Consider the following 109,172-nt stretch of genomic DNA (forward strand, 5'->3'; position numbering starts at 1 on the left):
AGGTGACGTGAACAATCACCAGCCTGCCATGACCGCCCTCTCTCAGCGAATTTGCAGAACTCTCAGTACACTACCTCGAAGTCAGCGCCGAAGGAGTATTTTGCTAGGCGATCAGCGCCTTCGCCTCTCCTCTTATGGCCCGCTGCGATGCGACCCCGCCTGTAGAGAGCCTTGATGTGTTCCCTGAACGAGAGCATTTCTAGGGACAACACTCCATACGGGGGCGCAATAGTGCGTTTGGTAAAGAATCATCGCTTGGCGAGTCGAGCGGTATTGGCAGTTTGCTCGGTCCTAGATCGGGCAGGCGCCTTATCTGAAGCCATCAAAAATGACTACGGCGAGGACCTACTGGTCCAAACACATCTGAGAGATGAGGCCGACAATTTCCATGTATTGATACAGGTTAAAGGCACTGCGAAAATTACCGGAAAGGGTGATTTAAAGACCTTCCGTTTTGACGTCAGCCATCTACAGCGATGGGTTGGCTTCATACAACCGGTGTTAATATGCTTATATGAAGAAAGCACAGGACTCATATATGCACTAAGGCCCGGAGATCACTTCTCGCTTTGGGAGCTTAGTACGACAAAAAATAAGACACTCTTAGCCAAATTCACCGACACCAGTATATTTGACGAGAATAGCGCAACATCATTTATATGGCGCAGCAGGATAGAATATTATTCGAAATTTCTCAGCTATTTTGAAAACAATATCCGATACAATTTCAATAATTTTCCCCCCGGCAAAATAAATGGCATTCAAGCTGAAATGAACATCGTTGTCATTAGCTTTCTAAAAACACTTGGCTTGTTAAAGAAAGATATTTTTGACGACGACTTCAGAGCAAAGATAAGGAACGCGTCGACAAACCTGTCCGCGTCGAATAGCGACCCAGCAACAGAAAAGGTCAGCCTAAGGCATGTTTTCATGTTGTGTTTACTTGGCCGAACGCACGATGTTTGCGGGCAGGGATTGCCAACCAACCTCATGGAATATGGGACAGAAATGTGCGGTCTCTTTTTTCGACAATTTCATAAGGATGAATGGAATGAAGCAAAGAAGAAATTTCCGGGTGAACGGTGGGCTCCTTATAACGTAAACCAGCGCACGTCCCGCAAGCATGCGGAAAGTAGGTGAGTTTGGCGCACCTCGTCCCGCATTACTCATCCTCTACTGCAACACCTTTTCCAAGGGCAGAACGTGCGCCCACCCCTCACCCCACCGCTACACACTCGATTTCGATATCGAACTCCATCGGCCAAGACGCCACCGGCACGAAGGTGCGCGATGGTGGGTTTTCGGAGAAATGCCGGGCATAGACGCGGTTGATGGCGTTGTAGAAGCCGGCATTGGCGGCGTAGATGCGCACCATCACCACGTTCTCCAGCGAGGTACCCGCCGCTTCCAGGCAATGGCGCAATGCCTTCAGCGACGCCTCGGTCGGCACCTCGATGTCGCCCTTGACCAATTTGCCGGTTGAGAGATCGAGCGGCGGTGTGTCGGAGACGAAGACCAGCCCCGCGCCCTTGGTCACCAGCGACAGCGGCACGCCCAGCGCCCGCACCGCCGCCGACAGCACCGGCACTTCGATGGTTTGCTTTTTCATGGTGGTGCTCCCTTTTCTGCGAGCAAGCTTATCGCGGCGGGGCCGGAACGCGAGCGGCGCCTTTACCTTCTCCCCCTGTGGGAGAAGGGGAAGACGGCGCCTCGCTCACCCCTGCCCGGATACGGCGTGCCATCCTTGTGCAGGAACCTTCCATCCGAACTCGGGCTCATCATGTCGATGTCGGAGCAGAATTCTGGATCGTCGAAACGCCTCACCGTCACGGAATGGTGGTCTGTGCGCGTCGCTTCGCTCCTTGCTCCGCGATAGAATGACGACGAACGAGACCTCGGCATGTACCGAAACGAGCGAATTGCGTTCCGCGCAATCAGGACTACCCCTGATGCGCGACCGCCAGTTCCTTCGCATGCATCTCGTGCATCTTCAGCACCTCCAGCGTCTTCTTGGCGAACTCCTTCAGAGCCGGGTCGTCGCCGGATCGGGCATAGGTGGAAAACATCGCCACGGCCTGCTTGTGCGCCTCGGTCTGCAAGGTGATGTACTTGGCCTGGAAGGCCTCGCCATCCAGCGCCTTGAGCTGGTCGAGCAGTGCCTGGTCTTTCGGCAGCATCGGCGGGCCTTCGGGCTTGATGGATGCCGTGGTCTGGCTTCTTTCCAGCGCCGCCTTGAAATCCTGGCCGGCCTTTGTGTGGTCCTTCACCATCAGCGCGGCGAAATCGGCCACATCAGGCGCGACGCCCTTTTTCTCGGCCAGCTTGCTGCTTTCGATCTCAAAGCGGTTGGCGCTTACCAGTGTTTTGGCGAAGGTGTCGGTGTCCACCTTGTTGTCCGACACCGCCGGCAAGGTGCTGATCGCCTGCTGGGAAAAGGCTGAAGGCGTTCCGGCCAGAAGGGCCAGCATGGCAATGGCGAGATGCGGTTTCATCGAAACCCTCCGTGAAGGTGTCCTCGCAGACCCAACGCGGCAGATGCGGTGAGGTTGCCAGCCGCGTCCCTTCTCCTCGCGCGGGGAGAGGGAGAAGCAGCCTTACGACTGCAGCGTGATCGCTCCCTACGGGCGACGAGGCCCCAGCAGAAAGGCTGTCATCGTTGCGCTCACGCACGCCACCGCCAACAACGCAACGGCGCCCAAAGAGCTGGGTTTTCGGCGAATTGAAACAAGGTTTTTTGAAGCGGGAGCATTTTGAACCAAACCGTCCAGGTCGGACCTGCTCCCATGTCGAACGGAATAGGCCCGGGTCAACTCTGCACCGAGCAGAAAGATTTCTGATGAATAATAGACCCAGAGCAGTATGACGAGCAGCCCTCCGGCCGCACCATATGATGATGCGATCGCACTTGTGCCGATATACCAACCGATAAGCGACTTCCCCAACGTGAACAGAGCGGCGGTCACGACAGCACCGATCCCGACGTCCCGCCATTGCAAGGTGCGGTCTGGCAGGACTTTGTAGATCGCGGCAAACATCACCGAGATCAGCGAAAAGGAAATCAGGGTGTTGATCGCGCTCAGAACAAATTCGCCGAACGGCAAATGAGCGCTGATCACGTTGCCCAGAGCAGAGATCGCCGCGCTCGCCACCAAAGATACCAGCAACACGAAGCCGAGAGCGGCGACCAGGCCGAGACTTGCCGCACGCGCGCGCAAGAGACGCGACAGTGAACTCCCTTTCGCTTCAACCTTCCATATTGCATTCAGGGCCTGCTGCATCTCGCCAAACACCGCGGAGGCGGTGACGAGCAAAGTGGCCACGCCGATGATGGCCGCCAGGGTCCCCGATGATTTGTTGGATGCCCCTTCGAGCGCTGTCTGAAGGAGCGCCGCACTTTCTGCACCCATCAGCCCCGATATCTGAGCAGACAACGCCAACTGTGCTGCGTCATGACCAAATGCGATGCCAACTATCGCGACGACAATTATCAGAACCGGGGCCAACGACGTGGCGGCGTAAAAGGCCATCGCCGCGCCATGACTAAGGGCATTGTCGTTGACAAAGCCAACCACGCTTTCTCGCACCAAGTCCCATACGTTTTTAAGTGTGGGTCGCACTTCGAATCCGTGAATGGGGTCGCAAACCGTCTACTATCAATGCAGCGGATCTTCCGATGTTCCGGCCGACTTGAGCGAAAGCTTCACCAGCGACGTGAAGCGCAGATCAAGGTCACTGAAGTCGTGCGAAAGACCAGCAACAGCGCGCCTGCCTCAGTGGCAGCACGCCTCGCCATATTGCAACTGCTCGTTCCAGTTCGGCCGGCCTTCCGGGGTAAAGTCCATCAGGTTCCACAGGATCTCGCAGGTCCCGATGGCGCGGGGGTCCTGGCCGGGATCCGTTGGCGCGAAGCCGAGTTCGGACGACCAGAAATGCCTGATGCCGTCACCGTTGCGCTGGAACACCGAAAGCAGTGGTATCTGCGCGCCCTCGGCCGTTTCGGAATTGTAGTCGCGCTTGAAAGCGTTGCCGGCCGACGAGACGAGCCGCATGTTCCGCCAGCCGCGGTCGCGGCCGAGCGCTACCAGATTGTCGAGCGCGGTCTTCGCCACCACCGCGAAGTTGAAGCCCGCCGCTTCGAGATGGCCGATCGCGCCGTCGAACTGGTCGAGCAGCGCCGTGCAGGACGGGCATGGCTGGTCCTGCCGGGCAAGTTTCGCGGTCTCGCCGCCTTTCGCCACCTCGCGTGTCTCCTGCGGATGACGCGGGAACATCATCTGGTAGAGGATGAGCGAATCCTTGCCCGGCGCAAACAGGTCCGGCAGCCGCACCTTCGCCGGCTTGCCGTCCGGGCCAAGCCCGTCGAAGACATAATCCTGCGGCACCAGCCCGCCCGGCGGCAAAGCGCGGCGGGCAACCGCCACCGCCTCCATGGCGCGGCGCAACTCGATTTCCTTCTGCAGGAGTTTTTCACGCGCGGTGCGATATTTAGCGGATTCGTTGGGGAAGGTGATCATGATCGTCTCCATCTGCCGGGTGGCGCGCGGCGGACACGGCAGCGCGCTTGCCCTTCAAGGACGCGCGACGGAAGGCGGTTCCGACATTTTTGCACGCACCCGGCGACCAGGCTCCGCTTTCACAACGAGCCAAACGCTATTGCCGTGGCACCGGGCAACTGGCATCGCCCTCCTGGCAGTTGAGATAGCCTTGGAAATCCTTCAGCCGGTCGTTGGTGAGACTTTCCTGGCAGCCGGCCACAATCATTGAATAGCTGGTGCCGGCCATGTCGGGCGGGCCACCCCGGAAATTGCATTCGGCATCGCGGAAGGCAATCCAGGCGCGCTGTGCATCGACCAGAAGCTTCTTTGACGCAGCATCGTCCTTCAGCCGGTTGGATATCTGCCTGTAGGCGTCGTTGAGTCTTTTGTCGGCCTCAGCGAACGATTTGCCGGCGCATTCGTTCATGGTTGTCTGATCCTGCGCGTTTGCGCAATCATCCGCTCTTGCCGCGGCGGCCAGGAGCGGGATGGCAAGAACGACGGTGGCAAGGCCGATTCCAAGAAGGCCGGTACTGAAAAGCCGCATCATGTTTCCTCCAGTTTCGAACCCCGCTCCGCAATCGAAGCTTAGAGCCGAGACGGTGGCAGACAAGATGCAAGCTGCCGCCTTGGTGGACGGTTTCTTTCGAGGGCGAGGCAACCCGCCTGGCTTTTCCGCATTCCCCCGACAGGCTAGAGCTCATCGGCCCTGGGGGACAACAAATGCACGAGGAGATCGACCTGCGCTGCCCACAAGTGGTGGCCGACAACGCAGCCAAGGGCCTGCGGCTTCGCGGAGAATTCGGCCGCGGCGGCACCGAGATCGGCGTTGCGCGCGCCACCGAACTCAAGAACCGCGAAAAGCTGGCACCCTCCACCATCCGCCGCATGGTCAGCTATTTCGCCCGCCACGAGGTCGACAAGCGCGGCAAGAATTACGGCAATGAGGACAATCCGTCGGCCGGCACTATCGCCTGGCTGCTGTGGGGCGGCGACGAGGGCCGCACCTGGGCGCTCGATCTCAAAAAGAAGATCGGCAACGCGCCCGATATTTGAGGGCTACTGTAAAACGACTGGCGGGCCCCAAACCCCCGCCTGGGACCCGCCAAGGAGTGGCTGAACACATGCCGGTGCAGCCGCTCCACATCAGCCAGTCGTCGATCCGCCATCGGTCGAAAGGCATGGATGGTGAGGTAGCATCCGGTTGCGGCGGGCTATGTGAAGCAGTTCACAATCCGAAGGATTTCAACAGCGCAAACCGCCCGAAAGCTCACACCTAGCCTTCCCAGGCAACGGGCACCATGCCCAGCCGCTCGTAGAGCCTGAGGGCGGCGGCGTTCTCGACCGTGTTGGTCTTGAGGTCGACATGGGGCGCGCCTCGATCGCGAAAGGCGTTGAACGCCTGCCACATCAGCGCTTCGCCAATGCCTTTGCCGCGCGCCTCGGGGTGAACGGCGAGGTCCTTGACGAAGGCCCTCGTCCAGCACAGCGCAGCCGCCGCCAGCCGTCCCTTGGCGTCGATGACCAGGAAACACAGCGCCGGGTCGAATTCGGCATCGCCTGAGATACGCGGCCACCATTCGTCGAAGGGTCCGTCGGTGCCGTCGTCGAACACCTCGGTCAAAAGCGCATGCAGGGGTTGCGCGTCGCCATGTTCGAAGCAGCGCATGGTAAAGCCATCCGGCCAGTGCGGTGCAACGAGTGTCTCGTCGAGGATCTTGCGCAGCCGGATGTCGTTTGGAGCCGGCGGCCGCGGTTCAGGCATGGCACTCAGGCGTCGGGCTGCAGCCGGCGGCGCTTGCGGTCGACACCGAGGCCGGTGGCCTCGAGCAGGCCTTTGCGCTTGGCGTCGAAATAATAGCCGGTCTGGTAGAGCCAGTCGGCCTTCTTGGCGTTGCCGTCGGCACACAGCCAGGCGCCGCGCAGATATTTGACCGCGTATTTCAGATTGGTCTCGGCGTCGAACAGGCCCTTGGCCGGCCCGTCATAGCCCATGCCGCGCGCCGTCGCGTGCTTGATCTGCATCAGGCCCCAATGGCCGTTGTTGTAGGCCTTGGGATTGTAGGTGCTTTCGCGGCTGACGACATGGCGCACCAGATCCACCGGCACCTCGTAGAAAGCGGCATATTTCTGGATCAGCTGGTCGATGTCGCCGCGCATGCCGGTGGCATACTCATCTGCCGGCGCGGGGTTGAGCGGCGCGGCAGGGAACTGAACCAGCGCAGCCGGATTCTGCGGCCCGACATAGGCCACCTGCTGCACGCCGGGCAAGGTTTTCTGGCCACCTGCGGCAGTCGCCGGCATGACAAGCCCGGCGGTCGTATACGTCTCAGCGGCAACTGGCTGCCCGGCTTTGGCAGGCGCAGGCGCCTGCCAGGCGCTGGCGGCCATCACCGCAGGCATGGCCGGCGCCGCGGGCGTCGCGCCGGCAAAGGCCGCGGTCGCGGCAGCCGGCTGTGCGGCGGCATCGAGTGCCGGCGTGGCGGGTGTCGCTTCGGCCGCCTGGACGGGTGTAACCCCTGAGGATTGCGGCAGCACCGAAACCGCGTCGGGCAGCGGCACGGTGAAGCCGGCATCGCTGCCGGCGGCGGTCGCGGTTTCGGTCAGCGCAGGCGTAGCCTTCATCTGCGAGGTCGATTGGCAGCCGCTAAGTGCGGCGGCGCCGACGATCACGCAGATCGCAATAAGGTTGAATTTTGCTGGCAAGCCGCGCGGGTCCGGTTTGTCGGGTTGTTAAGAAGTCCTTACACCAGCGATTCCTGGTGAGCAATCGGGGCTATCCGGTGGTTTTCGGGTGGCGAGAGCTAGGCCCAGATGCCATATTGTTCTGCATATGTACCGGTCGATATGCCGGTTTTCGCCACTTTGCGGAAAGGAGCGCATCATGGAAACGACATCTTCGATCACAGCCGGCCACGCAGTGTTAGAAACAGTGATCGGCTTCATGGGCATCGCCTGGAGCGAAAAGGGCCTGATACGGCTTTGCCTGCCCGAAAAGAGCCGTGAATCGGTGGAGCGCCGGCTGATGCGCCATTCCGGTGTTGCCGCCAATACCGAGCAGCCGCAATGGGTCGTCGAGCTGATCGCCTCGATCAAGGCCTATGCCTCAGGCGAGGACGTCGATTTCTCCGGCGTGCCGGTCGATCTCGAAGGCGTCGACGACTTCCGCCTCGCCATCTACGACGCGGCGCGAAAGCTCCACTATGGCGAGACCACCACCTATGGCGAACTGGCCAAGCGCGCCGGCCAGCCCGGCCTGCCGCGTGAAACCGGGGCAGCGCTCGGCGCCAACCCGGTGCCGCTGGTCATCCCCTGCCACCGCATCCTGGCCGCGGGCGGCAAGATCGGCGGCTTCTCCGCGCCCGGCGGCTCAGCCACCAAGGAAAAGATGCTGGCCATGGAAGGCGTGCGCGTCGGCCCGCCACCCCCGGCGCAGGTGTCGTTCGGGTTCTGAAAATCAGAACCTGACGCGACTAATGGCGGCGCAGGAAGCGCCGGTGGAAATGATCGTTCTCGATCCGCTTGCACAGATAGACCGGGCAGGAATCCGCGTCGGCGCTCGGCACATAGGCGCGTTTCCTGACCTCGCCGATGTTGCAGAATTGCTGGCTCTGCACATAGCGGTCGAAGAGCGGCAGCCCCGGCACACGCTTCGACTGGTAGCGCAGGATCACCGCGCCCTGGCGGGCGATCGTGCCCTGCACCCTGTCGCAGCTCATACGGGTGGGATCGTAGCGCGAAATCGCCTGCGCTTCGGCGGCCGCCAGCGTCAGGCAGACAGCCAGCAGAATGGTTTTCAGAACGGTTTTCATGGTTGTCTCCAAAACCGGACTAACGCCGCGGGGCGCTCCGATCTTCCCGATTGCCCAACGCTTTCATGCGATTGGGGCGGCCTTTGGGCGGTGCCACGGCGGCGCCTTTTTTCGAGCCATCTTGTTTTTGGTGCAAAACCTGCCTATATCAGGTTCATTGATATTTCGGCCGATCGATCCGGGCCTCGCGATCTTCGCGTTTGCTGACGTCTATCTCCAAAATCTCGATACACACCGGCTGAACTTCGGTTCGGTCAAACCAAAGCAAATGCGAGGACTATTCATATGGCAACTGGTACGGTCAAGTGGTTCAATGCCACCAAGGGCTTCGGCTTCATTCAGCCTGATTCGGGCGGCGCGGACGTTTTCGTCCACATCTCCGCTGTCGAGCGCGCTGGACTGTCGACCCTGGTCGAAGGCCAGAAAATCAACTTCGAGATCGAGCAGGACCGCCGCACTGGCAAGTCGTCCGCTGGTTCTCTGAGCAAGGCAGCCTGATTTTGCGATAGCGCGCGCCGGACGAGAGTTCGGGGCGCGCGGCAAGTCACGGATGTACTGACAGTCGCGTGAGAAGCGCGCTGGAGTGGAAAGACCCGACCAGCTGGATCAGCAGATAGCTGCCAGCCCGGACTTAAAGCTCCCAATCAGGCTACCGAAAATGGGAAGGCGGGATTTATCCCGCCTTTTTGTTTGTCTGGGGTTCAGCTACCGGCCGAAGGCCGCAAGCCCGACCGGGCGTCGCGCCTTTTGGCGCGCCTCGTCCGGAGCGAGCCGCGAAGCGGCGGCAAGCGTGAGGACAAAATTAACGCCGCAGATGCAACGGCACAACCTTGTTGTCAGCACCCAGCAGCGCCTCGATCGACAGCGGCTGCTCGTTGAAGATCGTGCCGGCAAGCGCCGGGCGGCCAAGGTGAAACCCCTGCAGCAGGTCGACGCCGCCATCCAGCGCGACGCGCAGGTGCGTTGCCTGCTCGATGCCCTCGACCAACACCCTGGCGCCGCGATCGTGCAGCGACGAGACGAGCGGCCGGAAGAAGCGCTCGGCGGCAGCGTGGCGGCAGAATTCGGCGAACCAGCCGCCGTCGATCTTGACGATGTCTGGTTGAAGCAGGCTCATCCGCTCGGCGGTCGAATGGCCGGTGCCGAAATCATCGATGGCGACGCGAACGCCGTGGCGCCGTATCTCGCGCACCAGCGGGGCCAGCACATGATCGTCGGCGGCTTGCTCGGTGATTTCGCAGACCAGCATGCCGGCATGCAGGTCGAGATCGCCGAGATGCCGGGTCATCAGCCGGATCTCGGCCAGCGCCCGCCCGAGATGATCGTTGATCATCGGGTTGTAGTTGAAGAACAGGTCGAGCCCATCGACGCCGATGTTGCGGAAGTTTCTCAGATGCAGCATCCGGCACATCGTCTCGACAAACAGGCGGTCGCCCGCCGAGATGCTTTCGAAAAACACGGCCGGCGCAACCGGCATGGCCGCTCGGTGCGGTTCAACCAGGGCCTCTACCGCGACCGCGGCCAGCGCGCCGCCGCGTGGCGCAAAGATCGGCTGGTAGGCGCTCTTCAGCCGAAACGCGCCATAGACGCCGTATTCGATGCCGACCTCGTCGGCGAAGATCGCTTCGCCGACATAGCGCCGCCGCTCGCGTTGCACGGTCATGGCCCGGTCCTGCGCCCGAACACCCTGCCCGGCCGCGCTGAAGCGGTTCGGCCGGCAGGCGCCTTGACTGGCTCGACCGCCGCGACAGGTGGCTGCGCATCCTTGCCGAAAACGCGAAAACTGGTCGGCGCCAGTTCCGGCTTCGCCAGCACGAAACCCTGCACCATCGAGGCGCCCGATTTCTCGGCGAGTTCAAGTTGCCAGCCCTCCTCGATGCCCTCGAACACGGTGCGGATGCCTTGCTGTTCGAAGTTCGTCACCATGGTGGTCAACAGGGCGAAGCCGGCGCCTGACTCCATCAGCTGCGTAATCCAGTGCGCATCGAATTTGACGATATCCGGCTTGAGTTCCTTGATGCGGTTGATGTCGGATTCATCGGCGCCGTAGTCGTCGACGGCGATGCGGAAGCCATTGGCCCGCAGCGCCTCGACGAAGCTGTAAAGCGTTTCCTGCGACGCCGACCTCTGCTCGGTCACCTCGCACACGATGCGGCGCGGATCTATCCCCGCCTCGTGCAGCACCAGGCGCATGTCGCGCAGCGCGTTGTCGACGATGGAGCGCTCGGTGAACACCGACGGGTCGAAATTGACGAAGATCGAGGCCTCTTGCGGCAGGCAGGCGCCGGCGTTGAGCAAATGCAGCGTTCGCGTCAACGCCTCGATATGCAGGCGGTCGCCGGCCGGACATGTCGAGAAGAAACTCATCGGCGATTGCGGCTCGCCGTCGCGAAACGGCCGGATCAGTCCCTCGAACGCCGCCACCGACAATTTGCCCTCCTTGAAGGCGAAGATCGGCTGGAAGGCGCTTTGCAGCGTATAGATACCCCAGACACCCGACGAGGTGCCGTCATCGTTACGGATGATGTGGGCAAGCCCGATGCTGCGCGACAAGGGTCCCTCGCTCCGCGAGACAGGCGAAATGGCTGGCGATCCTACCGCCAAAGGTTTTAACGGCCGTTGATGAATTTATTCTTGCCAGGGATACGTTCCATGGATTGCTTCACACAAACCGGGTGTAAAACCCGGCGCAGGCGCTGTCCCAAAGCCGATCTTCACACCTCCTTGACCCCTGGCTCATCCGACAATGCTTGCACTTGGCGGGTTGATGCGACATGAGAAGCGCCGCAGCTGTTCCCGCTGCGCCGACCCTCTGGAGATATCTGGTCATGGCCTTTCTTGCCGACGCCCTTTCCCGCGTGAAGCCTTCCGCCACCATCGCGGTGACGCAGAAAGCCCGCGAGCTGAAAAATGCCGGCCGTGACATTATCGGCCTCGGCGCCGGCGAGCCGGATTTCGATACGCCCGACAACATCAAGAATGCGGCGATCGAGGCGATCCGTCGTGGCGAGACCAAGTACCCGCCGGTTTCGGGCATCGTGCCTCTGCGCGAGGCGATCGCGAAAAAGTTCAAGCGCGAGAACAATCTCGACTACAAGCCCGAGCAGACAATTGTCGGCACCGGCGGCAAGCAAATCCTGTTCAACGCCTTCATGGCGACACTGAACCCAGGCGACGAGGTCATCATTCCCCGCCCCTACTGGGTCAGCTATCCCGAAATGGTGGCGATCTGCGGCGGCACCTCGGTGTTTGCCGACACGTCGATCGACAATGGTTTCAAGCTGACGCCAGCCGTGCTGGAAAAGGCGATCACGCCGAAGACCAAATGGCTCTTGATGAACTCACCGTCGAACCCGTCCGGCGCCGCCTATACGGAAGCCGAACTGCGCGCGCTGGCCGATGTGCTGCTGAAGCATCCGCATGTCTGGACGCTGACCGACGACATGTACGAGCACCTGACCTATGGCGATTTCGTCTTCAAGACCATCGCCGAGATCGAGCCGGAGCTCTATGAGCGCACGCTGACCATGAACGGCGTCTCGAAAGCCTATGCCATGACCGGCTGGCGCATCGGCTATGCCGCGGGTCCGGTGCAGCTGATCAAGGCAATGGACATGATCCAGGGCCAGCAGACCTCCGGCGCTTGCACCATCGCACAGTGGGCCTCGGTCGAGGCGCTCAACGGTCCGCAAGACTTCGTCGCCAGGAACAAGGCGATTTTTCAAGGGAGGCGCGACCTCGTCGTCTCGATGCTCAACCAGGCGCGCGGCATAAGCTGCCCGTCGCCCGAAGGCGCCTTCTACGTCTATCCGTCCTGCGCCCAGCTGATCGGCAAGAAGACCAAGGCCGGCAAGGTGATCGACACCGACGAGGCCTTCTGCTCCGAACTGCTCGAAGCCGAGGGTGTCGCGGTGGTGTTCGGCTCGGCCTTCGGCCTCGGCCCCAACTTCCGCATCTCCTACGCCACGTCGGAGACGCTGCTGGAGGAAGCCTGCACGCGCATCCAGCGCTTTACGGCATCGCTGACCTGATCAGGCCAGCCTGAAACAGAAAACCCGGCGTCACCGCACCCGGCGTCACCGCCGGGTTTTTGTTGGCGCCTCATGCCTCTTGCTCCAGCACAGGCGGTGGCGAAGCGTTCGTGCATGCCGTTTCGCCCACCATGCGCTCAGCCGCCATATTGTTCAGGGGTTACCGCTTCCATCCAATCGGCATGGACGCCGTCCAGCGCCTCCTGCATGGCGACATGGGTCATCGTCGTCTTCGGACCCGCTCCGTGCCAGTGTTTTTCGCCGGGCTCGAACGAGATGACGTCACCGGCCTTGATCTCCTGGATCGGCCCGTCCCATGTCTGGGCGAAGCCCGCGCCTGACGTGACATACAGCGTCTGGCCGAGCGGATGCGTGTGCCAGTGGGTGCGCGCGCCGGGTTCGAAGCTGACCAGCGTGGCGCGCAGCCGCGACGGCGCTTGCCTCTCGATGATCGGCGTTTGCAGCACGCGCCCGGTGAAATACTTCTCCGGCGCGATGATGGTCGGCACGCCGCCGCAGGCAATGATCTTCATGGCTGACAATCCTCAATCCGGTAAATCGTATCCTGCGCAGTTGCCGGCTACCACCCCAGCCGTGGCCAGAACAGCCCGGCCCGTCCGCGATAGGCCGCGTATGCGCCGGCGAGCGGCGTGCGTGCAAATTTCTTCTCTTCGTCGAGCGCGGCAAACACATAGATGGCGATGATCCCGGCGACCGGCACCATGGCCCAGATCGACCACGTCGCAATCCCCCAGCCGATCCAGAAGATAAGGTAGGACGTGTAGAAGGGATGGCGGACATAGCCGTAGGGGCCGTCGGTCAGCAGGCCGTGCGGATTGTCGGGCGAGAAGGCGAAGCGCAGCCGCGCCTTGCGGGATGTGGCAATCGCCCACCAGAACAGGGCCAGGCTCGCCAGTTCGACGGCGAACCCGGCGAGCTTTGCCGGAACCGGCTGCGTTTCGATCCACAATATGGCGAAAAAGAACAACGCTGTGGCGATCACCACCGCCGAAATCACCATCGCGCCCGGGGACATCGCCTGCAATACGAAATGCGCCCGCATCGACCAGACATACTGGCCGAGCGTGACAACGCTGCAGATCGAGACAAGCAGGTCGAGGACTGATTCCATCGTCAAGATTCCGCAGTTGTTATGGTGCCGGTGATCGCACCGGGCGCCGATTCAAGAAATCATTTCTTAACCACTTGTCTAAAGAACATATAGAGCCAGCGATGCGATGTTGGCCCTCAGTGACAACTGAAGGTCTAATCCAGCATGAGCGTTTCCGACCGCACGTTTCGCACGCCTCTGGCCGATTTGCACGTCAGCCAATCGTCGGGTTCCGGCATGCCCATCGTCATGATCCACGGCTCAGGCTCCTCCCGCGCCGTGTTCGCGCGCCAGTTCGACAGTTCATTGGCGGACTCTCACCGGCTGATCGCCTTCGATCTGCCCGGCCATGGCGAATCCTCCGATGCCCGCGATCCGACAACCGCCTATACGATACCCGGTCTTGCCCAGACCACTGCCCGGCTGCTCGATGCGCTGGGCATCGGCCGCGCCATCATCTTCGGCTGGTCGCTCGGCGGCCATGTCGCGATCGAGCTTGCCAGCTTCCACCATGCGGTGAACGGCCTGGTGCTGACCGGAGCCCCGCCGGTATCTCGGGGACCGCTCGGCATGCTGCGCGGCTTCCACGCCAATTGGGACATGCTGCTCACCTCCAAGAAGGTTTACTCCGAACGCGACATCGAACGTTTTGAGACCTTGTGCTTCGGCGACACCGCAAGCCCGTCCTTCCGCGAAGCCATCAGGCGCACCGACGGCCGGCTGCGGGCCGGCGTGGCGCGCAGCATGTTTGCCGGCAAGGGCGCCGACCAGAAACAGGTGGTCGAGCAAGCGCCCTTCCCGGTCGCGGTGATTAATGGCGAGCATGACCCGCTGGTGCGGCTGAGCTATTTCGAGACGCTGGCTTACGGTTCGCTGTGGGAGCAGTGTCATGTCATCCCGGACGCCGGCCACGCGCCGTTCTGGGAACGCCCGGACCTGTTTAACCCGCTGCTGGCGCGATACGCCGAGGCGGTGGCGGAGCACAGCGTCGCCAACCCCGCGCGGCGAAACCAGCCCGGCTGAAATCCTCCGACCGTTTTTGATGCCCTCGCTCGCCCTGCCCGTTGCCGCAGCGCGCGCCCGGATTTCTATTTTCCTTGCCCTGCCGGCTAACCCGTGGGACGATGGGTTTGGGCAGGTGGCAAAATGAAAACAACCCCGCCCGCGACGGTCGAACAGGCCGGCCGCCGCACACGTCAGGGTGCGATCGGCGCAAAACCGTTTCCACTTTTGCTGATCGCACTCCAAGGGCAACGCCTGAGTGGAGGTCAGCCATGGGTACTCGCGCCGGAGGACGACGCACGGGACCGAAATGCATTGCCATAGTCGGTCCCTTTGCAAGCGGTAAGACGACACTTCTCGAAGCCATCCTCGCCCGTACGGGCGCCATCCCCCGCCAAAATCCCGTTTCTTCGGGAAGCACCGTTTCCGATCATTCGCCCGAGGCGCGGGCACACGCCATGAGCGTCGAGGCGACCTTTGCCACCACCGAATTCATGGGCGAGCAGCTCACCTTCGTCGACTGTCCCGGATCGATCGAATTCTCCTTCGAGGCCGAGCCGGTGCTGGCCGCCTGCGACATCGCCGTGGTCGTCGCCGAGGCCGATGAGAAGAAGATTCCCGCCTTGCAGCTCATCATGCGCAAGCTCGACGATCTCGGCGTGCCGCGCATCCTGTTCCTCAACAAGGTCGACAAGGCGATCGCCGGCGTGCGCGACACGCTGAAGATGCTGCAGCCGACGAGCGCGGCGCCACTGCTGCTGCGCCAGATTCCGCTGCGCAAGGACAATGTGGTGATCGGTTCGATCGACCTAGCGCTGGAGCGCGCCTACATCTACCGCGAATATGCCGAAAGCCAGGTCGCCGAGATTCCGGGCGACGAAAAGGCGCGCGAGCTGGAAGCCCGCTTCTCCATGCTGGAGACGCTCGCCGATCACGACGACCAGTTGATGGAGCAGTTGCTGGAGGAGATCGAGCCGCCCAAGGACGCAGTCTTCGACGATCTGTCCGCCGACCTGCGCGCCGGCGCCATAACGCCGGTGCTGATCGGCACCGCCGAAAAGGGCAATGGCGTGCTGCGTCTGTTGAAGGCGATCCGCCATGACGCGCCGGATGTCGAGGCGACCCGCAAGCGCCTCGGGGTGCCGGACGGCAATCAGACGGTGGTCCAGGTGATGAAGACCATCCACACCGCGCATGGCGGCAAGCTGTCTGTGTCACGCATTCTGTCGGGCCAGCTCGCCGACGCCACAGAGCTTTTCCTGTCGAACGGCGAGACGGCGAAGGTCTCCGGCATCTACAAGATGCTCGGCAAGGACCAGTCCAAGCTCGCTGCCGCCAAGGCTGGCGACACGGTGGCGCTGGGCAAGCTGGACGAGGTCAAGACTGGCCAGACGCTGAGCTCCACCAAGGGCGGCATCAAGCCGCTGATTACGCTCGCGCCCCCACAGCCGGTCTTCGCCTTCGCCCTGCGGCCGAAGGAGCGCAAGGACGAGGTCAAGATGTCGGCGGCCATCCATCGCCTGGCCGAGGAAGATCCCTCGCTCACCCTGCGCCACAATCAGGATTCGGCCGAAACCGTGCTGTCCGGCCATGGCGAGATGCATCTGCGGGTCGTGCGCGAGCGGCTGGAAGGCAAGAACCAGATCCCGGTCGAAGGCCATGCGCCGGCCGTTCCTTATCGCGAGACGATCCGCAAGACGGTGCAGCAGCGCGGCCGTCACAAGAAGCAGTCCGGCGGCCATGGCCAGTTCGGCGATGTGGTGATCGAGATCAAGCCGCTGCCGCGTGGTTCCGGCTTCCAGTTCTCGGACACCATCACCGGCGGCGTTGTGCCCAAGACCTACATCCAGTCGGTCGAAACCGGCGTGCGCGATTATCTGAAATCCGGCCCGTTGGGCTTCCCTGTGGTCGATGTTGCCGTCAACCTCTCCGACGGCTCCTACCATGCCGTCGATTCATCCGACATGGCCTTCCAGATGGCAGCCAAACTCGCGATGAAGGAAGGCATGGCGGCGTGCTCGCCGGTGCTGCTCGAGCCGGTAATGAAGGTCGAGATCGTCACTCCGTCCGAAGCCACGTCGAAGATCATCGCGCTGATCCCGCAGCGGCGCGGCCAGATCCTCGGCTACGACGCACGGCCCGACTGGCCGGGATGGGATGTCGTTGAGGCGACCATGCCGCAGGCCGAGATCGGCGACCTGATCATCGAACTGCGCTCGGCGACCGCCGGCGTCGCCAGCTATCGCTGTGCCTTCGATCATATGGCCGAGCTTACGGGGCGGTTGGCCGACGAGGCGATGAATGCCAACGGCAAGGCTGCCTGACAGGCGGTGGCTGATTCGCACAAAAAACGGCGCCCGGATGATCCGGACGCCGCTCCTATTGCGGACCGTCTTCTTGGGAGAAAAACGGCAGGTCCGCCGCATGTATCCGCCGCGCCCGACGGCACTGGCAGACGAATAGGTTCGGACGCGGTAGCCGCCTGAGCCCGGATCTTCCGAGTGATGCCCCCATCTCCCGGACGAACCACACCGCGTCCTATGATCTGCTTAAACGATGAATCGCGCCTGCGACATGTTACCTGAGGTTACATGTCACTGTTACGCGGCAATTCTGGTCGGTTTTTCGCCGGTTGCGCCAGGCCTGAAAACAAAAAAGCCGGATCAACGAAGATCCGGCTGAGTTTGATTGGAAGTGCCTGTTAAGGCTAACCTCCAGAGGGGAACACTCGAGGGCGCTAATGGGAGGAGAACGCGCCCTGGAGATGATCTATATATGTGCTCATCATGCCCAAGAAACAAGCATCTATTTTGCAACACACGCATGCAAAAAGTCGCAGGCTGTGGTCTAACCCATTTTAGGGCACGATAGGACCAGAAAAAGACTTCAAACGGCCTGCGCGACCGGCCCAATGCTGTCAGAGAACCGTAATCGGACCGATTTTTGCGCCGAAGCGCGAAAACACCAAATGATACGGAATCAGGCAGAGCGCGTTTATTTTTGCGGCATCGGCCAGAATCGGAAGGCCGGGACCGTCGGCAAGGGAGACCTGAAATGCGGACACCTCAGGCGATCGCCGGCAGCGCAGTCTTCTTCATCGCAGCACCTTGCGTCGTCGCCGGTGTGGTGCCCTGGCTGCTGACGGACCACTACCGTCTGCCGCTATCGACCGTGCCGGGTTTCGTCCCGGTTGGCGGCATCCTGATCGTCGCGGCCATCGCCCTGCTCATTCATTCCTTCGCCCGCTTCGCGCTCGAAGGGCTTGGCACGCCAGCGCCTGTGGCGCCCACCGAGAGACTGGTGATCGGCGGCGTCTACCGCCATGTCCGCAACCCGATGTATGTCGCAGTGCTGTCGATCATCCTCGGCCAGGCGCTGCTGTTTTCAAGCTGGACCGTCGTCGCCTATGCCGTCATCGGCGCGATCGTCATGGGCTCCTTCGTCAAGCTCTACGAAGAGCCGACGCTGGCCCGCCGCTATGGCGCCGATACGAGACCTACCGCCGCAACGTCCCCGGCTGGCTGCCGCGCCTGACACCGTGGCAGGGATAAGCCGAAGCTGCGCCGCAGGCCTGTTTTAGAAAGACCAGCTGCGTGCTTTCGCGATGATGAAATCGCGGAACACATGCAGCTTGGCCTGGTTCTTCATCGCGTCGGGATAGGCGAAATAGGTGTCGAAGGACGGCACCTCGGTCTCCGGCAGCAGCTGCACCAGATCGGAGTCCTTGGAGATCACATAGTCGGGCAGCATGGCGATGCCGGCGCCGCCCTGCACGGCGCGCTTGATCGACAGGATATCGTTGATCTGCAGCGTCGGCACCCTTTGCCCGCCTTCGAAATCGCCGATCGTTTCCAGCCAGTTCAGCTCCGACAGATGCGACGGCACCGGCACGCCGAAGGTGACAATGCGATGGTTCTTCAGATCCGCAACCGAGGTCGGCTTGCCGTGTTTGCCGACATAGGCCGGCGAGGCATAGAGGTGGAAATGCACGGTGAACAGGCGGCGCTGGATCAGATCGGGCTGCTGCGGCTGGCGCAACCGGATCGCGCAATCGGCCTGGCGCATGGTGAGGTCGAGTTCTTCATTGGCGAGGATCAGCTGCAGGCTGATTTCGGGATAGAGCTCAATGAACTCCTGCACCCGCTCGGTCAGCCAGCCGGCGCCCAAGCCCACCGTGGTCGTGACCCTGAGCACGCCGGACGGCCGGTCCTTGGCCTCGGTCAGCCGCGACTTGATGGTCTCCAGCTTCATCAGCACGTCATGCGCCGTGCGGAACAGCATCTCGCCCTGCTCGGTCAGCACCAGGCCGCGGGCGTGACGATTGAACAGCGGCACGCCGACATCATGTTCGAGCGCGCTGACCTGGCGCGAAATCGCCGATTGCGACAAATGCAGCGTCTCAGCGGCATGGGTAAAAGACCCAGCCTCCGCCGCAGCGTGAAACACGCGAAGCTTGTCCCAGTCCAGCGCCATAAAATTCCCCTCGTTTTCGTTTTGGCGTCTGAATGAAAAATCAGGCTTTTGAACGGCTTGTTCCGCCGTCTTGATAGATTCTATTCGGCCGCTTCGCGGTGCACCTCGATGCCGGCCAGATACTTTTCCGCCTCAAGCGCAGCCATGCAGCCGAGCCCGGCCGCCGTCACCGCCTGACGGTAGATGTCGTCGGTCACGTCGCCGGCGGCGAACACGCCGGGCACGTCGGTGCGGGTCGAATTGGGCGCCGTCCACAGATAGCCGTTCGGCTTCTGCTTCAGCTTGCCGACGAACAGCTCCACCGCCGGCGCATGGCCGATCGCCACGAACACGCCGTCGACCTTGAGATGGCTGATCTCGCCGGTCACCGCATTCTTGAGCTTCAGCCCTTCGACCGAAGGTGGCAGCGGCGTCTTGCCGGGCCGGCCGGTGATCTCGTCGACGATCGTGTCCCAGATGACGCGGACATTGTCCTTCTTCAGCAGCCGCTCACGCAGGATGCGCTCGGCACGGAAATCGTTGCGGCGGTGAATGACGGTCACGCTCTTCGCCAGATTAGAGAGGTAGAGCGCCTCCTCCACCGCCGAATTGCCGCCGCCTATGACAGCGACATCCTTGCCGCGATAGAAGAAGCCGTCGCAGGTGGCGCAGGCCGAAACGCCAAAGCCCATGAAGGTCTGTTCGGTCGGAATTCCGAGCCACTTTGCCTGTGCGCCAGTGGCGATGATCAGCGTGTCCGCCGTGTAGGTGGTGCCGGAATCGCCCTTGGCGCGGAACGGCCGCACGTTGAGATCGACCTCGGTGATGATGTCGTTGATGATGTCGGTGCCGACATGTTCGGCCTGCTTCAGCATCTGTTCCATCAGCCACGGACCCTGGATCGGATCGGCAAAGCCGGGATAGTTTTCGACATCGGTGGTGATCATCAGCTGGCCGCCCTGCTGCAGGCCGGCGACGAGCATCGGCTTCAGCATGGCGCGGGCGGCATAGACCGCGGCGGTATAGCCGGCCGGGCCGGAACCGATGATAAGGACAGGCGCATGTTTGGTGGTCATCTAAAGCCTCTGCGGGGCAGACATCAGGGTGTGCCTTGGAAAAAGACGTGAAATGTCGCCGGTAATGTAAGGGTTGCCAACCACGCCAGCAAGACGAACAGGCCGTCGTCCCCGGAAAGCTTCGGCTCAGAGGCTTATTCGCGCAATCGCCGCTTTCGTTACCGCCTTAAAATCGCCTGACCAAGGGCTGGCATCGACACAAAAGTCGTTTAATGACGAGATCGCGAAAGATTCTTGCGCTTAAGCTGAGACAGCCATGCCCCTGAAAGCCGACCTCGACGCCATCGACTGGAAGATTTTGCGCGAGCTTCAGGCGGACGGGCGCATGACCAATGTCGAACTGTCGAGCCGTGTCGGCATTTCCGCCCCGCCCTGCCTGCGCCGTGTCCGGCGGCTGGAGGAAACCGGCATCATCAGGGGCTATCGCGCCTTGCTCAACGCGCCGGCGCTCGGCATGGACGTCGTCGCCTTCTGCCTGATCGGCCTGCATCACCAGGCCGATGCGGAGCTCAAAACCTTCGCCGAGCGCACCCGCGGCTGGCCGATCGTGCGCGATGCCTGGATGGTTTCGGGCGAATCCGACTTTCTGCTGCATTGCGTCGCGAGCGATCTCGGCACGTTCCAGACCTTCGTCATCGAACAGCTGGCCTCAGCGCCCAATGTCGACACGGTGCGCACCGCGCTCACCATCCGCCGCGTCAAGGACGAAGGGCTGGTGGCGTTCAGCGCCTGACCACAAATTCCTGCACCAATTGCGGCCAGAGCCGACCTGCTCATTCGAAACTACCTGCGTTCCACGGTGAGAACGACAGGCAGCCCCCAGGGAACATCCAGCGGCGTCTGGAGAAGCGACACTTCGCCATCCGCAACCTGGGCTTCCCACCTGGCATAGTGTTTCAGCCGGTAGGTCCCGGAACGGACGCTTAGGCAGGCCACCGGCCCGCCATCGAGATTCAGCGCCGTTTTGAGGTCGAGGTCGGTCGCGAAAAGGAAATCTACCAGCCGGTCCAGCGAGAAGAAGGCGTCCTTGGTCGAACCGACGATGATCCGGCCCTGACGATCTTCTGCGACAAATGTCCGGTTCGCCAGCCAGTTGCTTTTGGTGCGGACATTGTTGCGGCCATCCTCGCCGACGAGCAATGGATAGGAAACCATGGCGTCCTCGGCGTTCGCCGTGACTGCGCGCCAATCGCGCAACGTCAGATCGACCACATGCGTGCCCGAGGCATTGACGACCCATGCCCCGGCCTTGGCATCGTATTCATGCGGGCCGAGTTGGGTGCCCATGCTGATGAAGGGCGTATCGGCCTCACCCTTCAGTCCGAAATAGCTGCCATTGACGATCAGAACCGTACCGCCCGCGCCCTCCGGTGTGAGGGCGGCCTCCCATTGGTCGATGTCCTTGGCCCCGCTGGGCTCGTTGCGGGCAACGAAACGGAACTTGGCCGGGTCGAAACGGTTGAGGTAGAGCCGGTCGATTTCGCGATCACCCGCCATGACCGAAATTTCCCTGACCTGAAATCCTGGCTCCACTTCATTCCAAGCGCTCGCGCCGGCGCTCACGGCGGGAATCTCCGGCTGCAAGGCAAGCTGCATGGCTGGCGAGAGACGCGCATCATCGGGCTTCACGGAAACCCAGTAGGTTCCACCCCGGCGAAGAACGACATTCAACCCATAAATGCCGTTTCGTTGCCAAATGTACCCTGCAGCTGAAAGCACAGCCAACAGCGACAGGACAACGACAATGGAGATCGCTTTCTTCAAATGAATTCCCCCTCACTTACTGATGGAATTACATCTGCAAATTTCTTGCTAGAATAATGTTTGATCTCTGCAGTTTTTCCGCAGAAAGCGTGTGGCGCTTCCACCAAAGGGTATGGGGTGCCTTGGCGCCTCTGTAACCTATTGAGATTGCAGTGGTTAAGCAGCTTCGGAAGCGGTCAGCTAACCCAGTCTTGATCCGAGCGCCCTGACTGCCGCCAGCAGTCCTTCCAGATCATCGGCATCGCGTAGCGGCAGGACCTCAAAGCCCAGCTGTTTGCTCGCCTCGCTGTCGACCAGCCAGCCGCGCGGCAGTCCGGCGCGTTGCCCGGCTTCCATATCCGCCGGCTTGTCGCCGACGATCAGCGAGCGGCTAAGATCGAGGTGAAGACGCTTGCGCGCCTCGATCAGCATGCCGGGATTGGGCTTGCGCATCGGATGGTCGGCGATTGCCAGCCGCCCGCTACCGGCGTCGTGATAGGCGCAGGCAAGCACCATGTCCACGAAGGCATCTTGTTCAGCCAAAACGTCAAGCACCCGCCCATTGACCCGAGCGAACGCGTCCCAGCCGTAATAACCGCGAGCGATGCCAGACTGGTTGGTGACGATTACAACGGGGATGCCAGAGTGGTTGGCCGCCGCGATGACCGGCACGATGCCGTCGCGCAGCACCATTTTGGCGGGATCGTCGGGATATCCCGTATCGACATTGATGGTGCCGTCGCGGTCGAGGAACAGCGCCGGCGTGTTGGCTGGAAACACCCGCGACCCAACCTGCTCGACCCACAGGCCGGGCTCAGCCAATGGATAGGGGCCGGAGGCGTCGCGTTCAGCCATTCGACAGACGCGCTTCAACGACTTCGCAGAGATAGTGGTAGAGGCAGAGATGCCCCTGCTGGATGATCGGCGTCGAGGTTGAGGGCACGTTGAGCAGGATGTCGGTGAGCGGCTTCAGCTTGCCGCCGGTGTCGCCGGTCAGGCTGATCACCGTCATGTCCATCATCCGCGCCTGCTCGGCAGCGGCAAGAATGCTCGGCGAATTGCCGCTGGTTGAGATCGCCAAAAGCACGCCACCTGCCGCGCCATGCGCCTCGACCTGGCGCGAAAACACTGTGTCGAAGCCGTAGTCGTTGCCCCAGGCGGTCAGCATGCCCGCGTTGGCCGGCAGCGCGATGACATTATAGGCCTTGCGCTCCCTAAGGAAGCGGCCGACCAGTTCGGTGGCGATATGGATGGCGTCGCTGGCCGAACCGCCATTGCCGCAGACCAGCAGAGCCTTGCCGGACGAAAGCGCTGTCACGACTGCGCTCACCGCGCGTTCCATCTCGTCGGTCAGGTCGCGCCCGACTGTCGCGGTGATCGCAGCCGCCGAGCGGAGAAGGTAATCGTTCAGGCCGGACATGAAATCCCTCAGTTGGTAGCGCCACCGGCGCGCAATTTGCCGATCGTGCCGGTGGTGCTCTTGCCGACGACGAGATCGACCAGCACGACACGCCCGCCGGCCTTCTGCACCACATCGGCGCCGACCACGGTTTCGACGGTGTAGTCGGCGCCCTTGACCAGTATGTCGGGCAGCAGCGCCTCGATCAGCGCCAGCGGCGTGTCTTCTTCGAAGACGACGACGGCGTCGACGGAAGCAAGCGCGGCGAGCACGCAGGCGCGGTCATGCTGATCGTTGACCGGGCGGCCGGCACCTTTCAGCCGGCGCACCGAGGCATCGCTGTTGAGCCCGAGCACCAGCCGGTCGCACTGGCTGCGCGCCGCGTGCAGCAGGCTGACATGGCCGGCATGCAATATGTCGAAACAGCCATTGGTGAAGCCGACGCTGAGGCCCTCTTCCTTCCACGCCGCCACCATGCGCGCCGCCGAGGCGGCATCGAGGATGGCGTCCTTGTGCGCGGTCGGGCCATGCGAGCGAAACAGCGCGCCGGTCAGCTCCTCGACCGTCAACCGCGCCGTGCCGCGCTTGCCCACCACCACGCCGCCGGCAGCATTGGCGATGGAGGCGGCCATGACGCGATCGGCGCCCGCGGCCAAAGCCAGCGCGAAGCTGGCGATGACGGTGTCGCCGGCGCCCGACACATCGAATACTTCGCGCGCCTGGGTGGCGATGTGGCGCGCCTCATCAGGTCCGACAACGCTCATACCCTTTTCGCTGCGCGTGGCGACGACGAAGTCGAAGCCATGTGAAGCAATCAATTCACACGCCGCCGCGACGATCTCGTCATCCGCGAAAACCGGATGACCGACCGCTTCGCCAAGCTCCTTGCGGTTGGGCGTGATGGCGGTCGCGCCGGCATAGCGGGCATAGTCGCGGCCCTTCGGATCGACCAGCACCGGCTTTCCGGCGTCGCGGCAGATGGCGATCAGTTCGGCGGCGACGCCGTCGAGCAATATGCCCTTGCCGTAATCGGACAGGATGACGATGTCCGCGCGAGAGAGAGCTTCCCGGAAATGCCGGATCAGGCCGGCCCGCTCCTTGTCGTCGAGTGGCTTGATCTCTTCCTCGTCGAAACGCAGCACCTGCTGGTTGAGCGCGCTGAAGCGGCTCTTCGACGACGTCATGCGGCCGCGCGCCTGCGCCAGGCCCGCCGTGTCGGCGCCGAGCTCGCCGAGCATGCGCACCACATTGTCTCCGGCCACGTCGGTGCCGATTACCGACACGGGAATAGCGCTGGCGCCCAGCGAAACGATGTTGGCGACGACATTGCCGGCGCCACCCATGGTCGATGTCTCGCCGCGCCCGTGCAGCACCGGGATCGGCGCTTCCGGCGAGATGCGTTCGATGACGCCATTGACGAAACGGTCGAGGATGAAGTCGCCTACCACCAGCACGGCGACGTCGCCAAAGCGGGCAATGGCGCGGTGCAAAGGTTCGGGCGAAGGCGGATTGTGCTTGATCATGTCACTGGCAATGCGAGGGAAAGGCCGATCTCAATCACGCTGAAAATTGTCAATTTACGGGCCGGATCGTTCATGGCGAAGCCGATATACCGCAAATCCACCCAGCGCAACGTCAGGCAGCCCTTAGAGACCGTTTCGAAATTCGCTCTGGCGAGTCATATGGTGGTGTTTTCGAGAACCGGAGCGGAGCGGACATAAGTCCGTGAGCACCGGGAGCGCAGAAAACGCCATCAGATGGCCGCCGGAGTAGAATTTCCAAACGGTCTCTCAGCTCTTCTGCAGGGCGACATGAACGCCCAGTCCAACCAGCACCGCCCCGCCCGCCCGCTGCATCATCCGCTGCGCCCGACTCGAACGCCGCAGCCGGCCGATGACCGCACCGGCCAAAAACACGCAGACGATATCGGCGGAAGAAAACATCAGATTGACGATCGTGCCCAAAACGACGAACTGCAGCCAGACTGGCAAAGGCGCCGAAGCATCGATGAACTGCGGCAGGAACGCCATGAAGAAGATTGCCGTCTTCGGATTGAGCACTTCGACCGTGATGCTCTCGAAAAACGCCCGTCGCGCCGATTTCCGCTCGATCGCCGGCAGCGCCGCATCGCCCTCTCCGCGCTTGCGAAACAGCGAGACACCGAGCCATATCAGATAAAGCGCGCCGATCAGCTTGACCGCCATGTAGAGCGGCGGCACGGCGTGAAACAGCACCGACAAGCCGGCGGCTGCGGCAAAGACATGGAAATAGCCGCCAAGATGGATGCCGAGCGCCGCCGTCAGCCCCGACCAGCGCCCGCGCGCCATGGTCTGCGCGGCCGCATAAAGCATGGCTGGGCCGGGAATATAGGCGAAGATCGCCGTGGTGGCGAAAAACGCAATGAGCAGTTCGGTCGACGGCATTTCTTGTCCTCTTGTCGGCAAAGCGTAGAGATCGCGCCGAACATACGTCTGGTTCAGTTCTTTGCGCTGGCTTGCGTCTCAGGATCCCACAAATCGGAAAACCCGAACGCCGTCACCAGCCGCTCGAAAGTAGGTGTATCCTGCTTTTCGCCGAAAGGCCGGATAAGCTGCCAGATGTCCTCGCTATAGAGGAGCAGCATTTCTTCCGTAGCTGCAACGACCTCTATATCCCCCGGAGCCACGTAGAAAGAGATGCCCTGGATACCGTCGGGAGAAAGCGGCGCGTAATGGACTCGAAATTCGCCGGTGCTAATTTGAATGCCATTCGTGGACGTCCCTTCGTAGGGCTCAACAATTCGGCAAATGCGTCCGATAGATGACTGGCGCAACTCCTCGAACGGCTTTCCGCGGTTTTCGTTCGGCAGAGACGAAACCCTTACGTAGGAGCCGACAAACACCGCAGTGCCTTGCCTATCGGTTGGCGTCATCTCGGAAGGATGACCTGTCATTCATCTGTCCTTGCTGCTGTCAGTCCGGCCTGCTTCATCGACAGCCCGGCTAGGCTCCCTTATAAGGACCGGAATCGCAAGCAACCAGAGGCCTTCATGATCATCGTCACGGGCGGCGCCGGCATGATCGGCTCCAACATCGTCGCCGCGCTCAATGCCGAAGGCCATGACGACATAATCGTCGTCGATGACCTCACCGATGGCCACAAGATCGCCAATCTGGCCGATCTCAAGATCGCCGACTATCTCGACAAGGACGAATTCCTGCCGCGCCTGGAGGCCGGCGACCTCGGCCGCATCGAGGCTGTGTTCCACCAGGGCGCCTGCTCGACCACCACCGAGTGGAACGGCAAGTTCATGATGGAGGTGAACTACGCCTATTCGAAGCGGCTGCTGCATGCCTGTCTTTCGCTGCGCGTCCCCTTCCTCTACGCCTCCTCGGCCTCCGTCTATGGCGGCGGTTCGGAGTTTCGCGAGGATCCGGCGCTCGAGCGGCCGCTCAACGTCTATGCCTATTCGAAGAAACTGTTCGACGACTATGTCCGGCGCACCGTCTTCGATACCGATCATTCGCAAGTCGCCGGCCTGCGCTATTTCAACGTCTACGGCCCGCGCGAGGCGCACAAGGGCGCTATGGCCTCTGTCGCCTTCCATCTGTTCAACCAGGTCGGACGTGGCGAGAACCCAAAGCTGTTCGGCGCCTATGACGGTTTTGGCCCTGGCGAACAGAGCCGCGACTTCATTCATGTCGGCGATGTCGCCGATGTCAATCTGTGGCTGTGGAAGCGGGGCTCAAGCGGCATCTTCAATTGCGGCACCGGCCGCGCACAGCCTTTCCGCGCCATTGCCGAAACCGTCATCGACACGCTGGGCAAGGGCGAGATCGAGTTCATAGAATTCCCCGACCATCTCAAGGGCAGCTACCAGAGTTTTACCCAGGCTGATATGTCCCGCTTGCGCGCAGCCGGCTATAACGGGCAATTCCGCAGCGTGGAAACCGGCGTCAGAGACTATGTCGAATGGCTGAAAGCCCAACGATCCTCGTGATCGGCCCACGCTGGGTGGGCGATATGGTCATGGCGCAGTGCCTGTTTTCGGCGCTGAAGGAACTCCATCCCAACGCCGCCATCGACGTGCTGGCTCCGGCCTGGGCAGCCCCCTTGGTCAAGCGCATGCCCGAACTGCGCCAGCAGATTGATTTCCCGCTGAAACCCGGCGCGCTCGAATTCACCATTCGCCGCCGCTTCGGCCGCCTGCTGCGCGGCCGCTACGACATGGCGTATATCCTGCCGGGAAGCTGGAAATCGGCGCTGATCCCGTTCTTTGCCCGCATTCCACGTCGCTTCGGCAATTTGCGCGAAATGCGCTATGGCCTGCTGACCGACATCGTTCCGCTGCCCGACAGTGTCAAGCGGCGAACCGCGCAGGCCTATTTCGGTCTTGCCCAAGGCGGCCATTTCCGGCCACCGCGGCTCACCGTCGATGCCGGCAATCAGAAAGAGCTTCTGGCCCGCTTCGATCTGCAACCGGGAAAATTCGTGGCCATGATGCCCGGCGCCGAATTCGGTCCGGCCAAACGCTGGCCGAGCGAAAGCTATGCCGGCCTCGCCCGCGAGATGATGGCGAAGGGGTTCAAAGTGGCGCTGTTTGGCTCGAAGAACGATCGCGACGTCACCGCCGAGATTTCGGCGCTCGCACCCGGTGTCGTCGATCTCGCAGGCAAAACGCGGCTGGAAGACGCCATCGACCTGATCGCGGCGGCCAGGCTGGCGGTGTCCAACGACAGCGGGCTGATGCATGTCGCGGCCGCCGTCGGCACGCCGGTCGTTGCCGTCTACGGCTCGACCTCGCCGGAAAACACGCCGCCGCTTGCCGAGCAGCGCGAACTGATCTGGCTGCATCTATCCTGCTCGCCCTGCCACCAGAAGACCTGCCCGCTCGGCCACCTCAACTGCCTGAAGACCCTGGATGTAGCCAAGGTAACGGCGGCGGCCGACCGGTTGCTGGAAGTCCCGGCCGCCCAATGAAGGTGCTGATCGTCAAGACGTCATCGATGGGCGACGTCATCCACACCTTTCCCGCCGTCGAGGATGCGCGCCACAACCGACCCGATATTTCCTTCGACTGGTGTGTTGAAGAGGCCTTTGCCGGCATCGTCGCCCTGCATCCGGTGATCGCAACCATCCACAAGGTGGCGGTCCGGCGCTGGCGCAAGCAGCTTTTCGACAGCGGTGCATGGCGCGAGATGGCCGGCCTCCGCCGGAAACTGCACGCGGGCCAGTACGATCTGGTCATCGATGCGCAAGGGTTGTTGAAGTCGGCCTTTGTCGCCATCCAGGCCGGCGCGCCGGTTGCCGGTTTCGACCGTGCCAGCGCGCGGGAGCCCTCGGCAACGTTGTTTTACAAGCGCAAATACGCCGTGCCGCGTGACATGCACGCCATAGAACGCACGCGGCGGCTGTTCGGGCTGGCGCTTGGTTATGAGCCGGATTTATCGGCGCTGGAATCAGGGATTGTACCGCCGCCTGGCGGCCTCGCCGGCATCGATGGCAAAACGGCTTTCCTGCTGCACGGCACCAGCCGCGAGGACAAGAAATGGCCGGCCGAAGACTGGATCGGAGCCGCTCGCCTGCTGGTTGGGCGGGGGATGACGCTGGTCACCACCTGGTCGAACGAGCGCGAGAAGGCCGTGGCCGAGGCGATCGCGCAAGCCGTGCCGTCAACAATCGTGGTGCCGAAATCGCCGCTATCCGATATCGCCGCGATCCTCGGCCGTTCGACGTTGGTCATCGGCGCCGACACCGGCCTGACCCACCTCGCCAGCGCTTTCGGCCTGCCAACGGTCGCGGTGTTCCTGGCGACGGAGCCGGGGTTAACCGGCCCGCGCGGAGCGTATGCCTCAACGCTGCTGGCCGCATCAGGGCAGCGCTTGACGCCGGCTGAGGTAGTGGCGGAAGCTGAAAAGCAGCTGGCGCTCAAATCACGAGCGCCGGCTTAGAGCCTTTCAGAATTATCTGAGGTCCTAGATGAACTGCACCTGGACGATCTCGTAGCCCCGTGCGCCGCCCGGCGCATTGACCTCGATGGCGTCGCCGACTTCCTTGCCGATGAGCGCGCGCGCGATCGGCGACGAGATCGAGATGCGGCCCGACTTCACGTCCGCTTCCTGGTCGCCAACGATCTGGTAGGTCTTCTTTTCCTCGGTGTCCTCGTCGACCAGCACCACCGTGGCGCCGAACTTGACCTTCTCGCCGCTGAGCTTGGTGACGTCGATCACCTCGGCCCGCGCGATATAATCTTCGAGCTCGTTGACGCGGCCCTCATTGAGGCTCTGCGACTCCTTGGCGGCATGATATTCGGCATTTTCGGACAGGTCGCCATGCGAGCGCGCTTCGGAGATCGCCTCGATGATGCGCGGCCGTTCTTCCTGTTGGCGCCAGCGCAGTTCTTCCTTCAATGACGCGAACCCCTCGCCTGTCATCGGGACCTTGTTCATGATGCCTAACCTTTCCTGCCGCCACCCCCGCGTTTCGGGGAAAGCCTTGTCGATGGGTACAAAAAGAAAACGGGTCCGGCAGCCTCGGGCTAACGGAACCGTTTCACCGCAATTTCCCCCAATATAGCGATCTTCGCGCACTTTTCACGCTGAAAAAGCGGGCTTTTGAAAAATCATGAGCCGATTGTGCAGTTGCCGTCACGGAATGCGCGTTGTGTTGCGGCTAAGACAACAAAAAGCCGGCTGCGATTGCTCGCAACCGGCTTGAGACGCCATTGGGGTGGGGTCAGCTTCTCATGAAATGGTAGATCTGTTCGGCCAGCATGCCGTATTCGCGGGAGCCTTTGCCGGTTCGCTTCTCGATCTCGGCCAGCTGCTCCTGGGCGCCGGCCAGGTCGCCGATCTGCAGATGCGCCTCGCCGAGATATTCGCGCACCAGCGTGTAATCGGGATTGATGCGCAGCGCTTCCTCGTAATAGCCCAGCCCGACCGTGACGCGGCCGGAATGGCGGTGCGAATAGCCGAGATAGTTGAGGATGCGCGGATCCTGCTTGTTGGCGGCCAGGCTGAGCACGGCGATCGCCTCATCATAGCGCCCGGCCATCGCCAGATCGTGGCCGGCCTCATAGATGTTGTCGTCGTCGAGCATGCCGTATTTCGGCGCGACGCACTTCTTTAACTTCTTGTCCCAGACCTCGCCCTTCTTGCATTTCGTGCTCCCGCCGTCGCTGCCGCCACCGCCGCCTTCACCGGCTGCGAATGCGGGCGCCGCAAACAGCGGCAGGGCGGCAACAGCTAGAACTTGAATCAGCAAACGTCTGCGCATCGAAGCCTCCTTGAGGGATAATGATGAAATGCTAACGCCACGCGGACGCCATTTCATCCCGGAAAAGCCGCGCCGCGAAAACTATTTGCCAAACCCACTTCAAAAGACAGGCGCGCGAGTCAGAAACCCGCCGGCGGTGAGCCAAGCCGGCCGAACGGACGTGACGCGCGCTGCAAATCCGCTATCATCCGGGAAATGACCAGCGGAGTGCGAGAGAGTGCAACAGCGCCGTGAACGGGAATGGGAGCTATCGATCGGCCCGGACACCGTGCGGCTGTTCATTCTCAAGGCAAAGGGTCTGAGCGCTGCCGTCAACGAAGACTATACCGACGGCGCCGAGCATGAGGTCGAGTTCGACGGCGACACGCACGACAATCACCACCATGACGGGCTTGCAGAGGAGAGCTCTGAAAACCTCACCGAGGAAGAGCTGCGCGAACTGATCAACGACCTCAATGTCGACGAGGCGGCCGAATTGATTGCGCTGGCCTGGGTCGGCCGCGGCGACTATGACGCAGCGGAGTGGTCCGATGCGGTGGCCGCCGCGCGCGAGCGCGCCAACAAGCGCACGGCAAAATATCTGCTCGGCATGCCGCTTCTGGCCGACTGGCTGGAAGAAGGGCTGGAGGCGATTGGCGCGTAACGCCGGGGTAACCGATCGTGATCGAGCGCATGCGCTTTTCCCGGCAACCTCCGCAAGCCCTCGCCGTTTAGGACCGATGGCGGCGCTTGTCTTTTCCAGAATGTGCGGGTTGGCGCTGGCCATCGTGGTGGCAGGATTGCTTATTGCGCCTGCCGACGCGAAGCACAGACGGCCTCACAAGCCTTCCTGGGTTGAGCAACTGCTGACACAACGGGCCGACCGGCCGTCAAAGCCGCGCAGCAAGCATCGCCTGAAACCGCGCGGCAAGCGGCATATACTGCCGAACCAGACAGAACCGAAAACGCCGGATCCTCAGCCCTCAGCTGACGATGTTCCGCTGCCCAAGGCGCGTCCCGCGGAGGCGCAGAAGACCGACGCCGCAAAAACCGAAGAGCAAAAGACCAGCGGTGCGCCCAACCGGTCCGATGACGATCGGTTCAATGAAGAAAAATCCCGATATAAAAAACAGGCGCGGCCCGAACCGTCAGGCTCGGAGCCGTCAGGCCCGGAGCCGTCAACCAATACTGAACGTAAGACTGAGCCGCCGGCCGTGGTGCCGGTTCCAACACAAAGGCCCGACGTCGCAAAGCCGGAGGTTGAGCCGCCCGTCGTCGCCCCGCAGCCGCCCGAAAAACCCGCGGATGCCGACGACGAGAAGATGCTCCCCGACCCCCGCTCGGCCGATCTGCCCGATGCAAAAATGCCGGCGGAGGAAGTTGCCTGTCGCGAGCGGCTGACGGCGCTTGGCGTCGAATTCGAGGAGCACAAGGCGGAAAGCAATCCCGATATCGGCTGCTCGATTCCCTATCCCATCATGTTGAAGTCGCTCGGAAAATCCATCGCCATCGGGCAAGCGACCGAACTCAACTGCCCAATGGCCGAGGCGGCTGCCCGCTTTGCCGCCAATGTCATCCAGCCGGCGGCAAAGGACGAATTCGGCGCCGACCTGAAATCGATCAACCAGGCATCGGCCTTTGTCTGCCGGCCGCGCCATGGTACGCGCAGACTATCGGAACACGCATTCGGCAACGCCCTCGATATCGCCAGCTTCATTTTGTCGGACGGCAGGAAGATCGAAGTCGGTCCAACGCCGCCCGAGGAGGACGCGAAGTTCCTCAACACGGTGCGCAAGGCTGCCTGCGGACCGTTCAAGACGGTGCTCGGACCCGGCGCCGACGCCGACCACGCCCTGCATCTCCACCTCGATCTCGAACCGCGCGGGCACGGCGGCACCTTCTGCCAGTGATCGTCCGCCTGCCGTATTTCGGCCGCAGGCGTGAACGCGCGCGCTGAGTTTTCCTTTACCCTTGATCGTTAAAATGCCGGACATCTAAGGACAGGGATTCTGCCCATGGCCGGAATATTTCGCGCCGCCGCGATGGTCGCGCTTCAGTCAAAACGCGCAGTGATGGCGGCCGCCGGCCTTGCGCTGGCCGCCGTTTCGGCCTGCAACACCGGCAGCGTACTGTCGTTGGAGCCTGCCGTCGACGTCGGCTCGCAGACCGCTGCCGTGCCGCAATATGAAGGCATGCAGAAGCTCGTCCCGTCCAATCCCTACATGACCGCCGCCTATCCGCGCATGGACGAGCCGATGTCGGAGCCCGAGCAGATGCCGGCCAGCGAAACCGACTGCCGCGGCGAATTGAGGCGCCTCGCCGTCGTCTACACCGACGTCCAGCCGATCCATGAGGGCCAGTGCGGCATCGACTGGCCGGTCAAGGTCGCGGCCATCGGGGGCATCCAGATGAAGCCGGCGGCGACATTGACATGCGACATGGCCGCCAGCTTTGCCGCCTGGACCAGGAACGAGCTGGTCCCCTCCGCCCGCTGGCGCTATTTCTCGGGCGTCAAAACCATCCACCAGGGCTCGAGCTATTCCTGCCGCAATATCGCCGGCGAAGGTGTATTGTCCGAGCACGGCAAGGGCAACGCGCTCGACGTCATGAGCATCGAGCTCAACAATGGCGACGACATCGACGTGCGCAAGCCCGGCCTGTTTGCCTTCCGCACCCGCGGCTTCCTCAACAATGTGCGTGCCGACGGCTGCCAGTATTTCACCACCGTGCTCGGCCCCGGCTACAATTACGACCACCGCAACCATTTCCATTTCGACATCAAGAACCGCAAGAGCGGCTACCGCGCCTGCCGCTGACGGTAGCCGGCTCTTTTGCCAAAACCCGGTTACGCCGCATAAGGTGACGCCTCGCAGGCAGGCGGCGACAGGTGGGACAGAAAAGCCTCAGACAACGCGCAACGATCTGGCTTGCGGCTTTCGTGGCCGCCTGGCTGGCGCTCGCCTATGTCGCCGCACCTGAATTCTGGACATTCAGGGATCGCGGCTTTCGCAAACAGACCTTCGAGATGGTGACGCACACGCCGCAAGGCATTCCTGGCGACCCGATCAATGTCGGCCTTGTCGGCAGCGAAAAGGAGCTTGTGCATGCCTTCGCCGTCGCTGGCTGGGATACGGCAGACGGCGTGACGCTGAAGACCGCGATCGAAATCGGGGAAAGCGTGCTGTTCGACCATCCCTATCCCGACGCCCCGGTGAGCCGGCTGTTGTTCGAAGGCCGCGCCCAGGACCTCGCCTTTGAAAAACCGGTCGGCGACAGCGCCGACCGGCGTCATCATGTCCGCTTCTGGCGCACCGATGCGACCGGCGACGATGGCCGCCCGCTCTGGCTGGGCTCGGCCAGCTTCGATCGTGGCGTTGGGCTGAGCCACGACACCGGCGCCATTACCCACCATATCGGCCCCGACATCGACGCTGAGCGCGATCTCGTGATCCACGACCTGACTGCGGCCGGCATGGTGATCTCGGTGAGCGATATCCCCGGCATCGGCGCCACCAAAGCCGGACGCAATGGCGGCGGCGATCCCTATTTCACCGACGGCAAGGCCATCGTCGGCGTCTTGAAGCGGTTGCCATAGCAAAAAGATTGCAAAGGGTCAGGTCATGGTGATCACGATCTTGCCGAACGGCCCTTTCTCCAGATGCTTCAGCGCCTGCGGCACCTCATCGAAGCCAAAAACCTTGTCGATCACCGGCTTGAGCGCCAGCGCTTCGATTGCCTGGTTCATCCGCTCGAAAGCACGGCGGTGGCCGACCGACAAGCCCTGCACGGTGATGCGGTTGCGCATGAACGGCAGGATCGGAAAGCTGAGTTCAGTGTCGCCAAGGAGGCCGATGATCGACAGGCGGCCATCCGCGGCCAGCGCATGGAGCGAACGCCGCGCATTGTCGCCGCCGACCATTTCCAGCACATGGTTGACGCCAATGCCCTCTGTCAGGTCGCGCGCGGCTTTGTCCCATGCAGGCTGGGTCCGGTAGTTGATCACCTGCCAGGCACCGAGTTGCCTCGCCCGCTCGAGCTTCTCGTCGCTGCTCGACGTAACGATGGGGCGCAGACCGAAGGCGTTGGCAAACTGCAACGCAAACAGCGACACACCACCGGTGCCCTGGATGAGAAGGGTCTGGCCCGGCACCGGCTTGGTCGCCTCGACCAACGCGAACCACGCTGTCAGCGCCGCGATCGGCAGCGTCGCGGCCTCGACATTGCTGAGCGATGGTGGCGCCAACACTGCGGCATCCTCGCCGAGGACGACGTGATCGGAAAGCATGCCCGAGAGCGACGACCCCAGCGTGTGCTTGTGCAGCACCGGTGGAGCGTCGCCATCCGGCCAGTCGGCGATCACCTGGCCGAGCACGCGTTGCCCGACGCGAAAACGGCTGACCTCCTTGCCGACGGCCACCACCTCGCCCAGTGCGTCGGATGTCGGCACAAAGGGAAATGCAAGGTCCGGGATCAGCGTGCCGTCGATGATCATCTTGTCCTTGTAGTTCAGGGATACGGCTTTGGTTCGCACCAGAAGCTCGCGCGGGCCTGGCTCGGGAACCTTGCCTTCAACCCTCTCCAGCTTGGACAGGCCAAAGCCGGTCATCTGCCAGGATCTGTTGACTTGGGTGCTCATCTTGTTTCGCGCTCCGTGGTTGACGTCCCGGGAGACATCTATGCCATTTCGCTATGGAAATTAGCGCTTCGATGCGGCATATTTGGCAACGGATTGAATACCCGAATTCTACAATAGGAAACGACCATGGAATCGGCTAACCTGCAAGGCATCGTCGCCTTCGTCCAGGTGGTGGAGGCCGGCAGCTTCACCGGTGCCGGCGAACGTATGCATGTGACGAAATCGGCGGTCGGCAAGACGATTGCGCAGTTGGAGCAGCGCCTCGGCGTCCGCCTGCTCAACCGCACCACTCGCAGCCTTAGCCTAACCAGCGAAGGCGTCAGCTACTATGAAGCCTGTGTCAGGGCGCTGGCTGAGATCGAGGCCGCCCACTCGTTGATTGCCTTGCGTCGCCAGGTGCCTTCCGGCCGGCTTCGCGTCGACGTGCCTCTGGCCTTCGGTCGCCGCTGTGTCGCCCCTGTTCTGTTCGATCTTTCCAGGCAGTTCCCGGATCTGACCGTAGAAATCTCCTTCAATGACCGGCGCGTCGACTTGATAGAGGAAGGCATCGATCTCGCCATCCGCATGGGCGATCTCGACGATAGCCTGTCGCTCGCCGCGCGTCGCATCTATGCCCAGCGCTCGGCAATCTGCGCCGCCCCTGCCTATCTCGAAGACCACGGCAGGCCGCGATCGATCGAGGATCTTGCCGCCCACAGCGTCATCGGTTACGGCCGCGACGGTGTCGTCCGGCCCTGGACCGTAAGGCATAGCGACGGACATCTCGGAAAATTCGTGCCCAAAGCGCGGCTCGTCCTCGGTCATGGCGAACCGATGCTGGATGCAGCGCTTGCGGGCAGCGGTATTGCCTTTCTGCCAACCTGGCTGGCGGCCGACTGCCTCAAAAGCGGCGAACTCGAGATGGTTCTGTCGGATTGTCTGGTCGAAAACGTCGCCGTGCATGCCATCTGGCCGGTGACACGCAACCTGGCGCCGAAGATTCGCGTCGTCGTCGATGCCCTGGTCGAGCGTTTTTCGTCGCCGCCTTGGGATGCTGCTTGAAAGACCCGCGCCCATCGTCTTGAAAAATCGCTGCCATCTAATTTCGAAAACCGCGCGGCAATGCTATTGACCCCTGATGCTATACGTCGAAATCGCTACCGTGGTCGCCCTCATCTGTGTGAACGGCCTTCTGTCGATGTCGGAACTCGCCATCGTTTCGTCGCGCCCGGCACGGCTCAAGGCGATGATCGACCGCGGCGTCAACGGCGCCGGGCGCGCACTGGCGCTCGGCTCCAACCCCGGCAAATTCCTGTCGTCGGTGCAGATAGGCATCACCCTGGTCGGCGTGCTGTCGGGCGCCTTCTCCGGCGCCACGCTGGGCGACAGGCTGTCCGTCTTCCTGGCCTCGACCGGCATCCGCGAGAGCGTCGCCGATCCGCTCGGCGTCGGCATCGTCGTCGCCATCATCACCTATTTCTCGCTGATCGTCGGCGAACTGGTGCCCAAGCAGATCGCCCTGCGAGACCCCGAACGCGTTGCCGCCCGCGCAGCCCCGGCAATGACCATCCTCGCCACCGTCTCGGCGCCACTCGTCTTCCTGCTCGACATTTCCGGCCGCGCCATATTGTGGCTGCTTGGCCATCGCGGCGAGAGCGGGGATAAGGTCACCGACGAGGAGATCAAGATGCTGGTCGCAGAGGCCGAGCATCACGGCACCATCGAATCCGACGAGCGGCGCATGATTGCCGGCGTCATGCGGCTCGGCGACCGCGCCGTGCGCGCGGTTATGACGCCGCGCACCGAGGTCGACTGGATCAATCTGCAGGCCGATGAGAGCGCCATCCGCAAGCTTCTCATGGACACCCAGCATTCGCGCCTGCCCGCCGGCGATGGCGGCGTCGATGTCATGGTTGGCGTCGTCCAGACGCGTGACGTGCTGGCGGCAATCCTTGCCGGCCGCGCGCTCGACCCGCGCAAGCATGTGCGCGCCGCCCCCATTGTCTATGACCAAGCAGACGCGCTGGACGTGCTGCAGAAGCTGAAGGATTCCGACGTGCCGATGGCGCTGGTCCATGACGAATACGGGCATTTCGAAGGCATCGTCACTCCCGCCGACATTCTCGAAGCCATCACCGGTGTCTTCCGCGCCGACCTCGACGTCGGCGAGGAGGAAAACGCCGTCAAGCGCGAAGACGGCTCATGGCTGCTCGCCGGCTACATGCAGGCCGACGAGATGGCGGAAGTTCTCGGCATCGACCTGCCGGAAAACCGCGACTACGAGACCGTCGCCGGCTATGTTCTGTCGCACATGCACCATCTGCCGGCGACCGGCGAATGCGTCGATGCGCAAGGCTGGCGCTTCGAGGTCGTCGACCTCGACGGCCGCCGCATCGACAAGCTGATCGCCACCCGCCTGCCCGACAGCCACCGCCAGGTGGTGCGCTGACAACAGCGTCCCTTCAGACCGCAGCTTCGATCGGTTCGGCAAGTCTGGGATTCGACCGCGAGGCGATCAGGCAACTGGCGACGATCAGGGCGGCGCCCGCCAGCGTGGTCCAGGTCGCCGCCTCGTCGAAGAACAGCCAGCCAAACACGATCGCCCAGATGAAGGCCGAGTACTCCGTCGGGATCAGATATTGCGCTTCGGAGCGCGCATAGGACCAGCTCATCAGGTATTGGCCGGAAAGCGACAGTGCCGTCACGCCGGCCAGGGGAAGCCAGAGATTGCCCGGCAGGGAAACCGCCAGCCAGGGCGCGGCGGGGAGAAGGACGGCGGCAACGCACAGATTCTGGAACAGCATGATCTCGACCGGCTTTGCCACCTGCGCCTGCCGCCGCGAGAGGATTAGATTGTAGGCGTAGAACACCGTCGATGCGAGCACAGCCACCGTGCCAAGCAGAGCATCCCCGGTGTAGTTCCCTTGCCCGAACTGTCCGGCCATGATGATGACGACACCGGCGATGCCCGCCAGCGACGCCCAGATCGCCTGGCGCTGTATGCGTTCACCCAAGAGCAGCGCGGCCAGCAGAAGAGCAAACAGCGGCGCGACGAAACTAAGCCCGATCCCATCCGCCAGCGGCAGCCTGGCAAGCCCCCAAAAGAAGGACAGCAGGACGATACCGACGACGATGGCGCGTAGCGCGTGCAGTCTGAGCACGGAGGGCGTGGGAAGCGAGCGCGGTCCCGCCGCCCAGGCCGTGCCCGCAATTGCGGTCGCGAGCATGCTGCGCCACAGCACCGTGTTGTAGACGCCGACGGCGATGACCAGCACCTTCATCGCCGCATCCATGGCCGAGAGAAGGAAGATCGCCAGCGCGCAGACCAGCACCGGAATCATGGGGGAAACGACGCCTGTCAGGCTGGGTGATTTCACGGGGGCAGCTCATGTGATGGATCGCGGCCGATATATCAGGGCAAAACGGCAGGGCCAGATGGCAGCCTCGTCGATATGGCAGTCCAACCCGGCCTTCGCAGCCCGTCGGTCTGAATTCGGTCCGGCTGCAGCGCCTTGCGCTATCGGTCTTCGCCGATCTCACCTATGATTGATCCGCCGTAAGAGTGGGAAATGCCGCCCAAGCCTCTATATCGATGGCCATGGATGCATCGAACGAACACGCACTCAACGACGAGCTTCTCCAAGATATCCAGCGTCTGTCCTTCGAGTATTTTCTCAACGAGGCCAACCCTGCCAACGGCCTGGTCGCCGACCGCAACACGCCAACGTCACCCGCCAGCATAGCCGCCGTCGGGCTCGCTCTGTCGTCCTATCCCGTCGGTGTCGAGCGTGGGTTCATGACGCGCGCCGCCGCGATCGAGCGCACGCTGGCGACGCTTCGCTTTTTCTGGAACGCGCCGCACGGGCCGGAGCCCGATGCCACCGGCTACAAGGGTTTTTACTATCATTTCCTTGACATGAAGACCGGCCGCCGCGTCTGGAAGTGTGAGCTATCCACCGTCGATACCGCGCTCCTGCTGGCCGGCGTTCTGGCCGCCGGCGCCTATTTTGACCAGGACGATGAATCCGAACTGGAAATCCGCCGGCTCGCCGACGCACTCTACCGCCGCGCCGACTGGCGCTGGGCGCAAAATGGCGGCGCCACGGTCACCCATGGCTGGCGGCCTGAAAAAGGTTTTCTGCGCTACCGTTGGGCAGGATTTGACGAGGCGCTGATCCTCTACGTTCTGGGTCTCGGTTCGCCGACCCACTCGCTGCCACCCGAGAGCTACGCGGCCTGGCTGTCCACTTACAAGTGGAAGACAATCTACGGCCGCGAGCTGGTCTATGCCGGCCCGCTTTTCATCCACCAGTTCTCGCATATCTGGATCGATTTCCGCGGCATTCGTGATGCCTTCATGCGCGATCACGACAGCGATTATTTCGACAACAGCCGCCAGGCAACCTACCTGCAGCGTGACTATGCCATCCGCAATCCGAAGGGATTGAGCGGCTATGGCGAGAATTGCTGGGGCCTCACCGCCAGCGATGGCCCCGGCCCGACAAAGCGTGAAATGAGGCTCGATGGCCGCCGCTTCTTCGGCTATCTCGCGCGCGGCGCGCCTTTCGGCCCGGATGACGGCACGCTGTCGCCATGGGCGGCGATTACCTCCCTACCGTTTGCGCCTGAAATCGTGCTGCCGACGATGCGGCATTTCCACGAGATGGACCTGCACGACGGCAATCCCTACGGCTTCACCGCAAGCTTCAATCCGACAATCGCCGCAGCCGACGGCCGCGCCTGCGGCTGGGTTTCGCCGGACCACGTCGGCATCAATCAGGGGCCGATCGCCCTGACGATCGAGAATTACCGGTCGGACTTCCTGTGGCGGCTGATGCGCCGCGTGCCGGCCATTGCCAAAGGACTGCGCCGAGCCGGTTTTTCCGGCGGCTGGCTGTGATAGGCGGCGATCAATCAAGCATGATCGCTAGGCATCGGCCACGGCAGGCCCGAGAAAACACAGCCTCCCGGAAATGAAAGGGGCGGCGCAAGCGCCGCCCCCTGGGACTGATCCTTGGGAGGATAATGGGAAGCTCAGGCCGCCTGGGCTTCGCCTGCAATCGCGTCGGCCTGACGCGCAGCCTTGAGCACGCGAGCCCACCAGGCAACGTCGTTGACCAGCGCGGCGCCAGCCTGGTTCAGATGTTCGATGTCCTCGAGCTTCTTCTCGCCCTGGCGTACCGCCAGGAAATCGCCCCAGGCGATGTGGACGGCGGACTTGACCGGGGCCATCTGCAGCTCGACGGCGGCAAGGCGCAGATGTTCGACCGCGCGCGAACCGCCGACGCTGCCATAGCCGACGAAGCCGGCCGGCTTCTTGTTCCATTCATTGGCGGCGTAATCGATGGCGTTCTTCAGCACGGCCGTCGGGCCATGGTTGTATTCAGCGGCGGTGAAGATGAAGCCGTCGAACTCGGCGACCTTCTTCTGCCAACGCTGCGCAATCTCGTTCTGCGACGGCGCCCAGGCGGACGAGGCAACTTCATCGAAGAAGGGCAGCGGCCAATCGCGCAGGTCAACGATCTCGACGTCGATGTCGGCATGCGACTTGGCGATCTTGGTGATCCACTGCGCCGGCACGTCGGCGAAGCGGGCGGCGCGCGTCGAACCGACGACGATGGCGATTTTGGGTTTGGACATGGGGCTCTCCATATATGTAAAAGCTGGTATCGTTTGGATACCGGCGCTATATGAGATACTGTCAAACCACTGCGCAAGGAGGCACCGTTTTGTTACTGAGGCACCCGCACAACACCGAAGACTGCCGCGCCGTCTCGGAAATCCTGCAGCGCGTCGGCGACAAATGGACCGTCCTTGTCGTCGGCAAGCTCGGCGGCGGGCCGCTGCGTTTCAATGAATTGCGCACTGCTGTCGGCGGCATTTCGCAGAAGATGCTGACCACCACTTTGCGTGGCCTGGAGCGCGACGGTTTCGTCACCCGAACCGTGTTCCCGACCATCCCGCCACGCGTCGATTACGAGCTGACCGAGCTCGGCCATGAGCTGCTGATCCCGGTCGGTGCGCTGGGCGAATGGGCGCGCAAAAACACCGTGCGGGTCCAGGCGGCGCGCGAAAAATTCGACGGCGCTCACGCCTGAAACCCTTGCGGCGCAAGGACTTCGTCCTCGAAGACACGCAGTTCAGATTTGGCTGAGTCCGCCTGGCATCCTCGGCCACGCCGTCGCGATCCAGCTGCCGCATCGCGTTCGACGGCGCACCATCATTTTGAGGCGAATAAGCGTCCTCGCTGAGAGGCCTTCAGGCCTTTGACGCAGGGTTGCTGCAACACATCGTGCTGCACGTATCGGCCCTTGCAGTTCGCTGGTTGTCGACTGTCCGGTCGTGCTTGCAGGCGACGCTCGGAAGTTCTTTCCTGATCTCGGTATAGGCGGTCGTGCCAAGCAGACAGATCACTGCGACAAGGGCTGCCACGAGCCAGCCGTTCAGCATGTGTTGACGCATTGTCTTCCCTCCGTCATCCGCAGAATCGGAGACGAAGGCAACCATTGAATGTCGCGCGGCGCATCGCCCGCGCGGGGGATGTTACAAAGGCCCAAGGTTGGCAGAATCGACTGCGTCAGCTTTCCGCTGGAATCGGCTTCGGCTTGCCGTCGCTATCCAGCGCCACCATGACAAAATCGGCATGGGTGACCTTCTCCATCAGATCGGAGAGGTAGCGTTGTGCCCAGGCCTCGACCTTGAGCGTCATCGAGGTGCGGCCGACACGCTCGACATGGGTGTAGATGCACAGCGTGTCGCCGATCTTCATCGCCTTGGCGAAGGACATCTCCTTGACCGCCGCCGTCACCACGCGGCCCTTGGCGCGCTCGGCGGCGCGGATGCCGCAGGCAAGGTCCATCTGCGCCATCACCCAGCCGCCGAAGATATCGCCGGCCGCATTGGCATCGGCCGGCATGGCCAGCGTGCGCAAGGTCAGATCGCCGATCGGCTGTCCGTCCGCGTAATGCACCATGCGCCAAATCCCCTGAAACGATTGCCCTCGATCCCGTAGCGTCACGGCGCCGGGAGGTCAACGCGATGTGCGAGGCTGGTAGCGCAATATCGTTGCCCTGTTGGCATTTCCGAACCAGGCGTCTCGCGGTCGCATTTTTCACAACGCATGCCGGAAGGCGCGGCGACGCGGCGAGCCTGCCGCGTCTAGGCTGTGGCCAGTTTTCCGGAGCCGCCCAAATTCACATGCAGACCTATGACTTCATCATCGTCGGCTCCGGCTCGGCCGGCTCGGTTCTCGCCGACAGGCTGTCGGCATCAGGCCGCTTTTCCGTGCTGGTGCTGGAAGCCGGCGGCACCGACCGCCGCTTTTACGTGCAGATGCCGCTCGGCTATGGCAAGACCTTCTTCGACCCGGCGGTCAATTGGAACTACAAGCCGGAGCCGGATCCCGGTCTCGGCGGCAATGTCGACCACTGGCCGCGCGGCAAGCTGCTCGGCGGCTCGAGCTCGATCAATGCCATGGTCTGGATTAGGGGCGCGCGCGAAGACTTTGACGATTGGCGCGATGCCGGCAATCCCGGCTGGGGCTATGACGATTTGCTGCCGGGCTTCAAGGCGCTCGAGGACAATGAGGCCGGCGCCGACGCATGGCGCGGCATCGGCGGCCCGCTGCACATCACCGACACGACGAACGCCGTCCATCCGCTGACCAAACGCTATCTCGCTGCCGGCCAGCAGGCCGGCCTGCCGCTCAACCCCGACTTCAATGGCGCTGCCCAGGAAGGCGTCGGCACCTACCAGATCTCCGCCAAAAATGGCCGCCGCATGTCAGCCGCGCGCGCCTTCCTGCGCCCGGCGATGAAACGCGCGAATGTGCGCGTCGAAACCAATGCACTGGCGAGCAAAATTCTGTTCCAAGGCAAACGCGCCGTCGGCATCGAGTACCAGCAGAACGGCGAGACCAAGACCGCCCGCGCCGGTCGCGAGGTCATCCTCTCCGCCGGCTCGATCAACTCGCCACAACTGCTGCAGTTGTCCGGCGTCGGCCCCGCCGCGTTGCTCGGCGGCCTCGGCATTCCGGTCGTGCATGCCAACGAGAATGTCGGCGCGCATCTGCAGGACCATGTCGGCATCAACTACACCTTCAAGGGCAAGGTGCCGACGCTGAACCAGATCCTGCGCCCCTGGTGGGGCAAACTGCTGGTCGGCATGCAATACATCCTGACGCGCTCGGGTCCGCTGTCGCTGTCGATGAACCATGGCGGCGGCTTCTTCCGCACCGACCCGGCGTTCTCACGGCCCAACATGCAGCTTTATTTCCAGGCCTTCTCCACCGTTATTCCAAAGAGCGGCGAGCGGCCTATCCTGACGCCGGACCCATGGCCGGGGTTCTCCATCGGCCTGTCCAACTGCCGCCCGACGAGCCGCGGCGAGATCATGATCCGCTCCAGCAATCCGCGCGATTATCCCAAGATCGTCGCCAACGCCTATTCCACCAACGCCGATGTCGACGAGATGCTGGCGGCGGTGAAATTCGTGCGCAACATCGCCTCGATGCCGGCCATGGCCGAGATCATCGCCGAGGAGGTTTTGCCGGGGCCATCGATCCAGTCGGATGCCGACCTGATTACGGATTTCAGGAAACGCTCGGGCACCGTCTATCACCCGGTCTCGACCTGCCGCATGGGCCCCGATGCCGGGTCCGCCGTCGTCGATCCGCGCCTGAAAGTGCACGGGCTCGACGCCTTACGCGTCATCGACGCCTCGATCTTTCCCGCCAACATCACCGGCAACACCAACGCCGCCTCCATCATGACCGGATGGAAAGGCGCCGAACTGGTTCTGGAGGACCAAAAATGAAGATCACCGACGTCAAGACCTGGGTAGTCGGCAACCCGCCGCCCGGCATCGGCGGCAAGTATTTCATCTTCGTAAAATTGACCACCGATGGTGGCGTGGTCGGTTATGGCGAGGCCTACAACGCCACCTTCTCGGCCCACACGACCGCGAAAATGGTCGAGGACATGGCCGAGCGCTATCTCGTCGGGCGCGACCCGCACGACATCGAAAACTTCTTCCGCCGCGCCTATTCCTCCGGCTTCACCCAGCGCCCGGATGTTTCCGGCATGGGCTGTTTTTCCGCACTCGAAATGGCCTGTTGGGACATCATCGGCAAGGAAGCCAACAAGCCGGTCTACAAATTGCTCGGCGGCCAGGTGCACGAGACGCTGCGCTCCTACACGTATCTCTATCCGCACACCGGCAGTGTCCATTCCGAGGACGCGCCGGACGGCAGGAATGTCTACAACGATCCCGAATTGGCGGCGGCCTGTGCGCTCGAATATGTCGAGCAGGGTTTCAATGCCGTGAAGCTCGACCCGGCGGGGCCTTACACCGCTTTCGACGGCCACCAGCCGCGCCTCATCGACATCGATGTCTCCACCCGCATGATCAAGGCGATCCGCGAAGCGGTCGGCACCCGCGCCGATATTCTGTTCGGCACGCATGGCCAGTTCACGGCATCGGGCGCGCTGCGCATGGCGCGCGCCATCGAACCTTACGATCCGCTGTGGTTCGAAGAGCCGGTGCCGCCCGACATGCCCGAAGTGATGGCGCAGGTTGCCCGCGGCACGTCGATCCCGATCGCCACCGGTGAGCGGCTGACAACCAAATTCGAATTCGCCCGCGTCATCGAGAACCGCGCCGCGACCATCCTGCAGCCGGACCTCGGCCGTTCCGGCGGCATTCTCGAAACCAAGAAGATCGCCGCCATGGCCGAGGCCTACCACATCCAGGTCGCGCCGCACTGCTATTCCGGGCCGATCGTCGGCGCCGCCAACATCCAGCTGGCGGTGACGCTGCCCAACTTCCTTATCCTGGAATCGCTGAAGCAGTGGGATGGTTTCCACGCCACGCTGCTGAAGAAGCAGATCGAGTGGCAGGACGGCAATGTCATCCCGTCGAAGGAGCCCGGCCTTGGCGTCGAACTCAACGAAGCCGTCTGCGATGCGCATCCCTACACCGGTAAGGATTTGCATTTGCAGATGATGCAGACACCGCTGATGCCGTGAGCAAGCGCTACGCCTTCATCGGCCTTGGCCATCTCGGCGGCAACCTTGCCGCCAGTCTGTTGCGACATGGTTTCGCCGTCACCGCCTTCGACCGTGACCCCACGGCCGTCGAGCGCCTCGTGGCGCTCGGCGCGACGGCCGCGGCGAGCCCAGCCGCAGCCGCAGCGTGGGCCGGCAATGCCATTACTTGCCTGCCCTCGCCCAAGGTCAGCGAAGCTGTGCTGACTGGTGCCGACGGCCTACTCGAAGGTCTGCCCAAGGGTGGCACCTGGATCGAGATGTCGACCAATGGTCGCGATGAGATTCTGCGCCTGGCAGCCCTTGCCTCGGCCAAGGGCGTCGAGACGCTGGAGTGCCCGGTCACCGGTGGGGTGCATCTGGCGGCAGTGGGAAAGATCACCGCGCTGGTCGGTGGCGATGCAGCTCTCTATGAGCGGCATCGTCCAGCAATCGAAGCAATGTGCGCAAAATCGTTCCTGATGGGGCCGGTTGGCTCGGCGGCGGTGATCAAGGTCATCACCAACATGCTGGCCTTCATCCACCTCGTCGCCGCCGGCGAGGCGCTGATGCTGGCCAAACAGGGCGGGCTCGACCTCGCCCAATCCTACCACGCTATCGTTGCGTCCTCCGGCAACAGCTTCGTCCACGAAACTGAAAGCCAGCTCATTCTCAACGGTTCCTACGACATCGGCTTCACGATGGATCTGGCGCTGAAGGACCTCGGCTTTGCGCTTGCCATGGCCGAACAATCCGGCGTGCCGCTCGACCTGGCCAGCCGCGTCAACGCGATTTTTGAGCAAGGCAAAGCGGCCTATGGCGGCGGCGCCTGGTCGACCCAGATCGTCAAACTGCTCGAAGACGCCGTCGACGCCGACCTGCGCGCACCCGGATTCCCGTCCAAACTTGAGGCCTAGTCGGCAAATATTTAGCAAATGTCTTCAGGGGCTTAGTCCAGCCTTCAGAATCAGAGCGTAAGGCCCTTGATTCAATATCTGAGCGTCAGCGCTCCCTGCAAAATCTCGAAGGTCGCCGGTATGCGCCCCGGCGACTCGCCATCTATGTCGACCAGCGCGCCATTTTTCTCAACATCGCCGAGCGGTTCGACCACCACTTTCCGGCCGCGCAAGATCGTGATGGCCGGATGATTGCGATGCCGTCCGCCATAGAGCAGGCGGATGTCCCAGATCAGCTTCAGCTTGCCGGCCGCGCGCAATATGACGATGTCGAACTGGCCGTCGGTGAGCTCAGCGTCCGGCGCGATCATCATGCCGCCGCCGAAGAATTTGCCGTTGGCCACCGCCACCAGCGCCATGCGCGCTTCGACCGGCGTGCCGTCGTCGACGGTGATCCGGACGTCCTGGAAACGGTAGCGGATAAACTCCACCACGGTGCGCCAGAAAAACAGCGCCTTGGCCGACACTTTGCCCTTGCGCTTGTCGGCATTGACCGCGCGGTCGGTGGCCCCAGACAGGCCGAGGCTGGCGATGTTGATGAAGTGGCGGCTGGCCAGCGCGCCATGATCATCGATGTAGCAGATGCGCCCCGCATCGACCTTGCGCGCCTTCGCCTCGGCGATCCGTTTCAGCACCGCGTCCACCTCTTTCGGCAGGCCGAGCCCGCGCGCGAAGTCGATGCCTGTGCCGCAAGGCAGCAAGCCAAGTTCGGTTGTCCGGCCGCTCTCGTCGAATGCCTGCAGCAATCCGTCGGCCACCTCGCTGGCGGTGCCGTCGCCGCCGGCCGCGATCACCAGATCGAAGCCGCTGGCCGCGAGGTCGAGCGCCAGCCTTTCGGCGTCGCCCTCGGCCTGCGTCTCGCGCAATTCGAAATCGCCGAAATGGCTTTTCAACGAAGCGGCAACCTCCGGCCAATGCCGTTTCAGCCGGCCGCCGCCGGCTATCGGATTGAGCACCACCCCGACTTTCAACGACGCCTCCCCAAAAGGACGGCGGGACGTGGTGGCCGCAAAGTCCTTTGCCGGCATTGAAACCCGTGCCGACCGCCGGAGCAAGGGGCGCAGCCGATTGGAGTGTCAAAAAGCGGGGAAGGCTGTCTAAAGCAGCAGCCGCCGAAATTCTGAGGTTCGTGGCAAACCATCCCCGATAACCCCGTTATCCACAGGCTCGTGCCCATTCCCCAAAACCCTTACCCGGCGTAAGTTTAACCCATCTCAGGCGGCTACCGATCGCCACGCCGAAAGGCAAAGCGAAAAGGCGGATTTCCTGAGGCCCGTACGGCCCGAAGCGAGAGCAGGCTTGCCTGTTCGAGGGACGGATGCCGAGACCTACGGGGCCGCGGAAAGTGTGCGAACGCCGACGGCGGACCGATGCTGCCATGAAGGACGGCAAAACCTTCGATGGCACGCTGAGCGAAGCTCGCAAGGGTGGAGAACGGCGTGGCCTGGAACGGGCATCGCCCTCGGGTGGTGACTGGCAGGGCCGTCAAAATCAAGGCCGGCATGGCGCGACGACTTTACGGAAGTTGCTGCCGCGACCGTGTCCTGATCTGACAGGGAGGCGCTGGGAGAAATCCCGGCGCCGACTGTCTTTTGGGCGCCCCACTCCCCTTTCCAGCTGGGGCTGCAACTCTCGGTAAAATCGGCTGACGTCCAGCGTCGTTTGAAGGGGATACTACATGACGCTGATCCGGACGCCGGCCGCCACCTGCATTCCGCACCGACGCTGCCGTCCTGCCACGGCATGACCGGCCATTATCCTGCTCCGCTGGCTGAAGCGTATCGTCAAGATGACGAAATCATGATCACCATGCTGTCGGCGGCCGAGCTTGGGCCGCCCGGAGGCGCCCGCGCGCTGTTCAGCCAACCGATCCCCGTCGATCCGGCTACCCACCGCACCGGACTGACCGTCGCCGTGCGCAAGCTGCACCTTGTGGCGCCAGCACTGACCAAGGCCGGCGCCAGGTTGGAGCACGTCTACGACTACTGAAGCGGCGACTGCTCAACGGCGAGGCCTGCCGGGCTACTTCTTGGGGCCCATGCCCGGGATCAATTTGAGGCCGGCGTTTATATATTCCGGCCGGATGGCGCCGCTGATGAGCGTGAAAGTTGCCAGCATGATGCTGGCCAGCGCCCCATCATGCCATGGCCTGAGGGCCAGCGCGTTAACAGCATAGGCCCAGAACGGAAAGGCAAGCATGGACATGACGATGTTGGCGCCCGGAGCCTCCGCGCTGTCGGCGGCATCGCTCACTGATTTAAGATAGATCGGCGTCATTGCCAGCGCGATGATCAACACGATCCATGAAATGTTCCAGATGCTGAAGCCGGCCATTTTGACCGTGTCTATAGCGGCCCGCACAGCGCCAGGAACATCGGTGGATTTCTCATCCAGCGCCGTTGCCAAAGCCTTGGCCACCGGCTCCTCGGCGGCGTTGTCGAGAATGGAATTGACGAAGATGAAGAACGCCACGACCTCGGCGGGCACATACTTCGCCACCCGGTCGAGATAACCATCGCCGCCTTTCGAGTCCGTTTCGCCCTGACCGTTCTGCCCGCCTTCATCGTTTTCAGCGCCTGCAACGCCCTCAAGCGTCGCATTGCCTTTCGACACCACCGCGGACCGGACAATTCTTCCCATGGCAAACCCCTCCGATATTGTTGTATCGCCCCGTCAGTATCGTAATAGAAAACCGCTCCAGGAAACAGTTGTCGCTGCCAGAGCCGGCAATATTTATTTTAAGCTTCTTTCTGCAAATGTACCATGGCCACCACCCTATCTGCTCCCGGGCGTTTCGAAATCCACCTATAGTGAGCCGTTCCCTAAACCGCATCGCCCAGCTCATTCCGCGATGGTGGCCAAAATCCCGCCTTGTTCGCGGGCGATGGAGGGGGTGGCTGCCGGGGGGCAATCCGAAGGACAAGACCGTGATCAAGACCGCCCTTGTCGCAATGACCATTGTCGGCTGCGACTGCGACGCCAAGCTTTGCGAATATATCGGCGAGACACCGGCAAAGTGGGCAACCATCGCCGACTGCGAAGCGGCGATGAAAAGCCAGATGCTGCACCAGAAGAACTTCAACTATCCGCTGGTCTCCGGCATCTGCCGCACCAAGGGCTCGGCATCCTCTTCGCAACTGGCAGCGACCGCATCCCGCCCGGAACTGAAGCCGGCCGGTCGGAGTGTTCAGTCTCAAAGCCCATTGCCGCCGGAACTGAGCCATCGGCCAAGCGTTCCCGTCGGCTCGCCGACGACGGCCATGGAAGCAGCGGCAGCCCGGCCCCTCGCCTATGAGCAGATGGTTGATGGCGGGACCGGCATGCTCTACCGCACCGGGAACGGCTATGCCGTGGTCAAGACCGACCTCGGCCGTGCCGCGTCGGCAACGGTCGACATGGCAAAGCGGTCGGCGAACTGGCTGGGAGGACTCGTGCCCAGCGGATTGTGAGCGGCCGCGCGTTCGGGCCATAACACGGTGTCGCACTGCCGTTGAAACCTCCAGATAGATGCATGATGGTGTGAGGCATCGACACGGAGGAGCGCCTTTCCATGAAGCATGCAATTCGCGTGATGCTGTCCCTGATGTTGGCGTCAGCTCCGATTTCGGCCGGAGCGCAAAATTCCCAGCAGGGCGACGACAAGGTTGTCAACGTCGCAAGGGACGATCCGGACATGGCGGCAGCCATTGCGCAGGCGCGCGCCAGCCTCGATCAATTCCTGTCCTTGTCGGAAGCACCACCAGCCGGAACCACCGATTACAAATTGAAGGTCGAGGTCAAGGACGGCGACACTTCGGAACATTTCTGGATCATCCCCTTCCACAAGACCGCAAGCGGCTTTGCAGGAACATTGGCGAATGAGCCGCAGGCCGTGCACAACGTGACTGCCGGCCAGGAACTCGAATTCACCCGGGACGATATTTCCGACTGGGGTTACACCAAGAACGGCCGTCAGGTCGGCAGCTTCACCGTCTGCGTGCTGTTCAAGGCGATATCGAAGGAAGAAGCCGCCTATTATCGCGAGAACTACGGTTTCGACTGCTGACGCGCGTCAGCCAGGCTGAACCTCGCCATCCGTCGCGCCGATCTTGCGCACCAGCGCCGCCGTCGCCAGGATCGAGCCCATATCGGCGATCATCGGCGCGATATGCTTGGTGTAATCAAGCGGCACGGAAATGGCGGGCAGTTCGAAAAAGTTCTTCGGCTGCGGCAAAAGCAGGAAACCGTCGCTGCCGTTGAGCGCGACCCGCGCCGGATCATCGCGCCATGTCTCATGCAGCCATTTCAGCGCCTGCGCCAGCCGGCCAGCTACCAGCGGTTGGGCAGCGGCGACATTGTCGGTGCGGAATTCATAGTCGCCATCGAGCAGGGGATCACCGCTCGACAGCTCCTGCATCTTGCCGGCGAAGATGCCGCGGAAGAAACCGACGACCGCATTGCTGCGCCGCGTCGCCACCAATGTGCCGGGAAATGGCGCGATCGTCTCGAAGGCGACGATGACGCCCTTGAAGACCGTCGACGAGCCTTTGCCCGTGCCCTGGCGCAACTCCGCCTCGTAAAGCTCGAACGGAAACTCCTCGTAGCGGCCTGACACGATGTCGTCGAAGCTTTGCCGGTTGAAGGCGCCGACCACGGCGCGCGGCAGCCGGTCGAAGGAATTCGGCGTCACGCTTTGCTGATAACGCACATCCCTGATGAAGCCGAAGATGATCGGCAGCAGCGTATCGCGAAACGATTGCTGCAGCCGCGTTGCCGGTCTCATCGCCACGAAATAGAGCAGCAGCGCCGCGAAGAAGCCGCCGATATAGAGAAACACATGCGGCGTCGAGAACCACTGCTCGTTCAAGTCGGCGACCTTGTTGAACAGCCAGGCGACCAGCGCAACAAAGACCAGCAGCAGCCCCAGAAACACCGGCACCCGCCAGCGCACCTGGCGATAGGCCGAGGCGCGTCCGGCCTCATAGGTTTCGATGTTCCTCCTGATGCCGGCGATGACCGTTTCATCAGGCATGAAATCCGCTGTTTCCATCGCCCCCTCGCAAGCTTGACTGTGTTCATGATAGCCGCTTTTGCGGGAAAGTCGTCAGTCGCCAAAGATTGCCCTCAGCCGGCCCTCGACCTTGCCCTTCATCCGCCCCGCCAGCGCCTCGACCGGAACCAGCCGCTCATGCCCGCCGGCACGCTTCCGCACGAAGGGATGCATCCGGTAACCTGCGATGGCGCCGCGCTTGCCGAGATCGGCGCTGACATCGACGACGAAAATGCCGCCGATGCGGCCGGGCCATGGCTGGCGCGCCAAAGCGGTACCGAGGAAGTCGCCGAGCCCATAGGCGACGAGCGTCTTGCCGACCCATTGCACCGGCTGCACGACATGGGCATGGTGGCCGGCAATCAGCCCGACACCATGCGAGGCAAGCTGTCTGGCCAGCGCCTGCGTCTGCGGGTGCGGAAAATGGCGGAACTCCCAGTCCCAATGCGGAATGGCGCAGCGCAGATCGATGTTCTTGCCGGCCGCGCCTCTGCGCCATGCCGTCGGATCGCTCTGCATCGATACAAGATCGGTGAATGGCACAGCGTCGGCATTGCGCCACAGTGTGAAGGCGGCAAAGCCGATCGTCAGTGGCCCGGCCTTGACCTGCTCGACCGGTCCCTTTTTTGCGGTGCCGATGGTTCGGATGCCGAGCCGCTTCAGCGCTGCAACGGTCTCGTCGAAACCGCCGACGCCCTGGTCCAGCACATGGTTGTTGGCCAGGGACAGCACCAGTTTTTCGCGCGCGATACCGACGGCGGTAAGTGCGTCGGCGAGAAACCGTTCGCTCATCGCATGGTGCGTGCCGAGCCGCGTGCCGAGTGCCATGCTCGGCCGCTCAACGACCGGACTTTCGCAATTGCCGATCACCAGATCGGCCGAGCCCAGCAGCTTTGCGATCATTGGATCGCACTCCGGCGCGCTGCGGTTGGCCACCGCCGAAATGTCGCCGACGAAAGCCAGCCGCACTCTCCGCGCCGGCGGCGGATCGATGATGGTTGTCGCGGCGATCGGGGCAAAGTCCCTGACATCGCCGCCGAGTGACGGCTTCAGGAAGCGCGGCAGCCATGACAGTTTGTAGGAAAGCGGATAATTTGACACGCGACGCCCAATCGTTTGCCTTGTGTAGACGGTCTGCCCGGGAAGTGTCGACCGTCAGGCCTTGAAACACTGCCGCCGGCAGACATGGCGCCAAATGCGTGTAATGTCCGCGCAGTCGCATAGTGGAGGAATGAGATGACACGTGTAGCAAGCTTGTTGGCGTCCGCCCTCCTTCTTTTGCTTCCCTTGTCTTCGGCATCCGCCGCCGCGCCCGAAGCGGCAACCGCGCTGTTCGAGGCTAAAACCGTGGCTGACCGCAACACCGCGCTCGCCACGCTCGAGGCCGCAGCGCCAGGCGATCCGGCAGCGGCCTATGCCGCCGGCGCCAGCGAATTCTTTACCGCGCTTGAGATCCTCGCCGGCGGCCTGCACCGCCACGGTTTCGAAAGCCCGCAATCCTTCATGCTGCCGCTGATGCGGCTGCCGGTTCCGGGCAATCCCAACCCCGAACCGCTGACCTATGAGCAGTTCCGCGCCATCCTGGTCGCTTTCCGCGACCGGCTGGAGAAATCCGCCGCCACGCTGGGCTCTGTACCGGCGGACGCCGATATCGGCATGGTCATCGACCTCACCCATGTCGGCATCGATCTCAATGAAGACGGCGCCATAGCGCCAGACGAAAGCATGGCCGCCATCATGGCTTCGCTTTCGCGCGGCGGCATCGCACCCGACGATACCGGGCCGCCGCTTGCCTTCCGCTTCGACCGCGCCGACGGTTACTGGCTGCAGGGCTACGCCGAATTCCTCATGGCTCAAGCCGATTTCTGGCTGGCGCATGATTTCAGGACCATGTTCGACGGCTCGTTCCACATGCTGTTCCCGCGCGCCAAACTACCACTGCAGGACATTCTCGTGCCGCTGGACGGCGGCACCAGCGGCGGCATGCTGGCCTCCGAATGGCGCATTGCCGACTTCATCTCGCTGGTGCATCTCGTCAACTGGCCGGTGGTCGAGCCGGAACGCCGGCAGGCGGCGCGCCGCCATTTGCTGGAGATGATCCGGCTATCACGCGAGGACTGGAGGGCGATCCGCGCCGAGACGGACAATGACCGCGAATGGCTGCCCGGCCCGCAGCAGAAGGGTGCCAACCCGCTGACCGGCCTCGAGGTCGGCGAGGAGCAGGTGCAGGCCTGGCTCGCCGCCTTGACCATGGCCGAGGATCTGCTCGAAGGCCGCGTGCTGCTGCCGCATTTCCGCATCGCCGACAAGGGCATCAACATGAAGCGCTTCTTCGAGGAGCCGAAAAATTTCGACCTGGTTCTGTCGATCACCGGCCCGGCCATCGCGCCCTATCTCGAGAGCGGCAAGATCCTGACCAGCGACGAGTTCGACCAGATACAGCGACAGTTCGGCGGCGCCGGGTTTTTGACCTTCGCACTGTGGTTCAACTGAGCAAGCCTTTAATCGATGCCAGGCTGACCTTCCACCTCTGCTCGCAGTTGATCGAGATAGTTGTCCGCGAAATCGATTTTCAGTTCCACGAACAAAGGCAGGTGATCGCTCATCTGGAAGGTCCGCCATTCATCTAGGTAATATGCAAGTCGTGCGGCCTTATCGTCAATAAGTTTGGTGTCGGCCGCTATACTGACATTCGCAGCAGCAATTGCTTTTGTTGCCACCTTCTTCTTGCTTTCGGAGGTGGCCGCTGCAAATTCCTGCTCCGCCTTCGCGAGATCAACCCTGGCTCCCGCAATACGCTTGTTGATGATTTGTAGAAGCGACGGATCGTGTTCGCTAAAGTCCTCATCGCGGAAAACGCAAGAGAAGAGGTTGAAGACCCCGTGCGCTTTGCCACTTTCTGGATTAGCGAGTGCTACCTCGTCCTTTTTCGGCAAAAAGGAAATCTGGTCGTAAAACTTCGTCTGCTTGGCGTTGCTCCCCTCTTTGTTCCGGAACACCTGAAAGCCATGCTTAGCCAGAGCGTCAAAAGTCTGCCCCTCGAAATTCTCGATATTGAAGTCACCGACGAGTATGTGATTGTAAGCCACATCAGCCTTGGCTCGATTGGCGATGAATCTCGCTACGCTGTCTATCTCAGCGACGCGCCGTTTGTATTCCGCCGAGTTGATTGAATCCGCGCCATAATAGATATGCACCGTAGCGAAATTGAACTTGAACCAGCCAGCTTGGAAGGTGCAAGAGAATGGCGTGCGTGCAAATTGCCGCTCCTTGGTCACATCCGAAATCTGCTGTTCGAAGGGTAGCACGATTTCACCGGCAATTCCCTTGAAGGTGATCTTGCTGCGGTTGAAAATGAACCCGAGGCGCTCGCTGTTCCCTCCTGGCCCTTCGGTAATGTCGGTGATGATGAAGGTGTGAGTCGGTCCAAGTATGCTCATCAACTGTTCAAATGGGGTTAGATCGTCGCATATCTCCTGTACCGCGATGATGTCGAATGCTGCAATCATTTCGGCGAGATAGTAGAATGACTCCTCTAATCGCGGGCCATAACCAAATCTATTGTCATCGAAGTTGCGTATGTTCCAAGTTCCGAGAAGAAGCGTTGAGCTCGCGGTCCTATTCGGCATATTTTCTCGAATTGCGTCTCGAATCCTAGCTAGGCCATCGATAGCCCGCAACCTCGCAACTCGCCTGAGTTTTGGCTCCAGTTGAGAGAAAGCGTACTTTAGCTTCCAGTAGGCAACCATTCTTCGCCCCAACTACTTTTCAATAAGTACAATAGAAGCACGACTCGAGTCTTTTTCAAAGCGGCCCCCCTCCTGACAGCCTGCTGTCAGCAGCCGCGTTCATCGGCACGCCTCGCGCCATCCCGCTCTTTCCATTTTGGCCGATACCTCCCATATTTGGGGCATGGCCAAACTTCCTGTCAAAAAGACACACTCGCTGGCGGGTGACACCAACGCTTCGCCGCCCAAGCGGCGCAGCCCGCTGACCGATTTCCTCGATGCCTCGGAGCCCCTGCACAAGGGCGGCTTCGCCGAGGCGCCGCAGGCCGACTTCACCGGCACGCCGCTGACCGGCTCGATTGCGGACTGGGCCGAGCAGATCGAGCAGGAAGCCGAGAAAGAAGGTCGCCTCTCCGGCAAGGACGGCAAATCGCCAAAGGCGGCGAAAAAGATCCCGGAGCGCTCCGCCGCGCCGGGACGCAGTTCGCGCGGCACCTCGATGGGCGGTGCGGCCACGGCCCGCGAACGCACGGCAGCGGGCCTCAACCCGGTCGCCGGCCTCGACATCTCGCTCGAAGACGCCGAGACTATGACCTCAAGCGGGGTCACCGCGACCGTCGCGGCGCTGTCGGCGCTGATCGAATCCGGCAATCCGCTGCACAAGGACGGCGTGCTGTGGACGCCGCACCGCCCTGCCCGCCCGGAAAAATCCGAAGGCGGCATCGCCATCAAGATGGTGTCGGATTTCGAGCCGGCCGGCGACCAGCCGACGGCGATCAAGGATCTCGTCGAAGGCGTCGACAATAACGACCGCACCCAGGTGCTGCTCGGCGTCACCGGCTCGGGCAAAACCTTCACCATGGCCAAGGTGATCGAGGAAACGCAGCGCCCTGCCTTGATCCTGGCGCCCAACAAGACGCTGGCCGCCCAGCTCTATTCCGAGTTCAAGAAATTCTTCCCCGACAATGCGGTGGAGTATTTCGTCTCCTATTACGACTACTACCAGCCGGAGGCCTACGTCCCGCGCACCGACACCTTCATCGAGAAGGAATCCTCGATCAACGAACAGATCGACCGCATGCGCCACTCGGCGACGCGCTCGCTGCTCGAGCGCGACGACGTCATCATCGTCGCCTCGGTGTCCTGCATCTACGGTATCGGTTCGGTCGAGACCTATACGGCGATGACCTTCCAGATGCAGATCGGCGACCGGCTCGACCAGCGCGCTCTGCTCGCCGACCTCGTTGCCCAGCAATACAAGCGCCAGGACATCAACTTCGTCCGCGGCTCGTTCCGCGTCCGCGGCGACACGATCGAAATCTTCCCGGCCCACCTTGAGGACCGTGCATGGCGCATCTCGATGTTCGGCGACGAGATCGAGGCGATCACCGAATTCGATCCGCTGACCGGCCAGAAGACCGGCGAGCTCAAAAGCGTCAAGATCTACGCCAACTCGCACTATGTGACGCCGCGCCCGACGTTGAATCAAGCTATCAAGTCGATCAAGGAAGAGCTCAAGCAGCGCCTGCAAGAGCTTGAAAAGGCTGGCCGCCTGCTGGAGGCGCAGCGGCTTGAGCAGCGCACCCGCTTCGATCTCGAAATGCTGGAAGCCACCGGTTCCTGTGCCGGCATCGAGAATTATTCGCGCTATCTCACCGGCCGCCAGCCGGGCGATCCGCCGCCGACCTTGTTCGAATACATCCCCGACAATGCGCTGGTCTTCGTCGACGAAAGCCACGTCACCGTGCCGCAGATCGGCGGCATGTATCGCGGCGACTTCAGGCGCAAGGCGACGCTGGCCGAGTATGGCTTCCGCCTGCCCTCCTGCATGGACAACCGTCCGCTGCGCTTCGAGGAATGGGACGCCATGCGCCCGCTCTCGGTCGCGGTTTCGGCGACGCCCGGCGGCTGGGAGATGGAACAGGCCGGCGGCGTGTTCGCCGAGCAGGTCATCCGCCCGACCGGCCTGATCGACCCGCCGGTCGAGGTGCGTCCGGCCAAGAGCCAGGTCGACGATGTCGTCGGCGAGATCCGCGACACCACGGCCGCCGGCTACCGCACGCTGGTCACGGTGCTGACCAAGCGCATGGCCGAGGACCTGACCGAATATCTGCATGAGCAAGGCATTCGCGTCCGCTACATGCACTCCGACATCGACACGCTGGAGCGCATCGAGATCCTTAGGGATTTGCGCCTCGGCGCCTTCGACGTGCTGGTCGGCATCAATCTGTTGCGCGAAGGCCTCGACATTCCCGAATGCGGTTTCGTCGCCATTCTCGATGCTGACAAGGAGGGCTTCCTGCGCTCGGAAACATCGCTGATCCAGACCATCGGCCGCGCCGCCAGAAACGTCGACGGCAAGGTCATCCTCTACGCCGACCAGATCACCGGCTCGATGGAGCGGGCGATGGCCGAGACCAACCGCCGCCGCGAAAAGCAGATGGAGTGGAACGCCGCCAACGGCATCACGCCGGAATCGGTGAAGTCGCGCATCTCCGACATTCTGGATTCGGTCTACGAGAAGGATCACGTCCGCGCCGACATCTCGCAGTTCACCGACAGCGCCGGCGCCATGATGGGCAACAATCTGAAGGCCCATCTCGACGCCATGGAGAAACAGATGCGCGACGCCGCCGCCAATCTCGACTTCGAAAAGGCCGCCCGCATCCGCGACGAGATCAAGCGGCTGCGCGAGATGGAACTGTCGATCTCCGACGACCCGCTGGCCAAATACGCCGACATGGAAAGCCCGGTCTCGGGCCGCGAAAAGGGCAAGCACAACAAGGGCGTGGCCAAGCATCGCACGGCTGAGGAACAGGAACGTTTCCGCAAGCTCGACGAAGCACGCGCCGCCGAAGAGGCCGCCAGGGCCGCCCGGCCCAACCTGTTCCGCAAGCCCGATCTCGACGAGATGGGCGCCGACGGCGCCGTGTCGGTGAAGAAGCCGCTGTTCGCCAAACCGTCGATCGACGACATGGGGCCTGGTACCGACATGCCTACACCGTCAGGCGCTATGTCGCGTTCGCTGTTCAAGAAACAGTCGGCGCAGGAAGCGCACGGCTCCGACTTCGGCATTCCGGGCGATGCCACCAAGCCGCTGTTCAAGAAGAATTCGCTTGACGAGATGACGGTGCGGCGGACTGAGAAGCCGGTCGAAGGAAAAGTGCCGGCCAAGCCCCAGCCAATCTCCCCCCTTGTGGGGGAGATGTCCGGCAGGACAGAGGGGGGCGCGAAGGATCGCAGCGATTCAGCCAAGCCCATCGTCCGCCAGCGCGCTGGTATTGGTTCCTACGAAGACCCAGGCGACGCGCGTCGTGAAAAGCGGCGGCCTGGCAAGACGGGGCGACCGGGAAAGTAGTTCATTCAAAACGCTGGCGGGACAGCGCCCCCCTCTGTCCTGCCGGACATCTCCCCCACGAGGGGGGAGATTGGCAGCTGCAGCGCTCCGCCCTGACGGTCCACTTGCCACCAACCCCGCCTTTGGTGTAATCGCTCCCGCACACTGAACGTCTTGTCTTGAAAGGAGGGCTCACGTGTTTACGTTTCATCGTCACCATCGTCACCATCGCCAGCGTGGCCCGATTTCTGCCCTGCGAGCTAGCTTGCAGGGCTGACCAGGGACATCACGGGTTTTTCCCGCTTCGATTTTTTGGTCTGTCCTTCGTGGTGCTGCAACGCCGAGCCTGATGGCCGGCACGCGCACCGTCAAAGTGCATCCGGAGTTGCCTCCGGCTAATTTAGACCAGAGAAATCACAATGGCCCTGATCAGCCTCAAATCCCTTGGCGTCACCCTGAGTGCGCCGCTGTTTTCCAACCTCGACCTCACCATCGGCACCGGCGACCGGCTCGGCATCGTTGCCGCCAACGGCCGCGGCAAGTCGACCTTGCTGAAGTGCCTGACCGGCGCGATGGAACCGACCTCCGGCGACATCACCCGCACGCGCGGCCTGCGCGTCGGCCATGTCGAGCAGTCGGTTCCCCCTGCCCTTCTCGGCCGCACCTTCCATCAGGTGGTGGCCGACGCCTTGCCGGCCGAGCAGGCCGACAGCGAGATGTGGCGGGTCGACGTGGTGCTGGACTCGCTCGACGTGCCCGAGCCGATGCGCGAGCGACCAATGCAGGCGCTGAGCGGCGGCTGGCAAAGGCTGGCGCTGATTGCCCGCGTCTGGGTCACCGACCCGGATGTGCTGTTGCTCGACGAACCAACCAACCATCTCGACCTCGCCAAGATCAGCCAGCTCGAAAGTTGGCTGAACGCGTTGCCGCGCGAGGTGCCGGTGGTCATCGCCAGCCACGACCGCGCCTTCCTTGACGCCGTCACCAACCGCACGCTCTTCCTGCGTCCGGAAGAATCGCCGGTGTTCACGCTAGCCTATTCGCGGGCGAGGCAGGCTCTCGACGAGCTCGATGCCTCGACGGCGCGCAGGTTCCAGCGCGACATGAAGGTGGCGCAGCAGCTGCGCAAGCAAGCCGCCAAGCTCAACAACATCGGCATCAATTCCGGCAGCGACCTTTTGACCGTGAAAACCAAGCAGTTGAGAGAGCGGGCGGAAAAGCTGGAAGACGCGGCGGTATCGGCGCATCGCGAGAAATCGGCCGGCGCAATCCGGCTGGCCAACCGCGGCACCCACGCCAAGGTGCTGATCACGCTTGACGACGCGGCGGTGGAAACGCCCGACGGCACGCTGCTGTTCAAAACCGGCAAGCGCCACATCTGCCAGGGCGACCGCATCGTGCTGCTCGGTCGCAACGGCGTCGGCAAGTCGCGTTTCGTCAACTTGATCCGCAACGCCATCGCCGAGCCGGACACGGTGCCGAATGTGAAGGTGACGCCGTCAACGGTGCTCGGCTACAGCGACCAGGCGCTGGCCGGCATCAGCGGCGACGACACGCCGCTGGCCATGGTCTCGCGCCGCTACGACGTCGGCGAGCAGCGTGCCCGCTCGCTGCTCGCCGGCGCCGGCGTGGTCATCGAGATGCAGGAGAAGAAGATCGGCGTGCTGTCCGGCGGCCAGAAGGCGCGGCTGATGATGCTGGCGCTCAGGCTCGCCAATCCCAACTTCTATCTGCTCGACGAACCGACCAACCATCTCGACATCGATGGCCAGGAAGCGCTGGAAGACGAATTGCTCAAGCATCAGGCGAGCTGCGTGCTCGCGTCCCACGACCGTTCCTTCATCCGCGCCATCGGCAACCGCTTCTGGCTGATCGACAGGCGGCGGCTGACCGAAGTCGAGGATCCGGAAGAATTCTTCCGATCGGTGGCCGAAGCAGGCGGTTGAGGGGCGAAGGATCGACGCTCGATGGACTTATGGGTGATCAATTCGTCTGTAAATTATCTGCTTACATACCCTTGATTTATGTAAGCAATATGTTTACATACGTCATGATCAAGTCCTTCAAGAATAAGGCGCTGTCGGACCTCTTTCAAACCGGGAAAACCGGCAAGATAGACGCCAAGATGCACAAGCGCATTCTTGTCCGGCTTGACCGCCTGGAAGCTTCAGAGAAGCCGGAGGAGATGAACCTCCCCGGCTTCGACTTCCACCCGCTGAAAGGCTTCGATCCCATCCGCTACACGGTCCATGTCAATGGCCCGTGGTGCATCACATTCGAATTCGACGGCATGGACGCCGCCCGCGTCGATTTCGAGCAATACCACTGAGGCGGCCAGATTGGAGAAGTTCGACTTATGACCGTGCACAAGCCGACGCGTCCGATTGAGCGTTGTCCCTCCCACCCGGGAGCGCTGCTTGAAGACATTATCCCGGCAACTGGAAAGACCAAGGTGGAAATCGCAAATCTGCTCGGGATCTCCCGACAGCAGCTCTATGACATCATCCGCGAAAAGAAACCGGTTTCGCCGGCTGTGGCTGCCCGCCTTGGGAAGCTGTTCGGCGACGGCGCCGCGATCTGGCTTCGGATGCAAGCGGCTTTCGATGCCTGGCACGCCGAGCGTGAAGTTGATGTTTCAGCCATTCCGACGCTCAAGGTTGCGTAGGCACATTCGGCGGCGTCTGAATGGGATATCAATTCTGCAGCAAAAAATTTCGACGACCTGTCGGATCGCCTGAACCTGCTGCGTCCTTGGGATGCCGACACGATGATGCCGGCTTCATCTGAGGAGAAAGCATCATGTCCATTCTGTCATCCATAGGCCGCGTCGCCACCCGTTACGCACAAAACCGCGCCCGCCATCGCAGCGAGCGCGAGCTGCTCGCCCTGCCGATCGAACTGCGCAAGGATATTGGCTGGCCGGAAATCGTCATCGACGCGCAAAACGGCCCGCGGATCTGCAGGGCGCCCTGACCATGCGGTCGGGAAATATCGATGCAGGCGGCCGCGGGGCGACCGTTGCTCAGTCATTCGTATCGCCCGACAGCGGTGTCGCCTGCATCGATCTGCGCATTTCGAACGCCTCGAACCAGCGCGTCAGCCGCACCCGCGCGCAAAACGACGGTAGCTGGCGGAACGCCATCCAGGATAGTGTGGTGGCCAGCGCTATGTGGCCGACATGGAGCGGCGCCTCATCGTCCAGCGTGCTGTCGATCCAGTCGTAGCTCGCCTCGATTTTTTCGCGGTAGCCTTCGGCAAGGGCGCCGTAACGCAATTGTTCGGGTCTTCTTTCCGTCTCCCAGCGCAAGGCTATGCCCGTCTGCGCCAACCCCTGGGCAACTGCTTGCAGCCGCAACGCTTGCCAGCGCGCCTCGCCGTCTGGCGGCAGCAGTTTGCGGCCGTCATGCAGCGTGTCGAGATAGGCGCAGATGACATCGGAATCGAAGAGCGGCGACGCGTCCGGCCGCAACAGCACCGGCACCTTGCCAAGCGGGTTTTCGGAATAGACGCGCGCATTGCGCAAAGTCGGGCTGGTCTCGTGATGAATGACCTCGAGCCGGTCGGCAAGGCCGACTTCATGGGCGAAGACCAGTGCCTTGCGCGCGAAGGGCGAGTGGGTCTGGTAGTAGAGGATCATTGTCGTCTCGGGGATTGAAGAAGCAGTCGCGTGTTCTAGCCTGCGGGTTGCGAGGATTGCGCTCTTAATGGGCGCCTCCGACGCAAGTTCATTTCATCCAAAAAAATCGCAGCGGCCATGTAGGATTGCCGCCGCCTCGTTCGTCCTAGGGTTCGCAAGACTAGATCAAGCGCCCAGACCAAACGCAAAGAGGAGCAAGACATGACCGACCAGACCCCCGTTCAGCCGGCCGCAAAAGTTCTCGGTGGATTGACCCCCTATCTGCAACTGGACGGCGCCTTCAGGGCCGCCGAATTCTACAAGAAGGCCTTCGGCGCCGAGCAGGTGTTCTTCTATCCGCCGGACGACCAGGGCCGCACCATGCACATTCATCTCCACATCAACGGCTCGACCTTGATGATTTCCGATTTCTACCCCGAAAACGGCATGCCCGCCGTCAAACCGCAGGGCTACACCATGCAGCTCCATCTCGGCGCCGACGAGATCGACGCCTGGTGGAAGCGCGCTGTCGATGCCGGCTGCGAAGTCGCCGTACCGCTCCAGTTGATGTTCTGGGGCGACCAATGGGGCAACATGCGCGACCCCTTCGGTGTCGAGTGGGCGATGAACGCGCCGGCGAAGAAAGGCTGACCATCGCCGACGACGAAGTCCCTCACCGGTTGGCGCCGGTGAGGGAGCATTTGAGACGTTCCAAGGAGAACCTCGTGTCCTATGTCGATGGTTTCGTGCTCGCCGTGCCCAAGGCTAATCTCGATGACTACAAGAAGCTGGCCAACCTCGCCGGCCCGATTTGGATGGAGCACGGCGCGCTCGCCTATGTCGAATGCATCGGTGACGACGTGCCTTATGGCGAAGTTACCTCGTTTCCGCGTGCCGTGCAGGCCAAGGACGACGAAGTGGTCATCTTCGCCTGGGCCGTCTATCAATCGCGCGCGAGCCGCGATGCCGTCATGGCCAAGGTGATGGCCGACCCGCGTTTTACACCCGATCGACCTATGCCCTTCGATATGAAGCGCATGATCTTCGGCGGCTTCCAACCGTTCGTGGAGCTGTAGCCGCTGCCTCAGGCCAGCTTGTCGAGGAGAGGCTTCAGCCGGTCCCCATAGCGCTTCCACAGATCGACCGACCCCTGATACATCGGCTGGCGCACCTGCGCGGCCGAAGCCGTGCGGACCGGCCGGTCGGTCTCGTGGAACGACAGCACCTTGTCATCCCAGGGCAGGCCGAGATGCGCGATCAGCGCCCGCGTCTGTCCCTCCTGATCGGCGACGAAATTCTCGTAGCGCACATCATGCACGACGCCGGGCAGCACGCTGCGCCAATGCGCCATGATGTCGGTGTAGAGATTGTGGAAGTCGGCGAGTTCGCCGAGATCATAACCGTAGCGGTGACTGTCGCCGCGGAAATGCACCTTGTAGATCGAAAGGCAGGTCGCCGCCGCATCGCGCGCGCAATGGATGATTTTCGCCTTCGGCAGCATCATATGGATAAAGCCGATGAGCAGGAAGTTGCCGGGCATCTTGTCGGTGACATGCCTGAAGTTGGGATAGCGGGCATGCAGCATGTCGAGATAGGCTCGGCCTGCCTCGGCAAACTCCGTGTCGGATACATCAATCAGCCCCCAGGGGAAGCCGCCGGGCATATTTGTCGGGAACTGCTTGCCGACCGCGGTCTTCAAAATGCTGAGCTCGCCCGCACCGTAGACCTCAGGATGGCTGGCGATGATCTGCTCGACCAGCGTCGTGCCCGAACGCGGCATGCCGACGACGAAGATCGGCGTGGCGTCCGATGCCGCGGCTGGCTTGTGCTTTTCGAAAAAGTCAGCGTCGAACACCGTCTTCATCGCATCGAATTCGGCGCGTGTCCTGACGGGATCGTAGTCGATGCCCTTGCGGCGAATGGCATTGCCTTCGGCGAAATAGTCGAAGGCCCTGTTGTAATCCTTCAAATCGTCATTGGCCTTGCCGAGGCCGAAGGAGAGCTGCATGCGCGCCAGGCTGTCGGCCGGCGCCTTGGCGTGCTGTGCCTCCATGCCGGCGAGTTCGGCGTCGCGCTCCTTCTGGCGCTTGACCTGCGTCAGCATCAGCCAGGCTTTGGCCATGCCCGGCGTGATCGCCAGCGCCTGCCGGAACATGTCGGCGGCTTCATAAAGCTTGCCTTTTTCCATCAGCCCGACGCCGAGCCCATGCAACAGGTCGGCATCCTTCGGCCGGATCGTCAACGCCTCGCGGAAGGTTGCCAGCGCCTCGTCCAGACGCCCGGCTTCCTGCAGCGTTTCGGCAAGCCCGATGCGGGCACGGACATGGAAGGGATTGCGCCCGACTGTGCCGCGATAAATGTCCTCCGCATCCTCGAACTGGCCAAGCTGTTTTAGCGCGGAACCCAGATTATCGCGTGCCGCGAGCTGGTCTGGCTTGAGATCGACCGCACCACGGAAGAAATCGGCCGCTGCTGCAACACGACCAAGATCGCGCATCACCGTGCCGAGATTGTTGAGGAAATCGGGATTCTTCGGCTGCAGACGCACCGACTGCTCGATCAGATCCAGCCCTTCGGCGCTGCGCCCGGTCTGGTGCAGCAGCAAGCCCAGGAAATGCGCAGCGGCCGCGTGATTGGCCTTGCGCGCCAGCACCTGCCGATAGAGCGTCTCGGCCTCCTGGCGGCGCCCTGCCTGATGCAGCTGCAGCGCCTGCTGCACATACTGGTCCAGGCCCAGCGGCGGCTGTCCGCCAGTTCCAGCACCCGCCGCTCTTCTCTGATCTCTGTTGATGGGAAACCTGCCGTGTTTGTCCGCTTGCCGGACCTAAGGCATGGAAGAGGCAGATTCAAGGGCAGATCGCAGCGGGTGTCGTCTTCGGTCCGGACAAGAACCGTGCGTAAAATCAAAGTGCTGCGGGGGTGTCCAGCCAGCGCGCTGCGCTGCAGCTCATGACAAAGCTCTCCCGGTCAAATCAGCCGGTTGCTTTCGGCAAGCTGGCGCTCCCTCCGCAACGTCCCGTCGGTGTCGGCGACCTTGCGCCGTGCCGCTTCGTCGCTCCTTATCGTCAGGCGCACAGAGAGGGCTTTCGGGAAAGCGACGGTTGGCGCGATGGTTATGGCCGGGCCGTCCGGTGTTTTCATGATTTTCATAGTTTTCGCCTTTTCAGGAAAAATAAAAGCAGGCGACAGGACAATTATTCCGGCGCGCCGTTGATAAAGGATCTGTTGAGATCATGACATCATAGCAGTTTTATCCAAGAGTTATATGTGTGAAATTTTCAAGATGGTCGAATCGATCCAGAAATTATCTTGAACAAGCCACTGTTTAAGGCTATGAGTTGTAAGATCGCTTTTTGGGCCAAGCTTGGCATATCGCGGCGTCAGAAGTTCTCGACCCGCCAAACTCATTCCAAATCGCCGATATCTGAATTGCCGGCACAGTGGCGTGCAGCGCGTCCAGGCGGAACCAGAGCCAAGCCAATGTCGGAGCGCACCACCCATTCCATCGCCCATTTCGCGGCACCCTTCGTGCTCGGCGGACTGGAAGGGCAACTGCCGGCCGGCGACTATGACATCGATCACGATGAAGAGCTGGTCGAGGGCATGTCGCGGCTTGCCTGGCGTCGCGTCGCCACCTTCATCCATTTGCCGGCAAGGGCAGTGAAGAACCCGACCACCAGCCAGCTTGTCGCCATAGACTACCTCGAACTCGAAACAGCGCTGAGGCGCGACCAGGAGAACGCAGCATGATCCGCTTCCAGCAGAATGCGCGTCCGCGCACCGACACGCCCTCGCACCGCTTCGCCGTCGGCCAGACGGTACGCATGAAGAGCCGCATCGGAATGCTCCAGAAGCCCGTGGAATTGTTTGAGATCAAGAGCAGGTTGCCGGTCAAGGACGGCTCGCCGCAATACCGCATCCGCAGCGAGCAGGAGACCTATGAGCGGGTCACCACGGAAGACAATCTCGAAGTGGCCGACGATCCGGTTGCTGCCAACAACCCGGCCGCCTGAAACGCCGGCAAAGCCAAGCCAACACGTACCATGTCCAAGGGTCAACCGCGAAACGCGCAAACGGAAGAAGGATAAGGTCGTGGCCAAGCCCGCCGCCCCCTTCGGCTCGTCGGTCGAGCAGGCCGAGAGTGGCCTGAAGCCGAAATCCAAAAACTGACCAGCCAGGGGCGCTTCGTGCGCCCCTCCGTCGCCTTAGAGCAATTCCAGGAAAGTGTGAGCGGTTTTCCGTCCGGAATTGCGAAAAAACAGAGAGATAGAGCGGTTCGCCGTTTCCGGGAAACGCTGGCGCGGCTATCCGTCCCCGGGGCGAGCCACAGGTCTCGCCCCATTCTTCGCCCGCTCAGCAGGGACCGTTATCGACGACGCGATAGTCGGCGGCACGTGCCTCGCAGGCATTGGGGAAGGTGTGCAGTTCGCCATGACGGCGGGCGCAGACGGGCGCATATTCGCGTGTGCAGAACGTCGGCTCCTCGCTGCCGCCGCCACCACCGTCTCGGCAAGGGCCGTCGCGCACGATGCGGTAGCCCGAGCGCTCTGCGAGGCAGGCATTGGCGAAGGTCTGGCGGTCACCGCCGCGCCGCGCGCAGACCGGCTCATATTCCCTGGTGCAGAATTCCGGTTCCGGCCGTGGCGGGCGCGGACGCGGTCCCGGCCCGTCATCGACGACGACAGTGCAGGCCGCGAGAAGACCCGACAGGAAGAGAATGGCAAAACCCTGGCGCGAGAAGATCGTCGCAAGAAATCTCATGAATATGCCTCCCTCGAGACCCCGTCCCGGCGCAAAACGCGCCTGTCGATCCTCGCCATTCCCTTGCCAAATGCAACCTCTGTTTGCGGCGCGGCGGAGCCATGCGATACCCTCTCCCGCACTGCTTTAACCTTGGCCTATATCAGCTGGACCATGCGTGGCCGGGCTCTGGCTGATGACCGCCAACGGGGCCAGGTTTATCGAAGCGCCTGCGTTGGGATGCGTCGATGGGCGCCGCCCGCGGCGCTATCTTGCAACTATCACGTTTCCGTGCGATAAATTTTGTGTTCGGGCATTTGCGACCCGGAGAGCGGAACGTTTTGGACGACCTTTCCCCGATACTGTGAATCTCTGACGGCCCCGTTTTCGGCGGGGGGTTTTACCATGCGCGAATGCAGGACTGCCGAAGCAACCACCGGGACTTGCCCACGATGCCAGGCGGCGGGCAAACCACAAGACTGACACGGGTGAAGGAGTTTCCCCAATGGCCCAGACCGGCACCGTTAAATTCTTCAACGCGACCAAAGGCTTCGGCTTCATCACGCCCGACGGCGGCGCCAAGGATGTATTCGTCCACATTTCCGCGATCGAGGCATCGGGCCTGCGTACCCTCGTCGACGGCCAGAAGGTCACCTTCGACGTTGAACCCGACCGCATGGGCAAGGGTCCGAAGGCGGTCAATCTCCGCGCGGCCTGAACCGACGGTGCCCGCGCGCCCGCCAGGGCGCGCGAAAAAGCACTTGAAACATGCTCGAAGCGGCTTTGTCAGCCGTCCCAGAGTTTTCGAAGGCGCGACGTTCCGGTCGCGCCTTTTTCATGTCCGCCGTCGCCGTGGCAAAGGACGCTCGACCTGTTCAGGGAATGGCTGATCGTCGGAGCGGTCGTCTGCCGCGAACTGCCTTCGCTGCAACGATCTATTTGAGACCCCTTGACCGTTGCCGCCCTCGCCAAAACTTTCTCTTGCCGATAGCGCTAAAATAAAGGACAAATTTCCCTTCGGGCATTTGCCGGCCCGAAACTGACTTTATGGGATCAAAGGGAGCTTCCCATGCCGCAGACCGGCACCGTCAAATTCTTCAATCATGCCAAAGGCTTCGGCTTCATCACGCCGGACGACGGCCAGAAGGATGTCTTCGTCCACATTTCCGCCGTGCAGGCGTCGGGTCTTCCTGGTCTGGAGGATGGGCAGAAAGTGACATTCGACACCGAGCCTGACAAACGCGGCAAGGGTCCGAAGGCCGTCAACCTGTCGGTCGGCTAAGCCGGCTCAAGACAGTCTGGACGGAGATTGATGAGGCGGAGCGCCTTCCGCGAGCGTGTGGTTTTTGCCGCATGACCTGAAGCATATCAGCAAATTCCGTTCAGCCCCCGTTCAGCCACGGTCTCCTATTAATCGTCCTCAAGGCCGGACCGCATCCCCGAAAACTACCCGGGCCGGCACGAAGGAGACCAAAATGAATCGCATTTTCAAAACCGCCATCCTGGGCGCCGCTCTCGCCGCGACCACGCTCGCCACTCTGCCCGCCGCCAACGCCGACGAATGGCGCCATCGCCATCATGGCCGTCACCACAATGGCGACGCCATTGCCGCCGGTGTCGTCGGCCTTGCGGCCGGCGCCCTGATCGCCGGTGCGCTGAGCAACCCGCAACCGCGCTACAGCAGCTATGACGACGACTACGACTATCGCGAAGTGCGGCCGGTCCGCCGTTACTATGCCGAGCCGCGCGTCGTCTATGCCGACCGCTATGCCGAGCCATGGACCCGCGACTGGTACGAATACTGCTCGGACCGCTACCGGACCTTCAATGCCCGCAGCGGCACGTTCACCGGCAATGACGGCGAGCAGCATTTCTGCACCGCTAACTGAAGGCTTCCCTGCCCCAAACAAAAAAGCGCTGACCGCAAGGCCAGCGCTTTTTTGTGTTCCGCGCTGATGCATCCGGGTCGGGAGTTTAGGTCAGGAATGGATTGGTCCGCCTCTCCTCGCCAAAACGGCCACCCGGGCCATGGCCGCAGATGAAGCCGATATCGTCGCCGAGCGGCAAGAGCTTGGTCTTGATCGAGGCGATCAGCGTCGCATGGTCGCCGCCCGGCAGGTCGGTGCGTCCCACCGAGCCGCGAAACAGCACATCGCCGACATGGGCGAACTTGGCCGCGCGGTTATAATAGACGACATGGCCCGGCGCATGGCCGGGGCAATGCAGCACCTCGAACACATGCGAACCGAACGACACGGTTTCGCCTTCGGTGAGGAACCGGTCGGGAACGCAGTTGCGCACCCCTGCAATGCCGTAGCGCTGGCCCTGCTTCTCGAGATTGTCGAGAAGCAGCTTGTCGGCCTCGTGCGGGCCGATGATCTCGACGCCGAGCGCCTCTTTCAATTCCATGGCGCCACCGGCATGATCGATATGGCCATGGGTGATCCAGATCGCCCCGGCCGAGATCGCATTGTCCTTCAGCAACGCCAGCACCTTGTCGATGTCGCCACCCGGATCGACGACGACGCCATGCTTGTCATCCATGTCGAACAGGATGGTGCAGTTCTGCTGGAAGGGCGTGACCGGCACGATGCCGGCATTGAGCTGACCCATGATTGTCCTTTCGCTGTGTCTCGCGTGATGTAGAGGCACAGGCAGGCAACGTCCACAGCTCCGCGACAATCTTGATAGACCCGAAAACAGATATGGGCGGCCCAACGGCCGCCCATATGACGAAGTCCGAGATGTCGAGGCTTATTTCTTCATCGCGCCCATGACCGCACCGATGATGCCGGTCAGGATCGCGCCGCCGCCTGCGCCGCCGACGAGGTTTTCGATGTTCAACGCGCTGCCCAACCCGCCGGTTGCCGCCGCAGCCGCTGCCGGGTCGACCGTGCCGCCGCCGAGCAGGCTGCCGAGGATCGCCGCGCCGCCGACGCCGCCAATGGCGCCACCCAGGATTTTGGTCAACTGGCCCATCGCCGCATTCTTCAGCGCAACGCCGATTGCCTGACCACCGACAACACCCGCTATTACCTGCACAACGATCGCAATGAGCGTGTTCGTATCCATGTACCTAGTCCCTCCATAGCTGCCAGCCTCCCGGGCCGACACCATCATGAGACGCCGAATTAGACGAAAGTCAAATGCGTAGATGCTGAAATAAAAGGGGCGGCCCTAAAACCGCCCCTGCTTGCGAAAAAAGCTGTGATTTCCGTTATTCTGCGGCAATCGCATGCTTAGGCTGCACTGCGGCAGAATAGTCGTTCATCAAAGTTTTGGCGATCTCGCCGACCTCGAATCGGTAGGGGCCGATCTCGGAAACCGGCGTCACTTCCGCCGCCGTTCCGGTGAGGAAGCACTGTTCGAAGCCTTCGAGTTCCTCAGGCATGATGGCGCGCTCGATCACCTCAAGGCCACGGTCCTTGGCGAGGCCAATGACGGTGCGGCGAGTGATGCCGTCGAGGAAGCAATCGGGCTTGGGCGTGTGGATCTTGCCGTCCTTGACGAAGAAGATGTTGGCGCCCGTGGCTTCCGCGACCTGGCCGCGCCAGTCGAGCATCATGGCGTCGGCATAGCCCTTGGCTTCGGCCGCATGCTTGGACATGGTGCAGATCATGTAGAGGCCGGCGGCCTTCGATTTCGACGGCGCCGTGCGCGGGTCGGGCCGGCGCCATTCCGCCAGATCGAGACGGATGCCCTTGAGCTTCTGCGCCGGATCGAAATAGCTCGGCCATTGCCAGATGGCGATGGCGCAGTTGATGCGGCTGTTCTGCGCCGACACGCCCATCTGTTCGCTGCCGCGCCAGGCGATCGGCCTGACATAGGCGTCCTGGAAACCCTGCTTCTTCAGAAGCGTGGTCGAGGCGTCGTTGAGCTCGGCCACCGAATAGGGAATCTTGAAGCCGAGCAGGCGCGCTGATTCATGCAGGCGCTCGGTATGCTCGTTCAGCTTGAAAATCGCGCCGCCATAGGCGCGCTCGCCCTCGAAGACGGCGCTGGCATAGTGCAGGCCGTGGGTCAGCACGTGGATCTTGGCGTCGGCCCATTTGACGAACTCGCCGTTCATCCAGATGAAACCTTCCAGCTGGTCGAAGGGAACGGATGCCATGGAAACCTCCCGCGGGCGGCGACCCGCACATCATTGGTGTTGTTGTTTGTTTCGCGACAGCCGCATCGGGCGGCCGGGTATCTGGAAGCGTAAGCCGATAATCGAACTCTGGCAAACTCAGGAAGTTCCGGAAAAACCGCGCTCCCTTGCCTTTTCGTTCGCAATCCGCCCAAAAGCTTGTCAAAAATTACCATTGCGGGGAAATTACGTCAATAGTACTGACATAATTTCCCTCTATGGACGGAGAAATGATGACGCATCGAAGCCCAGCTGCCGGAAAACCGATCAAGACGGCGATCACCGACGAGGACGGCATCGACTTCGCCATCATCGAACTGTTCTTCTTTGCCTATCGTGATTTCACCTCCGACCCCGACCAGATCCTGGCCGATTACGGCTTCGGCCGCGCCCATCACCGGGTGCTGCATTTCGTCAACCGCCGGCCGGGGCTGACGGTCGCCGAACTGCTCGACGTGCTCAAGATCACCAAGCAGAGCCTGGCGCGGGTGCTCAAGCAGCTGATCGACACCGACCATATCGTGCAGTTGCAGGGCCCGCGCGACCGCCGCCAGCGTGAACTCTACCCGACGGCCAAGGGCCGCGCCCTGGCGCTGGCCCTGGCGCGGCCACAGTCACGCCGCATCCGTGCTGCATTGGAAGATTCCGGAGCCAGCGAGCGTCCCTTGATCGAAAGATTCCTGGAAGCCATGGTCAATCCGGAACTAAGGGCGCAGATCGACATTGTGCCTGCAAACATGTCAGGGAAAAGCCATGGAGACCATTGAGAGGGTGGACCAGCCGGCGGCGCCGGACGATGACGCGCCGCATCTGCTTGTGGTCGACGACGACACCCGCATCCGCAATTTGCTCAAGCAGTATCTGACCGAAAACGGCTTTCGCGTCACTGTCGCCGGAAATGCCGGCGAGGCCAGGCGCAAGCTCGCCGGGCTCGACTTCGACCTCCTCGTCCTCGACGTCATGATGCCCGGTGAAACCGGCGTCGACCTCACCAAGGCGCTGCGGGAGGAGAAGAACGTACCGATCCTGATGCTGACGGCGCTTTCGGAGACCGACAGCCGCATCACCGGGCTCGAGGCCGGCGCCGACGATTATCTGCCGAAGCCCTTCGACCCGCGCGAGCTGATCCTGCGCATCAACAACATCCTGCGCCGCGGCGGCCCGGCGGCCACGCCCAAGGTCGAGCAACTGGTCTTCGGGCCCTACACCTTCCAGATCGCCAGGCGCGAGTTGAAGCGTGGCGGCGAGGCGCTGAAGCTGACCGACCGCGAGCAGGAGATCCTGGCGATCTTCGCCGCACGCGCCGGTGAAACCATACCGCGCCATGAACTGGTCGGCGACGATTCCGAAGTCGGCGAGCGCACCATCGACGTCCAGATCAACCGGCTGCGCCGCAAGATCGAGCGCGATCCGTCCAACCCGGTTTGGCTGCAGACAGTGCGCGGCATTGGCTATCGACTCAGCGTGGAGTAGCTGCGCGTCGGCCGGGCGGTTTCAGTTGCGTACTGGCGCTCTGTGCCAGGCGATGGCATTCATCGCTTCATGTAAATGCGCTCGCTAATCAATTAGTTGCTTCTTAACCAGGTCGAGCGCATCCTCTCTGCCGGCTTGAGGAGCGATTTGCGCGTGGGCTTTTTCAGAATGCTTGTGATTTGCGCGATTGCGAGCGCAGGTGCCGGCGGTTTCGTCAAGGTCGTCGAATACTTGACCTTTACCCCACCACCGCCAGTCGTAGTCGACGCCCCGGTCCTTCTGAAGAAAGACCCGCCAAAGAAGCGAATATGGCGGCGAGCGCTGACGTAACTTCCGCACCGAGGACAGGACTGTCGGCAAAACTGGCGATCTTCGGCCTTTGCTACGCTGGTATCGCGGCTGGCCTGTTCCCTGAAACCTACCTCGCGGCACTGGGAACGCAGCGGCTGCGGGCTGGATTTCGGCGTTGCATTTTTAGATCCGCGGGATCATGAATACTTCGTGGGGGAAATGGGCGTCTCAGAAACGGTTACAGCGCGGCCTTTTCGTGTGACAACGACCGGCGTGGCCGCCCTTTGCATCGCGTATGTTGCTGTGGCTGTTGCGGTAGCACCGACAACCTACTTCGAGATGTTGACGCAATACACGCTCAAAAAATACTCGCTTGCTATCCCCGTACTTGCACTTTTCGGAATGGCAGGCGTGGCGGTGTTGTCGCGGCCTTCCTCGCCTTTGGCGTTCGTCCTGGAGAAACTGCGCGTCAGGGGCAAGGGCGTGTTGCTGATCACCGGAATGTTCATTCTTGGTGCGGCCGCGTTTTCCACACTTAAACATGTCACCCCGATCTATGTCGCCTTTTTTGCCGACCCATTCCTGGCGGACCTGGATGCTGCCATGCATATGGGCGATCCCTGGAAGGGCACGCACGCCATATTCCCCCGGGTGCTGGAGCCAGCTCTGTTCGTGCTCTACGGACCTGTCTGGTTTGTCCAAATGGTAGGCATGATACTTGTGGCGGCCTTCACGTCGGATCATGCACGTCGCGCTCGTTATTTGCTTTCGTTCCTTCTCGTTGCCATCATCCTCGGAAATGTCGCCAGGATCATCGGCTCCTCTGCCGGGCCGATTTTCTTCGAGAGGATCGTCGGTGATCCTCGCTTCGCCGACCTCATTTCGGCCCTCGACACGACCGCATCCGGCAGGGGGATGATCGCCACCTCAAACTATCTCTATTCATCCTACGCCCACGACCGTACGGTTTTTGGAACAGGCATAGCCGCAATGCCAAGTTTGCATGTAGCCGTGGCGCTTCTCAACGCGCTGTTCCTGTCTCAATTTGGCCGGTGGTGCAGATATTGGGGGTTGTTCTACTTCGCCGCCATCATGTTCGGATCCGTCTATTTCGGTTGGCACTATGCGATCGATGGTTATTTGGCGATCCTCGGTGCCGTAGTGATCTGGCGATATGTTGGGCGATTTGTTGGTGAGAAGGTGATCTCGCTGGAATAGGAGGTAGCCGGGTTCAATCGCGGTACGACCAAGCTCAGTCCATTTCGACCCGACGATCTTTCATAACGATCTGAAGCCCAGGCTGGGCGTTCGACAGCCGTCCTGCAATAGCCCAGATTATTGGCGTCAACAGCATGGAAGCGTATCCATCGACCGCGTAGTGCCAGGCCAAATGCACCGAGCCCAGCTGGATCGCGGCCAGAAACGCAATGCTCGCCCAGCGGAGTAAACGCCCAAAACGCCAGAGATAAATCGCGTTCAGGGTCGCGACAGCCACGTGCAGCGATGGAAAGGCTGAAATGCCGCTGCCCAAGCGTGGCCCATCGAGCCCGGCATTGGCCAGCAGATAATTTTGCGTACCCAGCGCCGAGACGGGATAGGTCAAGTTGGTCGTCTGAAGGTAGTCCATCAGGGGAGAAAACGTACCTTCGCCATAAAAGGGCATAACGAATGCTGGCCCAACTGAAGCGAAGGCCGCCGCCAAAACGTTACCTATCAACACCCAGGTAAGGACGAACGTGACCAGAAACTGGGAACGCAGCCGCCCGTTCCTCGTTGAAAAAGCGACGCAAAACAAAACGATGAAAACCTCAGCAAACCAAAGATTGTAGAGAATGTTCAGCGAAAAGGTCATAGGGCCAAAGCCAAGCACAGGATGAAAAAATCTCCATGCATCGACCCCGCCATGAATTGCCCTGTCGATCGCCACCAGGGGCGTGTCGGCGTAGAATGGTTGAATCTTGCTGATCCCTCCCTTGATGCTGGTGAACATCGAGAAAAAGAGCGGGATGACGAGCGCAATGGGCAGTCCGGCTGCAATTCGATCCGGCAGGTTGTTGGCCAGCATGAGATCCTTCATCGCACGTAACGGTTGCTCTGGCCGTTGAATAGTCAACCGAATCAAGACTACGGCAAGAAGGATCAGGGTTACGGTTGCCCCAAAAAACAAGAAATTTCTATTATATATTTTTAAGTTGATGGCGATTTTCCAATGCACCGCGGCAATAAGCGCGAGTAGAACATAGGTGATTACCGTCATAAGAAATGGTTGATTGGCGCGCCAAGCCTCCGAAGTGCTACGGACCGCTAGCCGCGCTATCGACATAGAAGAAATCTCCGGAACCAAGCGCTAGTTAAGCTGCTGCAGTATCCCCGAGCTGCCCGCCAGCGCCAGACTTGCATAAATCTGGAACGCTATCGTGCAGATCGCAGCCGCCGAAATTGGCACGCCGAAGGGCACGACGCCCTTGCGGTCCAAGTGCTGTACATAGACGCGAAACGCGCCCGCCGGCAGCATGAAAGGGTTTTTCACGATCGCCGCGGTGGCAAGGGCGAAAACCAACAGCAGCACCGAGAACACGGCTAGACCGCTTCCACCGGTCAGAAACGGAACGACCGCCATCAGCTTGACGTCGCCGGCTCCGACCTTGCGCATGATCCAGAAAGGAAAGAGCGCAACGAACAGCACAAGTCCGGCAATCGCACTCAATCCCATATCCCACCACGATCCGCTTGCCACAGAAACAAGCTGGAGCGATCCCAGCCCGAGGCAAAGCAGCAACAGCACTTCGCGGTTGGCTATCTTCTGGGTGACGAAGTCGAGCCAGGCGATCCTTGCCAGCAAAGGAACGGCGAGCGCTTTAAGCAGCAGCGATACGGCAAACAACATTCTACCGCTCGATGTTCTGCACGCTGGACGATAGCAGCTTCAGATTGTTGACCACGGTCGGATCATTGGGCGCCAGTTCGTAGGCCTTGAGGAAATTGCTGCGCGCGTCCTGCAGCTTGCCGCGCAGCAGATAGGAATAGCCGACATTGTTGTAATATTCGGGCGACGCTCCCATCAGCTTGAAAGCCCGGGCGTAAGCCCTGTCAGCTAGGTCGAAGCGGTGGATCCGGTCGCAGGAGGCGGCCAGCCCCATCCAGGCGCCACCATCATTGGGGGCAAGCTGCGTCGCCTTGAAGAACAAGGCGCCGGCATTGCCGTAATTTTCCGCGCGGAACTGGTTCTTGGCCTCGGCGACGGCCTGGTCCGAGGCGTAGTATTCAACATCGCCGACCGTCTTCAACCCGTCGAACGCATCGCCAAAGGACGTTACGTCGCCTTTCGACGGCTCGTTGGTGCGAACGACACCGTCCGCCCCGTTCGTCTGGCAGCCGACGAGCGCCGCCATGAACAGGCCGGCCACGACTGCAATTGGCCTTTTCATACAATCTCCCCGAGTCCCCCGACCCATATAGGACCAAAGCATATACGCAACTAGAAGAAAATGCCCTTCATGCGAATGATCACCGGCAGCATGATTACCATCATAACCACCGGAAAGATGCAAAGTCCCAGTGGAATCATCATTTTGACAGGCAAGGAATTGGCGCGCTCTTCCGCCTGCAGGATCCTCTGGCTACGCATTTCCGCGCTATAGACACGCAGGGCGTCGGTCAGGCTGGTGCCTAGTTCTTCCGACTGCCGGAACAGCACGGCCAGCGCCCGCGCCTCGTCAAGGCCAATGCGGTCAGCCAGTTCGCGAAGCCCTTCCCGAAGTGGCTTGCCGGCGCGCAGTTGCAGATTCATGATCGTGAGCTGAATTCCCAGCCATTTGTGCGTGGCCGCAAGTTCCTGGCTTACCCGTTCGACCGCGGCCTCTAGGCTCATACCGGCGTCGGCGCAAGTGATCATCATATCCATGAAATCAGGGAAGGCGCGACGATAGATCTGTTTTTGTGAATTCTCGAACCGGTCCAGCATGATGCTCGGAATGACGATGCAGCCCAACCCAAACAAGGCCGCGCCACCGAAAGTCATGAATCCCGGCAGCCGTGGCGGCAGCACCCACGACAGCAGGGCATACATGGCCAGAAAGCCTATACAAACGGCGCCGAGACGACAAAGCGTGTAGACGAGAGGCGCACCCGCTCGATAAAATCCAGCGCGGAAGAGTTTCGCCTCCAGAGCATTGGGCTCGGTGCGTTCTTTCTCGATCGACTTGAAGTAAGCGTCGACGGGCTTCTGCGCCGCGATCTTGGCGAGGCGGTCTCGTCCCAGGATCGATCGCGGATCGACAGAGCCTTCGCCCAATAGGCTGTCCACGACCAGCTTTCGCGTTTGCAGTGCCGGCAGGAAGACCAGTGCCGCAAACAGGAACAGCGCCACCGCCGACGCAAAGACTGCGATGGATACAAAAAAAGTCAGGTCGTCGGTGTTCGAAAACAGATTTATGATTCGCTCCTGTCAGAAATCGAAATTTACCATCCGATACATGATGAAGTCTCCCAACAGGGCCCAGCTTCCACAGATCACGAAAGCAGGCGTAATGAGAGGACTGCTCCAGACCTTGCCGTAGTAGCCGGGCGCGATCAGCCAGAGCGCCCCAAACATGACGAGCGGAAACAAGGAAATGATCCAGGCCGAGGCCCGGCCTTCGGCCGACAACGCCCTGATCTTCAACCGCAGTTTCTGGCGTTCCCGCAGCACGGTTGAGAGATTCGCCAGGATTTCGGTGAGATTGCCGCCGGTCCTCGCCTGAATGGAAAGGGACACCGATAGCAAATTGAGTCCCTCGAAGCCGACCCGTTGCGTTAATTTCCGCACGGCCTGCTCCATGCTGAGTCCGAAAGTAATCTCGTCGGCGACGATGCCGAATTCCGTGCCAAGCGGATCAGGTATCTCGCGGGCGACGAGACCTATCGCAACTGACGCAGGATGCCCTGCGCGCAATGAACGAACGATCATGTCCAGTGCATCGGGCAATTGCTTGGCGAATTTCTTGATCCGGCTGTTACGTGCCCGGCGCAAAACAAGCACAGGCAAGGCAAAGCCCACCACAAGAAAGATGATGAAGGCTGCCGGCGCCGCTACGTGCAGGAAAAGCCAGAGCAGCAAAGCCGACGCCAGGCCGGCCAGAAAAAACGACGCTGCGAAGGTCATCGGGTTTCCGGTGATGCCGGACTGGGTATAAAGCCTGTTCAGCGAGACAAAGCCGAAGACAAAATCTCCTGAATCGGTCAGGCCGCGTTCTCGCAGCAACCCTTGCAGGGTTTTTTCCGCGGGCGCTTCATCAGCGAGACGGCGCAGCCGATGGTTCACTGCCACTATGCGGGAGCGGCGACCGGCCAGAGAAAGGTAAAGGGCTTCGCCGGCAAGGATCACCGAAGCTGCCGCGAGCATGTAGATGAAATAAAGGAGCGATTGTCCGGTAAGCATCAGAGGGCGACCTGCGGGTTGAAGGCATCCTTGGCGAAATGGAGCCCCAGCGTTGCGGCCTCTGGCGCGAAGCGCGGACGGACACCGGTGGCGCGAAAATCCCCGATGATCATTCCATCCGCGGCTACATCGCGCCTCACGAAGTTATAGATTTCCTGCAGCTGGACGACATTGCCTTCCATGCCGGTAATCTCGGAAATCGACGTTACGCGCCTGCCGCCATCGGCGAGCCGCTGCGTCTGCACGATGATGTCGATGGCTGAAGCAATCTGCGCCCGGATGGATTCGTGCGTCATTGGCATGCCGGCCATGCCGACCATCTGCTCCAGACGAGAAATAGCGTCGCGAGGCGTGTTGGCATGGATAGTCGTCATCGACCCCTCATGGCCGGTGTTCATGGCCTGCAGCATGTCAAAGGCCTCCTCGCCGCGAACCTCGCCGACGATGATGCGGTCCGGCCGCATGCGAAGCGCGTTCTTCAGCAGTTCGCGTTGACGAACTTCGCCTCTGCCCTCGACATTCGGTGGCCGCGTCTCCAGACGGCCGACATGCGGCTGCTGCAGTTGCAGTTCCGCCGCGTCCTCGATGGTGATCAGGCGCTCCTTGGCGGGGATGTAGCTTGACAGCGCGTTGAGCAAGGTCGTCTTGCCGCTACCTGTGCCGCCCGAAACCAGGATCGACTTGCGTGCCTGGACGGCGATCCGCAGCAGCTCGATCATTGGCGGGCGAATCGAATTGAACGCCATCAGGCGCTCGAGCGAATAGGGATTCTTGGAGAATTTGCGGATCGACACCAGCGGGCCGTCTACAGAAATCGGTCGCACCGCGATGTTCACGCGCGAGCCGTCTGCCAGGCGAGCATCGACCATAGGCGCCGATTCATCGACGCGCCGACCGATAGCCGAGACGATCTTGTTGATGACCCGCAACAGATGCGCCTCGTCGCGGAAACGGATCGCAGTCTCCTCTATCACGCCGCGTCGCTCGATGAACACGCGCTCGTGCGTGTTGATGAGGATGTCGGTGATGGAATCGTCCTTGAGCAGCGGTTCGATCGGCCCGAGGCCCAGCATCTCGTCAGCGGTGTCGCTGGTCAGCTGGTCGAGCTCGCGGGCGTTTAACGGCACGGCACGAATGCGAACGAACTCGCGCACGATCGGGCGGATCTCGTTGAGGATCTGGTCCTTGGACGCTGTTTCAAGAGCCGACAGATTGAACCTGTCGATAAGGTGTCGATGCAGTTCGACCTTGAGCGTCAGAAAATCGTTGCCGTGCGGTTCGACTTCAGGCGGCGGGGCTGGTGCCAAAACGCTTGCCGGGAGCGTCGCAGGCTGCTGCGGCGCCTGCGGCTCACTCGGTCCCTTGATGAAGCGGCCCAACATTTTGCCCAGCCCTCTAAAATCCCCAGGCTGAAACTAAGCGTTAACCACGAGGGGCACAAGCGCCGAACAAGGTCAAGGCGACCGATACTTACAACATAGTTAAAAACGCCTTTCGGAAAAAGACGCTTCATCTTTCCTCAAAGCGTCCGTTCGCCGAACCTCACGGAACCTTTCGGCGCGCAACAAGCCGTGCACCTCCGGAAGCCATCTCTAACCCATTAGATATAAACGAATATGCAGGACAGCTAATTCATTTGCCCCGCCGCCGCACCGTGGCGGAATTGTGAATGAATGGTTAAGACGGCTTGAAAAATTAAACGAATCAAGCTCTTGTCGAAATTTAAGTGGCTTCTGATCAGGTATTCGAAGGTTAAGGAACTGTTAATCCGTTTGACTCTCCTTTTTGGCGCGACCTAGGATTGAGGTGACGGGGGATGCTTGGGTATGGGGTTCATCCTTGGCTCTGTCTCGTCGGGTTGAAACCTCCAGAGGGAGAAATTGACATGAAAAAGCTCATGACGATGACCCGGCAGTTCCGCGACGATGAAAACGGCGCTGCTATGGTCGAATATTCTATCCTGATCGGCATCATCGCAGTCGCCTCTATCGGCTTCATCATCGGTATCGGCGGGTGGGTTACGGGCCGCTTCACCGGCCTTTGCACCGCCATGGACGATTCCGGTATCGGATCTTGCGCCAGCGGCAGCGGTTCCTGATCGTTTGATCGGCATCAGGCCCGGGTTGTCCAAACCCGGGCCTGAATTCAGTCGTGGCGGGCGAATTCCCGCTCTATTGGCTTGGGGCTTGGGGTTATGCGCGCCAACACGCTTATTATGATAGTCCTCGCCGGCGTCTTCGGAGTGCTGGCGGTTGTGCTGATCAACATCTGGCTAGCAGGCCAGCGTACTGCCTTGGCTCAATCGAACGGCACAGGCAATACGATCGTTGTCGCGGCACTACCACTGAAGTTCGGCGACACATTGAGCGCCGACAAGTTGCATGAGATAGCCTGGCCCGCGGGCGCAGTCCCGGCTGGCGCGTTCAAGACGACCAAGGAAGCCTTGGCCGGCAGCGGCGCAAGGCAGGCACTGCAGGCGATCAGCACCAACGAGCCGATCCTCGCCACCAAGATCACCGGTCCAGGCCAGCGCGCCACGCTTTCGGCCGTCCTTGGCGAAGGCATGAAGGCCGTATCCATCAGGGTTAACGACGTGCTCGGAGTCGCCGGCTTCGTCTTCCCGGGTGACCGGGTTGATGTGCTGCTGACGCGCACGGTGCGCGGCGATGACGGTGCCGACAAGAGTTTTGTCGACGTTCTGCTGCAGAGCATGAAAGTGCTTGCCGTCGACCAGGTCGCTGACGTGAACAAGGACAACCCGACGGTGGTCAAGTCGGTGACGCTCGAAGCCAGCACAAAGGACGCGCAGAAACTGACGCTCGCCGCCGGCGCGGGGCAGTTGTCTCTTGCACTGCGCCAAGCCGCCGCCAACAAGGGCGAGACGACCGAACGTGTCACGCTGTCCGACCTGACCGGCGACACGCCGGACGATGTCGCAAAGAGGCAGGCCGAACTGGACAAGCAGGCCGCAGCCGACGCTGCAGCCGCCGCCGAACGCCAGCGCGCGGCTGACAAGATCGCCGGATTGGAAAAGGCCGTGGACAGGGTGGGAAACCAGCTCGACCAGTTGAGCAAGGTCAAGCCGGTTCCGGCCGTGGTGACGGCACCCGCATCGAACGAAGTCGTAAAGGAAGTTATCAAGTATTTGGAGCCGGCACCGCCGAAGAATGTTACAGTGGGCGTGTTTCGCGGCGTGAAGCTCGAATCATATGACGTGCCGCGACAACCATAAAAGGACGCGCGGCGAAGCGAGGGCTGCCTCTGGCAGCGGTTTGGGAGATGGGGATGCAGGGGTTTTGGATGAGGGTAGCGGCGGCCGCGCTGTTCTGTTTGGCTGCGCTGCTGACGTCGAGCCTTGGGGCTGAAGCAGCCGACCGCTTCATCGACGTATCGAACCCGAGCGTCCATCGCGTCTTCCTGCCGATGTCACAGTCGGTGACGCTCCAGGTGAGCGCCAATCTCGGCGATATCGTTGTCGGCGACGAGAAGATCGCCGATGCCCAGCCGATGACTGACCGGACGCTCTATGTCATCGGTAAGAGCGCCGGCACCACCACGGTCAATCTCTTCTCCCCGGAAAAGCGCTCGCTCGGCGTCATCCAGATCGAAGTCGGCGTCGACGTCAGTGACATGGCGCAGGCGATCCGCCAGGTGGCGCCCAGGGCGCGCATCGAGATCGGTTCGATCAACGGCAAGGTCAGGCTTGGCGGCCACGTCAAGGATGGCGCCACGCTGGCGTCGATCCTTGAGGTGGTACAGCAGTATGGCCCCGACGCCATCATAAATTCCGTCATCGTCGACGACAGCCAGCAGGTGAATCTCGAGGTCCGCGTGCTGGAGGCCAAGCGCAACGCCGGCCGCGATCTCGGCGTGTCGATCAAGAGCAAGAACAGCAGCGGCACAACCCGTGTTGGAACAGGCATTGCTACAGTCGACAAGGACGGAGAAGAGCTCGGCCCGGGCGGCCTGCTCAGCGGCCTCTTGTCGGGCAGCAATCCATTTGCGGCTTTGATCACCCGGGTTATCGACAGCAACATCAAGGTCGACCTGATTATCGAAGCACTCGAGGCCAAGGGGGTGGTGCGCACGCTGGCTGAACCCAATCTCACCACGCTGTCCGGCGAGCCGGCCAGCTTCAACGCCGGCGGCGAAGTGCCCATCCGTGTCATCGGCACCGATGGCGAGGTAACCATCACGTACAAGCAATTCGGCGTTAATCTGCTGTTCACGCCGGTCGTACTCGACGACGGCAAGATCCATATGAAGCTGGCGCCGGAGGTGAGTGACCTGACCGGCTTCACGACCGCCGGCGACCCGATCTTCACCAACCGCAAGCTTGATACCGTCGTCGAACTGCGCGATGGCCAGAGCTTCGCGGTCGGAGGGCTGCTGTCCAGCAAGACCACCAAGCTGCAGGAACAGGTGCCATGGCTCGGCCAGGTGCCGGTCATCGGCACGCTGTTCCGCAATTCGAGCAACCAGAAGGAAGAGACCGAACTTGTGGTCATCGTGACGCCGCACGTGGTGCGGCCGGTTAAGCCCGGCGAACAGCTGGCGACGCCGTTCGACAAGACGCGGCCGGCCAACGATCCGGAGTTCTTCGTGCTCGGTCAGCTCGAGGTGAACAAGGACATGATCCGCAAATATGAAACGGGCGACGGCGTCACCGGCCCCTATGGCCACATGCTGGACTTCAAATCGAAGGACAAGATGCTCTATGTCAAGAAATAGCGCCTTGATCCTCATTCTGTGCGCCGGTGCACTATCGGGCTGCGCCGCCGACTATCTGAACCACTACGACACGGTGACCCTGGCCGCCGGCGACACGCAGAAATTCAATTCGCTGGCGCAGACGGTCGATCCGTTCAATCCGAACGCGAAGAACACACATATCGAAGGCGACGGCACGCGGGCTGCGCTTGTTGCCCGCAACTACAAATTTCCACCACCACCACCGCCACCGCCTGCGATCACGGTCAATGTCGGCGGGGCGGTGACCAACGGAGCAAATTGAACAGAAGGATGCGGTCGCGATGCGCCGGGTGAGCGAGGGGCCTGGTGCAAGGAAGCAGAGAGTAAGGTCATGTTGGGGACCATTAGGGCGTTCTGGAACGATCAACGCGGCATAGCGATGATCCTTGTCGCAATCATGCTGCCTGTGCTGGTTGGCTTCGCATTGTTGGCCATCGATATGAGTCGGGCCTACGGACTGCACAATGATCTTCAGAAGGGCGTCGATGCGCTTGCGCTTGCCACGGCTGCGGAACTGGATGGCAAGCCGGAGTCGATTGTCAGAGCCGAGCGGGCGGCGGCCAACCTCCTGACCGGACAGACAACCAAGTTTTCGACCGCAGGCGATCACACGCTTGCCCGGTCTGACGTGACCATTACTTACCTGACCGGCATTCCCGCCAGCGACGACACCAGGTTAGACGCTGCCGGCGTCGACTCGAACGGCAAGGACTGGTCGAGCACCGACGCCACAGCCGTGTCTTTCTCCTTGGTGACGGTGAATGCTTCCGGCTTGGCGGACGGTGCTGGCGCCTTCGCAACGATCTTTCCAGCAGCCTTTATCGGCAGCAACGACACCATGGACATCCGGCCCCAGGCCGTGGCCGGCTTCGTTCAGTCGATCTGCGAAACCGTCCCGCTATTCATGTGCAACCCGTTCGAGACTAAAGACCCGTTGACCAGCAAAACCATCCAGCAAGCTTTCGCATCGGGTGATACGTATGGTCGCGAATTTCGCATCCTGAAGGCCGGCAGCGAACCTGGCCCCGGTAATTTTGGTCTGCTCGACAACAGCCTGACCTCGCTGCGCGATGCCATCGCGATGGGAACGGCTGGCACTTGCTACAATCGAGATGCGATCACGACGAAAACCGGCGTCACCTTGGGTGCGGTCAACACTGGACTTAATACCAGGTTCGATCTCTACAGCGGCTCTCTGAGCAAGTATAACAAGGACTGGGCATACCGGCCGTCGAGCAATGTTCGCAAAGGCCAGAAGACCGGCTGCAGCAAATATGATCCCGTCGCGGATAATACTGCGCTGCCCCTCCCTCCTGGGACCAACTACGTCGAAGCGAATGGCATGTCGGACAAGATCACGGCGCAAAGCTTCTGGACCAGCTACTGGACCATAAATCATGGGACGGCATATCCAAATGTCCCAAGCGCCACCAACCCGACCGGCACCACTTCCGCTCCGGCTTCCAGATATGACGTCTATAAATACGAGATTGCGAACGGGCTCGTCGGGGACAAGTCCCAGGCGCCGACAAAGGAAACTGGAACGCCGTCTTGCTACAAGGGCGACAACCCCACCTCGGACCCCGATCGCCGTCTGCTCAACATGGCAATCGTCGATTGCTTTGCCAATACAGCCAAGATCAACGGTCACATCCAGATCAAGCCGTCTGGCTATGCAAGCGTGTTCGTGAACACTCCGGTTCAGAAGCAGGATAATACCAAAGACCCCGAGGACCCTTCGGCTGGTGAGAAGCCCATCAGCCTGGAGATCGTCGACGTCGATGGAGGGTTTGCCAACAACACCCTTGTCGACAAAGCATTCCGCAACGAAGCCCAGTTGTATCGGTAGTGTCGACATGACCAGGTTGGGCAAAATCATCCGGCGGTTCCAGGGCGACGAAAGGGGCGCCGCCTTGGTGGAAGTCGCGATCACCGCACCATTCGTATTGCTGCTGTCGGCCGGTGTGTTTGAATTCTCCAACATTCTGAACACGCGCCTGCTCCTTGCAGCAGGAGTCGAGGATGCGGCCCGCTATATGGCGCGATGCAGTAGCGACTGGGACACTTGCAAAGGGCGCGCGCAAAACCTTGCTGCCAATGGGGCGGTCGTTGGCGGCAGTGCCAGAGTGGCTGACTGGCTTCCAGCGACAGTTGACATTACCCCAACATCCACGCTTGCGACCGACGTATCGGGCACGCAGCTTTATCTTAGCAACAAGAGCACGGTCGATGTCGTAAACGTCAGTACGAGCTATTCCTATCAGGACGTCGGCTTCTTGTCGTATCTAGGCTTTGGTGCTCTTTCCCTCAGTGTCTCCCATCAAGAACGAGTCATCGGATGGTGACGGGAAGCCGAAGGATTTGCGCCGAGCAGTCGGGCACCGCGATGGTCGAAATGGCCATCGCCCTGCCATTGCTATTGACGCTTCTGCTCGGCTTCGTCGATTTCGGCTATGCTTTTTACCAGTGGAATTCTGGAAACAAAGCTGTGCAGGCCGGCGCAAGACTGGCGCAGATTTCTACCCCTGTAGCACTCGGCCTTCCGTCTGAGACGCTAACGCAGAGCGATGTAACCAAAGTCGGAATCGCCGTGCCGCCCGGCACATATGATTATGTCTGCACAGCAAGCACAGCAGGCGTCGCTTGCTGCAGTGTCGGAGGAGGCTTGTGCCAAGCCTCCAATGCGAGCCAAACATCGTTCGACGCGATCTATGACGGCACGGCCACCCGTGCCGGAATGCACGACTACCTGCCGATGCTTGAGAAATCGCAGGTGCGGATCGAATATGCCGCCTCCGGCCTTGGCTACTGGACGCGCCCCAGTGGGCCAGTGCCGACCGTGACGGTCAGCATCACCAATCATCCGTTTCAGTTTTTCTTCCTGGCCGGCCTGCTCGGATTCGGAAACATCACCATGCCCTCCATGCTGAGCACGGTTACGGGCGAAGACATGAAGAGCACGTGGACATCACCATGAACGCCATCAACACCAAGGTTACTCCGACCAAGCGAAAGCAGGTGGCGCTGTTCTCGTCGGATGCGAATTTCAAGCGCGAAGTGGCGACGCGGCTCGACGCTCTGGCAATCTACGATGTCAGGGTTTCCGAGACCGGCGACTTCCTTAGAGGTCCGCCCGTGGACACGCGCCCGGGCATCGTCATCCTCGACCTCGGCAATGGCGAGTTGCTCGGCAGGCCCGACATCGTCGAAGCGCGCGCCCTTTGGGCAACCGTGCCGCTGATCGCGGTCTCCGATGAGCTGTCGTCGGAGCAGACGCGCGTGCTGGTGCGCATGAACGCTTCCGACTGGCTGCACAAGCCGCTCGACGGCAAGGAACTGCTGAACGCCGTGACCTTCCACGACACCGGCAACCAGGGAACGAAAAGCCGCATCATCACCTTCATCAGCGCCAGCGGCGGCGCCGGCGCGACGACGCTCGCACTGTCGGCGGCGGAGCACCTCGCGTCGAAATCGAAGGAACGCGGGGCTTCTACCTGCCTGGTCGATCTCGATTTCCAGAGCGCCAATTGCGGCGCCTATCTCAACCAGTTCAATCAGTTCGACCTCGGCGGCATCATCGGCCAGCCGGAGAGGCTCGACGTCGAGCTGATGGATGTCATCAAGCTCTCGCGTCCGTCCGGGCTGACACTCTATTCCTTCGAGAGGCCGCAATTGCCTTTCGAACCGCAAGGCAGTGATTTTGTCTTCCGGCTCCTGGACCTCGTCGCCTACCGGTTCGACGACATCGTCATCGACCTGCCGAACATCGAGACGCCCTGGCACCATTCCGTGCTGTCGACGAGCGATGAGATCTTCATCGTCTTCGAACTCAACGTCGCCTCGCTGCGGCAAGGCAAGCGGCTCTACAAGAAGATCCGTGAGTTGCGTGGCAATGCTGTCAGCATCACGCTGGTCGCCAACAAGCACAAGCGCAAATGGTTCGGGAACCACTTTTCGCGCAGCGAGCTCGAAAAGATCTTCAAGGCGCCGCACATCAAATCGGTCGCGCTGGACAATGCGCTTCTGGCCGATGCGTTGAACCGTGCTATCCTGCCCGCCGAGGTGGATGGGCGTGCGCGCTTCAACAAGGACCTGAAGCGGATGTTCAAAGAGCGGCTTGATGACGCTGCCAAATAGGTATCGGCCAGGTAGGTATCGGCTCGTCCCGGGATTGGCCTGCGTCATGGGCATGGCGCTGGCGATGTCGGTCCAGGATTTCGCCAGCGCGCGATCGGCACTTTCGGACCGGCCGCCGCTGCCGGCAATGGGCCCCAGCCTGCGCAAGACTGTCGTCTTTGAAACCACGGAACAACCCGGAACGATCGTTATCCGCAAGGGCGAGAAAGCGCTTTATCTGGTGACCCGACAAGGCCAGGCGCTTCGCTATCAGATCAGCGTCGGCCGCGACGGATTTGGCTGGACCGGGGTCGTCAAGGTGGGGGCCAAGACCGAATGGCCGGAATGGCGCCCACCCCGCGAAATGCGCGCCCGCCAGCCGGAGCTGCCGCAAATGGTGCCTGCCGGTCCCTACAATCCACTCGGCGCCAGGGCGCTCTATCTGCTTCGGGACGGGCGTGACACGCTCTATCGGATACACGGAACCAACGATCCGTCAGGGGTCGGCTTCGACGGAACATCGGGGTGTTTTCGCCTTACCAACACCGATGTGATCGATCTCTTCAAACGCGTCGCGATCGGCGCAAAGGTGGTGGTTCAATGACGATGATCAGCGAACCGGACATGCCGGCAATCGAGATTGGGACAGCAACCCGCGTTGGAGAGCAGGCTGCCGTTGGGAAACCGAGCGACAAAAGCATTATCGGCGCGGTCATCATCGGCACGTCCGTGCTCACCCTAGTGAACATAATAGCCGCGGTTTATCTTTACCGCGGCATCAGCGATATGCGCTTTTTGGAAGCGCGCCTGGAACAACTCGGGACGTTCGAACAACGAATCGGGGGCCGGCTGGACACGGTCAACAACGGTTTTCAGAGCCGATTTGAAAAACTCGACAGTCAACTGCAGAGCAGCTTCGGTGAGATCAACAGGAGCATAGCCCGGCTGGAACAGAACCGGCCCCTTGCCCGTGACGACGTCATGTCGAGCGCAGCGGAACCTTCCGTCGACACGACCAGCAGCATGGCGGAGGCACCCGCCGTTCTCGATGCTGAAGGCGCGACCGAGCCCAGCGTTGTCGATGCGCCGCGTCCGCCGAAAAACAGGATCGCGAACGCAGCGCCTGCCCCAAGCCCAAACTACCAGCGCATAGAACAGGCCGACGGCAAGGTTTACTACCGAAAGATCAACTAGCGCTGGAAGACGTGAGCTGCCCTAGTATTCTCGCTGCAGAGCAACAAGCCGCGCGGCCAAAGCTTCGGACCGCTGGCGGCTTTCGCTTAGGAAGGCAACATGACAGTAGGCGCATGCTGTCAGACCCAGAAGCAGCACGAGGCTGTTCTTCAAGGTGAAATCGACCATTAGCGAGAATGGTAGGCCCCCGGGGACCGTGAACGCGGCGATCGTGCTCGCTGTTTCGGAATGACTGGTGGCGGCGATCATCAAACCGGCGAAAATCAGGGCGACGTGGTTTGCAAGGAAGAAGAAGGCCGCCGACTTTCTTGTGCGGCACGCCGTCCAGCAAACGATCGACGCGGCGGCCAGGATGGAGGCATCAACCACCATCGACGATCCCAGATAGACATCGATCTGTTGCCAGAACATCGTCGACAGCGGCCTTAGTTCAAGCCAGATCCGCCACATTGTGGGACTGGCCGGATAAGCCCCCAGCAAGAAGGCCGCCATGCGCTCCCCTGCCAAAATCAGCAGGATCAGAGCTGGGAATGCAAAGAGCATTATCGATTTGCGCTTCATGTCACCCTCGACAATCTGACATTCAAGATAGATTGCATAGATTGAGCGAGGCTTAACGGAGCGTTGGCGGTCCCGCGGCAGCGCAGCCAGTTGCGAATGGCAGCCTGCATGTCAGAAAGAGCCATTCGCCATCAGTTGTTTTGGCTGAGCACGAGTGTCACCACCTTCGGCTCGACTCGTTGCAGACATCGTTCCGGAATATTGGGCCACATCGCCTTGGCGCATCCCTCGTCTTCGCTCGGCGCCAGCGCAAGCCAGCGTTCTGATTTAAGGGCTTGCTCGGTCGTCGACAGGAATACCTGTGTAGCCAATGCAGTCGCCATGGACACCTGGACGAAGATAAGGGCGTAAGCAAATCGTCTGATCATCCGCTCGAAACGCCCAGTCCACGAAGTGGTTCCAACGCAACGCGCCGGTGAACGCCTGATCACGTTTCTTGCGACCACGTGCGTGCTGGTCATCGGCCGCCATGCCACGGCTGTTCCAGAACGGCTCGGCGTGGAATAGAATGCCACCCGATGGTCGCCGTTTGGCCATAGACGAGTGCCATCGACGAGCGACCAGCGGAAGGACACATGGCGACCACGCAACTGGAACGGCCGGAACAAGGCGGCTTCGGCACGCGCATATTACGCGCGCTGAAAGCCATGCCGCGCGCCTGGAACCGGTTCTGGCGCCTGGTCGCGCTCTATATGCCGAAGCGGCTCTATGCCCGCTCGCTCATCATCGTCATCGCGCCGATGATCCTTCTACAATCGGTCGTCGCCTTTGACTTCATGGAACGCCACTGGGCAACCGTGACGCAGCGCCTGTCGCAGGCCACCGTGCGCGACATCGCCGCCATCATCGACATGATCGAGACCTATCCGCACGACGGCGACTACGCCAACATCATCCGCATCGCGCAGGACCGCATGCAGCTGAAGGTCGACCTCTTGCCGCCCGACCCGCTGCCGGCGCCAGGTCCCAAGCCCTTCTTCTCGATCCTGGACGACGTCCTTTCCACCGAGATCACCCGCCAGATCAACCGCCCGTTCTGGATCGACACCGTCGGCAATTCCAACATCATCGAGGTGCGCATCCAGCTTGAAGGCAAGGTGCTGCGCGTCTTCGTGCGCCGCAGCCAGGCCTATGCTTCCAACACCCACATCTTCCTGATCTGGATGGTCGGCACCTCGCTGGTGCTTTTGACGATCGCCATCCCCTTCCTGCGCAACCAGATCCGGCCGATCCTGATGCTGGCCGAGGCCGCCGAAAGCTTCGGCAAGGGCCGGCCGATGCCGCGCGATTTCCGCCCGCGCGGCGCCGAGGAGGTTCGCCGCGCCGGCTTTGCCTTCATCCAGATGCGCGAGCGCATTGAACGCCAGCTGGAACAGCGCACCGCCATGCTGACCGGCGTCAGCCACGATCTCAGGACCATCCTCACCCGTTTCAAGCTGCAGCTGGCGCTGGCCGGCGGCAAGCCCGAGACCAAGGCCGCGCTCAACCAGGACATCGACGACATGCAGTCGATGCTGGAAGGCTATATCGCCTTTGCCCGCGGCGAAGCGTCGGAAGATGCCGGCCATTTCGATCTTGAGGCCTATTTCCAGAAGCTCGGCGAGGAGGCGTCGCTGCACAAGCGCAAGCTGTCGACCGTGCTCGCCGGCGATCCGGACGTGCATGTGCGCCCGCACGCTTTCGCCCGGCTGTTGTCCAACGTCGCCGGCAATGCCTTGCGCTATGCCAAGACGGTGGAGATCAGCGCCGATCACGGCCGCGGCTCGCTGGTCGTCACCATAGATGATGACGGTCCGGGCATTCCGCTGGAAAAGCGCGAGGACGTGTTCAAGCCGTTCGTGCGGCTCGACGAGGCGCGCAACCTCGACGCCAGCGGCACCGGCCTTGGGCTCTCCATCGCCCGCGACATTGCCCGCAGCCATGGCGGCGACATCATGCTGGACGACAGCCCGCTTGGCGGCCTGCGGGTGGTGATCAAGGTGCCTGCCTGATCAGAGCCGGATCCCGGAAGGCGCCTCGGCCATAAGCCACCTTCATCCGCCCGTCATGAAATCATGGTCAAGAGCGCGCATGAAGCGCGCGACCTCAGTTGATTCGGCTCAGCCGCCTCACTTCGACCTCGTGCCTGCCCGGGTACGCTGGAGCGAAGCGAGGGCAGCCGCGTGGGTGCCGTTCCGCCATCGCATCAAGGCAACCGACGATCCGAGCAAAGGACCGCCATGCGCATCCTGATGGTCACCGACGCCTGGCGCCCACAAGTCAACGGCGTCGTCCACACGCTGGAGCGGCTCACCGAAACGCTGAAATCCTTCGACGTTGCGGTCGACTTCCTGACCCCGAACATTTTTCGCACCTTGCCCTTGCCGACCTACCCCGACATCAGGCTGGCGCTGACGACGCCCGGCCATGTCGCGCGGCTGATCGATCAGCGCAAGGCCGACCACATCCACATCGTCACCGAGGGACCGCTCGGCATCATGGCGCGGCGCTATTGCCGCAACGCCGGCCGTCCTTTCACCACCAGCTATCACACCCGCTTTCCCGAATATCTCAGCGCTCGCCTGCCGGTGCCGGAGAGCTGGGCCTATCGCTGGCTGCGCGATTTCCACAATTCGGGACAAGGCACGCTGGTGGCCACCCAGTCGCTGGCCGACGATCTTGCCGCGCGCGGCTTCAACAAGCTCAGGCCATGGACGCGCGGCGTCGACACCGACCATTTCCGCCCGGACAAGAAGAAGGACCTCGGCTTTCCCGGCCCGGTGTTCCTGTGCGTCGGTCGTGTCGCCATCGAGAAGAACCTCTCCGCCTTCCTCGACCTCGACCTGCCCGGCAGCAAGGTGATCGTCGGCGAGGGACCGGAGCTTGCCAAGCTGAAGGCACGATATCCGCAGGCGCATTTCCTCGGTCACCGGCCCAATGACGAATTGGCGGAGATCTATGCCTCGGCCGATGTCTTCGTCTTCCCCAGCCGCACCGACACGTTCGGCAACGTCATCATCGAGGCGCTGGCCAGCGGCACACCAGTCGCCGCCTATCCGGTGACCGGACCGATCGACATTGTCGGCGACGGCTTTGGCGGCGCGGTGTCGAACGATCTGCGCGAGGCCGCGCTCGCCGCGCTAAACGTCGACCGCGCCGAGGCGCGCGAACGCGCCATGCGTTACAGCTGGAAAGCCTGCGCGGAAATGTTTCTCGACACGGTCGAGGAAGCGCTCGGAACGACGCGCAAGCTGGCGGCGTGATGGAGCCGGCGCGTAGGAAGCCGTGAGATGCAGACCGGGCCGAGCCGGAACGGCGGGTTCCGATAACCAGGCGGAGCATACTTTTTGGGTATGTGGCGTCTGCCCCTGGCGATGCGGAGCGGCGGCAGTTGTGTGACCTCTTCGATGGCGCCCACTCATGCGTTTCCTTCAGGAAATCCAGAACTTCGACAACTTGCCGATACTTTTAGACAAGTCTTGCGCGTGAAATTGTTGGGATGCATTGGGAGATCGTGCGCCGGCAAGCTTTGGTTCCCGTGGGCACTCTCCTTGAGAGAGCTTGCGCGGCAGTTCCTTGCGGTGCATTATTCTGCATCTGTAGTTCGCTGCGGGATTGACACCGATTTCAACGCTGGACCAGTCACCTGCCGTATCGCCGAAGCGTCGCGTCTTGCGCATCAGCAAGACCGTTGCGAAGGTGTTCGACTATTGCCGTGCGAATGCCTGGCCACTCTTCGTGGCCGCCTGGTTTCCCTGCTTTCTGACGACGCTCTGTCTGGCGGCGCTTGCTCTTATTCTTTTTGCCGATCCGGGGCAGGTGCCCGGCTGGCTTCTATCGCGAGGCTTTGACTCCAGGACCTGGCTTTCCGCGATTGTTGCGGCGCCGTTCTCGGCGATGGTCCTTGCGTTCGTTCTGGACCGCATGGCAAACGCGCCCGAGCGCGGCCGTGTCGTTGTTCGGCGCGGCGTTGAACGTGTCAAACGCTTCGCTATCCCGGGCATGCGCTTTGAGCTTGGCCAGCGGATTCTCTTGGCTGCGTTGCTTCTCGCGGTGATCCAGCTTGTTTGCGGCTTTGCCGTCGCCGGCGAGCACAGACTGCTTGTGGCCGCCCTGCTGGCCACACGTGACCTACCGCTCAACCCTGAGGACGTCACGCCTTGGGTGTCGGCGATGGGAGTCTTCAACCTGTTGGCGGGTGCTTTCGTACTTGTCTGGACATATCTTTTTGTCGGTGATTTTCTCTGGACAGGATCGTTTGATCCAATCGGGTGCTGGCGCGCGCTAGATGGCAATCATCTGCGTTTCCTCGCCATAATGTTCATCGTTTTCGCAATAGTTGCCATACTCAAATATGGGCTGGTCCTGGCCGGAGCCTTGATCCTCATTCCAACGGATGCCGCGTCGCCTTCCTTCCTGACCCTTATGCTGATGCATTTCGGACTCGCCTGGCCGTTCGACGTCCTCCATCTCGTACTCTCGGCCGCAACGGTCGGAACCATTCTCGGCGCGTTTCGGCCACCAGCTAGCGCTTCAGTCCGGCCCGCTATGACACGATGATTGCCCCTGCCGGGCTGCCTAGCGGTGCTGCGTGGACGACGGCGCCTGCTCGCTAATCTTAGAACAGCCGCCCGCCGTCCGGCACCTTGCGCTCGATGGCGCCCAGCACCACGGCGCCCTCTTCGTCGGGAAAGCCGAGCGTCAGCACTTCGGACATGAACGGGCCTATCTGGCGCGGCGGGAAATTCACCACCGCAAACACCTGCCGGCCGATCAGCGTTCCCGGCGCATAATATTTGGTGATCTGCGCCGAGGATTTCTTCACGCCGATATCGGGACCGAAATCGATCTTCAGCTTGAACGCGGGCTTGCGCGCTTCAGGGAAAGGCTCAGCCTCGACAATGGTGCCGGCACGGATGTCGACACGATCGAAATCGGCAAAGCTGATCTCGGGCTTGCGCGCGCTGCTCGAACTCATCTTCTTTCTTAGCTACGATCAGGCGTTGCCGTAGGTCTCGAACAGGACGCCGGCCAGCGCATCCTTGGCCGAGGTCCCCGACCAGACGACGAACTGGAAGGCCTGGAAATAGCATTCGCAGGCCTCCAGCGCCGACGACAAGAGCACCTCGACCTGCTGGCTCGACGGCTCGACCCCGCCGGCGAGCAGCAGCGACTGGCGAAACATGATCGCGCCCTCCTGCTCCCAGAGATCGAAATGGCCAAACAGCATCTGCTCGTTGATCAGCGACAACAGCCGCATCACTTCCAACGCACGGGCTTCCGGCACCTTGATGTCGAACGCGCAGGCCAGATGCAGCGCCTCGAAATCCTCCATCCACGAGAAAGAGACGTGATAGTCGGTCCAGCTGCCGGCGACCGAGATCGAGATTTCGTCATCGCCGGCCCGCTCAAAGGACCAGTCATTGTTATGGGCCACCTGCTCGATGACATCCACCGGATGGATTTCGCGGGAGAATTCGAGTTCGAGAAGTTCCATGGAATGCTTCCTGTGTTCAGGGGAGCGCCACACGCTCCGCGGGGGCACACACGACGAACAATCTTGTCTAGAACTCGGACGGCCAGGACTTCACGACACAAAGACCCCGGACCGGACCCCACCGCCCGGCCGCATGACCCTGCTCCGAATCATGCAACAAATTCAGTCTATTGATCGGGAGTCGCGTGAACAGCCTAATTTTTCGCACTGCGTCATCCGCATGTGGAAAGGCGTTGTCACAAAGATTCATGCATCGCCGTTAAACGATTCACGGCAAAGCACTTTTTCGGATTGCGCTTTGTGGAAAAGTTTAAAGATTATTTTTTTGCTTTGGGCTTTGCCGCCGCCGCTGGTGCGGCCTGTCCGGTCAATTCGGCAAGCCTGGCCTCGAGCGCATCGATACGAGCGGCCAGCCTGGTGTTTTCTTCCCGGGCCTTGGCCGCCATGTCGCGGGCGGCCTCGAACTCCTCGCGCTGCACCACGTCCATGGTGTTGAGGATGCGCTCGGCCTGCCCCTTGAAGGCAGTCTCGACCTCGCGGCGCACGCCTTGCGCAGCACCGGCGGCATCGGTCATCAGCTTGGCGAATTCATCGAGAATGCGGTTCGGTCCGGTCGACATGGCAAATCCTCGCTTGCTCGAATTGACGTAGTAGCGCCGCGCGCGGAATGCAAGAACGTTGCGATGCCTGCGGCGTCAGGATGCGGCCACCGAGCAAAATTGCTGGCGATTTTGGCCAATAACTATTATTGTTCGAGTGTGAATTTTGCAGGAGCACCCGTCATGGCCATCAGCGCAGACTTGGGCACCCGTCTCGAAGAAATTGTCAACCAGCTCGTCAGCACCGGCCGCTACAATTCAAAGAGCGAAGTGCTGCGCGAGGGCGTGCGCTTGGTCGAAGAGCGGGAGAAGCGCCTTGCCGCCCTCGATGCGGCCCTTGCCAAAGGCATTTCGGATGCAGATGCCGGTCGGGTCAAGCTCGGCGACGAGGTGCTGGACAAGCTTGAAGCCAAATACAAGGCAATGGCAGAGAGGACCAAATGAAGCGGCTGGTCTTCACAGACCAGGCAGAGGCAGACCTCGAAGCTATCGGCGATTACATCGCGCTGGACAACCCATTTCGAGCCGTCACGTTCATTCAGGAATTGCGCCGCGATTGCGTGGAGTTGCGCACCATGCCGGAACGGTATCCGCTCTTTGAGCGGCACCGATCCCGAGGCATTCGTCGGCGCGTCCATGGCAACTATCTGATTTTCTACCGCGTTGGCGAGATACTGCATATCCTCCACGGCGCAATGGACCCCTGGGGCCGACTTGTTCCTCGACAATTGAAGCCGGCCCCTTCTATACGTGATGGCGCCACGTCGACTATTGTGGTGCTTCCTAGTCGGCTTGCGTTAAGTCGCTCTCACTCAGGATCAACCGATGGCAACGCCTCCGCGCCGACCGACAAATCCGATGGAAGCCGCTGAAGCTGCCTTCAAGCCAATCAAAAAACCGGCGCCACCAATTCGCGAACATGCCGCCGCGCCGAACGTCAGGGAGCTTGTGTCGATCAGGATCGATCGCGCCGTGCTGGATCATTTCCAGGAAGATGGTCCCGGCTGGCAGGACAGGATCAACGACGCGCTCAGGCAATTGGTCGCCGGCAAGCCGCAGGGTTGAGCCCTCCATCTGCGACGTCAAGGCAACCACCACTTTGCCTTGACCCCGCCAAAACACTGCCGCATGGTCCGCGCCCGAACGCGAGCCCTTCCGGGAGACCCTGTTGAACGACTATTTCCTGCTGCCGATGGCTTCGCTGTCCTTCCCCAACATCGACCCGATCCTGGTCCAGATCGGCCCGCTGGCGGTGCACTGGTACGGCATTGGCTACATCGTCGGCATCCTCTTCGCCTGGTGGTACGCCAAGCGGCTCGTCACCAACACCAGGCTGTGGCCGGACGGTGTCTTGCCGATGAAACCCATCGATCTCGATGATTTCATCGTCTGGGCCGCCGTCGGCGTCGTGCTTGGCGGGCGCACCGGCTACGTGCTGTTCTACGATCTCAGGCGCTATATCGACCATCCGCTCGACATCTTCGCCATCTGGCAGGGCGGCATGTCGTTCCATGGCGGTTTGCTCGGCGTCATCCTCGCCATGACGCTGTTTTCCATCAAGCGCGGCATCCGCACATGGTCGCTGTTCGATGTCGTGGCGGCCGGCGTGCCGGTCGGGCTCGGTCTCGTCCGCATTGCCAACTTCGTCAATGCGGAACTGTGGGGTCGCGTGACCGATGTGTCGTGGGGCGTCGTCTTCTGCAACGAGCGCCTCCAGCAGACGGTGGCGGGCTGCGTCGCTGGCCTCGAACCGCGCCATCCAAGCCAGCTCTACGAGGCTTTGCTCGAGGGCCTGGTGCTGTTCCTGGTCCTGCGCTTCCTCACCCATTCGCGGCTGAAGCTGAAGACGCCGCGCTTCGTCGGCGGCGCCTTCATCTGCGGCTACGGGCTGTCGCGCATCTTCGTCGAGTTCTTCCGCGAGCCCGACCAGCAACTCGGCTATCTCTTCGGCGGCTGGCTCACCATGGGCATGGTGCTGTCGCTGCCGATGGTGCTCGCCGGCATCTGGGCGATGGCCACCGCCAAGCCGGTGCCGCAGCCACAGCCGGCATGACACGGCTGAAAACCCGCATCGTCGACCTGATCGGTGCGCTAGGCCCCCTTCCCGTCAACGAGTACATGGCGCTCTGCCTGTTCGATCCCAGCGATGGCTACTACACGACGCGCGAGCCGTTCGGCGCCGAGGGCGACTTCGTTACCGCGCCGGAGATCAGCCAGATGTTCGGCGAACTCGTCGCCGTCTGGCTGTATCAGGCCTGGTCGGCGATCGGCCGGCCGCTGCCGGTCACCATCGCCGAAATCGGCCCCGGCCGCGGCACGCTGATGAAGGACATGCTGCGCACCCTGGCGCGGCTCGATCCGGCGCTCACTAAGGGCGCATCGTTCGCCCTGATCGAGACCAGCCCGCGCCTGATCGAAATCCAGAAGCAGACGCTTGCCGGGAATTCAGCTGACATGGGCTGGCACGAAACCATCGCCACGCTGCCGCAGGCGCCGCTGCTGATCGTCGGCAACGAATTGTTCGACGCGGTGCCGATCCGCCAGTTCATCCGCACCGGCGCCGGATGGCGCGAACGGATGATCGGCCTCGATGTGTCAGATGAATTGAGCTTCTTCGCCGGCGCCAGTTCGGTCGAGGCAACGCTGCTGCCGGACAATGCCGCCGAGGCGCCGCAAGGCTCTATTTTCGAAGTAGCACCGGCCCGCGCTGCACTGATGGCGGCCATTGCCGAATGCATAGCCGGCCACGGCGGCGCCGGGCTATTCCCTGACTACGGCCATCTCCAGCCCGGTTTCGGCGATACATTGCAGGCCGTGCGCAAGCACGCTCCCGAAGACGTGCTGGCCAATCCCGGTGAAGCCGATCTCACCGCCCATGTCGACTTCGCAGCGCTGGCCGCTGTCGTGCAAGCGCATGGCCTCGATGTGGAATTGACGACGCAGGGCGACTTCCTGCTTTCCATGGGTTTGCTCGAACGGGCCGGCCTGCTGGGTAGCCAGGCAAGCGAACGATCACGACAAACCATTGCCGACGCCGTCGAGCGCCTGGCCGGCCCCGATGCCATGGGCACGCTGTTCAAGGTCCTGAAAATCCTGCCGCAAGCCAGGCTGACCGTCAGAGATCGTTTACAAGCCGCTCCGCCACACCGCCAAGGTAGGTCTCCCAGACATGATCGCACATCAGCCGGCGATAGTGCCGCGTGCTGATCAGGCCGCGATACGAAGCGCCGCCGACATGAAAGAAGCTGTTGTCCAGCATGCGATGGTCGACCTCGATGCCGCCGAGCTTCAGGCTGATCGTGGTCTTCTCGGCATTGACGATATTGCTGTCGTCCAGCCTGTCGCGCAGCATCGGCCAGTTGCCGCCGCCAGTATCGAGCCCGGTGTCGAAGCGCGGCGTGAAGTCGAGCTCAAGGTCCTCGACGACGGAAAAGCGAAAGAAGCAAAGCCCCGCCCAGAAATACCAACCGTCATGGCCTCTTTTGGCGGGATATTTGGTGCCGTAGGCGTCCTTGCCCGCCATATGCGTGGCTATATCGAGGGCAACCACCGGAAAGCAGTCATGGTCGAGAAAGCCGAACAGGTCGGGCCGCAGCGGGCGCACGATGTTATGGAAGACCCAGTTCATCGAAATGCCATGCGACCGGTTCGGATTCCATTCGGGATTTCGCGGTAGGCCGAAATAGGCAATGCCGCGCCGCCGGCAGATGGCCTCGATCGCCTGCCGCGCCGCGGGCTTAGACGAATTGTCGATGACCACCAGCGTCATCCCGCTCGAATAGGTCAGCCATGCCTTGGTTAGCGCATCGATGACCCAGGGCGTGTTGTAGGCGATGGAGAAGCAAAAATGCCGCGCGCCGGCTCGCCGCAACTCTTCGGCAAATTCCGCCCCCGACGCTGCATTGCGTGAGCGGAAATAGCCTTTCACCAGTGCGTTGCGAAAATCCTTCGCCTTGCGCACCTGCCGGTTCTGATGGATCTTTCGGATCAGGCTTTTGACTGGATTCCAGCCCATGCACTTTCGCCCGCCCGGGAAATTGTCTGGCCATTGCCTATAGTCGAATGCCCGCTTTTCGCCAACTCGGAGCCAATGCGGCATGGCTGCCGCAAATGCTTGGCCGAACTTCGCCTTGACGAAAGCGCTGGCGCGGACAACAAACCCATCCATGCTGAATCAGTCCAAACCGGATCCTGTTCGCTCGCCGCTGCTGGAAGCGGCGAAGCCGCGAGGCATCCGCCATGGCTACTTCACCCGTATCGGCGGTGTCTCCAGCGGCATCTACCAAGGGCTCAACATCGGCACCGGCTCGGATGACGACCAGACGCGGGTCGCCGAGAACCGCCGCCGCGTCGCTGCCTGGATGGGCGTGCCGGCCAGCCATCTCTTGACTGCGCATCAGGTTCACTCGCCCGACGTCGTCATCGTGAACGAACCCTTCCCCGGTCCACGGCCCAAGGCCGACGCCGTCGTCACCGACCGGCCGGGCATCGCCATCGGTGCCTCGACAGCCGATTGCGGCCCGGTACTATTCGCAGACGCCGAAGCCCGCATCATCGGTGCGGCGCATGCCGGCTGGAAGGGCGCTTTCACGGGCGTGCTTGAAAACACCATTGCGGCGATGGAAAGCCTCGGCGCCCGCCGCGAGCGCGTCGTTGCTGTTCTCGGTCCTTCCATCGGTCCTGAAAACTACGAAGTCGGGCCGGAATTCGTCGCCCGTTTTGTCGAAGCCGATGCCGAAAACATCGGCTATTTCATCCCTTCGGCCAATCCGGGGCATGCGATGTTCGACCTCAACCTCTATACGGTCGACCGGCTGAAAAAGGCCGGCGTGACCGCGGAGGGGCTTGGCCGCTGTACTTATGCCGAAGAGGATCTCTTCTATTCCTACCGGCGCACCACGCATCGCAAGGAACCGGACTACGGTCGGCAGGTTTCGGCAATTGTTTTGGAGAATGAATAATGGCGCTGCATTTCGAACGCTCCGAGTTTGACGCCCGGCGTGACCGGCTGATGATCGAGATGACCGAGAAGAAGCTCGACGCAGTGCTGCTCTTCGCCCAGGAGAGCATGTACTGGCTGACCGGCTACGACACATTCGGCTTCTGCTTCTTCCAGTGCCTGGTGGTGAAGGCCGACGGCTCGATGGTGCTGCTCACCCGCTCCGCCGATCTGCGCCAGGCGCGCCACACCTCGATCATCGACAAGATCGTCCTGTGGACCGACCGCGACGGCGCCAACCCGGCGATCGACCTGCGCAACCTGCTCAACGACCTCAATCTGCTCGGCGCCCGCATCGGCGTCGAATACGACACCCATGGCCTGACCGCCTTCAATGGCCGCCGCGTCGACGAGCAGTTGCAGACCTTCGGTCAGATCGCCGATGCCTCCGGCATTGTCGGCCGTCTGCGCCTGTTCAAGAGCCCGGCCGAAATCGCCAAGGCCGAAAAGGCCGCCAATCTGTCCGATGACGCGCTTGACGCGGCCCTGCCGCTGATCAAACAGGGCGGCGATGAGGCGCTGATCCTTGCCGCCATGCAGGGCGCGGTCTTTGCCGGCGGCGGCGACTATCCGGCCAATGAATTCATCATCGGCTCGGGCGTCGACGCACTGCTCTGCCGTTACAAGGCCGGGCGCCGCAAACTGACCAAGAACGACCAGCTGACCCTCGAATGGGCCGGCGTCTTCCACCACTATCACGCCCCGATGATGCGCACCGTGCTGACCGGCAAGGTGTCGAAGCGCCATCAGGAGCTGTTCGACGCCGCCCGCGCCGCCCTGCTGGCGGTCGAGAAGGCGATGACGCCGGGCAACACCTTCGGCGACGTCTTCGACGCCCATGCCCGCACGCTGGAAGCGCACAATCTGACCAAGCACCGGCTCAACGCCTGCGGCTACTCGGTCGGCGCCCGCTTCACCCCGTCCTGGATGGACATGCCCATGTTCTACCAGGGCAATCCCGAGCCGATCGCACCCAACATGACGCTGTTCGCGCACATGATCATCATGGACTCCGAAACCGAGACGGCAATGACGCTTGGCCGCACCTACCTGACCACCGAATCCCAGCCGAAGCCGCTTTCGCGCCATGATCTCGACTTGATCGTACAGTGAATCCATAATGGCTGGTCCACGCGGGGCGTTCACGGCTAAGGAGTTTCGGGCAGATGAGACGATCGCGTGTGACGACCGTGTCATTGCTCGCAGCGCTTGTGCTGGCCGGTTGCACCAACGCCAAGGACGTCCTCGAACCGTCCGCCATCACGCCGCCGGCAGCCTCTACCCAACCGGTTCAGCCCCCGTCGGCAGCGCCAGGCACCGCGCCAGTCACCACACCAGCGCCGACTGTCGGCGCCACCACACCCGCCAACCCTGCGCAGAGCGCCGCCGCCCTGTCGAAGACGCGGCTGCAGATCGCTCCGATCGTCGGCGCTTCGGTGGAAGCGGCAACGCCGTTGACGGCCGAACTCCAGACCCGCGCCAGGCAGCGTGGCATCACTCTTGCCGGCAGCGCCGATCAGGCCGCCACGCATGTGCTGAAGGGCTACTTCTCGACCATGACGGAAGGCAAGGACACCACCGTCATCTATGTCTGGGACGTCTATGACCCCGCCGGCAACCGGCTGCATCGCATCAACGGCCAGCAGAAGGCGGCGTCAGTCAATGCCGCGGAAGGCTGGCCCGCGGTCGCGCCGGCCACCATGCAGGCGATCGCCGACCAGACGATCGATCAGTTCGCGGCCTGGCTCGGCGGCAGCGCCGGCTGATCCGCCTGTTGCCGGCATCCGTCATGCGTGACGTTTTTGAGATTAGCCGGCGGATTCCCGTCAACGAGGCTTGCAATACCGGCACGGCTCGCTAAAAGCCCGGTTAAGAGGCCTAAGAGAGTTTGTCTGACCTCTCCATCCTTCGCCAGGAACGGTGCATGAAGCTTTTCGCGGGCAATTCCAACCGGGTGCTGGCCGAAGCGGTCGCCCGCTATCTCAACGTCCCGCTGGGCAAGGCCAGCGTCAGACGCTTCGCCGATCAGGAAATCTTCGTCGAAATCCAGGAAAACGTGCGCGGCGAGGATGTCTTCATCCTGCAGTCGACCTCGTTCCCGACCAACGATCATCTGATGGAACTGCTCATCATGATCGACGCCTTCATGCGCTCGTCGGCCAAGCGCATTACCGCGGTCATCCCCTATTTCGGCTACGCCAGGCAAGATCGCCGGGCGTCGGGCCGCACGCCGATCTCGGCCAAGCTGGTCGCCAACATGATCACCCGCGCCGGTGTCGACCGCGTTTTGACGCTCGATCTCCATGCCGGCCAGATCCAGGGCTTTTTCGACATTCCGACCGACAATCTGTTCTCGGTGCCGGTGATGGCTCGCGACGTGAAGGCGAAATACAAGCAGCTTGCCAATGTCGTCGTCGTCTCGCCCGACATTGGCGGCGTGGTGCGCGCCCGCGCGCTGGCCAAGCGCTTCGACGCGCAACTGGCCATCGTCGACAAGCGCCGCGAGCGTCCCGGCGAATCCGAAGTCATGAACATCATCGGCGCGGTCGCCGGCAAGGATTGCCTGTTGATCGACGACATCGTCGATTCCGGCGGCACGCTGTGCAACGCCGCCGATGCGCTGCTCGCCAACGGCGCCACCAGCGTCACCGCCTATATCACCCATGGCGTGCTGTCGGGCGGCGCAGTGGCCCGCATTGCCGGTTCGAAGCTGCAGGAACTGGTGATCACCGATTCCATCCAGCCGACGCAGGGCGTGCTCGACGCGCCGAACATCCGCGTCATCTCCATCGCCGACCTGATGGGCGAGGCGATCTCGCGCACGGCGACCGAAGAGTCGGTGTCGAGCCTGTTCGACTAAGCGGGCGCACACATTAGCGGCCCGTAATCTGCACTGTTGCGGGAAGCAGACGTTTCTCCTGACGCGCTTGGCATGGCATACTGCCCCTCCAAACAGTGGAGGAGTAGCAGATGCGGCGTAGGACTTTGCTCGGGCTTGCGGTTTCCATCGGGGCCGCCTTTTCGGCGCCGGCGGTGTGGGCCGCCGATTTTCCGGACCGGACAATCACAATGGTCGTCCCCTTTTCCGCCGGCGGCTCGACGGATCTGGTCGCGCGCCTCGTCGCCAACAAGATGTCCGAAAAACTCGGCCAGCAGATTGTCGTCGAAAATGTCGGCGGCGCCGGCGGCAGCATTGGGGCTGCCCAGGTCGCCCGGGCCGAACCGGACGGCTACACAATCCTCATGGGCACAGTTGCGACACACGCGCTCAACCCTCTGATCCTGAAGACAAAGCCCTATGACGCGGAGAAGGATTTCGCGCCGATATCGCTGCTTGTGCTGGTGCCGAACGTCCTAGTCGTAAACCCTGAATTTCCCGCCAAGGACGTCAAGGAACTGATCGAGCTGTTGAAGAAGGACCCGGACAAATACGCCTACGCCTCCTCGGGCAATGGCACCCCGCTGCATCTCTCGGGCGAGCTTTTCAAGACGATGGCCGGCGTCAGCATGCAGCACATTCCCTACAAGGGCGCCGGACCGGCCTTGAACGACGTCATAGGCAATCAGGTGCCGATGATGTTCGACAACCTTCCGTCCTCATCGGGCCATATCAAGAGCGGGACGCTGAGGGCGCTCGGCGTCACCACCAAGGAGCGCGTCCCCTCCTTCCCCGACATACCGGCCATCGCCGAAACCATTCCCGGTTATGAGACCTACAGCTGGAACGCATTGTTCGCGCCCGCGGGCACGCCGCCGGAAGTGGTTGCCGTGCTTCAGAAGGCAGCAGTTGAATCCTTGAAGGATCCGGATGTGATTGCTCGCATGGCCCAGTTCAGCGCCTCGATCGTGGCCTCCACCCCGGAGGAGCTTGGCGCGCATGTGAAAGCCGAGCTCGCCAAATGGGAGCCGATCGTCAAGGCCAGCGGCGTCCAGATGGACTAGCGGCGTCAATGCACTGCTCCGACGCCATTTTAGGGGGCCGGAGCCTCAAGTCGCGGCGGGGCCCGCCGCACGGCGTCGCCATTGTCGCGCGCGCCGCGCATATAACCGCGCGGCGAGGCGCCCAGCATGCGCTTGAACATGGTGATGAAGGCCGGCACGCTGTCATAGCCGAGGTCGAGCGCCACCCTGGTGATCGGCTCGCCGTCGGCGAGCCTGGGCAGCGCCGCGAACAGACAGGCCTGTTGGCGCCATGTCGACAGTGACAGCCCGGTCTGGCGGTGGAAGGCGCGGGTGAACGAGCGTCGGCTCATCCCGGCGGCATCGGCCCACTCGTCGATCGTGGCATGCGGAGACGGTGCGGCGACAAACCGCCGGCAGAGCGCCGCCAGCCTCGGATCGGACGGGAACGGCAGCCCGAGCGGCCGTTCCGGCAAGATCGGGATTTCATGCAACAGCAGGTTCATGATCAGCCCGCCGCGTCCTTCCAGTTCGCCGCCTTGCGGCAGCTTTTCCGATTCCACGATCAGGCTGTGCATCAGCTCGGTGACGCCGACGACGCGCAAACCTTCCGGCAGGCCGGGGATCGCGCCCGGCATGACGTAGACCGAGCGCATCGAGACATCGCCCAGCATTTCAACGGAATGCTCGGTGCCGGCCGGTATCCACATTGCGTGGTCGGGCGGCACCATCCAGCGCCCGTACCGTGTCGTCACCAGCACGACACCGACCAGCGCATGCAGCAACTGGCTGCGGCTGTGGCGGTGTTGCGGCACGTGGTAGCCGTCCGGATATTCGGTCGGCAAAGCCACCGCCGGCCCGGAAACCTCCTCCAGCCACTGCCAGCGGCTTTCGTGCAATCGGCCGAGATCGGCATTGCCGGCGCGGAAGACGTCCCTGCCATGTGGCATTGGCTATGGCCCACTTGCGAAACTATTGGACCAAACCACGAAAGAAGTCGCCTCGCAAGCAGCTTATAAGGCAGTCGTCCCCCAAGGCGCTTCAGACGAGCGTCCTTAAGACGGTCCGCAAGATGCGGCCGCCAAGCCTGTCTGCGGGCAAACGCCCGCCAAAAAGACCTCGGAGCCTGCCTTGACCGATACGACAGCCGCCAGCATTGCGCCAACCCCGAGCGCCAGCCTCCCTTCAGTCCAGGCGACCGCCTTCACCGTCATCCTGGCAGTAAGCTTTTGCCACGGCATCAACGACATCATGCAGTCGCTGCTGCCGGCGATCTATCCGCTGCTGAAAGAGAATTACGGTCTCGATTTCTGGCAGATCGGCCTTTTGACCTTCACCTTCCAGGTCACGGCGTCGCTGCTGCAACCGATCATCGGCATGATCACCGACAAGCGGCCAATGCCCTATTCCCTGCCCTACGGCATGGCGTCCTCGCTGATCGGCCTGATCGTGCTCGCCTATGCCGGCCATTATGCGCTGCTGCTGGTCGGCGCCTCGCTGATCGGCATCGGCTCGGCCATCTTCCATCCGGAATCCTCGCGCATCGCTCGTTTTGCCTCGGGCGGCCGCTTCGGCCTGGCGCAATCGCTGTTCCAGGTCGGCGGAAATTTCGGCCAATCGATGGGGCCGCTGCTCGCCGCCTTCATCGTCGTACCCTTCGGCCAGACCAGCATTTTCTGGTTCGCCGTTGGCTCGCTGATCGGCATCATCGTTCTGTCGCGGGTCGGCGGCTGGTACAGCCGGATGCGCGCCGCGCAGGGCAGCCGCAAGGCGGCAAGCTTCGTCTCGCCCTTCCCGCGCAAGAAGGTCATGGGAGCGCTGGCCGTGCTGACGCTGCTGGTGCTGACCAAGAACGCCTACATCGCCTCGCTCTCAAGCTACTACACCTTCTATTCCATCCATAAGTTCGGCGTTTCGGTGCAGATGAGCCAAGTCATGCTGTTCCTGTTCCTCGGCGCCTCGGCGCTGGGCATCCTGCTCGGCGGCCCGTTCGGCGACCGCTACGGCCAGAAGGCGATGATCTGGTTCTCGATCGTCGGCGTGCTGCCGTTCACGCTGGCGCTGCCCTACGCCAATTTCGAATGGACGATGGTGCTGACGGTGCTGATCGGCCTGATCCTGTCCTCGGCCTTCTCCAACATCGTGGTGTTTGCACAGGAATTGGTGCCGGGGCGTGTCGGCACGATCGCCGGCATCTTCTTCGGTTTCGCCTTCGGCATGGGCGGAATCGCGGCTGCCGTGCTCGGCGTCGTCGCCGACATGAAGGGCATCGATTTCGTCTTCCAGGTCTGCTCGTATCTGCCGCTGCTCGGCTTGCTGACGGTGTTCCTGCCCAACATGAAGGAAGCCAGGAAGGCGCAGGCGGCGACCAGTTAGAAATCAGATATCTTCCCGATCTGACAGGAGGGCGTGGCATCTGCTGCGCCCTCTTTGATTCTTTCACCACACGCCGGATGGAAAGCCTGTTAGGAGATAGTCATCAACGAAGGCGTGGGGCCTCCGAAATCTCTGGAGAATGATATGCGCAAGATCGTGTTGGCCGTGTTGAGTGTGCTTCTCGTTACCGTGCCGGCTACGGCACGCATCGTACCTTTTCCACCGGGTTTCAAGACGCAGTCCGTCGAAACCAACGGCACCAAACTCTATGTGCGCGTCGGCGGAAAGGGTCCCGCCGTCGTGCTGCTGCACGGCTTCGCCGATACCGGAGACATGTGGGGCGCCGCGGCGGCGGCGCTTGCGAAGGACCACACCGTCATCGTGCCGGACTTGCGCGGCATGGGTCTGTCTGCCCACCCGGAAGCGGGCTACACCAAGAAGAACCAGGCCGTTGATATCGCCGGGGCGATGGACGCGCTTAAGATCGACAAGGCAGATCTGGTCACCCACGACATCGGCAACATGGTCGGCTATGCGCTTGCCGCGCAATATCCCAAGCGCATCACCAAATGGGTCATCATCGATGCGCCGCTGCCAGGAATCGGCGACTGGGAAAAGATAAAGCAAAGCCCGCTGCTTTGGCACTTCAACTTCCGCGGCCCGGATATGGAGCGGCTGGTCGCAGGGCGCGAGCGCATCTATCTCGATCGCTTCTACAACGAGCTGTCGGCCGATCCCAAGAAGATCGACGAGGCAACGCGCAAGCACTACGCCAAACTCTATGCTCGCCCGCATGCGATGCATGACGCGTTCGAGCAGTTCAAGGCCTTTGACCAGGACGCGATCGACAACCAGGCGATGCTCGCCGCCGGTGGCAAACTGACCATGCCGGTGCTGGCTGTTGGCGGGGAAAAATCCGCCGGCACCACGCAGGCCGATACCTTGCGGCTTGTTGCGACCGATGTCACGGGCGCAATCGTGCCTGGCTCCGGTCACTGGATCATGGAGGAAAATCCCGACGCCACCGTCAAACTGATCGCTAGTTTTCTCGCCAGATAGGCACTGTCTCGCAGACATTCGATGAAACACAAAGGCACCCGCCTGACGGCGGGTGCCTTGCCCATCCAAGTGGCAGATTCTACGCCTTGAAGAAGGCCAGCAAATCGGCGTTGATGACATCGGCATGAGTTGTCGCCATGCCATGCGGGAAGCCCTTGTAGACCTTGAGCTCGCCCTTCTTGAGCAGCTTGACCGACAGCAGCGCCGAGTCGGCGATCGGGACGATCTGGTCGTCGTCGCCATGCATGACCAGCACCGGCACGTCGATGGCCTTCAAATCATCCGTGAAGTCGGTTTCCGAGAACGCCTTGATGCAGTCATAATGCGCCTTGGTGCCGCCCATCATGCCTTGGCGATACCAGTTGTCGATGACGCCTTGCGATATCTGGGCGCCCGGGCGGTTGAATCCGTAGAACGGACCAGCGGGTACATCCACGTAAAGCTGAGCGCGGTTGGCCGCGACGCCCGAGCGGAAACCGTCGAACACTTCGATCGGCAGGCCGCCGGGATTGGCCGGTGTCTTCAGCATGATCGGCGGCACCGCACCGAGGAGCGCCGCCTTGGCGACGCGGCCGCCTGAACCGTACTTGGCGACATAGCGCGCCACCTCGCCGCCGCCGGTCGAATGGCCGACATGGATGGCGTTCTTGAGGTCGAGATGCGCCGCTAGCTCGGCGACATCGGCGGCGTAAGTGTCCATCTCATTGCCGGTATCGGTCTGGGTCGAACGGCCATGGCCGCGCCGGTCATGGGCAATGACGCGGTAGCCTTGCGCCAGGAAGAACAGCATCTGCGCGTCCCAGTCATCGCTGCTCAGCGGCCAGCCATGATGGAAGACGATGGGCTGGCCGGTTCCCCAATCCTTGTAGAAAATCTCGGTACCGTCCTTGGTGGTGATCGTGCTGCTGCCGGGCTTGGTCATCTCAATCTCCATTTATTGTCTTTCGCGATAATCAATATCGCGATAACAATATGACTAACGCAGATCGAAACTCTTGTCTACAGAAAACATGTATCGCGATATCATTTTTCGTGGTACATATCGAAAACGCTCAGTCGGCAAAGGAATGTGTCGTGCCTCTCCCGTTGGACAACCAGCTCTGTTTCACGCTCTACGCCACCAGCATGGCGATCAACCGCACCTACAAGCCGATGCTGGACAAGATGGGGATCACCTATCCGCAGTATCTCGTGCTCAATGCGCTTGCCGAGGCCGACGGCATGTCGGTCGGCTCGATTGCGCACAGGCTCGCTCTGGAATCGAGCACGATCACGCCGCTGGTCAAGCGCATGGAGCAGGCAGGTCTCGTCACCCGCCAGCGCAGCCACACCGACGAGCGCCAGGTGCAGGTCGACCTGACCCCAGCCGGCCGCGCCCTGCTCGTCCAGTGCAACTGCCTCAACGAAACCCTGATCGAGCGCTCAGGCATGACGCTGGCTGAGCTCGACGCCCTGAACCGGCAGATCCAGACGCTGCGTGACGCGCTGAGCCGCAGTCAGGGATAGCCCTACCCGAGATCCCTGCCGGCCAGCCAGCGGACGATGTTGCCCATCAGCTTGCCGTAGAGCGGCCAGCCGAGAAAGTCCTGCGACAGCCAATGCGGGCCGATATCGGTCGCCCAGGCCACTGTGCGGCCGCGGCCATGCTCACGAACCGCAAGCAGCGGCCAGTCCGTGCCGCGATAGTGGCAGGTCGCCAGGAGCTGGGACGAACCGTCACGTCTGAAATCGAGCTTGTTCATCCCGAGGATAGGCGGCAGCGGACCTGCCACACCGGCAAGGATCGGATGCAACGGCTGCAGGATGGAAGCCTGCAGACCTTGTGGCACTTCCAGCCCGTCCGAGAATGGCAGGCAGCGCACGGGCAGCACGTCCTCGACCGGCGTATCGTGAAACCGCGCCGTCCCGAACATGCCCTGAAACCCCATATAGCCGCCGGCCAGCATCAGCCCCCCGCCGCCTTCGACATAGGCCTTGAGCACCTCGAGGCGGTTGACGCCGATGCGCCCGGCACGGGCTTCTGGCGTCACCAGCAAGGTCAGCGCGCCGACATCGGAGATCACCACCGCCTGATATTCAGCGAGCGCGTCGAGGTCATAGGGAAATTCGGCGGCACAGCGATCGCCGCCGATCTGCGTCACCACGATACCCTCTGCGGCAAGCGCGGCATTGAAGGCTGTCGCGCCGTTGACCCACGTCGCACTTGTCAGCACGTCGCCGCCGGCAGCGACCGAAGTTGTCGCCGCGAAGGTCTCGCCCGCCAGCAAGAGTTTCATCGTCGCCCTCGCGCTGTTCAGCTGAAGATTGGAAGGTGGGCGCCGGCTCGAGCCGGCGCCCGCCTGGCCGTGGGGGGCCTAGGGCCGGATGATTTAAGGGGGGGTGGCCCTGATA

The 109,172-nt window shown here is 61.8% G+C and carries 121 protein-coding genes and 1 pseudogene; 68 read left to right on the forward strand and 54 right to left on the reverse strand.

Annotated elements, in window-relative coordinates; genetic code table 11:
• Positions 1-174: 174 nt before the first annotated feature.
• Positions 175-1,140: a DUF4365 domain-containing protein gene (locus tag FJV77_RS24390; RefSeq protein ID WP_142869153.1), complete on the forward strand. Its 966-nt coding sequence runs from the start codon at positions 175-177 to the stop codon at positions 1,138-1,140.
• A gap of 76 nt (positions 1,141-1,216) precedes the next feature.
• Here the strand turns inward: FJV77_RS24390 and FJV77_RS24395 are convergent, their stop codons facing one another.
• From FJV77_RS24395 to FJV77_RS24415, 5 genes are all read right to left on the reverse strand, one after another.
• Positions 1,217-1,609, reverse strand: coding sequence for a RidA family protein (locus tag FJV77_RS24395; protein ID WP_142869154.1), 393 nt, complete (start codon positions 1,607-1,609; stop codon positions 1,217-1,219).
• Positions 1,610-1,940: 331 nt separating this feature from the next.
• The gene (locus FJV77_RS24400) at positions 1,941-2,492 is read right to left on the reverse strand and encodes a DUF4142 domain-containing protein (RefSeq protein WP_142869155.1); all 552 of its coding nucleotides are present in this window, start codon (positions 2,490-2,492) and stop codon (positions 1,941-1,943) included.
• A 126-nt stretch (positions 2,493-2,618) separates the two neighbouring features.
• Positions 2,619-3,572 carry a YihY/virulence factor BrkB family protein gene (locus FJV77_RS24405; protein ID WP_246691374.1) on the reverse strand — a complete coding sequence of 318 codons (954 nt, stop codon included), beginning with the start codon at positions 3,570-3,572 and terminating at the stop codon, positions 2,619-2,621.
• A 198-nt stretch (positions 3,573-3,770) separates the two neighbouring features.
• Positions 3,771-4,514: a DUF899 family protein gene (locus FJV77_RS24410; protein WP_142869157.1), complete on the reverse strand. Its 744-nt coding sequence runs from the start codon at positions 4,512-4,514 to the stop codon at positions 3,771-3,773.
• Positions 4,515-4,650: 136 nt separating this feature from the next.
• Positions 4,651-5,082: a lysozyme inhibitor LprI family protein gene (locus tag FJV77_RS24415; RefSeq protein ID WP_142869255.1), complete on the reverse strand. Its 432-nt coding sequence runs from the start codon at positions 5,080-5,082 to the stop codon at positions 4,651-4,653.
• 176 nt (positions 5,083-5,258) lie between these two features.
• Here FJV77_RS24415 and FJV77_RS24420 point away from each other — a divergent pair, with 176 nt between their 5' ends.
• Positions 5,259-5,591 carry a hypothetical protein gene (locus FJV77_RS24420; RefSeq protein ID WP_142869158.1) on the forward strand — a complete coding sequence of 111 codons (333 nt, stop codon included), beginning with the start codon at positions 5,259-5,261 and terminating at the stop codon, positions 5,589-5,591.
• A gap of 220 nt (positions 5,592-5,811) precedes the next feature.
• Here FJV77_RS24420 and FJV77_RS24425 read toward each other — a convergent pair whose 3' ends face one another.
• Both FJV77_RS24425 and FJV77_RS24430 read right to left on the reverse strand, forming a co-directional pair.
• Positions 5,812-6,300: a GNAT family N-acetyltransferase gene (locus FJV77_RS24425; RefSeq protein WP_142869159.1), complete on the reverse strand. Its 489-nt coding sequence runs from the start codon at positions 6,298-6,300 to the stop codon at positions 5,812-5,814.
• Between the two features lie 5 nt (positions 6,301-6,305).
• Positions 6,306-7,241, reverse strand: coding sequence for a lytic transglycosylase domain-containing protein (locus tag FJV77_RS24430; protein WP_142869160.1), 936 nt, complete (start codon positions 7,239-7,241; stop codon positions 6,306-6,308).
• A 178-nt stretch (positions 7,242-7,419) separates the two neighbouring features.
• Here FJV77_RS24430 and FJV77_RS24435 point away from each other — a divergent pair, with 178 nt between their 5' ends.
• Positions 7,420-7,989, forward strand: coding sequence for a methylated-DNA--[protein]-cysteine S-methyltransferase (locus FJV77_RS24435; protein WP_142869161.1), 570 nt, complete (start codon positions 7,420-7,422; stop codon positions 7,987-7,989).
• Positions 7,990-8,008: 19 nt separating this feature from the next.
• Here FJV77_RS24435 and FJV77_RS24440 read toward each other — a convergent pair whose 3' ends face one another.
• Complete coding sequence (locus FJV77_RS24440) at positions 8,009-8,335, reverse strand: hypothetical protein (RefSeq protein WP_142869256.1); 327 nt, start codon at positions 8,333-8,335, stop codon at positions 8,009-8,011.
• Between the two features lie 297 nt (positions 8,336-8,632).
• Between FJV77_RS24440 and FJV77_RS24445 the strand changes: the two genes are divergently transcribed.
• The gene (locus tag FJV77_RS24445; RefSeq protein ID WP_015316174.1) at positions 8,633-8,845 is read left to right on the forward strand and encodes a cold-shock protein; all 213 of its coding nucleotides are present in this window, start codon (positions 8,633-8,635) and stop codon (positions 8,843-8,845) included.
• Between the two features lie 304 nt (positions 8,846-9,149).
• Here the strand turns inward: FJV77_RS24445 and FJV77_RS24450 are convergent, their stop codons facing one another.
• Together FJV77_RS24450 and FJV77_RS24455 are read right to left on the reverse strand one after the other, a co-directional pair.
• Positions 9,150-10,010, reverse strand: a complete 861-nt coding sequence (locus tag FJV77_RS24450) for an EAL domain-containing protein (protein ID WP_185970414.1) — start codon at positions 10,008-10,010, stop codon at positions 9,150-9,152.
• On the reverse strand, positions 10,007-10,900 hold the full coding sequence (locus FJV77_RS24455; protein WP_142869162.1) for an EAL domain-containing protein: 894 nt from the start codon (positions 10,898-10,900) through the stop codon (positions 10,007-10,009). The genes FJV77_RS24450 and FJV77_RS24455 overlap by 4 nt, the downstream gene beginning before the upstream one ends.
• 275 nt (positions 10,901-11,175) lie before the next feature.
• Here FJV77_RS24455 and FJV77_RS24460 point away from each other — a divergent pair, with 275 nt between their 5' ends.
• Positions 11,176-12,378 carry a pyridoxal phosphate-dependent aminotransferase gene (locus FJV77_RS24460; protein ID WP_142869163.1) on the forward strand — a complete coding sequence of 401 codons (1,203 nt, stop codon included), beginning with the start codon at positions 11,176-11,178 and terminating at the stop codon, positions 12,376-12,378.
• A gap of 137 nt (positions 12,379-12,515) precedes the next feature.
• Here the strand turns inward: FJV77_RS24460 and FJV77_RS24465 are convergent, their stop codons facing one another.
• A complete protein-coding gene (locus FJV77_RS24465; RefSeq protein ID WP_142869164.1) occupies positions 12,516-12,911 on the reverse strand; it encodes a cupin domain-containing protein in 396 nt (131 codons plus the stop codon).
• Between the two features lie 47 nt (positions 12,912-12,958).
• The gene (locus tag FJV77_RS24470; protein WP_142869165.1) at positions 12,959-13,510 is read right to left on the reverse strand and encodes an isoprenylcysteine carboxylmethyltransferase family protein; all 552 of its coding nucleotides are present in this window, start codon (positions 13,508-13,510) and stop codon (positions 12,959-12,961) included.
• 144 nt (positions 13,511-13,654) lie between these two features.
• Between FJV77_RS24470 and FJV77_RS24475 the strand changes: the two genes are divergently transcribed.
• The 3 genes and pseudogenes from FJV77_RS24475 (at position 13,655) to FJV77_RS24485 (ending at position 18,042) form a co-directional block, all read left to right on the forward strand.
• Positions 13,655-14,512, forward strand: coding sequence for an alpha/beta hydrolase (locus FJV77_RS24475; protein WP_142869166.1), 858 nt, complete (start codon positions 13,655-13,657; stop codon positions 14,510-14,512).
• Between the two features lie 251 nt (positions 14,513-14,763).
• Positions 14,764-16,815 (forward strand): elongation factor G, encoded by a 2,052-nt coding sequence (locus tag FJV77_RS24480; RefSeq protein WP_142869167.1) that lies wholly within the window; start codon positions 14,764-14,766, stop codon positions 16,813-16,815.
• Between the two features lie 730 nt (positions 16,816-17,545).
• Positions 17,546-18,042 (forward strand): annotated as a pseudogene (locus FJV77_RS24485) (isoprenylcysteine carboxylmethyltransferase family protein).
• 25 nt (positions 18,043-18,067) lie between these two features.
• Here the strand turns inward: FJV77_RS24485 and FJV77_RS24490 are convergent.
• Both FJV77_RS24490 and trxB read right to left on the reverse strand, forming a co-directional pair.
• The gene (locus tag FJV77_RS24490) at positions 18,068-18,964 is read right to left on the reverse strand and encodes a LysR family transcriptional regulator (protein WP_142869168.1); all 897 of its coding nucleotides are present in this window, start codon (positions 18,962-18,964) and stop codon (positions 18,068-18,070) included.
• 80 nt (positions 18,965-19,044) lie between these two features.
• On the reverse strand, positions 19,045-20,019 hold the full coding sequence (trxB, locus tag FJV77_RS24495; RefSeq protein WP_142869169.1) for a thioredoxin-disulfide reductase: 975 nt from the start codon (positions 20,017-20,019) through the stop codon (positions 19,045-19,047).
• Positions 20,020-20,275: 256 nt separating this feature from the next.
• Here trxB and FJV77_RS24500 point away from each other — a divergent pair, with 256 nt between their 5' ends.
• On the forward strand, positions 20,276-20,752 hold the full coding sequence (locus FJV77_RS24500; protein WP_142869170.1) for an Lrp/AsnC family transcriptional regulator: 477 nt from the start codon (positions 20,276-20,278) through the stop codon (positions 20,750-20,752).
• A gap of 50 nt (positions 20,753-20,802) precedes the next feature.
• On the opposite strand, the gene FJV77_RS24505 is transcribed toward FJV77_RS24500, so the two are convergent.
• The 6 genes from FJV77_RS24505 to FJV77_RS24530 form a co-directional block, all read right to left on the reverse strand.
• Positions 20,803-21,783: a phosphodiester glycosidase family protein gene (locus FJV77_RS24505; RefSeq protein WP_246691375.1), complete on the reverse strand. Its 981-nt coding sequence runs from the start codon at positions 21,781-21,783 to the stop codon at positions 20,803-20,805.
• Positions 21,784-21,963: 180 nt separating this feature from the next.
• Positions 21,964-22,617, reverse strand: a complete 654-nt coding sequence (locus FJV77_RS24510) for an HAD family hydrolase (protein WP_142869172.1) — start codon at positions 22,615-22,617, stop codon at positions 21,964-21,966.
• The gene (locus FJV77_RS24515) at positions 22,610-23,182 is read right to left on the reverse strand and encodes an SIS domain-containing protein (protein WP_142869173.1); all 573 of its coding nucleotides are present in this window, start codon (positions 23,180-23,182) and stop codon (positions 22,610-22,612) included. Before FJV77_RS24515 ends, FJV77_RS24510 begins: the two co-directional genes overlap by 8 nt.
• A gap of 8 nt (positions 23,183-23,190) precedes the next feature.
• Entirely contained in the window at positions 23,191-24,684 is a 1,494-nt protein-coding gene (rfaE1, locus tag FJV77_RS24520) for a D-glycero-beta-D-manno-heptose-7-phosphate kinase (RefSeq protein ID WP_142869174.1), read from the reverse strand.
• A gap of 267 nt (positions 24,685-24,951) precedes the next feature.
• Entirely contained in the window at positions 24,952-25,584 is a 633-nt protein-coding gene (locus tag FJV77_RS24525) for a LysE family translocator (protein WP_142869175.1), read from the reverse strand.
• Between the two features lie 53 nt (positions 25,585-25,637).
• Positions 25,638-26,093 carry a hypothetical protein gene (locus FJV77_RS24530; RefSeq protein ID WP_142869176.1) on the reverse strand — a complete coding sequence of 152 codons (456 nt, stop codon included), beginning with the start codon at positions 26,091-26,093 and terminating at the stop codon, positions 25,638-25,640.
• A 96-nt stretch (positions 26,094-26,189) separates the two neighbouring features.
• Here FJV77_RS24530 and rfaD point away from each other — a divergent pair, with 96 nt between their 5' ends.
• From rfaD to waaC, 3 genes are read left to right on the forward strand one after another with little or no spacing between them, the layout of a single operon-like run.
• Positions 26,190-27,140 carry an ADP-glyceromanno-heptose 6-epimerase gene (gene rfaD, locus FJV77_RS24535; RefSeq protein ID WP_142869177.1) on the forward strand — a complete coding sequence of 317 codons (951 nt, stop codon included), beginning with the start codon at positions 26,190-26,192 and terminating at the stop codon, positions 27,138-27,140.
• A complete protein-coding gene (waaF, locus tag FJV77_RS24540) occupies positions 27,113-28,120 on the forward strand; it encodes a lipopolysaccharide heptosyltransferase II (RefSeq protein ID WP_142869178.1) in 1,008 nt (335 codons plus the stop codon). Before rfaD ends, waaF begins: the two co-directional genes overlap by 28 nt.
• Complete coding sequence (gene waaC / locus FJV77_RS24545; protein ID WP_142869179.1) at positions 28,117-29,091, forward strand: lipopolysaccharide heptosyltransferase I; 975 nt, start codon at positions 28,117-28,119, stop codon at positions 29,089-29,091. Before waaF ends, waaC begins: the two co-directional genes overlap by 4 nt.
• A gap of 24 nt (positions 29,092-29,115) precedes the next feature.
• Here the strand turns inward: waaC and greA are convergent, their stop codons facing one another.
• Together greA and FJV77_RS24555 are read right to left on the reverse strand one after the other, a co-directional pair.
• Positions 29,116-29,589: a transcription elongation factor GreA gene (gene greA / locus FJV77_RS24550; RefSeq protein WP_142869180.1), complete on the reverse strand. Its 474-nt coding sequence runs from the start codon at positions 29,587-29,589 to the stop codon at positions 29,116-29,118.
• Positions 29,590-29,875: 286 nt separating this feature from the next.
• Complete coding sequence (locus tag FJV77_RS24555; protein WP_142869181.1) at positions 29,876-30,415, reverse strand: tetratricopeptide repeat protein; 540 nt, start codon at positions 30,413-30,415, stop codon at positions 29,876-29,878.
• Between the two features lie 217 nt (positions 30,416-30,632).
• On the opposite strand from FJV77_RS24555, the gene FJV77_RS24560 reads away from it, so the two are divergent.
• From FJV77_RS24560 to FJV77_RS24575, 4 genes are all read left to right on the forward strand, one after another.
• A complete protein-coding gene (locus FJV77_RS24560) occupies positions 30,633-31,058 on the forward strand; it encodes a DUF3775 domain-containing protein (RefSeq protein WP_112561002.1) in 426 nt (141 codons plus the stop codon).
• 100 nt (positions 31,059-31,158) lie between these two features.
• A complete protein-coding gene (locus FJV77_RS24565; protein ID WP_142869258.1) occupies positions 31,159-32,304 on the forward strand; it encodes an extensin family protein in 1,146 nt (381 codons plus the stop codon).
• 105 nt (positions 32,305-32,409) lie between these two features.
• On the forward strand, positions 32,410-33,210 hold the full coding sequence (locus FJV77_RS24570; protein WP_142869182.1) for an extensin family protein: 801 nt from the start codon (positions 32,410-32,412) through the stop codon (positions 33,208-33,210).
• A 71-nt stretch (positions 33,211-33,281) separates the two neighbouring features.
• The gene (locus tag FJV77_RS24575) at positions 33,282-33,989 is read left to right on the forward strand and encodes an LssY C-terminal domain-containing protein (RefSeq protein ID WP_142869183.1); all 708 of its coding nucleotides are present in this window, start codon (positions 33,282-33,284) and stop codon (positions 33,987-33,989) included.
• 18 nt (positions 33,990-34,007) lie between these two features.
• Here FJV77_RS24575 and FJV77_RS24580 read toward each other — a convergent pair whose 3' ends face one another.
• Positions 34,008-35,030 (reverse strand): NAD(P)-dependent alcohol dehydrogenase, encoded by a 1,023-nt coding sequence (locus FJV77_RS24580; RefSeq protein WP_142869184.1) that lies wholly within the window; start codon positions 35,028-35,030, stop codon positions 34,008-34,010.
• Between the two features lie 126 nt (positions 35,031-35,156).
• Between FJV77_RS24580 and FJV77_RS24585 the strand changes: the two genes are divergently transcribed.
• The gene (locus tag FJV77_RS24585; RefSeq protein WP_142869185.1) at positions 35,157-36,071 is read left to right on the forward strand and encodes a LysR family transcriptional regulator; all 915 of its coding nucleotides are present in this window, start codon (positions 35,157-35,159) and stop codon (positions 36,069-36,071) included.
• A gap of 76 nt (positions 36,072-36,147) precedes the next feature.
• Positions 36,148-37,458: a hemolysin family protein gene (locus tag FJV77_RS24590; protein WP_142869186.1), complete on the forward strand. Its 1,311-nt coding sequence runs from the start codon at positions 36,148-36,150 to the stop codon at positions 37,456-37,458.
• A 13-nt stretch (positions 37,459-37,471) separates the two neighbouring features.
• On the opposite strand, the gene FJV77_RS24595 is transcribed toward FJV77_RS24590, so the two are convergent.
• Complete coding sequence (locus tag FJV77_RS24595; RefSeq protein WP_142869259.1) at positions 37,472-38,350, reverse strand: DMT family transporter; 879 nt, start codon at positions 38,348-38,350, stop codon at positions 37,472-37,474.
• A gap of 257 nt (positions 38,351-38,607) precedes the next feature.
• Between FJV77_RS24595 and FJV77_RS24600 the strand changes: the two genes are divergently transcribed.
• Positions 38,608-39,909 carry a glucoamylase family protein gene (locus tag FJV77_RS24600; protein WP_142869187.1) on the forward strand — a complete coding sequence of 434 codons (1,302 nt, stop codon included), beginning with the start codon at positions 38,608-38,610 and terminating at the stop codon, positions 39,907-39,909.
• Between the two features lie 134 nt (positions 39,910-40,043).
• On the opposite strand, the gene FJV77_RS24605 is transcribed toward FJV77_RS24600, so the two are convergent.
• Complete coding sequence (locus FJV77_RS24605) at positions 40,044-40,649, reverse strand: NADPH-dependent FMN reductase (RefSeq protein ID WP_142869188.1); 606 nt, start codon at positions 40,647-40,649, stop codon at positions 40,044-40,046.
• 89 nt (positions 40,650-40,738) lie between these two features.
• Between FJV77_RS24605 and FJV77_RS24610 the strand changes: the two genes are divergently transcribed.
• Positions 40,739-41,107: a helix-turn-helix domain-containing protein gene (locus FJV77_RS24610; protein WP_185970415.1), complete on the forward strand. Its 369-nt coding sequence runs from the start codon at positions 40,739-40,741 to the stop codon at positions 41,105-41,107.
• A 479-nt stretch (positions 41,108-41,586) separates the two neighbouring features.
• Here the strand turns inward: FJV77_RS24610 and FJV77_RS24620 are convergent, their stop codons facing one another.
• Positions 41,587-41,982 carry an acyl-CoA thioesterase gene (locus FJV77_RS24620; RefSeq protein ID WP_112561014.1) on the reverse strand — a complete coding sequence of 132 codons (396 nt, stop codon included), beginning with the start codon at positions 41,980-41,982 and terminating at the stop codon, positions 41,587-41,589.
• 224 nt (positions 41,983-42,206) lie between these two features.
• On the opposite strand from FJV77_RS24620, the gene FJV77_RS24625 reads away from it, so the two are divergent.
• The 3 genes from FJV77_RS24625 to FJV77_RS24635 are packed head-to-tail and all read left to right on the forward strand — an operon-like array spanning position 42,207 to position 45,948.
• A complete protein-coding gene (locus tag FJV77_RS24625; protein WP_142869191.1) occupies positions 42,207-43,823 on the forward strand; it encodes a GMC family oxidoreductase N-terminal domain-containing protein in 1,617 nt (538 codons plus the stop codon).
• A complete protein-coding gene (locus FJV77_RS24630) occupies positions 43,820-45,034 on the forward strand; it encodes a mandelate racemase/muconate lactonizing enzyme family protein (RefSeq protein WP_142869192.1) in 1,215 nt (404 codons plus the stop codon). The genes FJV77_RS24625 and FJV77_RS24630 overlap by 4 nt, the downstream gene beginning before the upstream one ends.
• On the forward strand, positions 45,031-45,948 hold the full coding sequence (locus FJV77_RS24635; protein WP_142869193.1) for an NAD(P)-dependent oxidoreductase: 918 nt from the start codon (positions 45,031-45,033) through the stop codon (positions 45,946-45,948). The genes FJV77_RS24630 and FJV77_RS24635 overlap by 4 nt, the downstream gene beginning before the upstream one ends.
• A 71-nt stretch (positions 45,949-46,019) precedes the next feature.
• Here the strand turns inward: FJV77_RS24635 and FJV77_RS24640 are convergent, their stop codons facing one another.
• On the reverse strand, positions 46,020-46,958 hold the full coding sequence (locus FJV77_RS24640; protein ID WP_142869194.1) for a diacylglycerol kinase family protein: 939 nt from the start codon (positions 46,956-46,958) through the stop codon (positions 46,020-46,022).
• An 829-nt stretch (positions 46,959-47,787) separates the two neighbouring features.
• Here FJV77_RS24640 and FJV77_RS32680 point away from each other — a divergent pair.
• Positions 47,788-47,976, forward strand: a complete 189-nt coding sequence (locus FJV77_RS32680) for a hypothetical protein (RefSeq protein WP_210246569.1) — start codon at positions 47,788-47,790, stop codon at positions 47,974-47,976.
• 33 nt (positions 47,977-48,009) lie between these two features.
• Here the strand turns inward: FJV77_RS32680 and FJV77_RS24650 are convergent, their stop codons facing one another.
• Entirely contained in the window at positions 48,010-48,603 is a 594-nt protein-coding gene (locus FJV77_RS24650) for a hypothetical protein (RefSeq protein ID WP_142880172.1), read from the reverse strand.
• A gap of 311 nt (positions 48,604-48,914) precedes the next feature.
• Here FJV77_RS24650 and FJV77_RS24655 point away from each other — a divergent pair, with 311 nt between their 5' ends.
• Positions 48,915-49,436, forward strand: a complete 522-nt coding sequence (locus FJV77_RS24655) for a hypothetical protein (RefSeq protein WP_142869196.1) — start codon at positions 48,915-48,917, stop codon at positions 49,434-49,436.
• Positions 49,437-49,537: 101 nt separating this feature from the next.
• On the forward strand, positions 49,538-50,032 hold the full coding sequence (locus tag FJV77_RS24660; protein WP_142869197.1) for a DUF2314 domain-containing protein: 495 nt from the start codon (positions 49,538-49,540) through the stop codon (positions 50,030-50,032).
• A 6-nt stretch (positions 50,033-50,038) separates the two neighbouring features.
• On the opposite strand, the gene FJV77_RS24665 is transcribed toward FJV77_RS24660, so the two are convergent.
• Both FJV77_RS24665 and FJV77_RS24670 read right to left on the reverse strand, forming a co-directional pair.
• Complete coding sequence (locus tag FJV77_RS24665) at positions 50,039-51,016, reverse strand: DUF3137 domain-containing protein (RefSeq protein ID WP_142869198.1); 978 nt, start codon at positions 51,014-51,016, stop codon at positions 50,039-50,041.
• Positions 51,017-51,070: 54 nt separating this feature from the next.
• Positions 51,071-52,117, reverse strand: a complete 1,047-nt coding sequence (locus tag FJV77_RS24670; protein WP_142869199.1) for a CapA family protein — start codon at positions 52,115-52,117, stop codon at positions 51,071-51,073.
• Positions 52,118-52,252: 135 nt separating this feature from the next.
• Between FJV77_RS24670 and FJV77_RS24675 the strand changes: the two genes are divergently transcribed.
• On the forward strand, positions 52,253-53,509 hold the full coding sequence (locus FJV77_RS24675) for a hypothetical protein (RefSeq protein WP_142869200.1): 1,257 nt from the start codon (positions 52,253-52,255) through the stop codon (positions 53,507-53,509).
• An 8-nt stretch (positions 53,510-53,517) separates the two neighbouring features.
• Here FJV77_RS24675 and FJV77_RS24680 read toward each other — a convergent pair whose 3' ends face one another.
• Complete coding sequence (locus tag FJV77_RS24680) at positions 53,518-54,645, reverse strand: endonuclease/exonuclease/phosphatase family protein (RefSeq protein WP_210246356.1); 1,128 nt, start codon at positions 54,643-54,645, stop codon at positions 53,518-53,520.
• A gap of 283 nt (positions 54,646-54,928) precedes the next feature.
• Between FJV77_RS24680 and uvrB the strand changes: the two genes are divergently transcribed.
• The 5 genes from uvrB (at position 54,929) to FJV77_RS32490 (ending at position 61,054) form a co-directional block, all read left to right on the forward strand.
• Positions 54,929-58,102: an excinuclease ABC subunit UvrB gene (gene uvrB, locus FJV77_RS24685; protein WP_142869201.1), complete on the forward strand. Its 3,174-nt coding sequence runs from the start codon at positions 54,929-54,931 to the stop codon at positions 58,100-58,102.
• 398 nt (positions 58,103-58,500) lie between these two features.
• Positions 58,501-60,027 (forward strand): ABC-F family ATP-binding cassette domain-containing protein, encoded by a 1,527-nt coding sequence (locus FJV77_RS24690; RefSeq protein ID WP_142869202.1) that lies wholly within the window; start codon positions 58,501-58,503, stop codon positions 60,025-60,027.
• Positions 60,028-60,131: 104 nt separating this feature from the next.
• Entirely contained in the window at positions 60,132-60,410 is a 279-nt protein-coding gene (locus FJV77_RS24695) for a type II toxin-antitoxin system RelE/ParE family toxin (RefSeq protein ID WP_142869261.1), read from the forward strand.
• A 27-nt stretch (positions 60,411-60,437) separates the two neighbouring features.
• Positions 60,438-60,746, forward strand: a complete 309-nt coding sequence (locus tag FJV77_RS24700; protein ID WP_142869203.1) for a HigA family addiction module antitoxin — start codon at positions 60,438-60,440, stop codon at positions 60,744-60,746.
• Between the two features lie 134 nt (positions 60,747-60,880).
• Complete coding sequence (locus tag FJV77_RS32490) at positions 60,881-61,054, forward strand: hypothetical protein (RefSeq protein ID WP_185970417.1); 174 nt, start codon at positions 60,881-60,883, stop codon at positions 61,052-61,054.
• A 49-nt stretch (positions 61,055-61,103) separates the two neighbouring features.
• Here the strand turns inward: FJV77_RS32490 and FJV77_RS24705 are convergent, their stop codons facing one another.
• Positions 61,104-61,718, reverse strand: a complete 615-nt coding sequence (locus FJV77_RS24705; protein ID WP_142869204.1) for a glutathione S-transferase — start codon at positions 61,716-61,718, stop codon at positions 61,104-61,106.
• 201 nt (positions 61,719-61,919) lie between these two features.
• On the opposite strand from FJV77_RS24705, the gene FJV77_RS24710 reads away from it, so the two are divergent.
• Positions 61,920-62,348, forward strand: coding sequence for a glyoxalase/bleomycin resistance/extradiol dioxygenase family protein (locus FJV77_RS24710; RefSeq protein WP_142869205.1), 429 nt, complete (start codon positions 61,920-61,922; stop codon positions 62,346-62,348).
• Between the two features lie 74 nt (positions 62,349-62,422).
• The gene (locus tag FJV77_RS24715; protein WP_142869206.1) at positions 62,423-62,773 is read left to right on the forward strand and encodes a DUF1428 family protein; all 351 of its coding nucleotides are present in this window, start codon (positions 62,423-62,425) and stop codon (positions 62,771-62,773) included.
• Positions 62,774-62,781: 8 nt separating this feature from the next.
• Here FJV77_RS24715 and FJV77_RS24720 read toward each other — a convergent pair whose 3' ends face one another.
• Both FJV77_RS24720 and FJV77_RS24725 read right to left on the reverse strand, forming a co-directional pair.
• Positions 62,782-64,416, reverse strand: coding sequence for a sulfotransferase (locus tag FJV77_RS24720; RefSeq protein ID WP_142869207.1), 1,635 nt, complete (start codon positions 64,414-64,416; stop codon positions 62,782-62,784).
• A gap of 248 nt (positions 64,417-64,664) precedes the next feature.
• Positions 64,665-64,847 carry a hypothetical protein gene (locus FJV77_RS24725; RefSeq protein WP_142869208.1) on the reverse strand — a complete coding sequence of 61 codons (183 nt, stop codon included), beginning with the start codon at positions 64,845-64,847 and terminating at the stop codon, positions 64,665-64,667.
• Positions 64,848-65,177: 330 nt separating this feature from the next.
• On the opposite strand from FJV77_RS24725, the gene FJV77_RS24730 reads away from it, so the two are divergent.
• Both FJV77_RS24730 and FJV77_RS24735 read left to right on the forward strand, forming a co-directional pair.
• A complete protein-coding gene (locus FJV77_RS24730) occupies positions 65,178-65,447 on the forward strand; it encodes a hypothetical protein (protein ID WP_142869209.1) in 270 nt (89 codons plus the stop codon).
• Positions 65,444-65,710, forward strand: a complete 267-nt coding sequence (locus tag FJV77_RS24735) for a hypothetical protein (protein ID WP_142869210.1) — start codon at positions 65,444-65,446, stop codon at positions 65,708-65,710. The genes FJV77_RS24730 and FJV77_RS24735 overlap by 4 nt, the downstream gene beginning before the upstream one ends.
• A gap of 340 nt (positions 65,711-66,050) precedes the next feature.
• On the opposite strand, the gene FJV77_RS24745 is transcribed toward FJV77_RS24735, so the two are convergent.
• Positions 66,051-66,458 carry a Kazal-type serine protease inhibitor domain-containing protein gene (locus FJV77_RS24745; protein ID WP_142869211.1) on the reverse strand — a complete coding sequence of 136 codons (408 nt, stop codon included), beginning with the start codon at positions 66,456-66,458 and terminating at the stop codon, positions 66,051-66,053.
• 484 nt (positions 66,459-66,942) lie between these two features.
• On the opposite strand from FJV77_RS24745, the gene FJV77_RS24750 reads away from it, so the two are divergent.
• The 3 genes from FJV77_RS24750 to FJV77_RS24760 all read left to right on the forward strand — a co-directional run bounded on the left by FJV77_RS24750 (position 66,943) and on the right by FJV77_RS24760 (position 68,326).
• Positions 66,943-67,155, forward strand: a complete 213-nt coding sequence (locus FJV77_RS24750) for a cold-shock protein (RefSeq protein WP_006202520.1) — start codon at positions 66,943-66,945, stop codon at positions 67,153-67,155.
• Between the two features lie 351 nt (positions 67,156-67,506).
• Positions 67,507-67,719 (forward strand): cold-shock protein, encoded by a 213-nt coding sequence (locus tag FJV77_RS24755; protein ID WP_112561038.1) that lies wholly within the window; start codon positions 67,507-67,509, stop codon positions 67,717-67,719.
• A gap of 193 nt (positions 67,720-67,912) precedes the next feature.
• Positions 67,913-68,326, forward strand: a complete 414-nt coding sequence (locus FJV77_RS24760) for a BA14K family protein (RefSeq protein ID WP_142869212.1) — start codon at positions 67,913-67,915, stop codon at positions 68,324-68,326.
• A gap of 85 nt (positions 68,327-68,411) precedes the next feature.
• Here the strand turns inward: FJV77_RS24760 and FJV77_RS24765 are convergent, their stop codons facing one another.
• The 3 genes from FJV77_RS24765 to FJV77_RS24775 form a co-directional block, all read right to left on the reverse strand.
• Positions 68,412-69,050 carry an MBL fold metallo-hydrolase gene (locus tag FJV77_RS24765; RefSeq protein WP_142869213.1) on the reverse strand — a complete coding sequence of 213 codons (639 nt, stop codon included), beginning with the start codon at positions 69,048-69,050 and terminating at the stop codon, positions 68,412-68,414.
• A gap of 141 nt (positions 69,051-69,191) precedes the next feature.
• On the reverse strand, positions 69,192-69,509 hold the full coding sequence (locus FJV77_RS24770; protein ID WP_112561041.1) for a hypothetical protein: 318 nt from the start codon (positions 69,507-69,509) through the stop codon (positions 69,192-69,194).
• 145 nt (positions 69,510-69,654) lie between these two features.
• Entirely contained in the window at positions 69,655-70,548 is an 894-nt protein-coding gene (locus FJV77_RS24775) for a branched-chain amino acid aminotransferase (RefSeq protein ID WP_112561042.1), read from the reverse strand.
• 251 nt (positions 70,549-70,799) lie between these two features.
• Between FJV77_RS24775 and FJV77_RS24780 the strand changes: the two genes are divergently transcribed.
• Positions 70,800-71,333 carry a MarR family transcriptional regulator gene (locus FJV77_RS24780; RefSeq protein WP_142869263.1) on the forward strand — a complete coding sequence of 178 codons (534 nt, stop codon included), beginning with the start codon at positions 70,800-70,802 and terminating at the stop codon, positions 71,331-71,333.
• Complete coding sequence (locus FJV77_RS24785) at positions 71,320-72,039, forward strand: response regulator transcription factor (RefSeq protein ID WP_142869214.1); 720 nt, start codon at positions 71,320-71,322, stop codon at positions 72,037-72,039. The genes FJV77_RS24780 and FJV77_RS24785 overlap by 14 nt, the downstream gene beginning before the upstream one ends.
• Before the next feature lie 84 nt (positions 72,040-72,123).
• On the opposite strand, the gene FJV77_RS24790 is transcribed toward FJV77_RS24785, so the two are convergent.
• Positions 72,124-72,399: a hypothetical protein gene (locus tag FJV77_RS24790; protein WP_142869215.1), complete on the reverse strand. Its 276-nt coding sequence runs from the start codon at positions 72,397-72,399 to the stop codon at positions 72,124-72,126.
• 189 nt (positions 72,400-72,588) lie between these two features.
• On the opposite strand from FJV77_RS24790, the gene FJV77_RS24795 reads away from it, so the two are divergent.
• Positions 72,589-73,548 (forward strand): phosphatase PAP2 family protein, encoded by a 960-nt coding sequence (locus FJV77_RS24795; RefSeq protein WP_185970418.1) that lies wholly within the window; start codon positions 72,589-72,591, stop codon positions 73,546-73,548.
• Positions 73,549-73,582: 34 nt separating this feature from the next.
• Here the strand turns inward: FJV77_RS24795 and FJV77_RS24800 are convergent, their stop codons facing one another.
• The 6 genes from FJV77_RS24800 to FJV77_RS24825 form a co-directional block, all read right to left on the reverse strand.
• Complete coding sequence (locus FJV77_RS24800) at positions 73,583-74,587, reverse strand: phosphatase PAP2 family protein (RefSeq protein ID WP_185970419.1); 1,005 nt, start codon at positions 74,585-74,587, stop codon at positions 73,583-73,585.
• A 90-nt stretch (positions 74,588-74,677) separates the two neighbouring features.
• Entirely contained in the window at positions 74,678-75,217 is a 540-nt protein-coding gene (locus FJV77_RS24805; RefSeq protein ID WP_142869218.1) for a prepilin peptidase, read from the reverse strand.
• Position 75,218: 1 nt separating this feature from the next.
• Positions 75,219-75,758, reverse strand: coding sequence for a tetratricopeptide repeat protein (locus FJV77_RS24810; protein ID WP_142869219.1), 540 nt, complete (start codon positions 75,756-75,758; stop codon positions 75,219-75,221).
• A gap of 50 nt (positions 75,759-75,808) precedes the next feature.
• A complete protein-coding gene (locus tag FJV77_RS24815; RefSeq protein ID WP_142869220.1) occupies positions 75,809-76,759 on the reverse strand; it encodes a type II secretion system F family protein in 951 nt (316 codons plus the stop codon).
• A gap of 18 nt (positions 76,760-76,777) precedes the next feature.
• Positions 76,778-77,749, reverse strand: a complete 972-nt coding sequence (locus FJV77_RS24820) for a type II secretion system F family protein (protein WP_142869221.1) — start codon at positions 77,747-77,749, stop codon at positions 76,778-76,780.
• The gene (locus FJV77_RS24825) at positions 77,749-79,131 is read right to left on the reverse strand and encodes a CpaF family protein (RefSeq protein ID WP_142869222.1); all 1,383 of its coding nucleotides are present in this window, start codon (positions 79,129-79,131) and stop codon (positions 77,749-77,751) included. The genes FJV77_RS24820 and FJV77_RS24825 overlap by 1 nt, the downstream gene beginning before the upstream one ends.
• 503 nt (positions 79,132-79,634) lie before the next feature.
• Between FJV77_RS24825 and FJV77_RS24830 the strand changes: the two genes are divergently transcribed.
• The 10 genes from FJV77_RS24830 to FJV77_RS24875 all read left to right on the forward strand — a co-directional run bounded on the left by FJV77_RS24830 (position 79,635) and on the right by FJV77_RS24875 (position 87,811).
• Positions 79,635-79,847, forward strand: coding sequence for a Flp family type IVb pilin (locus FJV77_RS24830; protein ID WP_142869223.1), 213 nt, complete (start codon positions 79,635-79,637; stop codon positions 79,845-79,847).
• Positions 79,848-79,943: 96 nt separating this feature from the next.
• Positions 79,944-80,981, forward strand: coding sequence for a Flp pilus assembly protein CpaB (cpaB, locus tag FJV77_RS24835; RefSeq protein ID WP_142869224.1), 1,038 nt, complete (start codon positions 79,944-79,946; stop codon positions 80,979-80,981).
• A 53-nt stretch (positions 80,982-81,034) separates the two neighbouring features.
• The gene (locus FJV77_RS24840) at positions 81,035-82,480 is read left to right on the forward strand and encodes a type II and III secretion system protein family protein (protein WP_142869225.1); all 1,446 of its coding nucleotides are present in this window, start codon (positions 81,035-81,037) and stop codon (positions 82,478-82,480) included.
• 4 nt (positions 82,481-82,484) lie between these two features.
• Positions 82,485-82,763, forward strand: a complete 279-nt coding sequence (locus FJV77_RS24845) for a hypothetical protein (protein ID WP_246691377.1) — start codon at positions 82,485-82,487, stop codon at positions 82,761-82,763.
• A 69-nt stretch (positions 82,764-82,832) separates the two neighbouring features.
• On the forward strand, positions 82,833-84,350 hold the full coding sequence (locus FJV77_RS24850) for a pilus assembly protein TadG-related protein (protein ID WP_142869227.1): 1,518 nt from the start codon (positions 82,833-82,835) through the stop codon (positions 84,348-84,350).
• Between the two features lie 7 nt (positions 84,351-84,357).
• Positions 84,358-84,846 carry a TadE/TadG family type IV pilus assembly protein gene (locus tag FJV77_RS24855; RefSeq protein ID WP_185970420.1) on the forward strand — a complete coding sequence of 163 codons (489 nt, stop codon included), beginning with the start codon at positions 84,358-84,360 and terminating at the stop codon, positions 84,844-84,846.
• Complete coding sequence (locus FJV77_RS24860) at positions 84,840-85,478, forward strand: TadE/TadG family type IV pilus assembly protein (RefSeq protein WP_142869229.1); 639 nt, start codon at positions 84,840-84,842, stop codon at positions 85,476-85,478. The genes FJV77_RS24855 and FJV77_RS24860 overlap by 7 nt, the downstream gene beginning before the upstream one ends.
• Entirely contained in the window at positions 85,475-86,638 is a 1,164-nt protein-coding gene (locus FJV77_RS24865) for an AAA family ATPase (protein WP_142869230.1), read from the forward strand. Before FJV77_RS24860 ends, FJV77_RS24865 begins: the two co-directional genes overlap by 4 nt.
• Complete coding sequence (locus FJV77_RS24870) at positions 86,622-87,221, forward strand: L,D-transpeptidase (RefSeq protein ID WP_142869231.1); 600 nt, start codon at positions 86,622-86,624, stop codon at positions 87,219-87,221. The genes FJV77_RS24865 and FJV77_RS24870 overlap by 17 nt, the downstream gene beginning before the upstream one ends.
• Complete coding sequence (locus tag FJV77_RS24875) at positions 87,218-87,811, forward strand: hypothetical protein (RefSeq protein WP_142869232.1); 594 nt, start codon at positions 87,218-87,220, stop codon at positions 87,809-87,811. Before FJV77_RS24870 ends, FJV77_RS24875 begins: the two co-directional genes overlap by 4 nt.
• A 21-nt stretch (positions 87,812-87,832) precedes the next feature.
• Here the strand turns inward: FJV77_RS24875 and FJV77_RS24880 are convergent, their stop codons facing one another.
• Positions 87,833-88,372: a hypothetical protein gene (locus tag FJV77_RS24880; protein ID WP_142869233.1), complete on the reverse strand. Its 540-nt coding sequence runs from the start codon at positions 88,370-88,372 to the stop codon at positions 87,833-87,835.
• Positions 88,373-88,503: 131 nt separating this feature from the next.
• Positions 88,504-88,887: a hypothetical protein gene (locus FJV77_RS33070; protein ID WP_246691378.1), complete on the reverse strand. Its 384-nt coding sequence runs from the start codon at positions 88,885-88,887 to the stop codon at positions 88,504-88,506.
• 60 nt (positions 88,888-88,947) lie between these two features.
• Between FJV77_RS33070 and FJV77_RS24890 the strand changes: the two genes are divergently transcribed.
• The 3 genes from FJV77_RS24890 (at position 88,948) to FJV77_RS24900 (ending at position 92,911) form a co-directional block, all read left to right on the forward strand.
• Entirely contained in the window at positions 88,948-90,363 is a 1,416-nt protein-coding gene (locus FJV77_RS24890) for an ATP-binding protein (RefSeq protein WP_142869234.1), read from the forward strand.
• A gap of 228 nt (positions 90,364-90,591) precedes the next feature.
• On the forward strand, positions 90,592-91,614 hold the full coding sequence (locus FJV77_RS24895; RefSeq protein ID WP_142869235.1) for a glycosyltransferase family 1 protein: 1,023 nt from the start codon (positions 90,592-90,594) through the stop codon (positions 91,612-91,614).
• Between the two features lie 409 nt (positions 91,615-92,023).
• Positions 92,024-92,911: a hypothetical protein gene (locus FJV77_RS24900; RefSeq protein WP_246691379.1), complete on the forward strand. Its 888-nt coding sequence runs from the start codon at positions 92,024-92,026 to the stop codon at positions 92,909-92,911.
• Between the two features lie 58 nt (positions 92,912-92,969).
• Here FJV77_RS24900 and FJV77_RS24905 read toward each other — a convergent pair whose 3' ends face one another.
• From FJV77_RS24905 to FJV77_RS24915, 3 genes are all read right to left on the reverse strand, one after another.
• A complete protein-coding gene (locus tag FJV77_RS24905) occupies positions 92,970-93,329 on the reverse strand; it encodes a tRNA-binding protein (RefSeq protein ID WP_142869237.1) in 360 nt (119 codons plus the stop codon).
• Between the two features lie 18 nt (positions 93,330-93,347).
• Positions 93,348-93,848, reverse strand: coding sequence for a YbjN domain-containing protein (locus tag FJV77_RS24910; protein WP_006202532.1), 501 nt, complete (start codon positions 93,846-93,848; stop codon positions 93,348-93,350).
• A gap of 317 nt (positions 93,849-94,165) precedes the next feature.
• Positions 94,166-94,468: an accessory factor UbiK family protein gene (locus tag FJV77_RS24915; RefSeq protein ID WP_023711152.1), complete on the reverse strand. Its 303-nt coding sequence runs from the start codon at positions 94,466-94,468 to the stop codon at positions 94,166-94,168.
• A 162-nt stretch (positions 94,469-94,630) separates the two neighbouring features.
• Between FJV77_RS24915 and FJV77_RS24920 the strand changes: the two genes are divergently transcribed.
• The 5 genes from FJV77_RS24920 to FJV77_RS24940 all read left to right on the forward strand — a co-directional run bounded on the left by FJV77_RS24920 (position 94,631) and on the right by FJV77_RS24940 (position 97,654).
• Entirely contained in the window at positions 94,631-94,891 is a 261-nt protein-coding gene (locus FJV77_RS24920; RefSeq protein ID WP_142869238.1) for a type II toxin-antitoxin system ParD family antitoxin, read from the forward strand.
• A complete protein-coding gene (locus tag FJV77_RS33400; protein WP_142869239.1) occupies positions 94,888-95,319 on the forward strand; it encodes a type II toxin-antitoxin system RelE/ParE family toxin in 432 nt (143 codons plus the stop codon). The genes FJV77_RS24920 and FJV77_RS33400 overlap by 4 nt, the downstream gene beginning before the upstream one ends.
• Positions 95,273-95,512 carry a BrnA antitoxin family protein gene (locus FJV77_RS24930; protein ID WP_142869240.1) on the forward strand — a complete coding sequence of 80 codons (240 nt, stop codon included), beginning with the start codon at positions 95,273-95,275 and terminating at the stop codon, positions 95,510-95,512. The genes FJV77_RS33400 and FJV77_RS24930 overlap by 47 nt, the downstream gene beginning before the upstream one ends.
• Positions 95,513-95,615: 103 nt before the next feature.
• Positions 95,616-96,500 (forward strand): prolipoprotein diacylglyceryl transferase, encoded by an 885-nt coding sequence (gene lgt, locus FJV77_RS24935; RefSeq protein ID WP_142869241.1) that lies wholly within the window; start codon positions 95,616-95,618, stop codon positions 96,498-96,500.
• Positions 96,497-97,654 carry a class I SAM-dependent methyltransferase gene (locus tag FJV77_RS24940; protein ID WP_142869242.1) on the forward strand — a complete coding sequence of 386 codons (1,158 nt, stop codon included), beginning with the start codon at positions 96,497-96,499 and terminating at the stop codon, positions 97,652-97,654. Before lgt ends, FJV77_RS24940 begins: the two co-directional genes overlap by 4 nt.
• Here FJV77_RS24940 and FJV77_RS24945 read toward each other — a convergent pair.
• A complete protein-coding gene (locus FJV77_RS24945; RefSeq protein WP_142869243.1) occupies positions 97,563-98,462 on the reverse strand; it encodes a hypothetical protein in 900 nt (299 codons plus the stop codon). The genes FJV77_RS24940 and FJV77_RS24945 overlap by 92 nt on opposite strands.
• Positions 98,463-98,613: 151 nt before the next feature.
• Here FJV77_RS24945 and pgeF point away from each other — a divergent pair, with 151 nt between their 5' ends.
• The 5 genes from pgeF (at position 98,614) to FJV77_RS24970 (ending at position 103,388) form a co-directional block, all read left to right on the forward strand.
• The gene (gene pgeF / locus FJV77_RS24950; protein WP_142869244.1) at positions 98,614-99,408 is read left to right on the forward strand and encodes a peptidoglycan editing factor PgeF; all 795 of its coding nucleotides are present in this window, start codon (positions 98,614-98,616) and stop codon (positions 99,406-99,408) included.
• Positions 99,408-100,559 (forward strand): Xaa-Pro peptidase family protein, encoded by a 1,152-nt coding sequence (locus FJV77_RS24955; protein ID WP_142869245.1) that lies wholly within the window; start codon positions 99,408-99,410, stop codon positions 100,557-100,559. Before pgeF ends, FJV77_RS24955 begins: the two co-directional genes overlap by 1 nt.
• 53 nt (positions 100,560-100,612) lie before the next feature.
• Positions 100,613-101,212 carry a hypothetical protein gene (locus FJV77_RS24960; protein ID WP_142869246.1) on the forward strand — a complete coding sequence of 200 codons (600 nt, stop codon included), beginning with the start codon at positions 100,613-100,615 and terminating at the stop codon, positions 101,210-101,212.
• Between the two features lie 158 nt (positions 101,213-101,370).
• Positions 101,371-102,306, forward strand: a complete 936-nt coding sequence (locus FJV77_RS24965; protein ID WP_142869247.1) for a ribose-phosphate pyrophosphokinase — start codon at positions 101,371-101,373, stop codon at positions 102,304-102,306.
• Between the two features lie 110 nt (positions 102,307-102,416).
• Positions 102,417-103,388 carry a tripartite tricarboxylate transporter substrate binding protein gene (locus FJV77_RS24970; RefSeq protein WP_142869248.1) on the forward strand — a complete coding sequence of 324 codons (972 nt, stop codon included), beginning with the start codon at positions 102,417-102,419 and terminating at the stop codon, positions 103,386-103,388.
• A 29-nt stretch (positions 103,389-103,417) separates the two neighbouring features.
• On the opposite strand, the gene FJV77_RS24975 is transcribed toward FJV77_RS24970, so the two are convergent.
• Positions 103,418-104,296 (reverse strand): helix-turn-helix transcriptional regulator, encoded by an 879-nt coding sequence (locus tag FJV77_RS24975; RefSeq protein WP_142869249.1) that lies wholly within the window; start codon positions 104,294-104,296, stop codon positions 103,418-103,420.
• Between the two features lie 181 nt (positions 104,297-104,477).
• Between FJV77_RS24975 and FJV77_RS24980 the strand changes: the two genes are divergently transcribed.
• Both FJV77_RS24980 and FJV77_RS24985 read left to right on the forward strand, forming a co-directional pair.
• Positions 104,478-105,722 (forward strand): MFS transporter, encoded by a 1,245-nt coding sequence (locus FJV77_RS24980; protein ID WP_142869250.1) that lies wholly within the window; start codon positions 104,478-104,480, stop codon positions 105,720-105,722.
• 144 nt (positions 105,723-105,866) lie between these two features.
• Positions 105,867-106,781 carry an alpha/beta hydrolase gene (locus FJV77_RS24985; RefSeq protein WP_142869251.1) on the forward strand — a complete coding sequence of 305 codons (915 nt, stop codon included), beginning with the start codon at positions 105,867-105,869 and terminating at the stop codon, positions 106,779-106,781.
• 79 nt (positions 106,782-106,860) lie between these two features.
• Here FJV77_RS24985 and FJV77_RS24990 read toward each other — a convergent pair whose 3' ends face one another.
• Entirely contained in the window at positions 106,861-107,703 is an 843-nt protein-coding gene (locus FJV77_RS24990) for an alpha/beta hydrolase (RefSeq protein ID WP_142869252.1), read from the reverse strand.
• Positions 107,704-107,855: 152 nt separating this feature from the next.
• Here FJV77_RS24990 and FJV77_RS24995 point away from each other — a divergent pair, with 152 nt between their 5' ends.
• Positions 107,856-108,287 carry a MarR family transcriptional regulator gene (locus FJV77_RS24995; protein WP_142869253.1) on the forward strand — a complete coding sequence of 144 codons (432 nt, stop codon included), beginning with the start codon at positions 107,856-107,858 and terminating at the stop codon, positions 108,285-108,287.
• A 2-nt stretch (positions 108,288-108,289) separates the two neighbouring features.
• Here the strand turns inward: FJV77_RS24995 and FJV77_RS25000 are convergent, their stop codons facing one another.
• Positions 108,290-109,057, reverse strand: a complete 768-nt coding sequence (locus FJV77_RS25000) for a glutamine amidotransferase (protein WP_142869254.1) — start codon at positions 109,055-109,057, stop codon at positions 108,290-108,292.
• Between the last annotated feature and the right edge of the window lie 115 nt (positions 109,058-109,172).

Origin of the sequence: Mesorhizobium sp. WSM4306 (assembly GCF_007003975.1) — a bacterium.
Lineage (GTDB): Bacteria > Pseudomonadota > Alphaproteobacteria > Rhizobiales > Rhizobiaceae > Mesorhizobium.

Coding starts and splice junctions, on each gene's coding strand:
- FJV77_RS24390 (WP_142869153.1), top strand. CDS start 175: ATGTGTTCCCTGAACGAGAGCATTTCTAGGGACAACACTCCATACGGG.
- FJV77_RS24395 (WP_142869154.1), bottom strand. CDS start 1,609: ATGAAAAAGCAAACCATCGAAGTGCCGGTGCTGTCGGCGGCGGTGCGG.
- FJV77_RS24400 (WP_142869155.1), bottom strand. CDS start 2,492: ATGAAACCGCATCTCGCCATTGCCATGCTGGCCCTTCTGGCCGGAACG.
- FJV77_RS24410 (WP_142869157.1), bottom strand. CDS start 4,514: ATGATCACCTTCCCCAACGAATCCGCTAAATATCGCACCGCGCGTGAA.
- FJV77_RS24415 (WP_142869255.1), bottom strand. CDS start 5,082: ATGCGGCTTTTCAGTACCGGCCTTCTTGGAATCGGCCTTGCCACCGTC.
- FJV77_RS24420 (WP_142869158.1), top strand. CDS start 5,259: ATGCACGAGGAGATCGACCTGCGCTGCCCACAAGTGGTGGCCGACAAC.
- FJV77_RS24425 (WP_142869159.1), bottom strand. CDS start 6,300: ATGCCTGAACCGCGGCCGCCGGCTCCAAACGACATCCGGCTGCGCAAG.
- FJV77_RS24435 (WP_142869161.1), top strand. CDS start 7,420: ATGGAAACGACATCTTCGATCACAGCCGGCCACGCAGTGTTAGAAACA.
- FJV77_RS24445 (WP_015316174.1), top strand. CDS start 8,633: ATGGCAACTGGTACGGTCAAGTGGTTCAATGCCACCAAGGGCTTCGGC.
- FJV77_RS24450 (WP_185970414.1), bottom strand. CDS start 10,010: ATGACCGTGCAACGCGAGCGGCGGCGCTATGTCGGCGAAGCGATCTTC.
- FJV77_RS24460 (WP_142869163.1), top strand. CDS start 11,176: ATGGCCTTTCTTGCCGACGCCCTTTCCCGCGTGAAGCCTTCCGCCACC.
- FJV77_RS24465 (WP_142869164.1), bottom strand. CDS start 12,911: ATGAAGATCATTGCCTGCGGCGGCGTGCCGACCATCATCGCGCCGGAG.
- FJV77_RS24470 (WP_142869165.1), bottom strand. CDS start 13,510: ATGGAATCAGTCCTCGACCTGCTTGTCTCGATCTGCAGCGTTGTCACG.
- FJV77_RS24475 (WP_142869166.1), top strand. CDS start 13,655: ATGAGCGTTTCCGACCGCACGTTTCGCACGCCTCTGGCCGATTTGCAC.
- FJV77_RS24480 (WP_142869167.1), top strand. CDS start 14,764: ATGGGTACTCGCGCCGGAGGACGACGCACGGGACCGAAATGCATTGCC.
- FJV77_RS24490 (WP_142869168.1), bottom strand. CDS start 18,964: ATGGCGCTGGACTGGGACAAGCTTCGCGTGTTTCACGCTGCGGCGGAG.
- trxB (WP_142869169.1), bottom strand. CDS start 20,019: ATGACCACCAAACATGCGCCTGTCCTTATCATCGGTTCCGGCCCGGCC.
- FJV77_RS24500 (WP_142869170.1), top strand. CDS start 20,276: ATGCCCCTGAAAGCCGACCTCGACGCCATCGACTGGAAGATTTTGCGC.
- FJV77_RS24510 (WP_142869172.1), bottom strand. CDS start 22,617: ATGGCTGAACGCGACGCCTCCGGCCCCTATCCATTGGCTGAGCCCGGC.
- FJV77_RS24515 (WP_142869173.1), bottom strand. CDS start 23,182: ATGTCCGGCCTGAACGATTACCTTCTCCGCTCGGCGGCTGCGATCACC.
- rfaE1 (WP_142869174.1), bottom strand. CDS start 24,684: ATGATCAAGCACAATCCGCCTTCGCCCGAACCTTTGCACCGCGCCATT.
- FJV77_RS24525 (WP_142869175.1), bottom strand. CDS start 25,584: ATGCCGTCGACCGAACTGCTCATTGCGTTTTTCGCCACCACGGCGATC.
- FJV77_RS24530 (WP_142869176.1), bottom strand. CDS start 26,093: ATGACAGGTCATCCTTCCGAGATGACGCCAACCGATAGGCAAGGCACT.
- rfaD (WP_142869177.1), top strand. CDS start 26,190: ATGATCATCGTCACGGGCGGCGCCGGCATGATCGGCTCCAACATCGTC.
- waaF (WP_142869178.1), top strand. CDS start 27,113: ATGGCTGAAAGCCCAACGATCCTCGTGATCGGCCCACGCTGGGTGGGC.
- waaC (WP_142869179.1), top strand. CDS start 28,117: ATGAAGGTGCTGATCGTCAAGACGTCATCGATGGGCGACGTCATCCAC.
- greA (WP_142869180.1), bottom strand. CDS start 29,589: ATGAACAAGGTCCCGATGACAGGCGAGGGGTTCGCGTCATTGAAGGAA.
- FJV77_RS24555 (WP_142869181.1), bottom strand. CDS start 30,415: ATGCGCAGACGTTTGCTGATTCAAGTTCTAGCTGTTGCCGCCCTGCCG.
- FJV77_RS24565 (WP_142869258.1), top strand. CDS start 31,159: ATGTGCGGGTTGGCGCTGGCCATCGTGGTGGCAGGATTGCTTATTGCG.
- FJV77_RS24570 (WP_142869182.1), top strand. CDS start 32,410: ATGGCCGGAATATTTCGCGCCGCCGCGATGGTCGCGCTTCAGTCAAAA.
- FJV77_RS24580 (WP_142869184.1), bottom strand. CDS start 35,030: ATGAGCACCCAAGTCAACAGATCCTGGCAGATGACCGGCTTTGGCCTG.
- FJV77_RS24585 (WP_142869185.1), top strand. CDS start 35,157: ATGGAATCGGCTAACCTGCAAGGCATCGTCGCCTTCGTCCAGGTGGTG.
- FJV77_RS24590 (WP_142869186.1), top strand. CDS start 36,148: ATGCTATACGTCGAAATCGCTACCGTGGTCGCCCTCATCTGTGTGAAC.
- FJV77_RS24595 (WP_142869259.1), bottom strand. CDS start 38,350: ATGATTCCGGTGCTGGTCTGCGCGCTGGCGATCTTCCTTCTCTCGGCC.
- FJV77_RS24600 (WP_142869187.1), top strand. CDS start 38,608: ATGGATGCATCGAACGAACACGCACTCAACGACGAGCTTCTCCAAGAT.
- FJV77_RS24605 (WP_142869188.1), bottom strand. CDS start 40,649: ATGTCCAAACCCAAAATCGCCATCGTCGTCGGTTCGACGCGCGCCGCC.
- FJV77_RS24620 (WP_112561014.1), bottom strand. CDS start 41,982: ATGGTGCATTACGCGGACGGACAGCCGATCGGCGATCTGACCTTGCGC.
- FJV77_RS24625 (WP_142869191.1), top strand. CDS start 42,207: ATGCAGACCTATGACTTCATCATCGTCGGCTCCGGCTCGGCCGGCTCG.
- FJV77_RS24630 (WP_142869192.1), top strand. CDS start 43,820: ATGAAGATCACCGACGTCAAGACCTGGGTAGTCGGCAACCCGCCGCCC.
- FJV77_RS32680 (WP_210246569.1), top strand. CDS start 47,788: ATGATCACCATGCTGTCGGCGGCCGAGCTTGGGCCGCCCGGAGGCGCC.
- FJV77_RS24660 (WP_142869197.1), top strand. CDS start 49,538: ATGAAGCATGCAATTCGCGTGATGCTGTCCCTGATGTTGGCGTCAGCT.
- FJV77_RS24665 (WP_142869198.1), bottom strand. CDS start 51,016: ATGGAAACAGCGGATTTCATGCCTGATGAAACGGTCATCGCCGGCATC.
- FJV77_RS24675 (WP_142869200.1), top strand. CDS start 52,253: ATGACACGTGTAGCAAGCTTGTTGGCGTCCGCCCTCCTTCTTTTGCTT.
- FJV77_RS24680 (WP_210246356.1), bottom strand. CDS start 54,645: ATGCCGAATAGGACCGCGAGCTCAACGCTTCTTCTCGGAACTTGGAAC.
- uvrB (WP_142869201.1), top strand. CDS start 54,929: ATGGCCAAACTTCCTGTCAAAAAGACACACTCGCTGGCGGGTGACACC.
- FJV77_RS24690 (WP_142869202.1), top strand. CDS start 58,501: ATGGCCCTGATCAGCCTCAAATCCCTTGGCGTCACCCTGAGTGCGCCG.
- FJV77_RS24695 (WP_142869261.1), top strand. CDS start 60,132: ATGATCAAGTCCTTCAAGAATAAGGCGCTGTCGGACCTCTTTCAAACC.
- FJV77_RS24700 (WP_142869203.1), top strand. CDS start 60,438: ATGACCGTGCACAAGCCGACGCGTCCGATTGAGCGTTGTCCCTCCCAC.
- FJV77_RS32490 (WP_185970417.1), top strand. CDS start 60,881: ATGTCCATTCTGTCATCCATAGGCCGCGTCGCCACCCGTTACGCACAA.
- FJV77_RS24705 (WP_142869204.1), bottom strand. CDS start 61,718: ATGATCCTCTACTACCAGACCCACTCGCCCTTCGCGCGCAAGGCACTG.
- FJV77_RS24710 (WP_142869205.1), top strand. CDS start 61,920: ATGACCGACCAGACCCCCGTTCAGCCGGCCGCAAAAGTTCTCGGTGGA.
- FJV77_RS24725 (WP_142869208.1), bottom strand. CDS start 64,847: ATGAAAATCATGAAAACACCGGACGGCCCGGCCATAACCATCGCGCCA.
- FJV77_RS24730 (WP_142869209.1), top strand. CDS start 65,178: ATGTCGGAGCGCACCACCCATTCCATCGCCCATTTCGCGGCACCCTTC.
- FJV77_RS24735 (WP_142869210.1), top strand. CDS start 65,444: ATGATCCGCTTCCAGCAGAATGCGCGTCCGCGCACCGACACGCCCTCG.
- FJV77_RS24745 (WP_142869211.1), bottom strand. CDS start 66,458: ATGAGATTTCTTGCGACGATCTTCTCGCGCCAGGGTTTTGCCATTCTC.
- FJV77_RS24750 (WP_006202520.1), top strand. CDS start 66,943: ATGGCCCAGACCGGCACCGTTAAATTCTTCAACGCGACCAAAGGCTTC.
- FJV77_RS24755 (WP_112561038.1), top strand. CDS start 67,507: ATGCCGCAGACCGGCACCGTCAAATTCTTCAATCATGCCAAAGGCTTC.
- FJV77_RS24760 (WP_142869212.1), top strand. CDS start 67,913: ATGAATCGCATTTTCAAAACCGCCATCCTGGGCGCCGCTCTCGCCGCG.
- FJV77_RS24765 (WP_142869213.1), bottom strand. CDS start 69,050: ATGGGTCAGCTCAATGCCGGCATCGTGCCGGTCACGCCCTTCCAGCAG.
- FJV77_RS24770 (WP_112561041.1), bottom strand. CDS start 69,509: ATGGATACGAACACGCTCATTGCGATCGTTGTGCAGGTAATAGCGGGT.
- FJV77_RS24775 (WP_112561042.1), bottom strand. CDS start 70,548: ATGGCATCCGTTCCCTTCGACCAGCTGGAAGGTTTCATCTGGATGAAC.
- FJV77_RS24780 (WP_142869263.1), top strand. CDS start 70,800: ATGACGCATCGAAGCCCAGCTGCCGGAAAACCGATCAAGACGGCGATC.
- FJV77_RS24785 (WP_142869214.1), top strand. CDS start 71,320: ATGGAGACCATTGAGAGGGTGGACCAGCCGGCGGCGCCGGACGATGAC.
- FJV77_RS24800 (WP_185970419.1), bottom strand. CDS start 74,587: ATGACGGTAATCACCTATGTTCTACTCGCGCTTATTGCCGCGGTGCAT.
- FJV77_RS24805 (WP_142869218.1), bottom strand. CDS start 75,217: ATGTTGTTTGCCGTATCGCTGCTGCTTAAAGCGCTCGCCGTTCCTTTG.
- FJV77_RS24810 (WP_142869219.1), bottom strand. CDS start 75,758: ATGAAAAGGCCAATTGCAGTCGTGGCCGGCCTGTTCATGGCGGCGCTC.
- FJV77_RS24820 (WP_142869221.1), bottom strand. CDS start 77,749: ATGCTTACCGGACAATCGCTCCTTTATTTCATCTACATGCTCGCGGCA.
- FJV77_RS24825 (WP_142869222.1), bottom strand. CDS start 79,131: ATGTTGGGCCGCTTCATCAAGGGACCGAGTGAGCCGCAGGCGCCGCAG.
- FJV77_RS24830 (WP_142869223.1), top strand. CDS start 79,635: ATGAAAAAGCTCATGACGATGACCCGGCAGTTCCGCGACGATGAAAAC.
- cpaB (WP_142869224.1), top strand. CDS start 79,944: ATGCGCGCCAACACGCTTATTATGATAGTCCTCGCCGGCGTCTTCGGA.
- FJV77_RS24840 (WP_142869225.1), top strand. CDS start 81,035: ATGCAGGGGTTTTGGATGAGGGTAGCGGCGGCCGCGCTGTTCTGTTTG.
- FJV77_RS24850 (WP_142869227.1), top strand. CDS start 82,833: ATGTTGGGGACCATTAGGGCGTTCTGGAACGATCAACGCGGCATAGCG.
- FJV77_RS24855 (WP_185970420.1), top strand. CDS start 84,358: ATGACCAGGTTGGGCAAAATCATCCGGCGGTTCCAGGGCGACGAAAGG.
- FJV77_RS24860 (WP_142869229.1), top strand. CDS start 84,840: ATGGTGACGGGAAGCCGAAGGATTTGCGCCGAGCAGTCGGGCACCGCG.
- FJV77_RS24865 (WP_142869230.1), top strand. CDS start 85,475: ATGAACGCCATCAACACCAAGGTTACTCCGACCAAGCGAAAGCAGGTG.
- FJV77_RS24870 (WP_142869231.1), top strand. CDS start 86,622: ATGACGCTGCCAAATAGGTATCGGCCAGGTAGGTATCGGCTCGTCCCG.
- FJV77_RS24875 (WP_142869232.1), top strand. CDS start 87,218: ATGACGATGATCAGCGAACCGGACATGCCGGCAATCGAGATTGGGACA.
- FJV77_RS24880 (WP_142869233.1), bottom strand. CDS start 88,372: ATGAAGCGCAAATCGATAATGCTCTTTGCATTCCCAGCTCTGATCCTG.
- FJV77_RS24890 (WP_142869234.1), top strand. CDS start 88,948: ATGGCGACCACGCAACTGGAACGGCCGGAACAAGGCGGCTTCGGCACG.
- FJV77_RS24895 (WP_142869235.1), top strand. CDS start 90,592: ATGCGCATCCTGATGGTCACCGACGCCTGGCGCCCACAAGTCAACGGC.
- FJV77_RS24905 (WP_142869237.1), bottom strand. CDS start 93,329: ATGAGTTCGAGCAGCGCGCGCAAGCCCGAGATCAGCTTTGCCGATTTC.
- FJV77_RS24910 (WP_006202532.1), bottom strand. CDS start 93,848: ATGGAACTTCTCGAACTCGAATTCTCCCGCGAAATCCATCCGGTGGAT.
- FJV77_RS24915 (WP_023711152.1), bottom strand. CDS start 94,468: ATGTCGACCGGACCGAACCGCATTCTCGATGAATTCGCCAAGCTGATG.
- FJV77_RS24920 (WP_142869238.1), top strand. CDS start 94,631: ATGGCCATCAGCGCAGACTTGGGCACCCGTCTCGAAGAAATTGTCAAC.
- FJV77_RS33400 (WP_142869239.1), top strand. CDS start 94,888: ATGAAGCGGCTGGTCTTCACAGACCAGGCAGAGGCAGACCTCGAAGCT.
- FJV77_RS24930 (WP_142869240.1), top strand. CDS start 95,273: ATGGCAACGCCTCCGCGCCGACCGACAAATCCGATGGAAGCCGCTGAA.
- FJV77_RS24940 (WP_142869242.1), top strand. CDS start 96,497: ATGACACGGCTGAAAACCCGCATCGTCGACCTGATCGGTGCGCTAGGC.
- FJV77_RS24945 (WP_142869243.1), bottom strand. CDS start 98,462: ATGGGCTGGAATCCAGTCAAAAGCCTGATCCGAAAGATCCATCAGAAC.
- pgeF (WP_142869244.1), top strand. CDS start 98,614: ATGCTGAATCAGTCCAAACCGGATCCTGTTCGCTCGCCGCTGCTGGAA.
- FJV77_RS24955 (WP_142869245.1), top strand. CDS start 99,408: ATGGCGCTGCATTTCGAACGCTCCGAGTTTGACGCCCGGCGTGACCGG.
- FJV77_RS24960 (WP_142869246.1), top strand. CDS start 100,613: ATGAGACGATCGCGTGTGACGACCGTGTCATTGCTCGCAGCGCTTGTG.
- FJV77_RS24965 (WP_142869247.1), top strand. CDS start 101,371: ATGAAGCTTTTCGCGGGCAATTCCAACCGGGTGCTGGCCGAAGCGGTC.
- FJV77_RS24970 (WP_142869248.1), top strand. CDS start 102,417: ATGCGGCGTAGGACTTTGCTCGGGCTTGCGGTTTCCATCGGGGCCGCC.
- FJV77_RS24975 (WP_142869249.1), bottom strand. CDS start 104,296: ATGCCACATGGCAGGGACGTCTTCCGCGCCGGCAATGCCGATCTCGGC.
- FJV77_RS24985 (WP_142869251.1), top strand. CDS start 105,867: ATGCGCAAGATCGTGTTGGCCGTGTTGAGTGTGCTTCTCGTTACCGTG.
- FJV77_RS24990 (WP_142869252.1), bottom strand. CDS start 107,703: ATGACCAAGCCCGGCAGCAGCACGATCACCACCAAGGACGGTACCGAG.
- FJV77_RS25000 (WP_142869254.1), bottom strand. CDS start 109,057: ATGAAACTCTTGCTGGCGGGCGAGACCTTCGCGGCGACAACTTCGGTC.